This is a genomic window from Sorangium sp. So ce119 (assembly GCF_051524405.1).
Lineage (GTDB): Bacteria > Myxococcota_A > Polyangia > Polyangiales > Polyangiaceae > Sorangium > Sorangium cellulosum_G.
In genome coordinates this window covers 230,686-344,541 of the sequence record NZ_CP150311.1, presented here as the reverse complement: position 1 = coordinate 344,541, position 113,856 = coordinate 230,686, and the positions used below count along the sequence as shown (strand labels likewise).

Below are 113,856 nucleotides of genomic sequence, written 5' to 3'. Positions count from 1 at the left end.
AGCGCCGCGGGGGCCGCGCGCACCGCCTCCGTCGCGATCTCGGCCTCGGCTGTCCCGGCCGCCCCGCCGTCCATCTCCGTGGATACCGCGCAGCCCGACGCCGCGAGAGCGAGGAGAACACCCAGTCCGTCGAATCGTCTCATGAATCAACCTCTTCGGATAAAAGGAAGTCCATGGCACGCGGCGATCTCGACGCAGATCCGACCCCCTGCCCCAGGCGCGCAAAGCCCGACGTGGTTCGCTGGAGGAGCTGCGCCCTCGTCTGCTGCCTCGGACTGGGCGAGGTAGTAGGACGTGAGAAATGCTCTGTCAAGCAAGGCTGAAAAATATCGGCTTCGGTGAAATCAACAGGAGAGGCCTCGACCGGATCAGGGGCGGCCGAGCGATGTTGGCCTCCTCGCAGGCGTGGTGGTGGGCGGGGTCGCCGGTGAGGAGTCCATCAACGAGCCACTGGCCCCCTGGGAGAATCGGAGTTTTTGTCGACGTGCTCCCGTCGCCCGCGAGGACGGCCGACGGCCGCCGGACAGCGAGAGAGGGAATCTCCCGGCTGTCGCGCGAGGTCGCTGCGCAAGGGTGGTGAGCCGGCTGCCGGACTGGCGGCTCAGATCGCCTTGACCATCCTCTCCACGGCCTCGCCGATCTCTCCCTCGTCCAGCGCCGCGAAGCCGAGCCGCAGGAACGGTCGCTTCTTTCCGTCGAACGCGTACCGCCGCCCCGCCGAGAACGCCACCTCGCGCGCGTGCGCGCGCTCCGCCCACGCGTCGGCGTCGATCGCGGCGTCGACCCGGGCCCACAGCGCCATGCCTCCCGCGGGCACGCGGAAGTCGAGCGCGTGTCCCAGCCGCGCGCGCAGCGCCTCGACGAGCAGATCGCGCCGCGCCCTGTAGATGCGCCGCGCGCGCTGCGCGTGGCGCTGCACCTCGCCGTCCTCGAGCAGCTCGGCGACGGCGCGCTCCAGCGCGTGATCGCCCTGCCGGTCGACGAAGGTGCGGTGGAGCGCGAGCCGCTCGATGAGCGGCTCGGGCGCGACAACGAAGCCGAGCCGGAGCCCGGGGGCGAGGATCTTCGAGAGCGTGCCGACGTAGACGACCACGCCGGCCGTGTCCGCGCTGGCGAGCGGGAGCACAGGGCGGCCGTCGTAGTGGAACTCGTGATCGTAGTCGTCCTCGATGACCGCGACGCGGCGGCTCCGGCAGAGCTCGAGGAGCGCGATGCGCCTGCCGGGCGCGAGCACCGCGGTCGTGGGGTACTGGTGGTGCGGGGTGACGTAGACGGCGCGCAGGCGCTCGCGATCGGCGAGCTCCGCGAACGCGTCGACGGAGAGGCCCGCGGCGTCGACCGGCACCGGGACGAGCCGCGCGCCGGCGAGGCGGAGCGCCTCCCACGCGGGGCGGTAGCCGTAGGACTCGACCGCGACGGCGTCGCCGGGCGCGAGCAGCGCGCGCGCGACGAGGTCGATCGCCATCTGGCTGCCGCGCGTGACGAGGACCGACTGCGGCCCGGCGGCGAGGCCGCGCACCGCCGAGAGCATCGCGGCGAGGGCGGCGCGGAGGCGCTCGTGGCCGCGCGGATCGGCGTAGTCGAGCAGCCGCTTCGCCTCGGCGCGGAGCGCGCGGCGGTAGGCGCGCGCGAGCGCCGCGGTCGGGACGAGGCGCATGTCGGGGAGCCCGCCGCTCATGCGCAGCGTGCCCTCGGCGGCGAGCGGCATGGGCCGCAGGGAGGTCGCGCCGAGGTCGAAGCCGAGCCTCGCCGGCGCCTCGGTCCGGGCGGCGGCGCGCCGGGCGAAGCGGCGGGGCGCCGGCGCCGGCAGCTCCGCCGCGACGAAGGTGCCGCGCGCGGCGCTCGCCTCGATCCAGCCCTCGGCGGCGAGCTCGCGGTACGCGGCGAGGACGGTGTTGCGGTGGACCGACAGCGACCGCGCGAGCGCGCGGCTGCCCGGGAGCTCGGCGCCCGCGCGGAGCCGGCCGCGGCGGATGTCGTCGGAGAGGGCGCGCGCGATCTGGAGGAAGATCGGCTGCGGGGAGGCGGGATCGATCGCGAGCGAGAGCTCCCAGGCCATGCGGACTGGTCTAGCAGAAATCGCCGGACCGGATCTTTTGCCTGGACCACCCGCGCGGCAATCTCCGCCCATGCGCAGGGAGATCTTCCGGATGGATCGCGCGGAGGCCGAGGCGCTCCTCGGGCACGCGCCGGTGGTGCACGTGGCCTCGACGACCGCGGAGGGCGAGCCCGTGCTGCGGACGGTGCACGGCGTGATCGTGCGGGGGGCGATCGCGTTCCACGGCGCGCCCGCGGGCGAGAAGACCGAGGCCGTCGGCCGGCCCGCGGTCGTGTCGTGCGAGCAGATCGTCGCGTCGATCCCGAGCTATTTCACCGATCCGGAGCGCGCCTGCCCGGCGACGACGCTGTACCGGAGCGCGCAGGCGCACGGGGTGATCGGGCGCGTGGACGATCCGGATCACAAGGCCGAGGTGCTCGAGGCGCTGATGCGAAAGTACCAGCCCGAGGGCGGGTACGCGCCGCTCGACGCCGCGAGCCCGCTCTACCGCAAGGCGATCGCGGGGATCCTCGTGCTCGCGGTCCCGCTGGAGCGGCTCGACGGCAAGGCGAAGCTCGCGCAGAACCGCACGCCCGAGGAGCGGTCGCGGCTCCTCGCGCGGCTCTGGGAGCGGGGGGCGCCGGGCGATCCGGCGGCGATCGAGCTGCTCCGCGCGGCGTGCCCGGACACGCCGCTGCCGGAGTTCCTGCGGGCGCCGGCGGGCTGCGCGCTCGCGTGCGCGCTCGGGCCGCGCGACGTGGACGCGGCCGTCGAGCTGCTGGAGGGCGCTTACTGGAACCACGGCGTCCCGCGCGAGGCGCTCGCGCGGGCGCAGCTCGGCTCGTCGGCGTGGGTGGGCGCGCGCGACGGCGCGGGCCGGCTCGTGGCGACGGGGCGGGCGATCGGCGACGGGAGCAAGCGCGCGTGGATGTTCGACGTGATGGTCGCCCCGTCGCTGCGCGGCCTCGGCGTGGGCGAGGCGGTGGTGCGGCTGCTGCTCGATCACCCGGCGGTCCGCGGCGCGCGGAGCGTCCACCTGGGTACCCAGGACGCGCACGCGTTCTACGCGCGGTTCGGGTTCCAGCACCGCGCGGACCTGCCGCCGCCGCCGTTCACGTCGACCGAGATGGTGCTCACCAGGAGGGGGTAGAGGCCCTGAGGAATCCCCTCAAATGCTTAGGAAAATTCACAGGGAGGCGGGGAGGAAAATCTTCAAAATACTCCCCCTCTCCCTGTTCAATTTCCCCGCTGAAAAGGGCTGCGAAATGAGGGGATTCCTCGGGTAGACGCCCCAGGGGGGCACCCTCCCGCTGTGTCCGCTGCAGGACCTCCGCGGGCCGTTCCGGGCGCGTCCCCCGCTTGACCTACCCGTCGCGGACGCCAGGTTCGCCAGACGGCTGCCCGGTTGGCCGGGTCGCCCACGTCAAGGTCGCGCGCTGCGGCGGAGGGAGACATGGACGAGCGGAAAATCCAGGAGATCAAGGCCGAGGCCGCGCGTCAGGCGGCCGCGGGCGCCTCGGGTGGGATGGAGCGACCCGACGACGAGAACGAGGACCCGAGCGACATGCCCAAGCCGCCGGTGGCCGTGGAAGCCCGGACGGCGGCGCAGGAGGACGGCGAGCGCCAGCCCTACGCGAACAACGAGGGGTCCGGGACCTCGCCTGCGCCTGCTCCTGGCGCCGGGACGGCGAAAGGCGAGCCGGCGGTGAAGCGGTGAGCTGAGGGGAGCCCGGCTCGCCGCGTAGAGGGGACGCGCACATCCGGCGCGATGGCGTACGCTTTACTGGAGCGCGTGGTCTGCGTGGGTCGGCGGTGCGGTGAGCGGACCTACCGGCTGGAACTGCTCGCCCTGGAACGGGAGGAACCCATCCGGCCAGCGCGCTTCAAGCCGACACAGCACACGATGGTGCAGCGGTGCGGGCGGCAGGTTCACCTTCTCGGCAAACACGTTCATCGACACGTGGTGCTCGAGCAGCTTCGCAATGTCCGTGACGAGGTAGTCTGGAATATACCCTAACAAGCACTTGTCCGCGCTGCGGAGCGCAACGGCGCTGGGATTCGACTCGTTCTGCGCATCGAGCATCCAGAACAGCCGCTCGCCGAACCGAAGGCGAGCGATTCGGTCCTCCGCGCCTGGGATGTACCGGACGCCGCGGAGGAGGAAGCGAGTCGTGTAGCCGCCAGTCTCGTCCTTCACCGGCGCAGGCACCACCTCGATGCGGTCCGTCTCCCGCCTGCCCCCGCTCCGCGCCAAGATATCGACCGAGTCCGCCTCGGTCGGGTCGAGCCCCAATACTTCGAGATACGCCAGGTAATCCGGGCGGGTCGTGGGCATCACCCGGTTTGCGAAGAACGGGAACAGCGACGAACTGCGGTAGACCTTGCACAGGTCAGGGAACGCAATGAACGGCTGGAAGCCCCGCTCCATGGCTTCCAGCGCGCCCTGAATGTACCGGAATTCGAAGAGATCGCCTTCCGCTCCGCCGTGATGGACGAGCCGGCCGACCGGAATGATCGAGCGATGGTTCGAGTCGTACCATGTGACGAAGAGGGTTCGGCCGGCCGTCATGGCTGCGCCTCCAGCAGCGAGAGCAACGCGCGGCGGTTGGTCGCCATCACCGCGACGGCGAACTGGCGAGCCGGATCGCTGATGCGCTGGGCAGGGATGCGGTCCACGATGGAGGACAGGGTAGCATGCTCGGTTGCACCGAGTCGCTCGAGCCAGCGCCTGCCCGCCAGCTGCGCGTGGCGCATCGCCTCCGAGAAGGCATCGAGCGGGCTCATTGGCGCAGGATCCTCGACGTTCCGGTAGAGGGCCGAGCGCGCCTTCTTGCAGTAAGCGTCGACCGTGCGCCGCCGGTCCCGGCCTTCAAGGCGCGCGCGCCGCTCGTGGTCCGCCAGCTCCCGGCCCAAGCTCGACGCGTGATCGTAGCTCGGCGCGAGCGCTGCATAGCGCTCCGCCTGCCCGATGCGCACGAGCACGGCCCAGTTCTCGTGGTGCCGGTCGGTGTTGCCGATCAGCGCGTCGAGCATGAGGTAGCCGAGGAACCAATCCGCCGCCGTCACGAGATCGGCCGAAGCCGTACCTTCGGGTGCACGAATAAAGCTCTGACTGAGCGCGTCGAGCACAAAGGTAACAGTATGCTCGGACGCGCTGTATGCAGCGTGAAGAGGGTACTCTGGACGGCGCTCTTGCAGGAGTTCGTTCCCGTGCGCCAGAGCATGCTCGTCGTCTGTGATGGCCAGCGTCAGCGTTCCGGGTTGCCCTTCGTAGACGGCGAGATCCACCTCCGCATGTGGAACGCCCAAGGCGCCCGCAACCTCAGCGGCGGTCTTCTCTGCCCAGTCTTCCCCGGTACCGGCACGGGCATACTTGAAGAGGTACCGATGGTGGTCATCGGCGTGGCACCAGAACTTGCGCTTGGTACCCATGGGCTCCTCCCCGATCCGCCAGACAGGAGAGACCTCGCGGATGGGGTACGCCTCTGCCACTGCATCACCTCGGAACGCAGCGCGTGCTCACGAGCGCGTCGCGTGCCCTTCGGACCGGTCAGTGCAACGGTCGAGCCGGCTCGATGACGAGCGCCAGTCGTACACACCTCACCGCGGCCGCGAGCCAGGCAAGCGGCTACGGTGTGCGATGTTTGAAGAACAACCTGCGCGCCACAGTGGATTCGAACCACTGGCCTTCGGCTCCGGAGGCCGACGCTCTATCCAGCTGAGCTAGTGGCGCACTCTCGCGGGGTTTCGCGAGGGCCCCGAACCTACCCAAGGCCGGGCTCCAGCGCAACCCCATTCCAGCACCATCGCGCACCGACGCCGCGCTTCGTTGAGGGGGGCGCCCCCGCGATGGCCCCGGGCGCGCCGCGCGTCGCGGCCGCCGCCCGCCCTGAGGCCGCGTCGCAGGCCAAAACTTGGCCACCGGCCTGTCTGTCCGGCATCCCCGGGTCATGGATGCCCGACAGCGAAGCTCTGCGATCGAAGCCCCCGCGCGCGGCCCCCTCCCGCTTGCCCTGGCTGTCGCCGCCCTCGCGTTGCCGGTCCTGCCGGCCTGCAGCAGCGGGGAGAGCGCCACGCCCGAGGGCATCGTCAGCCTCTCCGGGGCCGCGCCCCAGACGGCCGCCGAGAACGACCCCGCCACCCTCCCGCGGCCCGACGGGCCCCGCATCGGCGCCGTGCAGATGGTCGCGCCCATCTACGAGAAGGCGGACCGGCGCTCGGCCAAGCTCGGCTACCTCCGCGCGGGCGGGACGGCGCCCCGCGGCGAGAAGCCGGCCGCGTTCGACGACTGCCAGGGCGGCTACTACCGCGTGCTGCCCGCCGGGTACGTCTGCGCGGACGGCGACGCCACGATCGACATGCAGCACCCGATCCTCCGGGCGCTCACGCGGCGGCCCGACCTGTCGAAGCCGATGCCGTACCCGTACGCGTTCGTCCGGGCGATCGCGCCGAACTACTACCGGATGCCGTCCAAGAAGGAGCAGCTCCAGTACGAGATGAGCCTCGAGCGGCACCTCCGCAGCTACAAGAAGCTCAAGAAGAAGTGGGACGAGGTCAAGGTCGGCGCCAACGACGTGCCGCTCGACGCGCTGGGCAACGCCGTCGGCGACCCGCCCGCGGAGCCGCCCGAGCTCGGCGACAGCGAGCTCTTCGGCGGCAACGGCAGCGACGAGATCCCCTGGTTCTTCAAGGGCGGGCGGCAGCTCCCGAACATCTCGTCCTTCAAGGTCCCCGGCTACGCGATCATCACGAACCGGATCGCGCGCAAGGCGGGGCTCGCGCTCATCGACACCTTCATGGGCGACAACGGGCGGCGCTTCGCGCTGACCACCGACGCGCGGCTCGTGCCCACCTCGAAGCTCAAGCCCGCGCGCGGCTCGACGTTCCACGGCGTCGACATGACGAAGGGCTGGGAGCTGCCGCTCGCGTTCGTGCACCGGCAGGACGCGAAGCGCTACGACATCTCGGGCGGCGAGATGGAGAAGGCGGGCGATCTGCCCTGGCACACCGCCGTGCAGCTCACGGGTCGCTCGAAGAAGGTCGGCGGGGCGCGCCTCGTCGAGGCGAAGGACGGGACGTGGGTGCGCGACTCCGACGTGGCCATCGCGGTGAAGCCCTCGGAGCTTCCGTCGTTCGCGCAGGGGAACGTGAAGTGGATCGACATCTCGATCCTCACCCAGACGCTGGTCCTCTACGAGGGCAACAAGCCCGTCTACGCGACCGCGGCGGCCACGGGGCGCGACGGGCTCGGCGACCCCAAGAAGACGTTCTCGACGGTGCGCGGGACGTTCCGGGTCCGCGACAAGCACGTCACGACGACGATGGACGCGCACGAGGTCGACAACAAGTTCGAGCTCCGCGACGTGCCGTGGGTGCAGTACTTCGAGGCGGGCTACGCGATCCACGCGGCGCCGTGGCACGACGACTACGGCAAGCCGCGCAGCCACGGGTGCATCAACCTGTCGCCGATCGACGCGCGCCGGGTGTTCCTGTGGACCGATCCGCCGGTGCCGGAGGGGTGGCACGGGGTCAGCGCGGGGAAGGCGACGGGCGAGGGGACCATCGTCCACATCCATCCCTAGGCGGGCGCGCCCTCCGCGGGCCCACGGTGGGGCTCGCGAGGGGCGCGAGCTGCGAGGCGCGGCGTCAGTCCTCGTCGGCCTCGGCCTTGAAGCCGCTCTCCTTGATCACCTTGTCCTGCACCACCGGCGGGCAGATCTCGAGGTGCTCGACGCTCATCGTGAACGTGCCTTTGCCCTGGGTCATGCTCTTCAGCTTCGACTCGTACTCGAGCACCTCGGCGAGCGGGACGAACGCGTTCACGACCGTCTGGCTCTCGGCGGAATCGGTGCCGATGATCCTGCCGCGTCGGCTGTTGATGTCGCCGATGATGTCGCCCATCGTGGCGCCCGGCACCGTCACCGAGAGCCGCACGATCGGCTCGAGCAGCACCGGGGCGCACTGCGCCGCGGCGGCCTTGAAGGCCTTGCTGCCGGCCATCTGGAAGGCCGCGTCCGACGAGTCGACGTCGTGGTACTTGCCGTCGGTGAGCCGCACCTTGACGTCGACCATCGGGTAGCCGGCCAGGACGCCCTTCGACATCGCCTTGACGATGCCCTTCTCGACCGAGGGGATGAACTGCCGCGGCACGGCGCCGCCCACGACAGCGTCCTCGAAGACGAAGCCGCCGCCGCGCGAGAGCGGCTCCATGTCGATGTAACAGACGCCGAACTGGCCGTGGCCGCCGGTCTGCTTCTTGTGCTTGCCCTCGACGCCCGCGGCCCTCCGCGTGATCGTCTCCTTGTAGGCGATGTGCGGCGGGCCGAGCCGGCAGTCGACGCCGATCCGCCGGCGGATGCGCTCCACCGTGATCTCCAGGTGCAGGGCGCCCAGGCCCGAGACGACGAGCTCGCGGGTCGACGCGTCCTGGTGCACGCTGAGCCCCGGGTCCTCCTCGGTCAGCCGGTGGAGCGCGTTGCCGACCTTGTCCTCGCCGCCCTTCGCGTCGAACCGCACGCCGCGCGAGAAGAGGGCCGGCGGCAGCTCCGGCGCGCCGAGCTGGAACGGCTGCTTCTCGTCGCAGATCGTGTGCCCGCTCAGCGTCGCCTTCAGCTTGTGCAGCGCGACGATGTCCCCGGCCCGCGCCTCGTCCACCTGCTTGTGGTCCTTGCCGACCACCGTGTGGATCTTGCCGAGGCGCTCCGAGGCGCCCGTGCTCGCGTTGATCAGGGCGGCGTCGGGCCGCACGACGCCGGAGAGCACGCGCGCGAACGACGTGCGGCCGGCGTGCGGATCGATCGACGTCTTGAAGACGAACGCCGCCGCCGGCGCGTCCGCCGACGCCGGCCGCTCCGCCGGCTGCGGCGCGGCCCCGGGCTTGCCGCTCGGGACGACGCCGCTCCACGCCGGGTGCTCGGTCGGCGGCGGCACGAGCTCGACGATGCCGTCGAGCAGCGCGGCGACGCCGCTCGGGCGCACCCCGGAGGCGAAGTAGACCGGGACGAGGACCCCGCCGCGGACCGCGGCGCGGAGCCCCTGATCGAGCTGCTCCTGCGTGAGATCGCCCTCGTTCAGGTAGCTCTCGGTGAGATCGTCGTCGCTGCCGGCGACGTCGTCGACGAGCTTCCCCCGCGCGCGCTCCACGGCGGCCGCGACGTCGGCCGGCACGGCGGAGCCCGCGGCCGCGGCGGGCGCCTCGGGCTTGTCGAGCCAGGCCTTCCGCGTGCGGATCGCGACGACCCCGCGGTGCTGGAGCCCGTCGCCGACGCGCTCCTCCATCACCGCGAGGGGCGCCTTGAGGCGCGCGCGGACGTCGGCGAGCACCTCGTCGGGCCGCGCGTTCTCGGCGTCGACCTTCGTGACCACGATCATGCACGGCAGCTTCGCTTCCCTCACCCAGCCGAAGACGCGCTCGGTGATCGGCTGCACGCCGTCCTTGCCGCTCACCACGAGGATCGCCGCGTCGACCGCCGCGAGGGCGAGCCGCGTCTCGGCGAGGAAGCTCCCCTCTCCCGGCGTGTCGACGAGGTTGATCTTCTTTCCTCCCCAGGAGAGGTGCGCGACGCTCGCCTCGAACGAGCAAGCGTGCTCTTTTTCCTCGGCGGCGTCGTCGAGGACACTCGTCCTGTCGTCCACCTTGCCGAGCTTGGTTGTCGCCTTCGCGACGTACAGCAGCGCCTCGGCAAGCGATGTCTTCCCAGCCCCCTTGTGTCCGATGATTGCAACGTTCCTGATGTCCCCTGCCTCAGTCGTTGTCATCCCTCGTTCGTATCAACCCCCGTCGGCAACGAGAAGGCCGGTACGCGATTTTTGCGGCGCTTTCCTCGACGCGCGCGGACAGCGACGACGTGCGCGTCGCTCACCCGAGCTCTGCCGCGACGCGCTGCGGCGTACTCGAGTGGACAGCGCCTGTCCGGTGTTGCCTGAGCGGGGCTCGGGCGCGGCGCCTCGGTGCGCGACATGAGCGCTCTGCGCCTCGCACTCCAGATGGCGCTCGGCATCGCGCTGCCGCTCGCGCTCCAGCTCTGGGACCGGCGGCGACTCACGACGGAACAGCGCAATGCCTGCTGGAACGGAGCGACGTGGGGCGCCGCTCTCTACGCGTTCGGCCCGCTGTCCATGCTCGGGTGGTGCTGGGTCACGCGCGGCGTTCAGCGCGGGCGGCTGATTGCGCGCCGGACACGGCGCTGGCGCGCGGTGGCGGCGCTCGGACTCGGCGTCGCGTCGACCTCCGCGATCGTCCTGGTCATGAGCGGCATCGATTACCTGGTGGCGCTCGCGCTGGGGCTCCCGCCGTGAGCCGAGCGGCGGGGCAGCGCGGCGGCGCGGCGCGAGGCGGCCCGCCCGCGAGATGGCCCGATGGCCGGATGGCCAGGACGGCGCATGGACTGCACGGCTGGGGGTGGCTGCGCGGCACGAAGCAGCGAACGCTGGCCGGCCAGCCGGCCGGCTGGCCGGCCAGCACGCTGTGCACGGAAAGGGCACTTCCGTGCGGAGGTGTCGCTAGACGACACGTCATGGACGCGATAGCAGCACTCTGAGTCTGCTATTCCTAGGACAGGTTTGACTCCCTCCGCGGAGCTCGCGGACACATCGAGGCAGTGCGTTGACGTCGCTGAAGCCCAGAGCAGAGGATCGCGCGGCCGCACGGGAGCGGACCGATGCGCCGCGGACGCCCGAGGGCGTCCCCGGCAGGCAGGAGGTCGTCGCCGGCAGGTACGCCGTGGAGACCCGGATCGGCGCCGGCGGCCTGGGCGTCGTCCAGCTCGCGACCGACCTCGAGTCGGGCCGGCACGTCGCGCTCAAGCGCGTCGACCCGGCGATCGCCCAGAACCGGCACGCCGTCGAGCGGCTGCTCCGGGGCGCTCGCGCCGCGCGCGCCCTCTCGGGCAGGTACGTCGCGCGGGTGCTCGACGTCGGGGTCGACGGCGGCGCGCCGTTCATCGTCAGCGAGTACCTCGAGGGGTCCGACTTCACGAGCTACCTGCACCGCCGCGGCCCGCTCCGGGTCAGGGAGGCGGTGAAGTACCTCCTGCAGATCTGCGAGGCCGTCGCCGAGGCGCACGCGGCCGGGCTCCTCCACCGCGACATCAAGCCCGAGAACCTGTTCCTCAGCATCGGCGCCGGCGCGCCGAGCGTGAAGGTGCTCGACTTCGGCGTCTCGGCCGTCGCCTGCGGCGTCGAGAGCGAGGGCCCGAACGCCGCCTCGGGCGCGATGCGCGGCTCGCTGCTCTACATGGCGCCGGAGCAGATGCGGTCCGCGGGCGGCATCGACGAGCGCGTCGACATCTGGTCGATCGGCGCGGTCGCGTACGCGCTCCTCTGCGGCGTGAGCCCGTTCGACGCGCCGACCGAGCTCGACATCTGCACCCGGGTCCTGAACGAGCCGCCCTCGCCTTTCCCGCCGCACGTCGAGCCCGCCGAGCTCAGGACGCTCCTGCTGCGCTGCCTCGACAAGGACCCGGAGGCGCGCCCCCCGGACGTCGCGAAGCTCGCCTTCGCCCTCGCGCGCTTCGGAGGGGAGGGCGCGGAGGACGCGGCCGAGCGCGTGTGGGAGGTGCTCCGGGCAGAGGATGAGACGGTCCGCATGGCGACGCCGGCCCCCGCGGCCGTCGACGAGTGGGCGCCCGACACGCTGGCCGACCTGCCCAGGATGTCGCCCGACGACCTCCTGCGCGACCTCGAGACGACGGCCAAGTGGGACGCCGCCGCGGGCACCCGTCACTCCGACGTGACGCTGGTGTCGCACGCGGGCGCGTCGTGGGACGGCAGCGAGCAGCTCCGGGCGAGCCGCACGCCGCCCCCGGTCCTCACGGTGAGCGCGCCGGATCGCCCCTCCGATCCGGCCGCGAACGGGCCGGGGCAGCGCCGCTCGGGCGAGGACACGCCCGTCCCGCTCGCCGGCCGGGGCGCGCAGCGGGTCAGCACCGACGCCGCGCCGCGCGTCACCCCGACGATCGACGCGCGCGCGCCGGCCGAGACCGAGCGGCTCACGGTGGTGCGCCGCCCGCCGTCGCCGTGGCCCCGCCGGCTCGCGGTCGCCGCCGCGGGGCTCGGGCTGCTCGCGGGGCTCCTCGGGGTGTGGCTCGTGCAGGCGCGCACGCTCGACGCCGGCAAGGGCGTCCCGCCCGCGGCGAAGGGCGTCGAGAGGCGCGCGGTCCAGGCGGTGCGTTCCTCGGCCGCGTCGCGGCGGCCGGCCGCGACCGCTCTGCCCACGTCGGAGGCCACGTCGGAGGCCACGCCGGAGCCCACGCCGGAGCCCACGCCGGAGCCGCCGGTGGCCGAGCCGGGCGCCGACGGCGTCGCGGGTCCCGAGGCCGCCCGCCCGGGCGGCGAGGCGCCGCAGGCCGCGCCGGGGGGCCCGTACCGGCCGCCGCGCCCCGACGTGATCTACGACGAGGTCGAGCGCGAGCGGCTGCGGCGCGAGAAGCTCGAGCGCGAGCGGCAGTGGCGCGAGGGGACCGAGCGGGCACGGCAGCAACGCGACGCGATCAGGCGGGAGCCGCCGCCGTCCGAGGGGAGCGCGCGGGAGCCGCAGCCGCCCGAGGGGAGCGCGCGGGAGCCGCAGCCGCCCGCCGCGAGCGACGGCGCGCAGCGCCCGGACGGCGGGTGACGTCCGCGATCCCGCGCGCCGTCTGCCTGGTATAAACGCGCCCGTGTCAGCGATGAGTCGAGAGCTACGCGCGCTCGCCCGGTCGGCGGGCGCCGCGCTCGCCGTGGCGGCGGCGGCCGTCTGCGGCCCGGCGCGCCCCGCGAGCGCCGCGCCGAAGATCGCGCCGGAGCGCCTGCCGCACGGCGCGGCGGGGTGGGCCACGTCGGGCTGGGGCGGCGTGCGCGGCGTGACGATCGGGCCGATCGAGAACCAGCGGCACCCGGGCCGCGGCTACGGCACCGCGGCGAGCGGGCGGGCGATGGACGAGGCGGCGGCCATGGGCGCGACCTGGATCAGCCTGACCCCGTTCGGCCGCGTGTGGGACGGCAAGGGCACCGGCGTCGATCTCGTCTTCGAGGCGCCGTTCGAGGAGAACCGGCGCAACGTGCTCGCGGCCATCGCGCAGGCGCACGCGCGCGGGCTCAAGGTGCTGCTCGTCCCGCACCTCTGGGTCGAGAGCGGCGAGTGGCGCGCGCTGATCGACCCGGGGGACGACGCCGGCTGGGCGCGCTGGGCCGCGTCGTACCGCCGGTTCCTGCTCACGTGGGCCGAGGTCGCGCGCGAGGGCGGCGCCGAGATGCTCAGCGTCGGCGTCGAGCTGCGGAGCTGGGTGACGACGCCGCGCGCGGCGAGCTTCCTGCCCATCATCGAGGCGGTGCGCCGCGTGTACCCGGGGCTGCTCACCTACTCGGCGAACTGGGACGACGTCGAGCACACGCTGATCTTCGACGCCCTGGATCTCATCGGCATCAACGCGTTCTACCCGCTCGCCGAGCGCGAGGGCGCGTCGTTCGAGGAGCTCCTGCGCGGCGGCCGCAAGGTGGCGGCCGGGGTGGACGCGGTGGCGCGCGCGTGGGGCAAGCCGGTCCTGCTCACCGAGATCGGCTACACCACGCGGCGCGACCCCGCGGTGCGCCCGTGGGAGTGGCCCGACCGGATGAAGGGCGTCGTGATCGACCAGCGCTCGCAGGCCGAGGCCTACGCCGCGGTGATCGCGCCGTTCCTCGACGCGCGCACCTGCGCCGGCTTCTTCGTCTGGCGTCTCTACGCCGATCCGGACGACGTCTCGCAGGAGGCCGAGTGGGGCTTCTCGCCGCGGGGCAAGCTCGCCGAGCTCGTGCTGCGCGACGCCTTCACCGCCCGCTGGGCCGCCGACGGCCCCTGGCTTCCCGGCGAGGTGCTCGGCAAGCACCGCGCGCGCACCCCCGGCGTCTTCGGCTGGGAGCTCGATCCGGACGAGCTCTAGCGTTCCTCGGGGCTCCTCACCCCGGCGTCCGTTGCGCGACGCTGGCCGGGAAGGTGGAGCGTGAACGTCGAGCCCTCGCCGGGGGCGCTCGTCACCTCGATGCGGCCGCCGTGCGCCTCGGCGATGCGCCGCGCGGCCCACAGGCCGAGGCCCACGCCCGAGGCCACGCGGCCCGACGACGGCGCGCGGAAGTAGCGCTCGAACAGCCGTCCCTGGTCCTCGCGCGCGATGCCGACGCCCCGGTCCGAGACCGCGATGGTGACCTCGGCGCCCGCGCGCGCCACGGCGACCTGCACGGCGCCGCCGCCCGGCGAGTACTTGATGGCGTTCGCGACCAGGTTGTTGAGCACCTGCTCGATCCGGATCGGATCGCAGCGCAGCGGGACGGGCTCCTCGGGGAGCGACAGGCCGAGCTCGTGCGCGGTCGCCGCCGGGCGGTAGAGCTCCACGACCTCGCGGGCGAGCTCGCACGCGTCGCGGACCTCGGTGCGCAGCTCGAGCTCGCCGCCCTCGATCCGCGCGACATCCATGAGGTCCGTGAGCATGCGGTCGCAGCGCGCCGCCTCCTTCCCGATGCGGGCGAGCATCGGCCTGAGCTGCTCCTCGGGCGGCAGCGGCCGGTCCGGCCGCAGGCGGTCGACGGTGAGCTTCAGCGCGGCGAGCGGGTTGCGCAGATCGTGCGCCACGCTCGCGAGGATCCCGAGCTGCTTCCGGCGCTGCTCGGCCAGCGCGGCGGCCATCTCGTTGAACGCCACGCCGATCTCGCGCAGCTCGTCGAGCCCCCCGTGCGGCGCCCGGGCGTCGTGCGAGCCTGCCCCGTAGCGATCGATCGCGGCGCGGAGCGCGAGGAGCGGGCGATAGAGGCACCTGCTGCTCTGCCAGAGCGTCGCCAGGGTGCCCGCGAGCAGCGCCAGGACGGCCGCGACGCTCATGGCGTTCGACAGCGCGCTCACCCTGTCGACCCGGCCGCGGGCGATCTGCGCCTCCTCGAGCTTGACCGCGAGCAGCCGCTCTATCGCAGCGTAGGCGCGATCGGTCTCCCTGGCGGACGCGGCCAGGGCTGCCGTCGAAGGGGGCGCCCTCTCGTCCACCCGGGCGTGCGTGGCCAGGTAGCGCTCGACCTCGATCTCGGCCTCGTTGAAGGCGTCCGCGTTGTCCGCGGTGACCGGGTTCTCGCGGAGCTCCTCGATCCACCGCCTCATCTCGCGCTCCGCGGCCTCGCGCGCGCGAGCGTGCTCCGGGCGCTGGGTCAGCGCGACGCGGGCGCTCTCGCGCTCGTGGGAGAGCATGTGGACCTCCAGCTCCATGACGGACCGCACCTCCCGGACCAGGTTGAAGAGGCACATGACCTCGCGGCGCATGGACGCCGTGCCGAGCGTCAGGCCGCTCGCCGTCAGCAACGCGAGGGCGGCGAGCGACGCGGTGCTCGCCGCCGCGAGCGTCTTCAGCTTCATCGTTGTTTCCCCCGATTCCGGCCCTCGGCGCGCCGGAAAGCGCGCTGAGCGTAGCGCTCCGGGGCGCCCGCGGACCGTCCGCCGGCGCCCCGGAGATCCCGATGTCCCCCGGCGGAGCCGTCCGAGCCGGGGCCCTTCAGGATCGATGCCGGCGACGCGCAAAGGCGGCGCGCGTGCGCCGCCGTCGCGGCGCGGACAGGCTCAGGCGCGCGCCCGCTCGACGGCCCTCGGGGGCGACAGCGCCGCGCTCGCGATCGCCATCTGCCGCTCCAGATCTGCGGGCGACGCCGGCGCTTCCAGGATGAGCGCCGCGTCGCCCGGGACGTGCGCGGCGACGCGCTGGAACGCGTGGGCGGCGCTCTGGCTCAGGGCGTCGTGGCGGCTCCCCGCGTTCACCTCGCTCACGTGGAGCTGCCTCAGCCTCGCCCGGTGCGCTTTCACCAGGAAATGCGCCTCCGTCATGGTGCGATCGACCTGGTGCGCGTGCCCGACATCGAAGCAGAACGACGCCTCGGGCAGCGCGTCGAAGAACGCCGCGAGCTCCTCCACGGTGCGGCCGGTCCGCTTGCGCTTGTCCATGTTCTCGATGGCGAGCCGGCCGCCGAGCTGCCGCCAGGCCCCGAGATCGTGGAGGGTGTCGGGGTGGAGGACGACGAGCCAGCCCAGCGCGGCCACCTCGGCCATCGCGTCGGCGACGGCGCGCTCCTCCGCCGCGTCGAAGCGGCTCGGGGCGTGGAACGACACGTACCGATACCGCGACAGGTCCAGCGATCCGAGCAGCCGGAGCAGCGGCCTGAGCTCCGAGATGCGCAGCGCGGACAGCTCCACCGCGGTCGCGGAGCTCCCCTCCAGCATCGCGAGCGCGCGTTCGACGTCGCTCAGCGCGAGCGCCCCTGTCGAGTACCCTATCGGTCGCATCAGAACACCCCGTACCGCTGGATGAGTTCGCTGAGCTCGTCGTCCTCCTTGAAGAAGAGCCGGTTGAGCCCGTCCTGGAACGCGCGCCCGATGTCGCGCACCCGCTTGAAGGTCGGATCGTTGCCCAGGTGCTCGTCGAGCGGTAGCTGCTTGAGACGGCCGCGCTCCTCCTCGTTCGAGAGGAGGGCGAGGAACGCGTCGTAGCTGTCGAACAGCATGCGCGCCGTCTCCGCGGAGATCGACGGCCGGAGCAGCACCTCGGCCAGGCTCTCCAGCGGGGTCACGCGGATGCGCTCCCTCAGGAAGCGCACGAGCGACGGCGTCGAGATGCCGCCCTCGTCGGCCCACGTCGCCCGGTCCTTTCCGAACAGCTCGAAGCTGAAGCAGGTGATGAGCCCGCTGAGGAAGATGAGCTTCCGCGACATCCTGAGCTTCGCGTTGCGGAGCGCCCAGCCCGAGCTGCGCTCCCGCTGCTTGTAGACGAAATCCACGGCGACCGTGCGCCAGTAGCGGACGATGTCGTTCAGCAGGAACATCGGGATGATCTCGCGCTTGCTCCCGTAGTGCAGCCCGCGATCGTCCTCCACGTAGCGCGAGAGCACGAGCCTGAGCACCCGCTCGTGGGCGTCCGGCTTGCCGATCGCGAGCGACTCCAGGAGCAGCAGGATGCGCTGGGTCGTGTTCTTGTTCGTGTCCTCCTGCCCGCCGATCTGGTGGAGGATCGGGTGGCTGAACGCCACGTTCCCGAACACGCCCGTCGGGCCCGGCTCGTGGAACTTCGCGTCCCTCAGGATCTTCGTGATGGCCTGGACCTGGCTGAAGTGCCCCTCGTCGGCCTGGCCGTCGATGAGCAGCGTCCAGTCGAGATCGCTGCCGGTCGTGTACTCGCCGCGCGCGAGCGAGCCGAAGACCACCGCGCTCGTGTCGCACGGGATCTGCTCGCGGAGCAGCGCCGCGAGCCGCGCGCGGGTCTCCGCCGAGAGCCGCGCGGCCGCCTCGATGCTCGGCCACGACCGCCCCGCCTTCTCGCCGATCCGCTCGATGGCGCTCCGCGGCGCCCCGCCTTCGTCTCGTGTCATCGATCGCACCCTCGATCGCACCCTCGATCGCACCTGCCGCGCCCGGCGCGCCTCACGCCCCGCCGTCGCCCGGGAGGGAGAGCCCGAACCACCGGTTCACGAGGTCATGGTGCTCCACGAGGCGCTCGCGGTAGCGGGGGGTGCCCTCGAGCGCGGCGCGCTCGAAATCGACCCAGTACAGGGCGCCCGTCTTCTCCCCGATGAGCACGTTGCCGAGCTTGACGTCGAGCGGCGCGACGCCGCGCCCGTTCATCGCCCGGACGATCTCCTCGACGCGGCCGCGGTAGGCGTCGCCTTCTCCCTGCGCGAACGCCTCGATCTCCCGCCGGTCGCGATCGGGATCGAAGAGCTGCCCGAGCGGCGCGAGGTCGATGTCGAGCACCTTCTCCCCGCGCTCGGCGAGCCGCTGCTGGAGCGTCTTGCCGCGCACGTAGTCGATGAAGAGGGTGCGCGTGGCGAGGTGCACATCGCGGACCCTCGGGACGCTCGGGAGGTCGCGCAGGCGGAGGAGCGACGCCGCTTCATTATAGAAGAAGAGGCCGAGCAGGGAGAAGAGGTGCGCGTCGAGGGGCGCGTTCCTCGGCTGGCCGATAAAGCGCTTCCGGACGCAGACGTACCCGCGGCGCAGCACGACGTGGAGCCGGTACCGCAGGCGCGGCATCTTCTCGCTCCGACGGTTGAAGAAGGGGACGTCGGCCGGGTGGATTGCGAAGGCGAACCCGTCTTGATCGAGCTCGGCGAGCACCCTGTCCCCCGGGCCGAGCTCCGCGACGGACGGGATGTCGCTCGGGGTCACGGCGTCGGGGACGGGGAGCGGGTTCTCGTCGAGCCGCCGCGTTAGGAGCGCCCTGACCGTCTCGATCCGCGCGGCGAGCAGCCTCGTCGCGGCGTCCATGCCTGGCACGCGGCGCAGGCCCTGATCGAGGGCGCGCCGAAGTTCAGGGTTCATGCCCGTCTAGTACCTGCTTCCGTTCGCCAAATCAAAAGGTGCGGGGACGGCGACGCGAGGTGGTACCGTGGTCCAGCGACGTTGGGCGCCAGACGCGACGAGCGCTGGCGCGCAGGCGACGCGAGGTGGCAGCTTGGGTGAGGCTGCGCGGCCCTGTCCGCGCTTCGACGGGAGACCCGGTTCGGGTAGCAAGCCACATGGGGACTTCGACGCTGCGGATCGTCCATGCCGTGAGTAGCCTCAACGGCGGAGGCATGGAGCATTTCGTGCTGCGCCTGGCCGAGGCGCAGCGGCGCCACGGCCATGACGCCTCCATCCTCGCGCTGCGCGGCGGGCCGCTCGAGGATCTGGCGCGCCAGCGGGCGCTGCCCCTCACGGTCCTGCGCGGCGGCCTGGCCGCGCGGGTCGCGCACACGGCGCTCGCGTTCGCGCGCAGGCGGCCGCAGATCATCCACGCGCACAACCCCACCTCGCTCCACTACGCCACGGTCGGCAAGCTGCTCACGCGGGCGCGGCTCGTCTTCACCGATCACGCGCAGACGCGCGGGATCATCCGCGTCCCGTCGCGCTTCGAGTGGCGTGAGACGGACGCCGTCGTCGGTTGTTCGCAGGACACCGCCGACAAGAGCGGCGCAGTGGGCGTCGCCAGCAACATCTCTGTGATTCACAACGGCATCGACATCACCCCGGCGCGGCGGGCGCGCGAGGAGGTGCGCGCCGAGCTCGGCTTCGACGCGGGCGCGGCGCCGGCGCCCGCCGCGTCGCCGCAGGCCGCGTCGCCGGAGGCCGCGGCCGCCTCTGGCGGCGCGTTCCTCGGGATCATGCCGGCCGCGTTCCACCCGGTGAAGGGGCACGACGTGCTGCTGCGGGCGCTCGCGCGGCTCCGGGATCGCGGCGTCGCGGTCACGGTGCTCATCGTGGGCGACGGCGACGAGCGCGACCGCATCCACGGGCTCGCGCGCGAGCTCGGGATCCACGGCAAGGAGGCGCGTTTCCTCGGGTTTCGCAAGGACGTCCCCGATCTCCTCGTCGCGGCCGACTTCTTCGTCCTGCCCTCGCGCGACGAGGGGTTGCCGCTCGCGGTGCTCGAGGCGATGGCGCGCAGGCTGCCTGTCGTGGTGACGCCGGTCGGCGGCGTCCCGGAGGTGGTGCGCAACGAGGAGCACGGCCTGCTCGTCCCGGTGGACGCCCCCGACGCGCTGGCGGACGCGATCGAGCGGCTCGCGCGCGATCCGGCGCTCGGGCGGCGGCTCGGCGAGGCGGGGCACGTGCGGGTCCGCGACGACTTCTCGTTCGAGAAGATGACGCGCAAATACGAGCAGCTCTATTTCAGCCTCACGTGACCGGCGGGCGCGCGATGAAGGTCCTCGTCTTCACCCATCATTACCCGTCGACGCGGCTGCCGACGATGGCGCCGTACAGCTATCAAACCTACCGGGCGCTCGCGCGCCGCTGCGAGGTCCGGCTCGTGGCGCCGACGCCCTGGTGGACGCGGGCGCGCGGCGCCTCGCGCGAGCTGCTCGGCGGCACGCGCGAGTCGCACACCGGCATCGACGCGCTGTTCCCCACCTACTGGTCGGTCCCGGGGCTGCCGGTCCTGCACGCGCGCGCGATCCACGCCTCGCTCCGGGGCACGATGGCCGCGCTGCGCCGCGAGTTCCCCTACGACGCGATCCTGGCCGCGTGGGCCTATCCCGACACCGTCGCCGCGGAGGCGTTCGCGCGGGGCGCGGGGGTGCCGGTCGTCACGACGGTGCTCGGCAGCGACATCAACGAGCAGCCGAGGAGCGCCGTGCTGCGGGCGCAGATCGCGCCGGCGCTCCAGCGCTGCGCCCGCGTGGTGGCGGTGAGCGGCGCGCTCGGCGATCGCCTGGTCGAGCTCGGGGTGCCGCGGGAGCGCGTGGTGGTGCAGCTCAACGCGGTCGACGGCGAGCGGTTCACGATCCGGGACCGGGCCGCGCCGCGGGCGCGCCTCGGCGTCCCGGCGGACGCGCGGGTGGTGCTCTACGCCGGCTATCACGTGCCCGAGAAGGGCGTGGACGTCCTCGTCGAGGCGATGGCGCACCTCGACCGGACGGGCCGCCGCGACGTGCACCTGATGATGGTGGGCGGCGGCGAGCTGCTCGATCCGCTGCGCGCGCGGGTCAGCGCGCTCGGCCTCGGCGACCGCGTGCAGCTGTTCGGCTGGGCGCTCCCTGCGGAGATCCCGGACTACATGGCGGCGTGCGACGTGTTCTGTTTGCCGAGCCGCCGCGAGGGTTGTCCGAACGTCGTCCTGGAGGCGCTCGCCTCGGGCCGACCGGTCGTCGCCACCCGGGTGGGGGGCGTGCCGGAGCTCGTGCGCGAGGGGCAGGGGGGCAACGGCCTGCTCGTCCCTGCCGGCGATCCGCAGGCGCTCGGGGACGCGCTGGTCCGCGCGCTGGAGCAGGCGTGGGATCCGGAGGCGCTGCGGGGCAGCGTGGGCGCGCTCTCGTGGGATGTCGTGGGGCAGCGCTATCACGCGCTCCTGGAGGAGGTCCTCCGGGAGCGGGGCGGGGCGGGCTGAGGCATCGCCGAGCTGCCCGGCCCCCCTGGGAGGGTGTTCGTCGCGCGGGGCGGGGCCCCCCCGCGCGTCAGCTCGCGCAGGGCGGCGGCTTCAGGCGGTAGTCCCTGTAGTCCCCGGGATTGCCCGTCTTCCCATCGAGCGCCGCGATCGCGATGTTGTACATCTCCCGCGCGGTCACGTAGTGGAGCACCCACTCCTTGCCATCGTTGTACCGGGTGGTGAGCTCCCGGTGCAGGCCGTGGCTCCCCGCGCCGAGCAGCGACTCCGCCTGATCCTCGGGCGCGCCGTGCGTGTAGACCTTGACGAACACCCACTCGGGCCTCCCCTCGATATGGATGTTCTGGTCAACCCACGTCTTCACCCGCTCCGGCGTCGGCGGGTCGACCGCCTGGAGCGCGCCGTATTCCATGCGCACCCGCGTCTTGTGCCCCCGGCGCGTCAGCGCCAGCGCGAGCGGTCCCTCGATCATCAGGATGCGGTCCTCCAGCACCTCGCCGACCCTGGCCCGCTCCCCCACGGTGTGGGCCTTCCGGCGCGCGAGGTTGCCCGTCGGCCAGTAGATCTGATTCACGATGCTGTGCTGCGACGCATCGGGCGCCGACGGGAACGTGTAGTCGGCATAGCAGCCCGTCTCGAACAGGAGCGGGAGCTCCTCGTCGACTCCGCAGTTGCGCGAGTCCCGCCCGGAGTTCGCCAGACACCAGTTGCCGTGGATGAACCCGTACCGCATGCGGCCGTCCGCGTCGCGCGAGAAGTGCCCGTGCTTCCCCAGGATGTCCAGGTACCTGAGGATGTCCGCGCGCAGGTTCTCCGCCGTGTCGTTGTGATGGTGCAAGTGGAGCTCCACCTCCCCGAAGCCTCGGCGCGTGAGGTCCGCCAGCGCGTCGAGCCACCCAGGCGTGTACTGCTCCCCCGGAAAGAAGAAGCTGTGGCGCGGGTGCCGGCCGTCCGCGTCGCGGTAGGCGCTCGCCATCTCCGGATAACGCTCCGACCACGCCCTCACCCGCGCGTCGCCGACCTCCGGCGTGGCGTTCTCCCACCCAGGCTCCCAGTGATCGCACACCGCGAAGAGGAGGTGACGCGGGCCGATCGGACGCGGAGCGCGGGCGTTCTCGAGCCTCTGACGGGCGTAGCCGCCGAGCCAGTTGTGGAGGTTCTTGTTCTTGAGATACTGGAGCTTCGCCTGGAGTGTTCCGATCATGAGCTTTCTCGACCGCGACGCGTTGGACCGGCGGCCGCCGCGGCGGACCGGATACTAACCTGGCACCGAGGGGCGCTGCTACAGCCGCCTCGTCGACAGCCCCGCGATCGAGACCACCTCTCTCGGGCGCCCGGCGCCCAGACGGCCCCACCGCCGACCGCGAGGCGGGACGCCCCACGGCCCACGGCTCACGGGGGAGCGGCTCCCCTAGACCCGCCCGCCGCGTCGGAAACGTGCGATCGAAGGTGGACCCGATGCGAGCGCGCACGGCACGCTCGCCCGCTCCCCGCCGCGGAAATTCACGCACGGCCGCAGGAGCTCGACCATTCCGCCGGCAGAGGTCGTTTTGCCGCTCGGGGCCAGTGAACGCCAGCTCCAGCCCGGCGGCGCGCATCCTGCTTACAATTTTCGCGTCTGGCTATCCAGCGAACGATCTGTCGGCTCCTGTGGGAGACAAATCGCCCCACCTGTGGCGCTTTGCAGCAGCGGCCCGCACCGGCCCACCGCCAACCGTTGTGTCCGCGGTGAGCGCCCGCACTGGAACCTCGTGGCACGATGCCTGCAGCACGCCGTGGTTGACTGTAGGCATCACCGCAGCGTAAGGAGCCAGGCATGATTTCAACCACGATGACGCCGACCGAAGAAATGGTCTCCCTCCCCCCGCGGAGGACTTCCATCGAGTCATCAGCCTCCATGGCGGAGGCGTGCGAGCTAGCCCGGCGGCTCGCGGACATGATCGAGCGCCTGAGGGTGTGCACCCCCGAGGGCGATCAGGCCCAGACGCTCCGCATCGCAGAGGGGATGGCGCGCAGCGTGGCGGACGCCGTGTCCGACGTCATGCGCAGCCGGCGAATCCACGCTGCCTAGCCTTCGGCACGCGCGTCGCCTAGAACACGAAGGCCGCACGGGGGGGCCCACCCGGCCTGGAGACCAGCATGATATTCAAGCGCAAGGGATTGCGACCCGGAGATCCGTATCCGCTCGGCGCGACATGGGACGGTTCCGGTACGCAGTTCGCGCTCTATTCGGAGAACGCGGAGGGTGTCGAGCTGTGCCTCGTCGATGACGAGGGGAACGAGCAGCGCCTGCCGATGCGTCACCGCACCTCCTTCGTCTGGCACGTGTATGTGCCGGAGATCGGCCCGGGACAGCGGTATGGCTACCGTGTCCACGGGCCGTGGGCCCCGGAGCGCGGATTGCGGTTCAACCCGAACGTGCGCCTGCTCGATCCTTACGCGAAGGCGCTCGCGTCGCGGGTCCAGTGGAACGCGAACTCGTTCGCCCACTGCATCGATGAGTCGGACGGGGATCTCAAGATGTCGGAGAAGGAGGCGCTCGGCGCCCCCCTCGGCGTCGTCATCGACCCCTCGTTCGACTGGACCGGAGACCGGTCTCCGCGCGTCCCGTTCCACCGCAGCGTCATCTACGAGGCGCACGTCCGCGGCCTGACGATGCTGCACCCGGAGATCCCGGAAGAGCTCCGCGGCACGTACCTGGGCATCGCCCACCCGGCCATGATCGGGTACCTGAGATACCTCGGCGTCACGGCGATCGAGCTCCTGCCCGTGCACGCCTTCGTGCACGAGAAGTTCCTGCTCGACAAGGGGCTCCGGAACTACTGGGGCTACCACACGATAGGCTTCTTCGCGCCGGACGTCGGGTACCGCGCGGGCAACGACGTGACCGCCGAGGTCCGGCAGTTCAAGGAGATGGTCAAGGCGCTGCACGCCGCCGGCATCGAGGTCATCCTCGACGTCGTCTACAACCACACGGCCGAGGGCAACCACATGGGCCCGACGCTGAGCCTGCGCGGCATCGACAACCCGACCTACTACCGGCTCGTCCCCGGCAACGAGCGCTTCTATTTCGATTACACCGGGACCGGGAACACCCTCAACGTGCGCCACCCGCAGGCGCTCCAGCTCATCATGGACTCGCTGCGGTACTGGGTCCTGGAGATGCACGTCGACGGGTTCCGGTTCGATCTGGCCGCGGCGCTCGCGCGCGGCCTGCACGACGTCGATCAGCTCTCCAGCTTCTTCACCATCGTCCACCAGGACCCGGTGCTCAGCCAGGTGAAGCTCATCGCCGAGCCCTGGGACGTCGGCCCCGGCGGCTACCAGGTCGGCAACTTCCCCGTGCGCTGGGCCGAGTGGAACGGCCGTTACCGCGACACGCTGCGCGACTTCTGGCGCGGCAGCGGCGGCACGGCCTCGGACCTCGGGTTCCGGATCACGGGGAGCAGCGACCTCTACGAGAACAACGGGCGCAAGCCGTACACGAGCATCAACTTCGTCACGGCCCACGACGGCTTCACCCTCGCGGACCTCGTCTCGTACAACGAGAAGCACAACGAGGCGAACGGGGAGGGCAACTGCGACGGCGCGGACGACAACCGGTCGTGGAACTGCGGCGCCGAGGGGCCCACGGAAGACCCCGAGATCCTCCAGCTCCGCGCCCGGCAGATGCGCAACATCATGGCGTCTCTCCTGTTCTCGCAGGGCACGCCCATGATCCTCCACGGCGACGAGCGGGGGCGCACGCAGGAGGGGAACAACAACGGATATTGCCAGGACAGCCCGCTCACGTGGCAGCCGTGGACCTGGGACGAGCCGTCGCGGGCCCTCATGGAGTTCACGCGCAAGTGCCTCCGCATCCGGCACGAGCACCCCGGGCTCAGGCGATCGACCTTCTTCAAGGGGCGCCCGATCCGCGGCGGCAAGACCTACGATATCCAGTGGTATCGCCCGGACGCTGAGCTGATGACCGACGAGGACTGGTGCAACCACTGCACGCAGTGCCTCGGGGTGTTCCTGTCCGGAGAGGGGCTGGACGACGTGGACGAGTCCGGCGACCGGCTGGTCGACGACGACTTCGTCCTGCTGCTCAACGCGTCTCCGTGCGACCTGAGCTTCGTCCTCCCCTTCGCCGACGATTCCAGGCCGTGGCAGCTCCTCGTGGACACCCACGACGACGCCGCCACCGAGACGCGGAAGGGCGGGGAAGAGACGGCGCTGAAATCGCGCTCGCTCAAGCTCTTCCTCCGCGCCCGGCGCGCCGCCTGACCGGCCGCGCCCGCGGCCGCTCGCTCAGAACCCGTTGAAGCTGCCGAGGAACAGGGGGGGCCCGGCGAAGGCCGCGTCGAGGAGCGCGGCCGCCTTGGCGCTGCCCACCACGAAGCCCTGGCTGAGGAGATCGCGCGCCGAGGTGGCGCCGAAATAGATCTGCGTGAGCCGCTCGATGGAGAGCGAGAGGCGGTCGCCCGCCGCGCTGCCGGGCGCCGTCTGGACGCCGCGCGCCGCGAAGGTCACGTCGAAGGCGCGCGGCGCGTCCGTGAACACGGGATCCTCGACGTCGAGGCCGATGGCGCCGCGCACGCCGTGCTTCCTCGGCGAGGGGTGCAGCGCGAGCGCGGCGGCGACGTCGACGATGCGCCCCATCGCGCCGGCCGCCGTCAGGCCGAGGACGTTGCGGCGGTGCGCCACGTGGACGGGCGGGCACAGGCCGGGGTGCCGGGCCGCCGTCTCGTAGAGGATGGGCTCGTCGCGGACGCCGGGCTCGTCGAGCAGCGGCGCGCCGTAGCCGCGCGGGAGCATGAGCTCCACGACCTCGTACTGGTCGCCGAGCGCGCCGAGGAAGCCGATGAGCCCGCGGTAGGCGCCCGGCGTCGGCGCGCGGAGCTCGCGGACGAGGAGCTGCTGGACGCCGTAGGCGCCGCCCTCCGGCACGTCGAAGAGCAGGTAGCCCGCGATCGCCTTCGAGCCCGGATCGACGTAGACCGCGCCGCTGGGGGAGCGCTTGAACACGCGCACGTCCCACCAGTACTCGCTCCTCTTGAGCTGACCCGTCGTGTCGGTCCGCGCGAGATCGTAGGCCTGCTTGATGAGCGGCTCGTCGCGGGGGCGGGAGAAGGCCCGCACGTGGCGGCGCAGCACCGAGTCCGGGAGCCGGTCGGGCGAGGTGCGCACGACGTCCCGGAGCTCGCAGACGCCGAAGCCGAACCTGCGGTAAAACGAGAGCCGGACCGGGTGGAGCAGCGCGAGCGCCTCGCCGCGGCGGCGCATGCGGCGGAGGCTCTCGCGGACGAGCCGATCGGCGATGCCCCGGCGGCGGAACTCGGGGAGCACGGCCACGGTCGCGAGGCCCTGGAAGGGCACGTCCGCGCCCGCGAAGCTCATCGTGAGGTCGAGCGAGGCGACGTGCCCGACGAGCTGGCCGTCGGTCTCCGCGACGATCACGTTGTCGAGGGAGAGGTGCGCGTGCTCGGTGAAATACCGCAGCCACGCCTCCGGATCGCCCGCCTGGAACGCGCGGTAGGCGACCGTGGCCAGCGTGCCCTCCTCGCCCTTGCGGGCGCTGCGGAACACGAGCTCGTGGTTGGAACGGCTCGGGATGCGGGCGCGCGCCATGACGGCTAGCCCGCCTTGCCGGTGGCGCCCGCCGGCGGCTGCCCGGAGGCGACGGCCCCGCGCAGCGCGTCCGCCATCTCCGCGGCCGTGCCGAAGCGGCCGGACGGATCGCGCGACAGCGCCTTGACGAACCACGCGTCGAGGGCAGGCGTGATGTCGGCGCAACGCTCGCTCGGGAGCGGGAAGTTGCCGATGCGGATGGCGCTGAGCAGCGCCTCGAGCCCCTTCTGCTCGAACGGCGGAGCGCCGGTGAGCGCCTGGTACGCCATGACGGCGACGGACCAGAGATCCGAGCGGCCGTCGACCCGCTTCGGGTTGAAGAACTGCTCCGGGCTCATGTAGACGAGGCTGCCGACGACCGCGCCCGTGGCGGTCAGCGTGGTCCCGTCGGGGTCGATGTCGCCCCGCGCCACGCCGAAGTCGAGCAGCTTGACGCTGGTGCTCCCGCCGACGTCGGCGAGGAAGACGTGCTCGGGCGTGATGTCCCGGTGGATGATGCCGAGCGCGTGCGCCGCGGCGAGGCCGTCGCAGAGCTCCGACACGATGGAGACCGTCTCGTCCAGCGAGAGGCGACCGGCGCGCGCGAGCCGGTCGGACAGCTCCTCGCCGCGGAGCAGCTCCATCACGATGTACGGGAGGCCGTCCTCGGCGACGCCGTGCTCGTGGACCTCGGCCACATGAGGGCTCTTGATCCTGGCCGTGAGCGCGCCCTCCCGGTGAAACCGGGCGACCGCGGTCGGATCGGTCGCGAGCGACGCGGACATGAACTTGACGGCGACGTCCTTGCCGAGCCCGAGGTGGCGCGCCGCCCAGATGCTGCCGATGCCCCCCATCCTGAGCAGGCTCACGAGCGTGAGGTGCGGCGCTACGTGGGAACCGGGCTCGAGCCGCATGGATGGCCAGTATGCATGAAGCGTCCTCCGCTGGCCACAGGGCGGGAATCGGCCCGGCGGGCAGCGCGGAGGGCGGCGCTGGTCGCGTCGTCGCGTCGTCGCGTCGTCGCGTCGTCGCGTCGTCGCGTCGTCGCGTCGTCGACACGTCGACACGTCGTTTACGCATCCTCGCCGCGCTCTCGTCGCTCGCGTACCCGGCGCGTCGTCGTCCCGATCGGATTCCGCTCGCGCGCGTCGCTGTCGCGTCGCGTCGGCGCGTGTGCGTCGCGTCGGCGCCCCTCGAGGGAGGGGCGCGCGCGGCTCAGTACAGCCCCTCCGGGGGCCGGCCATCGGACATGAACTTCCTCGCCACGGCCGCGATCCGCCGCACGTGGAGCTCCCGCCGGACGGGCACGAGGTAGGCGAGCAGCGCCTCCAGGTAGGCGCCGTCCGGCCGCGGATCGGTCGACTCGAGCCGCTGGAGCGCCTCGAGCGTCTTCACGGCGTGCGCGGTGAAGATCGGCCTCACGGCGGCGTCGAGCGCGGCGAAGGGGGCGAGCTCGGCGAAGGCGCGGCGGCGCCCCTCGCCGTCGAGCTGCCGCGCGATCGCGAGCGCCCCGCCGACGTCGCGCGCCGCCGCGGCCGCGAGCAGCGCGCCGCCGGACGCGCGCGGCGTGGGGGCTGGCGCGGCGCGGGACGGCGTCGGGGCGTCCGGCGCGGCGGCGTCCGCGCTGCGGAGCTTGCCGACGAAGCCGGCCGCGAGCACGGCGAGCTGCGCGGCCTCGCGCGGGAGCGCGTCGCGGCCGAGCGCGGCAGCGGCCTCGGCGAAGGTCACGGCGTGGGTGACGTCGAGCACCCCGACCTCGGCGTCGAGGCGCTGCTCCCAGGCCGGATCGAAGCGCGCGAGGCGGACGGCCGCGGCGTGGCCGATCGCGCCGAGCAGCGCGAGCGGGCCGGCGCCGCGCGCGAGCCAGCGCGCCGTCGCCTCGACGGCCTGGCGCTCGCCGGCGAGCACCTCCGCCTCGAAGGCGGCGCGCTCCGCGGGGTCGAGCGGGGCGGCCGGCGCCGCGGCGCCCTCGGGCGCGGGCAGGGGGAGCTCGGCGACGCGCGCGAGCGCGGCGCGCGTGGCCGCGAAGGGCGGCAGGCTCGTGTCGGCGGTGGCCCAGGCGAGCTGCACCGTGGAGGCCGCGAGGACCTCGTCCGCGGCGGAGGAGAACCGCTCGCCGAGCTCGAGCGCCTTGGAGAGGAAGATCGCGCCGTGCCCGTAGTCGTGGAGGTGCTGCGCGACGAAGGGCAGGAGCGCCCGGCGCGCGCCGGCCGTGCCGCGGACCTCGATCAGCTCGCGCATCCGCGCCTCGGCCTCGTCGCGCCGCTCCGCCGCGAGCGCCTCGCTCACCTTCTCCGGCTCGTCGAGCTCGAAGTCGGCGATGCGCGCGAGCGCCGAGCTCCCGCCGGCCTTGCCGGCGCCCTTGCCGCGCGGGCCGAGCCGGGCCGACGCCTCGCCGATCGCGTGGGCGGCGACCACGAACGCCTCCTCGGCGGGGACCCAGCCGCGCTCGACCCAGGTGCAGAGGTCCGCGAGCAGGGCGAGGCCGTGATCGAAGCCGTGCTCGGCGCGCTCCGCCCCGTCCCTGGCGAGCACCTCGAACGCGAGGTGCAGGCTGCCGAGGCCCGTCTCGGCCCGGTGGAGCCGGAGCGCCCCGAGCCGGAGGCCCTCGCGCAGGGCGCGCGCCGGCTCGTCGCGCCGGACCGCCTCGCGCAGGCCGGCGACGAGGCGCCGCACCTCGGCCGCGGTGTCGACGGCGCGGTTCAGGAGCACGCGCCCGCCGTCGACGCGGGTGGCGTAGCGCCGCACCGGCTCGCCGCCGAACGAGCAGGCGCCCGTGGCGATGTCGAACTTCCAGTTGTGCCACGCGCACGTCAGCACGCCGCCGCGCAGCGCGCCCTGCGAGAGCGGGTAACCCTGGTGGGGGCACCGGTCGTCCAGCGCGTGGACCTCGCCGCCCCGGAGCACGCAGGCGAAGCGCCGCCCGGCGTCGTCCTTGCGCAGCACCGGCTCCTCCGCCGGAAATTCGGAGAGGGGGCCGAGATCGATCCAGTCCGACTTCATGACGTCTCCGCGGGGCCGCGCAGGCAGCGGCGAACGCGGCGTCCGACCGCGGCGTGCGTCGCGCCGGCGACGCGATCGTAGCCGACGGCAGGGCGGGGAGGGACCGTGAATCCGGCCTGCCGCGGAAAAGACACCGAGAGACATCGGCGGCGGCGCGCCGGTCGCCTGCCCGCCGGCTCGCCGGTCATCGCGTCTGTTCCTCGCCCCGGACCCGGCTCACCCCTTCACGCACATCACCTGGCGCAGCTCGGCGACGATCTCCACGAGATCGCGCTGGTCCTCCATGACCCGCTCGATCGCCTTGTAGGCGGCGGGGATCTCGTCGAGGACCCCGCCGTCCTTGCGGCACTCGACGCCGGCCGTCTGCGCGGCCAGGTCCTTGACGGTGAAGCGCCGCTTCGCCTCGCCGCGGCTCATCTTGCGCCCCGCGCCGTGCGACGCGCTCTCGAACGCCTCGGGGTTGCCGAGGCCCCGGACGATGTACGAGCGCGTGCCCATCGATCCGGGGATGATGCCGAGCTCACCCTTGCCCGCGCGGATCGCGCCCTTGCGCGTCACCAGCACCTCCTCGCCGAAGTGGTGCTCCTCGGCCACGTAGTTGTGGTGGCAATAGATGGCTTCCTGGATCTCGAGCTGCGGGAAGTGCCGCCGGAGCACGCCCTCGGCGAGGTGGAACATGGCCTCGCGGTTCGCCCGCGCGTACCGCTGCGCCCAGAAGAGGTCGTGACGGTAGGCCTTCATCTCCGGGGTGCCGGCGAGGAACACGGCGAGGTCGCGATCGGGCAGGTCGCGGTTGTGGGCGAGCTTCTTCGCCGTGGCGATGTGGATCTCGGCCAGCTCTTTCCCGATGTTGCGAGAGCCGGAGTGGAGCATCAGCCACACGCCGCCTTCCGTGTCGAGGCAGAGCTCGATGAAGTGGTTGCCGCCGCCCAGCGTGCCGAGCTGACAGCGCGCCTTCGTGAACAGGCCCTTGACCTTCGGGGTCAGGCTCGAGAACTCCTCCCAGAGCGGCAGGTTCGCGAACTCCTTCGGCGGCGCGTCGTGGGCGGCGAACCCGACGGGGATCGCCCGCTCGATGTCGCTGCGGATCCGCTTGAGGTCGTCGGGCAGGTCGGCGGCCCTGAGGTTCGTGCGGAGCGCGCCCATCCCGCAGCCGATGTCCACGCCCACGGCGGCCGGCGCGACGGCGTCGCGCATCGCGATCACCGAGCCGACGGTCGCGCCCTTGCCGAAGTGGACGTCGGGCATCGCGGCGACGTGGTGGAACACCCAGGGCAGGGCGCTGATGTTGCGCAGCTGCTCCAGCGCGACTTGCTCGACCTCCTCCGGCCGGGTCCACATCTTGATGTCGACGTTCCTGCCCTTGATCTGCGCGGGTCCCATGCCGGCAGGATAGCGCGCCGCGCGGCGCCCGCAGCGCTGGCCTTCCGGCCGCGGCGGTGAGGCGGGGCGCTCGCCGAGCTCTGCAGGGCTGTCGCCCCGCTCGTCGACGAGCGCGCCGCGATCGGCCTGGTGCCGGAGGGGGGATGCGCGCTGCGCGCGCTACGGGAGGAGGTTCGAGGCGTCGAGATCGATCTGGTGGATGCCGTACCGCTCCGCGGCGACGAGGACCTCGTCCCGGGCCCGGTCGACAAGCAGCTCGGGGTACCACGCGCCCGTGAAGAACGCCTGCGCCACCGGCCGGCGCGGGTCCTCGTAATCGACCATCAGCGTACCGCTATACACGTTGAAGAACGCGCGGCGCTCGGCGGTGAAGGGCATGAGCGTCATCCAGCGATCGGTCGGCGTCTCCGAGAGCACGTCGAACCCGGTCGACGAGATCGTGTCGCTCGGCCTCAGGATCGCGAGGCTGCCGGACTCGTTGCCGTAGCTCCACCGCCAGTACGACGGCCAGATCCGCTCGCCGTACGTCATGAGGGCCCGCTGGTGCTGGTCGATGAGGATGGTCTCGTCGATCGTCTTGCCGGCGAGCTCCTGGTAGTTGTTCAGGTGCGCGCGCCCGTTGAGCAGCGTCGACCGCGCGATCGCCGGCTCGATGAAGTGGCTCCCCCACACCCGGTCGCGCGTGAACACCTTCGCACCGCGGATCGCGAGGGCCTCGCCGGGGACGTTGATCGCGGGGCCGAGGACGGGCGCGCCGGGGCGGGACAGGTCGACGCGCCGGACGAAGTAGCGCGCGTGGGGGCGCGGGTCGTCGGGCACCACGGCGGGCAGCTTGACGGACACGTAGAGGTCGCCCTCGTGCGCCAGCGTGCTCACCGCGTCCTCGTCGGCCGGGAGCGCGACGGGCGGCGCCAGGGCCGGGTGATCCGGGTCCGAGAGGTCGACCACGTGGACGGTCATCTGCCGGATCTGGCGGCGCGCCTCGCCGTCATAGCACGACGACTCGAGCACCCCGTCGAGCGCGGCCTCGTCGAGGACGGGCGTGCAGACGTCGCGTTCGCCGAGCCGCGTCGTGCACGCGGCGAACCCGCCCGTGCAGTACTCCGGCCCGCCGTCGACGGACTGGCAGGTGCGCTGCCCCGTGGTGTACCTGCAGTTGTCCACGCCGGAGCAGGCGTAGTCGCCGTGGCTGTAGGTGACGTACGACTCGCAGCGCTCTGCCGGGCCGAGCTCGGCCCAGGAGTCGGTCTTGCCCGCGAACGTGAGCGACCTGTTCGTGGGATGGACCCGCGTCGGCGCGTAATAGTAGTAGTCGTAATAACGGCCGTACGTCGGGGGCAGGTCCGTCGTGACGAGCTGCCCCGCCGCGCGCGGCCGCAGCGGGTTCGAGAGATCGACAACGCTGATCGTGGTCTCGTACCTGGGCCAGTCCACGTACCTGGAGGTCACGACGGCGAGCAGGTCGTCGCCGATCTTGTAGTAGCTCGCGTCGGGCGTGACCGGGAAGGTCGCGAGCGGCGTCGCGACGTCGGCCACGTCCGTCGCGTCGATGACCTCCGCCTGGGCCATCTGATCGGGCTCGCGCTCCCAGGAGTCCTGCTCGGGGTTGCGGATGCGCACGCGGTGGTCGCCGTACCCGAGGATCGTCGTGTAGTTGGGCGCGAGGTCGAGGTCGCCGAGCTTCTCCGGGTCGTCCAGATTGCGCTGATCGTAGAGGCTGAGCTGCGTCTCCGACACGTTCGCCGCGGTGTCCGGGCCGGCGCGGAACGAGCGGCGCACCGGGGAGGCGTGCTTCATCACGCCGCGGCGGGTCAGGGTCGTGCTCGAGTACGTGAAGATCTGCACGGCAGAGTTCTGCCTCCACCGGCCTTCCTCCTCGCTCCAGCCGGAGAACGGCAGGAGCACGAGGCCCGTCTCGGTCTCGCCGGTCGGCGCGGCCACGCGCACGGCCCCGTCGAGCACGGTGAACGCGCGGTGGTCCCAGTTGGCCTCCGACCAGTTCCAGCCGTCATCGTCCCCGGCCACCTCGGAGCGCGCGATCATCGGGTTCGGGTTGGTCAGATCGGTGATGTCGTACAGGCTGGCCGCGAGCCTGCGCCCCCCGCCCTCGTCGTTCACGCCGATCCCGATGAGCCGGGTCGCGCCGAGCACCGGACGGAGGAAGTCGTTCCAGCCGGAGACGATGAACTCGCTCTTTTCCTCGATGTTCCCGTGGGGATCGATCGAGAAAGCGTGGAACGGGTCCGTGCGGAAGTAGGTGACCGCGAACGCCCTGTCGTCGAGGAAGACCGCGCCGAAGAGCGACTCTCCCTCGCCGAAGTCCTCGTCGTCGATCGGCGTGAGATGGTCGAGATCGGACGCGTCCCACGTCTGCAGGTGGCTCACCCCTCCGCCCCACTGCGGGCCCGAGAAGACGCGCAGCGTGTCGTCGCGGAAGTCCATGTGGAACTGCGAGCGCACGTAGCCGTCCACGGTGACCGTATCCCGCAGCGCCATGGAGCCGTCGATGCTCGAGATGTCGACGATCGACACCTGGCTGTTCTCGTAATCCCAGCCCTCGGGGCCGCGCGCGACCAGCAGGACGTCCCCCTCGCCGTGGATGTCCGTCACGTACCCCCCGAGGTCGAGCTGGCTGCGCTCGGTGAGCCCGCGCTGGGTCACGTCGAAGCTCTTGACCACGGCCTGGTTGTGATACTCGTAGTCTCCGTTCCCCAGGTCGACCCACCCCCAGTCGGTGCTGGCCACGTAGAGGGCGTCCCGGGTCGCGCCGTTCGCGTACCGGCTCGTCTGGATGTACCCCGGCACGTCGAACTGCGACAGGAGCCTGGGCGCGTTCCGGTTGGAGATGTCGACGAGGAGGACGGCCCCGCCCGCGCGGCGCTCCATGGCGAGGCTGCCCGGCGTGGCGCGGAACCCGACCCAGTTGTTCATCAGCACGATCGCGCGATCGCCGTCGACGTACATCTCGACCGGACTCCCGGCGACCTGCATCTGCCCGACCATCGTCGGGCTCCCCGGATCATGGATGTCGATGACCTGGAGTCCCCGATAGCCATTGAGGTTCAGGAGGTGCCCGTCCCCGAGGACCCGGTAGATGTCGCCCTCCTCCAGCTCGCGCTCTTCTTCCTCTTCCTCCTCCTCTTCTTCCTCTTCTTCCTCCTCCTCTTCTTCCCCGTAGAACACCAGGGGCAGATCGTCCGCCGACACGAATGACGTCGACCCGCCGAGGAACTCGGCGGTCTCTGCCGTGCTCTCGGCGAGGTCGCCTGCCGGCGCGCGATCGGCTCCGGCCGTGCACCCCGGGCCGATCACGAGGAGCGACCCCCCAAGCCAGCATGTTAACGCCGCGTTGCGCTGTGTTAAGAACCTCATCCCGCCACCTGGCCCCTTTCCCACGTATCCGATAAGGGAGCGAAACTACTTTATATCGCCCCCGCGCGGCGCTCGGCGCAAGTGAGAAATCGCCTGAGTTCATCGAGGAACCATGCTGCTGCGCGGCTGTCACAGGCGGCCGCGTACGTACAAGACAAGCCCGGTTGCGCGCACAAACGGCGCCGATGTGAGCATCGCTGTGCCCCCGACAGCCAGGTGCGCGCGCTCGACCGCGGCGAGGCCGCGTGCCCGCCCGGCTTCGGCCTTGCGGAGCCTCGGAGTTGCTGATACGCGTCGAAATCGCTTCTTCCGGGGTACTTGTCCATGCCGTCTGCTCGCGCACTCACCATCGCAACCCTGGCGGCGCTGGCCGCTGTGTCCTCGGCGCTCACGACCGGATGCGACAGCCGCAAGCCCGGCGAGGAGGCCGCGGCTGCGAAGGCCGCCGCCGCCGCTCCGGCCGCGTCGACCAGCGCTCCGGAAGCCCGGAAGGCCGCCTCGCCGCCGGGGGACGACCGCTTTGCGGCCCAGATCGCCGCGAATCTGTCCCGGGTGCCCGATCCGGCGATCCAGCCCGCGGAGGGAGGCGGCGCGGGCGCCGAGCTCGACAATGGCACCTTCCGCGATCGCACCGTGGCCTTCGTCCGCCAGGTGATCGCGGGCGGTGACAAGGTGACATGCGATCTGTCCCTGTCGTCCAAACGCCCCTTCCGCGCCGTCGTGATGGGCTTTCAGGAGGGGAAGCAGATCGCGCGCGGCGACGCGTCGGACGCGGCGCTCTGCGTCGCGCTGAAGGGCGCCGCGCGCCGGGCGGTGGCGGCGGCGGGCGGCACGCGCGAGGCGCTCGCCGGTGCGCGGCTCGTCGTGGAGCTGCCGGATCATCACGAGTCCATGGTCGAGAGCGTCGAGAGCGTCGAGAGCGTCGCGGGGAAGGGGAAGGGGAAGGGGGTAGAGCTCACCCAGGGCCTCGTGCCGGTCCGCTTGCTCGACAAGGCCCTCCTCGCGAAGCGCATCGAGGACGGCAAGGGCTATCTCCTGCGCGTCATCGACCCGCAGCACAAGGGGGTTCACAAGTACTACCATGCCCCTGCCGACCGGTTCGAGAACGAGCTCCACACGATCTACACCGCGTCGACGGCGCTGACGCTGCTGAAGCTGCACGCCTACAAGCCCGACGAGCGCCTGCTCCGCCTCGCGACCGAGGCCGCGGGCTTCATGATGGGCATGCAGAGCCGCGAGACGCGCGATCGCACGGCCGGCGGCTTCTTTTACGCGTTCGACCTGGAGCGCAAGCGGCCCGAGCGTCGGCTCGTCGTCGGCACCGCGTCGAAGTCGATCTTCACGCTGGTCGAGCTCCACGGCCTGACGAAGGAGAAGAAGTACCTCGAATCCGCGGTGATGGCGGCCGACTGGCTGATCGCGATGCAGCGGCCCGACGGCAGCGTGCGCTCGGCCCTGAGCGGTCAGGAGGGGGGCGCGTGGAAGGTCCAGGGCAAGGAGTCGATGCTCTACACCGGACAGGTCCTCTCCGCGCTGTCGCGCACCTACCGGGCCACGAACAACAAGAAGTACCTCGACGCCGCGGCGCAGACAGCGGACTTCTTGCTCGCGAGGATCGCCAAGAAGGGCTGCTTCCTCGGCGACGACTACAGGAAGCCGAACCCGATCTCGAGCTCGTGGGCGGTCCAGTCGCTGCTCGATTTCGCGAAGGCGAGCGGCGATCAGCGCGCCGAGCAGGCCGTGTTCCGCTGCGCCGACGACCTCGTGAAGCGGCAGTGGCGCAGGCCCGAGGACGCCTACCGCTACGGCCGCTGGCAGCGATCGCTGTCGAGCAGCGGGACAGGCTGGCTCGCCGAGGTGATGTCGGAGGTCTATCACCACTGCCGCCAGAAGGGCAGGGACGGCTGCGATCGCTACAAGGACGCGGTGGTCGCCGCGATCCGGTTGCTCCTGCAATACACGTACGGCCCGGAGAACTCGTTCGTGGTGAAGAACCCGCAGGTGTCCGCCGGCGGGGTGTTCTGGAGCGTCAGGGATCGCTACGTGCGCACCGACTCGGTGTGCCACGCGATGAACGCGTACCTCAACATGATGAGCGAGCTCGGCGATGGCCCGCTGCTCACGCTGCCGGAGCGGCCCCTCGCCGATCGGATGGCGCTCGCCGCGGAGTCGGGGGGCGCGGACGCGGCGAACGCCGGCCTCTCCGCGGAAGACTCCGCGGAGGACGGAGAGGAGGGCGAGGAGGCCGCCGCAGGGCAGTCCGGGCCGCGGAGCGACGATCCGGACGATTGAGGGTCGCTCGCACTCCAGCGCTCGAATCCCGCCGACCCGGCGCGGGTTGGTGTATAGAGATCGGGCGTGATCGACCCGATCCTGGGGGCACGGCAGGAGGTCAAGAGCCGATGGACAGCAACGATCGGAGCAGGACTGACGGCGCTTTCCCCGAGGGGAATGGCGGGACGAGGGAGGCTCCGCGGCGGAGCCGTGCGGGCGCTGGAGGGGCGGCGGGGACGATGAAGATGGCGACCGCGTCCTCCACGGCGGGCTCGGCCGATGTCGCGTTCGCGGAGGCCATGTCCGCGCTCCGCGCGAGCCTGGGCAGAGAGCCGGACCACGTCTTCCTGAGCTACACCGAGTCTCATGATCTCGACGAGCTCGCGCGCGCCACGGCGGCGCTCCCGCCCTCGGTCCGGGTCCACGGCTCGAGCTCGTGTCTCTCGGTCATGACCTCTGCCGGCGTCCACGGCACGGGGGGCCCTGGCCTGGCCGTGCTCGGCGTCGCGGACGCGCAGGGCGCCTATGGCGCGGCGGCCGAGCCGGTCGGCGACGCGCCGCGCGCGGCGGCCGCCCGCGCGGCGCGCCGCGCGATGGAGGACGCCGGCCGGGCGGGCAAGCCGCCGGCGCTGTTCTGGCTGACCGCGCCGCCCGGCGTGGAGGAGCAGATCCTCTGCGGGATCGAGGACGCGGTGGGGCCCGACGTGCCGGTGTTCGGCGGCTCCTCCGCGGCGAACTCGCTCGACGGGGCGCTGTCGCAGCTCGCGCGCGGGCAGGCGCACCGCGGCGCGGTGCTCCTGTCGGCCTTGTACCCTTCGGGCGAGATCGCCTGTGCGTTCAGCTCCGGATACACACCGACCGAGCACCGGGGCTGGGTCACCCGCTCCGAGGGGCGGCGGGTGCCCGAGATCGACGGGCTCCCGGCCGCGGAGGTCTACGACCGCTGGACCGGCGGCGCGTTCTCCGCGCAGCTCGGCGGCGGCTCCATCGGGGCGGAGAGCACGCTCTGCCCCCTCGGCCGGCCTGCCGGGTGGGCGGGCAAGGTCCCGCAGTTCCTGCTCATCCACCCGAACACGGTGGACGGGGACAACGCGCTGACCTTCGGCGTGCACATCAACGAGGGGGACGAGCTCGTGCTCATGAAGGCGACGCGGGACGACCTGATCGAGCGCGTCCGGTCCGTGGCGGGCGCCGCGCTCTCGTCCGCGCGGCCCTCGTTCCGGCCGCAGGGCGCGCTCGTGGTCTTCTGCGCCGGGTGCATGCTCGCGGTGCGCGACGACATCGGTCGCGTGGTCCAGGGGGTGACCGCCGCGCTCGGCCCGACGCCGTTCCTCGGCAGCTTCGCGTTCGGCGAGCAGGGGTGCTTCGTCCGGGGCAAGAACCAGCACGCGAACCTGTCCATCGCCGTCGTCCTGCTCGGGCAAGAGGAGCAGTAGCCCGCGGTTCGATTCGCCCCGCGCTCCAGGAGAACCCTCGATGTCTCAAGTGAAGATCTACGGAATCAAGGACAGGCTCAACCCGGTGAAAGAGACCCTGTCGAAGGTGATCCACGCCTGCGTCATGGAGGCGCTGCAGCTCCCGCAGGACAAGCGGGCGCACCGCTTCTTCCCGATGGAGCGCGAGGACATGCTGGCCCCGGGCGGGCGCACCGACGCTTACACGATCATCGAGATATCGATGATGACAGGCCGCAGCGTCGAGACGAAGAAGAAGCTCGTGCGGCTCCTGTTCGACAGGATCCGCGACGAGGTCGGCATCGATCATCAGGACATCGAGATCTGCATCTCGGAGTCGCCGCCCCACGACTGGGGGTTTCGCGGCATGCACGGCGACGAGGTCAAGCTGAACTACAAGGTCAATCTATAGCTCCGTGCTCCCGGGCCCCCGTATGCCGCGGTGCGCCGCAGCGGTTCCGTGAGCGCTCCGGCCGTCATCCGGCTTCCCGACCCCCGCCCACCGGGTGTACACTGCGGGGTCATGGGTCGCCGCTTTCCTGACCTGCTTCCTCCCGCTCTCCGCGCCGCCGCCGGCCGCTCTTCCCGGGATGGGCTGGGCGTCGGTTCATCGCGCTGCGCGCCGCGGGCTCCTCATGCCTGGTCGAGGGAGCCAGGCGTGCTGTCTTCTCGTTGTCGCAACGGAGTTGCGCGGCTTACAACCTGTGTTGGAATGGTTGGTTGTGTGATCAGATCGGCTCTCCGCGGGAATATTGCACCGCTCAGAACTCGCCGACCGCATTCGTTCTGACGGGCTCGAGCGTCGACACTCCTGGAAGAATTTTTTAGCTACAGTCGACAGCGAAGGCCCGCGGCTTCGTCGACCACCACGAACCGGATCTCCGCAGGCGCACGTCTTAAAAGGACTTGGACAATTGCATCAGAGCGGCCGGCCTCAGAGCCGGATGTCGCGGCCAGCGCGCAGCGCAGGCGAGCCGACGACACCGGTCAGCCGCAACAACGAGGAAAACACCGTCATGAGCTACGCACGCATTGCCATCAGGAAGGGTCGGATCGGACCCTCGCTACTCTGCTTGTTGCTTCCCCTGTCGCTCGCCACGTTGACCGCCTGCGGGTCGGATGGCGTGAATGGCGCGCCGGGGGAGCCGGGGGAGCCGGGGGAGCCGGGGGAGCAGGGGCCGCCGGGCCCGAAGGGCGAGCCGGGGGAGCCGGGGGCGCCGGGAGCGGACGGCGAGCCGGGCGAGCCGGCCGCGGAGGCCACAGGCCCCCAGCCCAAGTACGTTTCGACCGAGGGTGGAGCGGGGCGTTTTCCCCTGTCCGTGGGCGGCAAGGCGGCTCCGCTGGTCGTCAGCTCCGACGACTACGACGGCGTGATCCGCGTCGCGGGCGATCTCGCGGCGGACATCGAGCGGGTGACCGAGGTCAAGCCGGAGATCTTCCAGGACGAGGTCCCGGAGGCGGCGACCGAGGTGGTCCTGATCGGAACGCTGGGCAAGAGCCCGCTCATCGATCAGCTCGAGGCGGACGGGAAGCTCGACGTCTCCGGGGTCACCGGCAAGTGGGAGACCTTCGTCACGCAGATCGTCGAGGCCCCGATGGAGGGCGTGGAGCGCGCGCTCGTGATCGCGGGCAGCGACCAGCGCGGCGCCATCTTCGGCGCGTACGACCTCTCCTCGCAGATCGGCGTGTCGCCCGTCTACTGGTGGGACGACGTCCCGCCCCAGAAGAAGCAGGCGCTGTACGTGCTGCCCGGGCTCCATACCCAGGGTGAGCCCGCGGTGAGGTTCCGCGGCTTCTTCGTCAACGACGAGAACCCCGCGACGGGCAACTGGGCGGCCAAGATGTTCGGGCCGGGCAAGGCGCCGGGCTTCCCGGGGGGGCTCAACCACCTCTACTGGGAGAAGATCTTCGAGGCCGCGCTCCGCATGAAGGCGAACTACATCTGGCCGGCCGTGTGGGGCCGGGCGTTCGGCGAGGACGACCCCGAGAACCACAAGACCGCCACGCGCTACGGCATCGTGATGGGCACCTCCCACGAGGCCCCGATGCTGCAGGGCATCGAGGAGTGGAATCGCCACGTGGTCCCGGAGGTCAAGGACGCCGCCGGCAACGTCGTCACGCCGAAGACCGATCCGTACGGCGGCACCGGCGACTGGCGCTTCTCGGTGAACGCCGAGGCGCTGAAGAAGCACTGGACCAAGGGCATTCAGCGGATGGTCGACCAGAACATCGAGGGCGTCGTGACCCTCGGCATGCGCGGCCCCGGCGACGTCAGCCTGGCGCCGGAGGACGGCATCCCGCTGATGGAGAACATCATCGCCTCGCAGCGCGCGATCCTCGCCGACGTGACGGGCCAGGACGTGACGACCATCCCCCAGGTCTGGACGCTCTACAAGGAGATCCAGGGGTACTGGGACGCCGGCATCCGCGTGCCGGACGACGTCACCGTCGTCTGGGCCGACGACAACTGGGGCAACATGAAGCGCCTGCCGAAGCCCGGTGAGCAGCGGGCGGGCGGCTACGGCCTCTACTACCACTTCGACTACGTCGGCGGCGGCCGCAACTACAAGTGGGTCGACACCAACCTCCTGCCCAACATCTGGGAGCAGCTCCACCTCGCCTACAGCTACGGCGTGGATCGGCTCTGGGTGGTCAACGTCGGCGACTTCAAGAACGAGGAGCTCCCGCTCCAGTTCTTCCTCGACTACGCCTGGAACCCGGATCGCTGGCCGGTCGAGAAGCTCGGCGAGTGGGAGCGGCAGTGGACCGAGCAGCAGTTCGGCTCGGAGCACTCGGACATCATCGCCGACATCCTGCACAGCTATTCGCTGCTGCAGTCGGATCGCAAGCCGGAGCTGACGAACCGGAAGATCACCGTCGATTACGATGTCCTGTTCAGCCAGCCGTCGGCCACCGTCCCGGATCCCGACACCGCGGCCGTCACGTACGACGACAGCGCGAGCCCGTTCAGCCTGACGAGCTACCGCGAGCTCGAGAGCGTCGTGGAGGAGTGGGAGGCGCTGGCCACGCAGGCGGAGTTCGTCGCCAACCTCCTGCCGCACGAGGCGCATGACGCCTATTTCCAGCTGGTGCTCTACCAGGTGAAGGCGACCGCCAACCTGTACGCGCTGCGCCTGGCCGGGTTCAAGAACCGGCTCTATGCGCAGCAGGGGCGCGCCGCCACCAACGACATGGCGGTCCTCGCGGAGGAGCGGCTCCAGGACGATCTGGCCCTCTCCTACTACTACAATCACGAGCTCGCCGACGGCAAGTGGGAGGGCTTCCAGACGCAGCCGCACATCGGCTACGGCGCGCCGGGCAACCCGTCATGGCAGCAGCCCGAGCACCAGTACAACAACATCCAGGAGTTCATCTGGCCCGAGCTCGTGTCGATCGACGTCCCCGCGGGGGCCGAGCTCGGCGTGGCGATCGACGGATCGAGCAACTACTGGACGGCGGCCGGGGCGGGCGACGAGAGCAGCGAGCTGCCCGTGCTGCCGGCGTTCAGCCCGTACCAGACCCAGCCCGAGCAGTACATCGAGGTGTTCAACCGCGGCAGCGAGCCGCTCGAGTACACGATCGAGGCCGAGCTCCCGGTCGCGTGCCCGCAGGGCTGGGCCGCGAACACCGTGTGCCCGCCGTGGCTGACCGTCTATCCGAGCCACGGCACCGTCGACAAGGAGGTGCGCGCGACGGTGAGGGTGGACTGGACGCTCGCTCCGACGACGTACCCCGACCCGGCGAACCCGTCGCAGTGGCTGCCGCTCGAGTTCCCGCTCGAGATCCCGATCACGGTCGAGGGCTCGGATGGGAGCTCGGTGGTGGTCACGGCGCGCGTCGAGGACCCGCGGAAGATCGGCTGGAAGGCCAACCGCTACATCGAGGCCAACGGCTATGTGTCGATGGAGGCGGAGCACTACAGCCGCGCCGTCGACACGGACGACGTCTCGTGGAAGCGGCTCCCGGACATCGGCCGCACCGGCGCGGGCATGACGCCGTTCCCGGTGACGGCGGAGACCCAGGAGCCCGGCGGCGCCTCGCCCCGCCTCGAGTACGACATGCACCTGTTCAGCAGCGGTGAGGTGACGGTCTGGGTGTACGTGTCGCCCAGGAACAACTTCCAGAAGTGGCCCGAGGGGCTGCAGTACGGCGTGTCGATCGACGATGGAGAGATCCAGACGGTCAACACGACCTACGCCATCGACCTCGACGGCAACGGCAACAAGATATGGGAGCGGCACACCTCGGACAACGCCAACATCATGCGCACGAAGCACACGATCAGCGCGCCGGGCGAGCACGTCCTGAAGCTCTGGATGGTCCATCCGGGCGTCATCGTGCAGAAGATCGTGGTGGACGCCGGCGGCGTGAAGGAGAGCTACCTCGGTCCGCCGGAGAGCTACTGGATGGGCAAGGGACTGGAATAGTCGAGAACCCTCCGTAGACGACCAGGGAGCCCGCCGCGCACCTCGTGTGCGGCGGGCTCTCGTCGTTTGTGCGCCCGGCGGGCGCTGTCTCGAGGGGGCGAGTCCCGTCTCCCGGGGCGGGAGAGAGGCTGAGGCCGGCGGCTGTTTCAGCGAGGAACGGTTGATGCGGCGAGGGGCCGGAGCTACCATCGGGAACACGTCGCCTGAGGAGATCCCGACGATGAAGATGACCTTTCGCTGGTACGGCGAGAATGACCCCGTGCGGCTCGAGTACATCCGCCAGATTCCGGGCATCTACGGCATCGTCTCGGCGATCTACGATGTCCCGGTGGGCGAGGTGTGGCCGGTCGAGAAGCTGCAGGCGCTCAGGGCGCGCATCGAGGGCGCCGGCCTCAAGTTCGAGGTCGTGGAGAGCGTGCCGGTGCACGAGGACATCAAGCTCGGCAAGCCGACCCGCGACAGGCTGATCGACAATTTCTGCCAGAACATCCGCAACTGCGCCGCCGTCGGCGTCAAGGTGATCTGTTACAACTTCATGCCGGTCTTCGACTGGACCCGCACGGAGATGGCGAAGGAGCTCGCCGACGGCTCGCTGACCCTGGCCTTCGACGCCCAGGCGGTCGCGGAGATCGACCCGGAACAAGGCATCGCGCTGCCCGGCTGGGACACGAGCTACAGGCCGGAGCAGCTCCGCGCCATCCTCGAGGAGTACAAGAGCATCAGCGAAGAGGCGCTGTGGGAGCACCTGGAGCACTTCCTCGAGCGCATCATCCCGGTGGCCGAGGAGGTCGGCGTCCGCATGGCCATGCACCCGGACGATCCACCCCGGCCGATCTTCGGCCTGCCGCGCATCGTCAAGAACCGCGACGACCTGATGCGCCTGGTGAAGACCGTCGACTCCCCGGCCAACGGCATCACGCTGTGCTCCGGCTCGCTGGGCGCCGACCTCTGCAACAGCATCGTGTCGCTCGTGCGCGAGTTCGGCGGCATGGGCCGCATTCCGTTTGGCCACCTGCGCAACGTGGCGGTCCAGGAGGACGGCACCTTCTTCGAGTCGGCCCACCTGTCCTGTGAGGGCTCGCTCGACATGGCCGCCATCGTGAAGGCGTACCATGACGTCGGGTTCGACGGCTACGTGCGCCCGGACCACGGCCGCATGATCTGGGGCGAGACCGGCAAGCCGGGGTACGGGCTGTACGACCGCGCGCTGGGCCTCGTCTACCTCAACGGCCTCTGGGAAGCCACGTGCAAGCTCTCCTCGAAGGCGGGTGTCTCGTGACGTCGACCGGAGGGGCAGGGACGCTGCGATAGCGGACCGAGTACCACGAGCGCATCTTCGAGCCCGACGGCGACGTCATCCTTCGTTGCACCTCTGCGTTTCTGCGCACTTGCATTGAAATTTTTTTTCTCCGGAATCCCCTCGCGGACGCCCCTGCCGCTTCGGGGTATCGGTGGAATTCTTCACATGTTCATCTCGATCAGCGGACGAACGCTCGCCGGGGCGGACGCTCTGTGTGCGAGGATGACAGTGGCACCCACGGGGTCGTCGCCCATTGCGCCGGCCCATTGCGCCGGCCCATTGCGCCGGCCCATTGCGCCGGTTAGAGCGCGCGAACGCGTGAGGTGGTCGTTTGCGGACACGGTCGCGAGGAAATCGTGCTAAGTGAGAGTCTCGGGGGCTCGAATCTTTGGAGCGCCTGATCTCGCAGATCCTTGCCATGATTCACTTGTCCATCTTCAGTGAATCCTGCGGCTCGGTCGGTCCAGTCACGGAGGAACTTCATGCGTATTGCTAGCTTGCTTGGCTACTTCTCCGCTTCGGTCGCTTGCTGCTTGCTTGCCTGTGCCGTTGAGCCTGTCGACGACGAGTACAGCGATACCGATATTCTGGACTCTGCCTTGAACAGCGCAGACGGTTCGATGTCGGCGGACATCAAGCTTCAGACGCAGTGGGGGAGCGGGTACTGCGCCGACGTGACGATCACGAACAGGACCGTGTCCCCGAGGACCACGTCCTGGGGGGTGGTCGTCGCGCTCAACGGCTCCACGATCAGCAGCTCGTGGAACGCGACCGTCTCGGCGCCTTCGGGCGGGAACGTCACCGCCACCCCTGTGGGCTGGAACGCGGCGGTGGACGCAGGCAAGTCGGTGGCGTTCGGGTTCTGCGCGAACGGCGCCGGGCGGCCTTCGCTCGTGTCGGTCAACGGCGGTGGAGGCTCGGGCAGCAGCTCGAGCTCTTCGTCGAGCAGCAGCTCGAGCTCCAGCAGCAGCTCGAGCTCGTCTTCGAGCAGCGGCGCCGGCGGTGCGGGTGGCTCCGGCGGCGCGGGCGGTGCAGGTGGCTCCGGCGGCGCGGGCGGCTCCGGCGGTGGGGGCGGCGGCGGCTCCGGCGCGAAGTTCGTCGGCAACATCACGACGAACGGCGCCGTGCGCGACGGCTTCGCGCGGTACTGGAACCAGATCACGCCGGAGAACGAGGGCAAGTGGGGCTCCGTCGAGTCGTCCCGCGGCAACAAGAACTGGGCCGCGCTCGACCGGATCTACAACTACGCGAAGTCGAACAACATCATCTTCAAGCAGCACGTGTTCGTGTGGGGCGCCCAGCAGCCGAGCTGGCTCGCGGGCCTCTCCGGGTCGGAGCAGCAGGCGGCCGTGAAGGACTGGATGCGGTCGTTCTGCGCGCGCTACCCGGACACGAAGTACATCGACGTGGTCAACGAGCCGCCGCCCCACACGACGCCCAGCTACAAGAACGGCATCGGCGGCGACGGCGCCAGCGGCTACGACTGGATCGTCAACTCGTTCAAGTGGGCTCGCGAGTACTGCCCGAACGCGGTGCTGATCCTCAACGACTACAACAACATCGAGTACGAGGGCGATCACCAGAATTTCATGAAGATCGCGCGGGCGGTGATCAACGCGGGCGCCCCGGTCGACGCCCTCGGCGCGCAGGCGCACGACGCGTACAAGATCAACACCACCACGGTGAAGGGGTACATCGACAAGCTCGCCTCGCTGGGTAAGCCCGTCCACATCACCGAGTACGACATCGGCATCGCGGACGACAACCAGCAAAAGCGGGTGATGGAGGAGCAGTTCACGATGTTCTGGAACCACCCCTCCGTCAAAGGCATCACCCTCTGGGGTTACATCGTCGGCGCAACCTGGAGGGACAACACCGGCCTCCAGCAGCCGAGCGGCACCATGCGGCCGGCCATGAGCTGGCTCATGAACTTCCTCGGCCGCTGACGGGTCGCTGCCCAGGACCGCGAAGCCCCTCGCGCTGCCCAGGGACCGAGAGGCGCCTCGCGCTGCCCGGGACCGGGCAGCCGGAGCGCTGCGCTGCCCTGCGCAGCACGCCGGCCCCACCGCGAGGCGGCGACCCTGTTGCCCTCACGCCCCCGCCGCCTCGTAGGTCGAGCGCCAGAAATCCACGAATGCCGGCGGCGCGGTGGGCGAGTCCATCAGGCGCTGGGTCATCAGCACGCCGATCACGCCCGTCTCCGGATCCCAGTAGCAGGACGTGCCGTAGCCGCCATCCCAGCCGAGGCCGCGCGGCTCACCCGGCCTCGCCCTGGTGACGATGGATAACGCATAACCCCAGCCGCGGCTCTCCCAGAAGCCGGGGCCGAACGGCGAGATCGCCTTCTGCGCCGGGGTGATGTGGTCGGTGGTCATGAGCTCGACCGAGCGCGCGGAGAGGAGCCGCTTGCCCCCGTGCTCGCCCCTGTTGAGCATCATCCTGGCGAACGCGAGGACGTCGTCCGCGGTCGAGACGAGGCCGCCGGCGGCGGACGGAAAGCCGGGGGCGCGGCTGAACCGGCTCTCGCGGCCCGCGGGATCGAAGACCTCGAGCTGCCCTGTTCGAGGGTTGCGCACGTAGCAGACCGGCAGGCGATGGAGCTTGTCCGCGGGCACGCTGAAGCCGGTGTCCTTCATCCCGAGCGGCTCGAAGACGCGCTCGCGCAGGAAGGCCTCCAGCGGCAGGCCAGAGGCCCTGGCGATCAGCGCGCCCAGCACGGTGAGGGACGTGTCGTACATCCATGCCTCGCCCGGGTGATGCATCAGCGGCAGCGAGCCGAGGTCCTGCAGCCAGGCGTCGGGGCTCGGCGCGTCCGGGAGCTGCGGCCCGACCGCGACGCCCCTGTCCATCATGGCCTGGACGATGGGATGGTCGCCCGGCGCCATGATCGCGCCGACGCCCATGCGCAGGGTGAGGAGGTCGCTGACCAGGATCGGGCGCCGCGCTGGCTCGGTGTCGTCCACGGGGCCATCCAGCGCCCGCAGGACCCTTCGATTCGCGAGCTCCGGCAACAGGGAGTCCACCGGCTCATCGAGCCGGAGCGTCCCGTCCTCGACCAGCATCATCGCCGCTGCGCCCGCGATGGGCTTCGTGACCGAGGCGATCCGGAAGAGGGTGTCGCGCTGCACCGGCCCGGCGTCGCCGAAGGCCGTCTTGCCGATCGCGTCCGCGTGCGTCTCGCCACCGCGGCTGACCAGCGTCACGACGCCAGGCAGATCGCCCCGCTCCACGTGCGCCGCCATCGCCGCGCGCATCCGCTCCAGCCCCGCCCCGGAAAACCCGCCCTCGCCCATCGCTCGCTCCTCCTCTTCGGGGCGACAGGCGCCCCCCATCCCTGCGGCCACCAGCGCAGCGATCCCAGCCAGCACGCGGCGTCGATCGGCGCATCCCGACGTCGCGCGCGTGCCCTGAGCCCGCATCACCCGCTACTGATACGAATCTGGCACCGGTTGCATTTTACAACTAGTTGCAGGATAGGATCTCCGGTGCGAAAGTGCAACCAGTTTCCGAGGAGCCACGGATGAGCGCCACGTACAGGTCGGGCTGCCCGATCAACCTCTCGCTCGAGGTGTTCGGGGACCGCTGGAGCCTGATCCTCCTGCGCGACATGATGTTCGGCGGCCGCCGCCACTTCCGTGAGCTGCTCACCCGGTCGGAGGAGGGGATCTCCTCCAACATCCTCGCCGATCGCCTGAGGTCGCTCCAGGAGGCGGGGATGATCACGAAGGCCGACGATCCCACGCACAAGCAGAAGGCGGTCTACAGCCTGACGGAGAAGGCGATCGCCCTGGTGCCCATCTTCGCGCACCTGGGCGCCTGGGGTCGCCGGTACATGCCGGTGAGCGAGGAGCTCAGCATTCGCGCGCAGCTCCTGGAGGAGGGCGGTCCGGCCATGTGGGATCAGTTCATGGCCGAGCTGCGCGAGACCCACCTCGGCGTGCCGGCGAGGCGCGAGGGGCCCACCGTCGGCGAGCGGCTGCAGGCGGCCTACGAGGCGGTCTGCGCGCGCCGCGCGGCGCGGAGCTGACCCCGCCGGACGCTCGTCGCGGCGAGGCCGCCGCGCGGCGAGAGAGGCTCAGAGCCCGAGCGCCAGCCTGGCGGCCTGGTACGACCCGGCGTGGGGGATCTCCATCGCGTCGAGCACCGGCACCATGTCGGCGCCGCCCGCGGCCTCCGTGAAGTAGACGAGGATGCTGTTGCCCGTCTGCTCCACGTTCTGCGTGCAGCTATTGAAGTCATACGGGTGCTGCGGGTGGAAGATCCCGTGCATGAAGCTCTCGGTGAGCAGCCCGGCGTTCTTCACGTGCCAGAAATAGCAGTTGCCGATGTCGTGCGTCCTCGTGAGCTCGGTGCACCCCGTGTCAAAGTCGATCCCGGTCAGGCCGAGGGGGCCGAAGTCCTCGACCGGCAAGTACCCGGTCAGGAACGCCAGCGCGTCGGCGATGCCCTCGTTGAGGCACGAATCGTCGCCGGAGATCGAGGCGCTGATCTCGTCGTACAGCTCGTGCGCGTTCTCGTGGGCGAACCGCGGCATCGCCGCGTTCGGGATGCCCCCCTTGTGCGCGATGAACGGCGGATTGCCGTAGTTGATCGTGATCGTCCCGTCTCCGTACGACCAGTTGCCCTCTCCCATGACCCCGCCCAGCTCGGAAGGCATGAAGAACGCGTCGAGCTTCTCGGAGGTGAGGCCGGTCATCGAGCGCTCGATCGAGACGGCGTCGAGCCCCTGCGCGTGCAGATCCGCCGCGGCGGTCCCCGTGTCGTACGAGGGGTGGCGATAGAACACGCTGTCCATGATCGCGGAGCTCTGCCGCGAGCTCTCGAACGTGAGCGGGGTCGTCCCGTTCCAGACCGGCGCCACGTCGTAGTAGCTGAGCAGCACGTCGAGATCCGAGTGCAGAACGATGCCCGGTGCATACGAGGTCGTCACCGTGTTGAAGCTCACGGTCGCGGCGCCGGACACGAGGCGCAGCGACGCCCCTTCCGGCAGCGTCATCGGCAGGAACACGCCGCTGATCGGCCTGCCGTCCACGTTCGGAACGACGGTGGTCTTCCGGACCGGCGTGCAGAGCGGGTTGCTCTCGGGGCAAAGATAGACGACCGGCGGCGCGACCGTCGCGCAAGGGCCGGTGTCGCAGTACTCCAGCCACGGCGGCAACGGCGCGGCGGCGACCGGCGGGCCGGCGTCGACGACGTCGAGCCGATCGAGGAGGTGCGGCCCGCTGCCGGACGGCACGTTGAGGGTGATGGAGAACGACCAGAGGGGGGCGGGCGTGCTGCTGGTGGACAGCGCCTGCTGGACCGCCGGCGGGACCGCGAACGTGAGCCGATGGAAGGTGCCCTGCGCGAGGCCCGTCAGCGATCTCGTCCCCAGGGTCTGCGATACGCCCTTCGAGGGGACCTGTATCGCCAGGGAGAGCTCGCCGGCCCACCAGGGGTTCGGCTGCTGCTCGGGGACGCGGACGTCGATCGAGACCGCGCTCTTGATCGGGTCGCCGATCGCGAGCGGCGCGCGCTGGATCACCGTGTAACCGACGTTCGCGACCGAGAGCGCGCGCTCGCCCTCGCTCCGCGTGGCGCTCAGCGACAGCGAGCCCGCGCTGGCCGTCCAGCCGCTCAGCGCCTCGAACCCGAGCGCCGCGGCCGCCTCGGCGCCGAGCGCCGCGGCGGCCTCACCGCAGTCGTCGCAAGAGGCGGCTTCCTCCGCGGAGCAAGCGGACATGAGGACGCTCAACCAGACCGCCGCCGGTGCAACCAGAGTTCGCATTCGATTCCTCCTCGAACGAAGTGGCCGGGGCGCGAGTCCGCTCCTCCGGCGCAGTCTCGATAGGAATAACCCGGTGTGCTGTCAAGCTCACACGGTCGCGGTGATCAGGCCATCCACGCGTGAGTGGTGAATGTTAATTGGTCTTAAGTAGTGTTGAGTTGTCGCTCCGAGATCAGGAGCGAGACGGCGTCGAGGATGCGCTCCAGGCCGAAGCGGAGAGCGTGCTCGGGGCTCGACGCGCCCTGGTATGCGTGGCCGGCCGATTGCCCGACGCGCGTCGCGACGGGGAACCGCTTCGCGTCGATGACCTTGTCGAGCAGCGGGGCGGTCGCGACCCACCACTCCACGTCCGTCATGCCGCTCTCCTGGAGGGTGCGCTTCGCGTTCGCCTGCGCCCTCGCCGTCCCTTCGACGTGCGTGAGGAGGAGGGTGAGCACCGAATCCATCTCCACGTCGGTGAGGCCGAGGCCGTCGAGAGGCCGCAGCTCTGCCTCGTACTTGAGCGAGACGTTGGGGCCGAGCACAGGGCGCGCCGTGACGATCTCGAGCAGCCACGGGTGCGCCTGGTACAGGTCCCAGTTGCGCTGGGCGATGTGCCGGAGCGACTCGCGCCACCCCCCCGGCTGCCGCGACGGCGCGTCCACGTCGTCGTAGAGGTGGCCATAGACCGTGTCGACCATGAGATCGGTCAGCTCGGCCTTGCCGGGGACGTGCGTGTAGAGCGACATGGTGCCGACGTTCAGCTGGTCCGCGAGCTGACGCATGGAGACGGCATCCAGCCCTCCCGCGTCGGCGAGCTCGATGGCGGCTGACACGATCGCGCGCACCGTCAGCCCCGATCGCCCGGGCTTGCCGTGAGAGCCCCAGAGCAGGGCGAGGGTCCGCGCCGGGTCGGGCGCCCGCGCCTCCACCTCGCGCTGCGCGCGCTTCCTCGCCGGCTTCGCGGGGCTCTTCTTCATCGAGCCGCCCCCGGTGCCGCGAGCTTGACAGCAACCCTCGACATCGTACACCGTACTGCACGCATTACGGAACACCGCATGGTGGAAGTATGTGCGGGATCGGAGCAGCACGTCAATGCAAGACCTCCCCGCGCGACGCTCACCCGGGCAGGGCGATGCGCTCTGGGCGCGCGAGGCGGCTGCCTGCTGCTCCAGCAGCACCTCCGCAGCACGGCGCCTGCTGCTGGAGCAGCAGGGGGGCCTCCGGTATAGCGGATCGGCGTCTTGCACAGCGGACATAAGGCTGGTACGCGCCGTGCAAAGCGTCGATGGAGCAACGTTCGTCGATTTGCTCTGCTGACAGGGTGCGCGGCGCCTGCCGCCGCGAGGGCCTGGTCCGCTCAGTGCAACGCGTCAGGGCGACAGCTCACCTGAAGGCCGCCATGAAAACTCCAGTGGTCGCGCTCGCCGCGATTTCACTCGTCCTTACCAGCACGACCATGACGAACGCCCACGCGGGCGATCCTGCCGTCATGCCGCTCGGCGCCGCCGCGGGCGACGCGCCGGCGCGCCTCACGCCCCGCCAGCGCGGCGCGGGCGTCGAGCGTTGGACCGCCACGCGCTGTCCGAGCGCCGCGCTCGCGGCGCTCTAGCTCGAAGGCCTCTCACGATTTCAGGACAGCAGCGGGCGCGCCCTCCCGCATGGAGCGGCGCGCGCCGCCCGAGCCGCCTCGATCGCGGGCGCGCAGCGCCGCTGCGGCTGCGCGAGCGCGCGACCGAACCATGGAGACATCGTCAATGAGCATCTCATCCTCTCACCTCTCGCTGAAAGACGGCAAGAAGACCTCTCGCTCGCGGGCGGTGCGCGACAAGCTGGATTACCCGGTCATCGACACCGATCTGCACACGATCGAGTTCGCCCCGATCCTCGAGGATTACATCGCGAAGTACGGCGGCGCGAAGTACGTCGACGAGTTCCGCCAGGCGATCAACCGGGGGTTCGGTTACCTGAGCAACGAGTGGTACGAGCTCACGCCCGAGCAGCGCGCCGCGCAGCGCTCGGTGCGGCCGCCGTGGTGGGCCCTGCCGACCAAGAACACCCTCGATCTCGCCACGGTGTCGCTGCCCAGGCTGCTGCACGAGCGGCTCGGCGAGTCGGGGACCGATTACGCGGTGCTGTTCCCGAACGTCTCCACGTTCGCCACCCACGTCGGCAAGGAGGATCTGCGCAGGGTGCTCATCCGCGCGGTCAACGCCTACCACGCCGACGCGTACCGGCCGTACGCCGACCGCCTCACGCCCGTCGCCGCCATTCCGCTGCACACGCCGGAGGAGGGGGTCGAGGAGCTCGAGTTCGCCGTGCGCGAGCTCGGCCTGAAGGTCGCGCTCATCCCGGGCAACCTCCGGCGGCCCGTCCGGTCGGTGGCCGAGAAGTACCCGTCCCGCCACCATCCGGACGTCGCGCGGCACGCGAACTGGCTCGACACGTTCGGCGTGGACAGCGAATACAACTACGACCCGTTCTGGGCCAAGGCGGTCGAGCTGAAGACGGTGCTGACCACCCACTCTGCCGGGATGGGGTGGACGAGCCGCAGCTCGGTGTCGAGCTACATGTACAACCACATCGGCCACTTCGCCTCCGCCTCCGAGGCGCTCGCGAAGTCGCTCTTCTTCAGCGGCGTGACCCGGCGGTTCCCCGACCTCCGCGTCGGCTTCCTCGAGGGGGGCGCGGCGTGGGGCGCGACGCTCTTCGCCGATCTCGTCGGCCACTGGGAGAAGCGCAACGGCAAGGCCGTCCAGAACTACAACCCTGACCTCATCGACGCGAAGCTGCTCTACGCGCTCTACCAGCAGTACGGCGGTCAGGAGGTCGAGGCGCGGCTCGGCGACATCAACGCCGTCCTCGGCGGGGCGCTCGGCGTGTCGAACAACTCGCGGCGTCAGCCGCAGGACCCGGGCGCGCTCGATGACTTCGCGGCGGCGGGCATCGAGCGGATCGAGGACATCCGCGACCGGTACGTGCCGAACTTCTACTTCGGCTCGGAGGCGGACGACCCGACCATCGCCTACGCGTTCAACACGAAGGTCAACCCGCTCGGCGTGCAGCTCAACGCCTTCTGGGCGTCGGACAGCGGCCACTGGGACGTGCCGGATCTGACCGAGGTCCTCGCGGACACGTGGAGCCTCGTTGAGCGGGGGGCGCTCACGGAGGCGAACTTCCGCGACCTCGTGTTCACCCATCCTTACAACTTCTTCGCCGGCAAGAACCCCGGCTTCTTCGCGGGAACCGCGGTCGAGCAGAAGCTGCCGAAGAGCAAGGCTGCCTGACGGACGTGCGCCGCGCGGGGCTGACGAGAGCAGCCCCGCGCGGCGTGATTTCGAGAAAACGAACCTCCCTGGATCCATTCATGCGTTTGCTTGACCGTTCAAGAACAGCCATCTCCACGATCCTCGCGACGACCGTCGTCCTCTGCGTGAGCCACGCGAGCGCGCAGAACCAGCCCGGAAGAGCCCAGGGGGAGCGCCCCGCGCCTGCTGGCGCGGCGCCGGCCCCCGCGGGTGCAGCGCCGGCCCGTGCGCCCGCCGGCGCGGCTCCTGCCGGCGCGGCTCCTGCCGGCGCGGCGCCGGCCCCTGCTGCGCCCGCCGGCGCGGCGCCGGCCGGCGCCGCCCCTGCGCCCGCCGGTGCGGCCCCGGGCCCTGCTGGAGCGGCTCCGGCCGCTGCCGGCGCGGCCCCGGCCACCACGCCAGGTACCGCGGCTGCCGGGCCGACGGCCCCGGGCGCCGTCCCGGGCGTGCCGTCGCCCGTCACCTCGCCCGCGGGGGACCCGACCGCCGAGGCCTTCGTCGAGCCCGACCCCAACGCCGTGACCCGCGACGATCTGCAAGGGCTCGTCACCGATCTCGAGAACTTCAAGTTCCAGTGGCAGCGAGAGCGCGATCTCCACACCGCCATCTCGACCCGCTCGCTCCTCATCGGCGGCGTCATCCAGACGCGCATCGGATGGACGGAGCAGCCGGTGAACACGGCGACGTCGAACGACCGCAAGGTGACGTTCGACACGGGCGCCGCGCTCCTCTCGTTCAACGGCATCCTCTACAAGGACTACGAGGAAGGGCGCAACCTCACCTACTCGCTGCGCTTCGGCGCCTCGCCCCAGCAGGCGAGCAACAACAGCTTCCTCAACCTGCTGGACGCCCAGCTCTCGTACTCCGTGCTCCCCACCCTCGCCCCCGAGGACTGGGTCCTGCAAATCACCCTGGGCCAGCAGCTCTTGCCGTTCGGGCTCGAGGTCCCGGCGAGCGAGGAGCTCAAGCCGGTGATCACCAACGCGCAGTTCACGACGAAGCTCGGGCTGAACCGGCGCGAGCTCGGGCTCATCATCCGGGGCGACGTGCTGCCGCAGGTGGACTACGGCTACAACTACCGCGCGCCCGTCCTCGCGTACGCCGTCGGCCTCGTCAACGGGAGCGGGCCGAACACGCCCGACGACAACAGCGAGAAGGACATCATCGGTCGCCTGGCGTTCACCGTTCCCTCCGACTACAACTCCCTCCTTCGGCAGATCACGCTGGGCGGGAGCGTGTACATCGGCTGGCAGAACACGTTCCTCAAGGACGAGAAGAAGACGCTGTCCGGGAAGGGCGCCAAGCGCCGCTACGGCGGCGATATCTACTACAACCACTACCCGATCGGCCTCACCTACGAGTTCATCTACGGTCAGGACGACGTGACGCTCGGGACCACGCCGGAAGATCCGCAGAAGTCGAGGCTCTCGAGCCTGTCGCACGTGGCCACCGTCTTCTACAACTGGGGCGAGCAGTTCCTGAGGGGCTATCGTAACCAGGGCCGATACGACGACTGGTGGCCGAAGACCTACCAGCCGTTCATCCGGGTCGACCTCTTCGATCCGAGCACCGAGGTGCTGGAGAACCGGGTCGACGTCTACACGCTCGGCTTCAACCTCTTCTTCGCGGAGACGACGAAGTTCCAGCTCAACTTCAACCGTCGTGACGACCGCACGAACACGCAAGGCGCCCAGCACGAGCTGCTCGCCCAGCTCCAGGGCGGCTTCTGAGCGATGCTCACCCGCTTCGGATACGGGCCCACCTCGACGTTTTCGGTGCTCGGCGTACGGGAGTACGCCTGCGCGCCGAAAACGCCGATCTGGGCCCGTCTCCTGTGCGGGAGAGCATCGCTCGGGCGGCGGTCAGCCGGCAGGTTGCAGAGAATTCAGAGAGGAGAATCATGAGACGAGCTCTTATCATCGTACAGATCCTTATCGCGGCGATCTTGACCTTCACGTCGCACGTGGCGCGGGCGGACGCGCCGACCGTCATCCGCGTGGCGTTCGCCGGGGTGGGGATCGGCAACCGGCCCTTCGTGGGCGGCAGCAGCCTCAGCGTGGTGCACGCGCGCGGGCTCCTCGAGGAGGAGTTCAAGAAGGACAACATCAAGATCCAGTGGTCCTTCTTCAAGGGCGCTGGCCCCGCCGTCAACGAGGCCTACGCGAACGGCCTCCTCGATTTCGCGCTCCAGGGAGACCTGCCGTCGAGCATCGGCAGGGCAGGGGGGCTCAAGACGAAGCTCCTCGCCGGGGTGTCGACGCGCCAGCACACCTACCTGGCCGTCCCTTCGGACTCGTCGATCTCGTCGCTCGCGGACCTCAAGGGGAAGAAGGTCGCCCTCTTCAAGGGCACGAACCTCCAGCTCGCCGTGAACAAGATCCTCGCGGGGAGCGGGCTGTCGGAGCGCGACCTCCGGATCCTCAACATGGATAGCGCGACCGCCAAGGCGGCGCTCGCCACCCGGGACATCGACGCGGCGTTCGGCGGGTCCGACCTCTACACGCTCCAGGACCAGGGGATCGCGAAGATCGTCTACTCGACGAAGAACGACTCGCCGACGTACCTGCGCCACGCCCACCTGATCGTCACCGAGGATTTCGCGAACAAGTACCCGGACATCACCAGGCGCGTCGTCAAGGTCGTCGTGCAAGCCGCCCACTGGATCGCGCAGAACGAGGCCAACCCGGCGCCCATCTACCAGCTCTGGTCCAAGTCGGGCGTGCCGTACTCGAACTACAAGGCCGACCAGGCGGGCGACTCGCTCAAGGTGCGCGCGAGCCCCCTGTTCGATGAGTACCTGATCTCCCGCTACAAGGCGGCGGCGGCCGACGCGAAGCGCTTCGGCCTCATCAGGAACACGTTCGACGTCGACTCGTGGATCGACCTCAGGTTCCTGAACGCGGCGCTCAAGGAGCTGAACCTCGAGGGCTACTGGCCCGAGTTCGACGCGAACGGGAAGGTCAAGCACCCCGGCAGGCAATGAGGGCGGAGGGCGGAGCGCGGCGGCGTCCGCGGCGCGCGCGGGCAGGGCGGCCTACCACGATAGAAAGGCAATGAAGATGACGCAGCAGGGAATCCAAGAAAGCCAGACCCAGGCCGCCTACGAGCTCGCGGCGCCTCAGGTGGCGCTGCCCGCGGGCGGCGCCGCGCCGCTCCTGTCGCGGCGGGTGGGCAACGTCGCCGTGGGGCTCATCTTCCCGGCGGCGCTCCTCCTCGCGTGGGGCTACGCCTCGCAGCGCGAGCTGATCCCGCCGCAGATCCTGCCGGCGCCGGGGCTGGTGGTGCAGACGCTGACCGAGCTCGCCAGCTCGGGAGACCTGCACTCGAACATCGCCATCAGCCTCGGGCGCGTCTTCGGCGGCTTCGCCCTCGGCGGCGCGGCCGGCCTGCTGCTCGGCGTCGCCATGGGCCTCTCGCGGCGCATCGAGGAGTACGTTCACCCGCTCTTCCGGGCGCTCGCGCAGGTGCCCGTCCTCGCGTGGCTGCCGCTGTTCATGATGGTGGTGGGCATCGGCGAGTCGCTCAAGCTGATCCTCATCGCGCAGGCGAGCCTCATCCCGGTGGCGCTGAACACGCTCCAGGGCATCAAGAACGTCCCCCGGTCGTACATCGAGGTCGCCCGGGTCTTCCGGTTCAGCAACGTCCAGCTCCTCCGGAAGGTCGTGCTCCCCTCGGCCGTCCCCTCGATCGCCGTGGGGATCCGCTATGGGCTCACGCAAGCGTGGCTGTCGCTCGTCACGGTCGAGCTCCTGGCGTCCTCCGAGGGCGTCGGGTTCCTGATCGTCTGGGGCCGCCAGCTCTTCCAGCTCGACGTGGTGCTCGCGGCGATCCTCGTCGTGGGGATCCTCGGGCTCGCGCTCGACAAGGGGCTCGAGACGATCGAGGCCCGCCTCCTCCGCTGGCGGCGCGCCGCGCTCTGACATCGCGCACCTCCCGCACCTCGACAGGAACAACAACGATGAGCGCCATCACCCATGCTCTGACAGCGCCGCGGCTCCGGCGCGGCCTTGTCCTGCCCATCTTTCTCGTCGTCGCGTGGATCGTGGTCTGCCGCTACGAGCTCACCAACACCCGCATCCTCGTCCCGCCGCTCGCCGTCTGGGAGGCCGCGCGAGGGCTGCACGAGAGCGGGGAGCTCTGGGGCCACCTCCGGGCCAGCCTGCTCCGGGATCTGCTCGGGCTCTCGCTCGGCGTCGCGGCGGGCACCGCCGTCGGCGGCCTCCTCGCCCTCTCGCGCGTCGCCGACCGGCTGCTGTCGCCGAGCTTCCACGCCGCGAAGCAGGTCGCGCTGTTCGCGTGGATCCCGCTCATGTCGGTGTGGCTCGGCGTCGGCGAGGAGGCGAAGGTCGCGTTCATCGCGCTCTCCGCCTTCTACCCGGTCGTCGTGAACACCTATGAAGGCGTGCGGAGCGTCGCTGTCGAGCACATCGAGGTGGCGCGCGTCCTCCGCTTCTCGCGGTGGCAGGTGCTGCGCAAGGTCGTCCTGCCGTCGGCCGCGCCGTCGCTCTTCGCCGGCGTCCATCAGGGGCTCATCTACGCGTGGCTCGGCACGATCGGGGCCGAGTACCTGCTCGAGCCCGCCCCCGGCGTCGGCAGCCTGATGGTCGACGGGCGCGAGCGCTTCGCGATGGATGTCGTGCTGGTCGGGCTCTTCGTGTCCGGCCTCGTGGGCTTCGGCCTGAACGCGCTGGCTACGGCCGCGGAGGAGCGCCTGCTGCGATGGCGCGTCCGCGGCGTGTGAAACGTTGGAAGGAGAGAACATGAGCTCGCCCGGAGTCATCAACATTCGCGATGTCAGCAAGAAGTACGTGGTCAAGGACGAGTCCCTGCAGGTACTCCAGGGGATCGGCCTGACAATTCACCCCGGCGAGTTCATCAGCGTCGTGGGCACGAGCGGTTGCGGCAAGTCGACGCTCCTCCGGCTCCTCGTCGGGCTGGACAGCGACTACCAGGGCGACATCCTGGTCGGCGGCGCGCGTGTCGAGGGGACGAGCCTCGACCGGGGGATCGTCTTCCAGGAGCACCGGCTCTTCCCCTGGCTCACCATCGAGCAGAACGTCGCCCTCGGCCTCGAGAACTCGACATGGACGGCGGCCGAGAAGACCCGCGCCGTCGACGATCACCTCGAGCTCGTCGGTCTGTCGGCGTTCAAGCGGGCCTACCCGCACCAGCTCTCCGGCGGGATGGCGCAGCGGGCGGCGATCGCGCGCGGGCTGGTCAACCGGCCTGGCATCCTGCTCCTCGACGAGCCGTTCGGCGCGCTCGACGCGCTGACCCGCACGAAGCTGCAGCAGGAGCTCCAGCGCATCTGGCAGACGGAGCAGATCACGATGATCCTCGTCACGCACGACGTCGAGGAGGCCGTGTTCCTGGGCGACAGGGTCGTCGTGCTCGAGCCGCGGCCCGGGCGGATCAAGCGCGTCGTCCCCGTCGACGTGCCGCGCCCCCGGTCCCGCACCGATCACGACATCAAGGTCCTCACCGACGAGGTCCGCGGCTACCTCCTCGAGGCGTAGCGCGCCGCGCGGCTCGGGGGGGACGGGGCCGCCCTAAGGCGTCGCCCGCAGAAGATCCTGGCGCACGTCCGCGGTGTCCGTTATAATGGACGAACCATCCGCTATCATGGTGAGTGACGCCCGATGACGATGCCCTTGCTCACGCTTCCCAACCCTGGCGCGCTGGCTCTCTCTCTGCGGGCCAAGGCGCTTGTCTTCGAGGATCCCCGGTCGCAGGCGATCCTCGATCGGATCCGGCAGCTCTCGCCGAGCGACGCGACGCTGCTCGTGACGGGGGAGACCGGCACGGGCAAGGAGCTTGTCGCGCGCCACATCCATGCGTTGAGCCATCGTCGGGGGCGGCCGTTCGTGGCGGTCAACTGCGGAGCCTGGTCGGAGTCGCTGGTCGAGAGCGAGCTGTTCGGCCACGAGAAGGGCGCCTTCACCGGGGCGACGACCGCGAAGGCCGGATGGTTCGAGGCCGCGGACGGCGGCACGCTGTTCCTCGACGAGATCGGGGATCTCTCGTTGCCGCTCCAGGTGAAGCTGCTCCGCGTGCTGCAGGAGCGCGAGGTGGTGCGGCTCGGATCGCGCCAGCCGATCCCGATCGACGTGCGGCTCATCGCGGCGACCAACGTGGACCTGGAGGAGGCGGTGACCGCGCGGAAGTTCCGCGAGGACCTGTTCTACCGGCTCAACGTGGCGACGCTGGCGCTCCCGCCGCTGCGCGAGCGGCCGGGCGACATCCTCCCGCTGGCGCGCTACTTCCTCGATCTCTACGCGCACCGGCTCGGCTCGGGGCCGGCCGCGCTCACGGCGGAGGCGGCGGCGAGGCTCCTGGAGCACCCGTGGCCCGGGAACATCCGGGAGCTCGAGAACGCGATGCACCACGCGCTCCTCGTCTGCAAAGGCCATCAGATCGCCGTGGCGGATCTGCGGCTCACGGCGCTCCTGCCGAAGGCGGCGACGAGCCCGCCTCCTTCGGAGCGGGGGGTCGACCGGGGGGCGGCGGACGTCGCGTCCCAGGTCGGGCCGACGCCGCAGGCGACGTCGCTGGAGGGCGCGTTGCTCGCGCTGTTCGAGCAGAACCTGCCGAACCTGCACGAGCAGATCGAGGAGACGATCATCCGGACGGCGTACCGGTATTGCGATCGCAATCAGCTCCAGACGGCGCGGCTGCTCGGCATCAGCAGGAACATCGTGCGCGCCCGGCTCGCGCAGTTCGGCGAGCTGGCGCGCTACCGCGCGGCGCGCGGCGGGGCGGCCGCCGCGGTGTTCGGGCGGGGCGAGCCGGTCGAGTCGTCGCGCGTCCCGGGGACGAGCTGAGAGGGCGCGCTGGCGGGGCTGCGCTGGGCTGGGCGCCGCTGCGGTGAGGCCGGCGCGGCTCAGGAGCGCGACGCGGGCGTCGGCCGGGAGCGACCCGGCGCGCGGGGGCGAGCCCTCGCGGCCGGGGGTCTCGTCCCCCCGAGGGCCTCGCGCAGCGTCGTGGCCGTGGCGGCGCGCGCGATCCAGCGGTCGAGCTTCGCTGCGTCGGCGCAGGCGCGGATGCGCGCCTCGTCGTCCTGTGAGGGCGAGAGGCCGCGCGCCCGCAGCAGCGTGATCGCGCGTCTTGCCGTCCCTCTGCCCGTCCCCTGGCCTCGCCCTCTGCCCGTCCCTTCTTCCGCCCCTGTGCTTCGAGGAAGAGGCGCAGCTTCCTGGCGGCGGGTGTCTCCGGGATCTTGTCGGGGTTCATCGAGGCCTCTCTGAGGAGCTCCAGCATTCGCTCGCTGAGCACGGAAAGGATCGCACGCTGCTGGGCCCGTCGCAACGCGCGCGGTAGCCGCTCGGTCAGCTCGAACGCCCGCATGTGTCCAATGGCCATGCGGAATTCGAAATGGGCGAATTGGCCTGCTCGTAATCGGTCATGGGTTCACCATGGCGCCGTGCCCGCCGGGCGGTGCACTTGAATGCACGGACGCCAGTCCCGGTGAGAACGCCAGCGTTGTTGACCCGATGTTGCGTGCAGGTGTGGCGTGTCGCCCCGTCTCACGGCGCCCGTCGCGGCCCGCGGCGCGGCTCAGGCGTGGCTTGCGCGCGTCTGGGGCTGTCCGGAATGGCTCACGATCCAGCGCTCCAGATCGGCGCGCAATGCCACGCCGCTGCGGCGGTCGAGCTCTCGTCCGCCGTGGAAGAGCACGAACGTCGGCACCCCCTGGATGCGCCGGCCGGCGTCCGTCTTGGCAACGGGGGCTTTACACTCAGCGATCGGGCTCCAGGGTCAAACCATGGAACCCACGAAACAGCACGCAGGACCGAGCGAGCAGGCTGATCGGCAGATCGGCGGCGAGCAGCAGGAGCCGGGGGCGCCGACGCGGCAGTTGAACGACGAGACAACGCAGGGCTCGAGCGATGTCGAGCAGATCGCCCGACAGCAGGGCGCGTCGCAGCGGGGATACACGGCAGACGGACCGCAGAACGACCGACCGGCGCAGTTCGATCCGGAGCACCCAGGCGGGCGCCCCGAGGGCGATCCGCGCCGCTGAAGGCGGGCTGAAGGGCGGGCGCCGGGGGCCGCCGCGGCAGGTGGAGGCGCGCGGCGCGCGCGCCGCGGTGCCAGGTGAGCCTGTTACCGCGGCGGCGCCTCGCACGCCCGCCGCGTCACCTCGTGGCGGTAGTCGAACATCCTCTCCAGCTTGCGCCGGACGAAGCGGGCGCCGCCGAGCTGCCCGAGCGCGCCGAGCGGGAGCTCGTACTCCACGTGATCGGTGAGGTAGCAGCCGCCCGCGCCGTCGGGGTCCGTGCGGTGCGTGTGGACCCATCGCTTGAACGGCCCGCTGCGCTGCGTGTCCTGGAACATCCGGCCCTGCTCGTACTGCGTGTGCTCGGCGACCCAGCGCAGCGGGACAGGGCCGACGCGCGTCTCCATGACCACGCGCGCGCCGACGAGGATCCCGCCGGTCTTCTCCAGGACGCGCGCGTGCTCCCAGGGGGGCGTGAGGCGCTCGAGGGCGTCGGGCTCCTCGTGGAAGGCGAAGACCCGCTCGGGGGGCGCGGCGATGCGCGTGCGCTTCTCGAAGATGGGCATGGCGCGAGCATGGATCGCGGGGAGGCGAGGCGCCTGCGGTCAGCCCAGATGCCGGTGCCCCGGCCGGCTTGAACGTTTGGTGAAACTAACGAGGGGGACCGATGATGGTAGGGGTACGGGATCGTGTCGGCCGCTGCGGCTGGCGAATGGTGGAGCAGCCAGCCGTACTCGATGTGCACGAGCGCGCAACGTTCCCACATTGTCACACACGTAGCTCCGCGAGTGCCGCCTCGGCTGCCTCGAGGAGGGGATTGAGGGCCAAGGCGCGCTCGTACGCTTCGATGGCACCGCGGAGCTCGTTCGTTCGCTCACGAGCCATGCCAAGGTTGAAGAAGACCTCGGCACGTGGAATCGCCGGGATCGTCGCGTCATCGCCGAGGGCGCTGAGACGCTGGATGCCCTCGGAGATGCTGTCCCGAACGCCGGAGTCGAGGCGAATCTCGGACTCCGCGCGTGAGACGAGCCATGCGGGGAGGATCTTGTGCTGCTGGACAAACGCCTGAAGAAAATGATCCGCCTCCTCGATTCGGCGCCGGCTGCTCAACGCCCAGAGCATGAAGAGCGAGAAAGAGGCTCTCCTCCTGACGATAGGGCTAAGCATTCCCAGTGCGGCGTCGTTCGAGCCGTAGACGGCACAGAGGGCGCACCAGATCTCGCGCAGAAGAGCGCTCTCCGAAGCGAAGCAGAACTGCGCGGCGACCAGCTCGTCTCCCAGGGTCGCCATGTAAAGCGCTGCGCTTGCTACCAGCGCGCCGTCGCCATGCTCTATAGCGTCGCGCAACAGCATCTCCGCCTGTGCGTCTTGACCGAGGAGGTAGCAGGCGGTGGCCCACCCTATCTTCTGCCGCGGAGAAGCGACGCTGGGGACGTTGTCAAACATCGTGTCCATGATGTGTCGAGGTGCGGCGTGACCTTCCAATATCTCTTGGATCGCGTGTGCCCAGCTCGTCCTGGGCTGGGCATCGTTGCTGGCTCTCTTCGGCGAGATCGCAGGAAACCACCGGGCTGCTCTGCGATATCGGCGCGCGGGCGCACGGCGATGGAGATCTCTTCGCATGAACGTCTCTCCGGAGTAGTCCGCGACGGAAGCGAAGGGTTGGAGGGTACGGCTTCGGCCATGAACGCACACCAGGAGGCCGGCCGCGCGCAGCATCGCTATCATATGAACCGTGCCGATTCGATAACGAACTCGTTCCAGGAAGTAATCCGGCTCCTGAAGGAATACAGCGTTGATCGCGCCGCTGCTATACAGGCGCAGCAGCGTCCAAGCGATGCTCAGTGGGCCCGCAGCTTCAGGAATTCTGAGGTCCGGACCTTCTGGTGGCGAGACGATCGACTGCGGACCGAAGTAGACGGCTGCGACACGGATACCGGGCGTGTTGAGGAATGCATCCACGACGAGCGCGTCCTTGTCGCGATGCGATAGTAGCACCGTTCCCGGCGGACATTTAACGTACTCCCGGGTAGCGGCAAGCGGGAAGAACAGAGGCGGCGCCGACTCCACCGACGACGAGATCTGCGCCAGCCCACCTCCTCCCAGCAGCACGTCCGGCCACACGCAGGGCTTCCCTTCCTGCAGTCCATAGTCGTGAGGCCCAGGCAGCGCAGGCTTGTACCGGCTCTTCGGGCACTTCAGCTTACGCAGGAGCGCTCCTGTGTCCGAATCCGCCGCGAGCTCCAGCTCGAAGACGATGTCCGTCACGAAGGGGAGCCACGGATCTGCCCCGGTCGTCGTCGCCTCCTCGACGACGATCGTCGAGACGCCCTCCCGCTCCAGCGCTTGCATCAGAGCGACCAGATCGCTGCGCAGCGCGCGCTCTTCGTCCTCGCCCCCGGTCTCCGGCAGCCCGAACGCATCGATCACGACGGCCCGCACAGGCAACCCCGCCGGAAGCTCCGCCGAGAGCACGCCCGTCGGGTACGACAGCACCTCTGCCACCGCCTGCAGCGCCGCCCGCTTGCGTTGGGCGCTGGTCTCCACCTTCGCGCCCGCCTCCGTGCGCAGCAGGTGCTCGGCTAGGATCGCTCCCGGCTTGGGCTCTCCCGCAGGGGAGCGGAAGGCCATGATGATGCCATCGGGCAGCTCGAGGACCTTGGCCTTGTACACGAGCTCGGTCGGCACGAACTCCGTCGTGAGGAAGAGGACCACGCCCGCTTGCTCGCGAGCTATCGCATGCGCAATGGCGACGGCCAGGGTGGTTTTTCCGGTCCCCGCCCCGCCGCGGACCAGCACCGTCGTGGTTTCTGGCTTGCTCGCGGATTTCGCCACAAGCAGCATCCCTGCTGGCAGGAAGATGTGCTCCAGCCACGAGATGGGGAACGCCTGGATCAGCTTGTCTCGCATCGCTCTTATGCAGCCAACCCCTCGAACGCTTCATCGATGTGTCGCCGCTGTGGGCCGCGGAGGCGGTTCGCTATGCTGTCGCGACACGCCTGCACCGGCAGGCTCGACAGTTCCTTCTCCGCCGCTTCCAGCCCTGCGTACCTCGCCTCGTCGGGCGCGTCGCGGATCCCCTGGCGGAGCACGATCCCCCAGTGCGGGTACCCCGCCCGGCGCAGCCCTGTGACCGCGAGGTAGATGTCCTCATCGGCCAGTGCCGTCCGCGACAGCCAGAAGCTCGCATCGCGTAGCTCGTGCGGATCTTCGCGACGGGCCGCGGCATGGAGGTCCTGCCGCGCGATCGGCTGGATTCGCCTCCATAACGCGAGGGATTCCTCCTCCGAGCAGTACCACGTGACAAGGCCCTCGACGCGCTCGCACGCGAGCTCGTCCGAGCGAGACGCCCCCTGGCCGAGCCACCGGAGCAGCGCCGCGATGCGGCTCGGCTCGCTTCTCGGGGAGCCCCTCGCAATGCGGTCGAGGCGAGCAAGCTCGCGCTCGCCGAGGATCACCACGGTGTCATGTAGCCGCGCAGGCCACGGGCCGAACCGTGTACCGATGCCAGGAAGCGCCCCCTCCTCCGTCAGCTTTCCGATCACGGCGGCGGCGACCTCGTGGATGTCCTCGCTCGTGCCCTTGCTCTTTCGTGGCGGTCGAACCTCGACGAGCTCGACCAGTCGTCCCTTGGCGTCGGCGAGGACAACCTCGCGTCGCGCCGGCGTCTGGTCCTGCGCCACCCTGCCGTGATGGCCGACCGCTCGGAGCCCGGGAAGTTCCCGGTGCGCTCCGACGCGTAGCGTCTTCGTGCGTTCTGTCATCGCAGAAGTCTCCTCAGCACCTCGCCGGAATGCTCGTAGAGCGAACGATACGACCCGGGCTCGCCGCGCGGAAGGGTCTCGACCGCGGGCGTCGTCCCGCCGCGGAAGCGGAGCCGATCGGCCGCATCGAGCGCCCGCTGCAGAGCGTCAAACGGGACGTGCAACAGCGCGATTTTCTCGAACGAGAGCTCGGCCGCGATGCGCACCTCCCACGTCCAGGTCCGCCGGTCGCCGCATTCGCCCGGCCCGTAGCGAGCTCGCCCTCGGGTGCCGTTGTGCTTCAGCAGGGCGGCCGGCTTCAGCCGATCGGGCTGTCCGGCGGCATACCGGTCGGGCTGCGTGTCGAGATAACGATCCGGATCGTCGTAGGCGTGCGCGAGCCACCGCTCGAACCGAGCTCGCCAAGTATCGAGAGGAACCTCATGTTGCTCGAAGAAGCGCCAGCACACGCCGGCGTCTGCTCCTTGGCTACGAAACGGCTGGAGCTTCGGGGGGCTGTCCTCGAGCGAGCCGGAGTCGAACGGCGTCGCGCTGCCGTCTTTTCCTGCCTCGGCGCCAGGATCGAAGTAAATCACCGCGTCTCCCACGCACCCGTTGCGGTAGTAACAACATGGGCCGCCATAGACGAACACGTGCTTGCCTCGGAGCTCACCGAACTTACCCGGATCGTGTGCCATGCCGAGCGCAACACGGCTCTTCAGGCCGTCCCAGCCAGTCCACGTATCGAATCCGACGCTTGCAGGGTAGTGCACCAGCGGCATCCGCCAGGCAAGCTCCGTCGCGCGGTTCTTCGCCTTCTTTGATGGAACGTGCTTTTTTCGGGGCCGCGGCTGCTGGGCCGCGGGCGGACGGTTCGCGGGCTGCTGCGGAGCGCGATTCTTCGCCACGTGGACCAGGCTAGTTCGGATCGGCCCAGTCGACGAGTCCTATTTATCAGGGCTCAAAACGACCACGTCCAAGTAAACGCCGCCGGATCCGCCCCCGGCTCCTGCGGCAGCGCGCCCGCCGCAAGCCGCGTCCTGGTCGGCGCGATCGGGTGGATGGCCGCGAGCGCGAAGCCCGTCACGTGGCCCAGGATCATGCCGGCGCCGACGTCCTGCCACGAGTGCGCGCCCGCGCCGATCCGCAGCGCCATCGTCACCACCGTGGCCGCCTCGGCGAGGGCGAGCGCGCCCAGGCGCGGCGCGGCGGCGCCGGTCGTGCGCAGCGCGAGGTTGAGGCGCACGCCCGCGATCGCCGCGACCGGGGTCGTGTGGCCCGACGGGAAGGCGTCGAAGTCGAGATCGGTCTCGCCACACCGATCCGTCCGCCACGAGCGCGGCCGGCACCGGCCCGACAGGCGCTTGATCATGCTCGAGAGGCCTGTCGACAGCGCCGCCGCCTCGAGCTCGATCAGCGACGTCCTGAGCGCCCGGGAGAAGGGGTGGGGGACGCCGGTGCCCGCGAGGTAGCTGCCCTCGAGGGCGTACCCGCTGCCGAGCTGGAGCAGCGTGCCCACGGTGGCGCCGGTGATGTCGCTGGCGAGGCCGAGGGTCTCGTTGCGCTCCTCGCTGGAGGCTGCGCCCCACGCCGAGCGGCGCTGAGGCAGCAGGTACGTCGCCAGCGAGGCGGTGCAGACCGCGACGACGGCCACCTCGCCCGCCGGCGCCCCGAACGCCCAGTCCGGGGCCGCCGGTCCCGCCTGCGCGGCGGCGGGCGTGCTCCACGCCAGCGCGCACACGCAGGCGAGCGGCGCGGCGTATCTCACGGCTTCTTCGCGGCGGGCGGCGTCGCCTGGGGCGCCGCGGGCTTGGCGCTCTGCGCGGGCGCCGCCGGCTTGGCGGTCTGCGCGGGTGCCGCCGGCTTGGCAGCCTGCGCGGGCACCGCGGGGGCCGCCGGCTTGGCCGCCTGCGCGGGCGCCGCCGGCTTGGCCGCCTGCGCCGCCCCGGGCTTGCCGGCAGCCGGCTGTCCAGCCGTCACGCCGGGCGCCTTCTGGACGGTCACCGGACCGAGCTGCAGCGCCGAGAGCTGCTCTCCGACGGCGCTGGCGTCGCCCACCAGCACGACCCGGAGCTTCTCGGGCACGAGGTACTTCTGCGCGACCCGCTGCACGTCCGCAGGCGTGATCCGCTGGATCCGCGCCGGCCGCGTCCCGAACTCGTCGAGCGGCAGATCGTAGACCGCGAGGCTCGCGACCGTCGACGCTGTCGCGCCGGCCGTCTCGAAGCGGGCCGGGAGCTGGCGGATGAGGTTCGCCTTGGCGTCCGCGAGCTCCTCGAGGGTGACGGGCTCCTTCCGCATCCGGTCGATCTCCGCGAAGATCTCCCGCACCGCCGGCCCGGTGTTCTCCCGCACCACCGCGCCGCCCGCGGAGAACGGGCCGGGCCCGTGGCGCATCTCGAAGCCGGAGCGCGCGCCGTAGGTGTAGGCGTGCTTCTCGCGCAGGTTCAGGTTGAGCCGGCTCGAGAACTGCCCGCCGAGGAGGGTGTTCATCACGAGCAGCGCGTCGTAGTCCTTCGTCGCGCGCGGCACGCCGGGCAGCGTCACCGTCACGGTCGACTGCGTGAGCCCGGGCCTGTCGACGATCACGACGCGCGGCGCGCCCGCGTCGAGCGCCGGCGGATCCGCGGGGAGCTCCGCCTTCGCCGGCACGGGCGGCGCGCCGACCGGGCCCTTCCAGGCGCCGAAGACCCGCTCCACCTCCTTCACCGCGTCGGCCTTGGTGATGTTCCCGGCGATGGAGACCGTCGTCAGCTCCGGCCGGAACTGCGCGACGTGGAACTTCGCGAGGGCGCCCGCCGTGATCTTCTTGAGCGCCGCCTCGGTGCCGAGCAGCGGCGCGCTGTACGCGTGGCCGTCGGGGTAGAGGGTCATGCCCTGGGCGATGGAGAGGAGCGACGCGGGCCGGTCGTTCATCTCGGCGAGCTGGGTGATGCGGCGCGACCGCTCGCGCTCGATCTCGGCCGGCGCGAACGCCGGGTTCATGTACGCATCGCCGAGCAGCGTGAGCATCTCGCCGAACCGCGGCGCCAGGCTCTGGCCCTGCACGCCGCCGCCGTCGAAGTTGACCCCGGACGCGAAGTTCGCGCCGAGCTTGCCGAGCGCGTCGCTGAACTGGAGCGCGCTGCGGGTCTTCGTGCCCTGCGTGAGCATCGCGCCCGCGAACGCGCCGACGCCCGGCGCGGCCTGATCGGCGCCCCGGACGGTGGTCACCTCCACCGCGACGATCGGCAGCTCGTGCCGCTCCACGACGAGGACGCGGATCCCGTTCGCGAGCTTCGCCTCCTCGATCCGCGGCGGCACGAAGACCACCTCCGGCCCTGGAGGCGGCGACGACTTGCGGAACGCGTCCGCCGCCTCCGGGGGCGGCGCGGCGGCGGGCGGCGGCGCGGCGGCGGGCGGCGGCGCGGCGGCGGGCGGCGCCTTCGTGTTCGAGGCGCAGGCGGCGAGCGCCGCTGCGGCGAGCGAGACGGAGAAGATTCGTTTCATGTGCATGGCTCAACCCCCCTTCGGCGCGGGCGTGCCGGCCGCGGGCTTCTCGACCGCGGGCGTGCCGGCCGCGGGCTTCTTGACTGCCGGTGCTGTCGCAGGCTTGCCGGTCGCCGGCGCCGCCGCCGCGGGCTTCGCCGCCGCCGCCGCGGGCTTCGTCGCCGCCGCGGCCGCGACCTTCGCCGCCCCCGGCGCCGCCGTCTCGGTCTGCTTGACGAGGCGCCCTGCCTTCGGGGCGCCCGGCTTCGGTGTGACGAGGGCGATCACGCGCCTGCCCTGGGGCAGGAAGTCCGCTGTCGCCTTCTGCAGGTCGGCGGCCGTGGCCGTCTCGTACCTGGCCACGTCCTTCGGGAAGTACCCCGGATCGCCGGCGAGCTGGTTGTAGTTGTTGATCGCGTTCGCGCGGGCGGTCACCTGCTCCATGCTGAAGACCAGGTCCGACAGCAGCTTCGCCCGGGCCCGCTCGTGCTCGTCCTGCGTCGGCGGCGCCTTGCGCAGCTTCTCGAGCTCGGCGTCGATCAGCTTCAGGGCCTGCTCGGGCGACTTGCCCTTCTTCAGGGTGGCGGTGATCTGGAACGTGCTGGCGAGCTGGCTCGACGACTGCCCCGCGAAGACGTCCTGCGCGATCTGGAGATCGTAGACCAGCCGCTTGTACAGCCGGCTCGTCTTGCCCGACGAGAGGACGTTGGCGACGAGGTCGAGCTCGGCGTCGCCGGGCGCGAAGTGCGGCGGCGTCACCCAGCTGATCGTCACGCGGGGCAGCTCCACGTCCGCCTCGATCTCGAGGCGCTTCTCGGTCGCGAGGTCGCCGGGGTCGGGCTTCGTCGTCACGGGCGGCGGGGCGCCCTTCGGGATCGGGCTGAAGTACCTGTGAACGAGCTCCTTCGCCCTGTCCCTGTCGATGTCGCCGGCGATGACGAGGGTCGCGTTGTTCGGCGCGTAGAACGTCTTGAAGAAGGCCCGCACGTCGTCCATCCGGGCGGCGTCGAGGTCCTCGGGCGTGCCGATGGTCAGCAGGTGGTAGGGGTGGTTCTCCGGGAACATGGCCGCGCGGAGGAACTGCGGCACGAGGCCGTAGGGCGCGTTCTCGTAGTTCTGGCGGCGCTCGTTCTTCACCACGTTGCGCTGGCTCGCGAACGTCTCCTCGTTCGCGTGGTCGAGCAGCCACCCCATCCGGTCGCTCTCCAGCCAGAGCACGAGCGCGAGCTCGTTGGCCGGGACGGTCTCGAAGTAGTTGGTCCTGTCGGCGTTGGTCGTCCCGTTGCGCTCGCTCGCGCCGGCCCGCTCCAGGTACTTGAAGAACATGTCCTCGCCGACGTTCTTCGAGCCCTGGAACATGAGGTGCTCGAAGAGGTGCGCGAACCCGTTCTTCCCCTTCGGCTCGTCCTTGGAGCCCACGTGGTACCAGACGTTGACGGCCACGACGGGCGTGCGGTGATCCTCGTGCAGGACCACCTCGAGCCCGTTCTGCAGCGTGTACTTCTCGACCGGCACCATGACGCTCACGCTGGCCGAGGCCGGCGCCGCGGCCCCCGGCTTCGCGCCAGGCTGCGCCGCGGTCGCGGGCTGCGCCGCGGTCGCGGGCTGCGCCGCGGTCGCGGGCTGCGCCGCGGTCGCGGGCTGCGCCGCCGTCGCGGGCTGCGCCGCCGTCGCGGGCTGCGCCGCCGCCGGCTTGGCGGCGGGTTGCGCCGCTGCTGCGGGCTGCGCCGCTGCAGCGGCCGGTGGCGCGGCGTAGGTGGGCGACGTCAGGCCGAGCGCGACGACGAGCGCGCTGGACAGGCACGAGGGCGCCCGGAGGCGCCTCCGCTGGGACGGATGGTTGGCTCGCATGGGCGCGGTTCTACCGCAGATCGCCCGAGGCGCAGCGCAAACTTCGCCCCTGGAGAGGCGGGATCTCCGCCGCGCGCATCACGTCCGGCGGCGGTCTCCGGTCCTCAGAACGGCGTGACAAAAATCTCGTACGGCCCGAAATCCACCGGCGTACGACCACTCACGGTGATCGCCCCGAGGCCCCCTCCCGGCCGCGTCGCCACGATCACCGCATTGGCCCCCTCCGGATCGCCCGCGCACGCGTCCCTCGGCCTGGAGCACTGGACGGCGGTCGGATTGCACGCGTCGTCCGCCGTCCTGAGCGTCATCGGGAAATCCGCCAGGCCGCACGAGGACACCATGAAGGCTCTCCCCGGGCAGACGGGGACGTAGAACGTCTGCTCAGGGCTGCTCGCGCCGCACGCGGACCTCGGGGGGATCGGCCTCCCGGTGGTGTCGCCGCGGATCAGCCCGCTGCTCGTCACGACCTCGGCCCCCTCGCCGAGGCACGACGCGCGCTCGAACGTGAGGCGTACCCTGCCGGAGGCGCCGGGGCTCACGGCCTTGACCACCACCGTGTACGTCCCCGCCGGGAGCCTGGCCGCGAAGTTCGCGCCCGGCGCGAGCTCGCCGCAGCTCCGCGCCGCGCAGCCGACCGGGGCGCCGTCGCAGCCGTCGCCCTCCAGCACCGCGATCGCCGTGTCGATCTCCGAATCCAGGGTGCCGAGGTACACGACCTCCTCGGACGGGAGCGTGAAGCGGAAGAACACCTCGCCCCCCTCGCCGCCGCACGGCAGGGCCACGTCGGAGGTGTTCCCCGCCGTGATCTCCGCGGCGTAATCCATCGACTCCGTGAGCTCCGCCGCCGTCGCGCACGCATCGGCGCCCGGGATCGGCGCGCACCCGTCGTCCGGGACCCCGTTGCAGTTCTCGTCGAGGTCGTTCCCGCAGAGCTCGGTCGACGGGCGGATGCACCCGGCGCCCGCGCAGCCGTTGTCGGGGATCTCGTCGCAGTCCTGGTCGACGAGGTCCCCGCAGATCTCCGGCTCGGGCACGCAGGGCGCGTACGCCGGGACGTGGATCGGCACCTCGACCACGTTGTCCTCGATCGACCGCTCCGCGATCGCGCCGCGCGGGTTCACCGCGACGCGGAGCAGGTAATCGCCCTCGGGCACGCCCGTCACGTCGACCCACTGGCACGCCGTGCCCACGCCGTACACGTCGGCCCACCCCGCGCTCAGGAAGTTGCACCCCGCGCCGCCCGCGCTCGGGAAGCCGCGCGGCGCCGGGTCCTCTGGATCGAGCGGCTCCATGTCGACCAGGCAGAACGCCTGCTTGTGGCCCTGCGCGACGATCGCGCCGTCCGCGTCGAGCAGCCGGTAATCGGCGAAGTCGAGGAAGTGGAAGTGCTGGTGGCACTGCGCATACTCGAAGAGCGGGCTGTCGAACTCGGGGCCAGGGTCGAGGTGGCCTGGCCCTGTGTTCTCGATGCGCCCCTCGAACTGGAGGAGGTGCCGCCGGCCCGGGCCTCCGATGCACCCCTCCAGGATCTCGCACGCGTCCGCGGGGAACGTCTGGTACGAGAACTGGAGCGTGTCGACGATGCGCGCCTCGTCCGGGCGCAGGTCGGGCACCATGCAGACGTCGGCCCTGCACGCGTGGCCGGTCGGGCAGCACGCGCCGCCGCAGATCGTGCCGTCGCAGGCCGGGTAGTCGACCGGCAGGACGATCGTGTTGTTGTCGAAGCGCGCCTCGGCGACGGTCTTCCCCGGGTTGACGGTGATCTCGAGCTCGTAGAGCCCGGCGCCCACCCCGGTCACGTCGAGCGCGTTGCACGCGACGGTGCCGGGCTGCTCGACGTGCTCTCCGGGCCCGAGGCCCTGCGCGTCGCAGTCGTACCGGCCGCCGGGCATCGCGACGCAGCGCGCGTCGAGCTCGGCCTCGGCGACGGTCGCGGCGCCCCGCCGGAGGATCGCGCGGAAGAGGCGCGGGACGACGTAGCTGTCCTCGCAGAAGTTCGGCTCGAACACGTCGCTCTCGGACGGCGCGCCGAGATCGAGCGGCACGTCGCCGGCGTTCCTGAGCGACACGTGGAAGCGCAGCAGCGCCCGTCGGCCGCTCCCGCCGACGCAGCCCCGGCGCACCTCGCACGCATCCTCGCCGAAGCTGACCCAGTCGAACGCGACCGCCTCGGCGCGCTCCGCCGGCTCCAGCACGAGGTCGGCCGCCCTGCAGCCGCGGTTCACGCACGCGGCGCCGGGGCTGCAGCACGCCGCGTCGCCGCAGGCGCGCCCCTCGTCGCACGCCGCCGTGCAGCCCGACGGCTCGCCCTCGACGTCGATCTGGCACCGCGCGCCCTCGGGGCACACGAGGTCCGATCCCGCGCACCGCAGGCCTCCTGCGCCGCCGCTGTCCCCGGCTCCCTGCCCACCTCCACGCCCGCCCGCGCCCGAGCTGCCGTCCCCTCCTGCGCCCGAGGGCGGCCCGGCCGGCCCGCCGCCGCAGGCAGCGCCCGCGAGGAGCAGTGAGCCCATCCACAGCGTTCCGGCGAGCTTCTTCATGTGCACCTGGTGAAGCGGGCTGCGCGTCGCCGCGCGGGCCGGGCGTCGTCGCCCCTGCGCGCAGCGAAGCGCGCGCTGCATGCTAGGCGAAGCGCGCGATCGGAAGCAGTCGGGACGCACCGGCGCGCAGGAATCCCACCCTCGCCGAGCAACGCCCGCGCGGCGCTGGCGGCCTCTGGCGCTCTCTCTGGCGCTCTCTCTGGCGCGCTCCGGTCGCCGGGCGCGCCGGGGCTGCCGCTGGCCGGCGGTGGTGCGAGCGGCGTATTTCTCTCGGCTCCACCGAGGAGCGTATACTCTCACCCACATGGCCCTCGTCGTCGTCGTCACCGGTGCATCCAGCGGGATTGGTCGAGCGCTCGCGCTCTCCTGGGCGAAGCGCGGCGCGAGCGTGGTGCTGAGCGCGCGCGGGCAGGAGGCGCTCGAGCGCGTCGCCGCGGAGGTGCGCGCGGCGGGCGGCGACGCGCTCGCCGTGGCCGGGGACGTGACCGTGGAGGAGGACCGCAAGGCGCTCTGCGACCGGGCGCTCGGCGCGTACGGCCGGCTCGACGTCCTCGTGAACAACGCGGGGCGCGGCTACTACGCGCCCACGCTGGAGATCGACCCTGCCGAGCTCGAGACGATCTACCGGCTCAACGTCGTCGCCCCGGTGCGCCTCGCGCAGCTCGCGATCGAGCCGCTCTCGGCCGCGAAGGGCACCGTCGTGATGGTCTCGTCGGTCGCGGGGGTCGTCTCCACGCCGCGGATGGGCCCGTACGCCTCGTCGAAGTTCGCGCTGGAGGCGCTCGCGATGTCGCTCCGCGCGGAGGTCGCGTCGCGCGGCGTGCGCGTGCTCGTCGTGCGGCCGGGCCCTGTCGCGACGCCCTTCCGCGCGAACGCCGTGGTGACCGACGACAACGTCGGCTACCGCCCGCCGGGCCACAAGCCGCAGAGCCCCGAGGCGGTCGCCGAGGGCATCGTGCGCGCCGTCGAGGCGGGCCGCGAGGTCCTGGAGACGAGCGTGTTCGTGAAGGCGGCGAGCCTCGCGGCCCGCGTGGCGCCGGGCCCGACGCGGTGGCTCTCGAAGCGCATGGCGCGCCGCTCGGGGCTCTGAGCGGCGCGCGCCCCGTCCGCGCTCCACCCCGGCGGGCTCGCGTCCACCGTCGATCTGCTCGAACTGGGATGCGAGCGAGTTGAGTGATGTCGCTGCGCCGGGGCCGGACGGGATCAGGCAAATGCTGTCAGACGACGGGTTGGTCGACCAGCTCCCTGGCTCGGGGGATGAGCGATTCGAGCAGATCTCCCGGCGCTGGCACGAATGGAACCGCGTGTTCAACGAGAACAAGAGGCACGTGCGCCTCCACCGCGCCGTGTGGACGCCGCGCTTCAACTGAGAATGACGAGGGTTCATGGCAGCAGAGGACAGGAACGCGGGGACCGGTCGGCCGATCATCCGCCCGCGCGCCCTCAAGCAGGGCGACGCGATCGGCATTTTCACGCCCTCGTACCCCGCCCATGTCGTTTTTCGCGATAAGTACCTCCACGGCAGAGAGACGCTGCGCAAGCTCGGGTTCCGCGTCATCGAGGGTGAGCTGACGGCGAAGGCCGTCGCAGAAGGCTACCGCTCGGGCCCTCCCGAGGCGCGCGCGAGGGAGTTCATGGACCTCGTGACGAACCCGGAGGTGCGCGCGTTGATCGCCACGATAGGCGGCGCGAACTCGTCGAGCCTGCTCGCGCACATCGATTTCGAGAGGGTGAGAGAGAACCCGAAGATCATCTGCGGGTACAGCGACGTTACCGCGCTGCATATGGGCCTGCTCACGCAGTCCGGGCTATCGACGTTCTACGGGCCTGCGGTGGTCCCCTCCTTCGGCGACTGGCCCGGGGTCGATGAGTTCACGCTCGACTCGTTCCTCGACGCCACCGGTCGCCACACGGACGGCGCGAGGGCTCTCCTGTGCCCGCCGCAGTGGAGCAACCACTTCCGGGACGCGAAGACGTCCGAGTGGTGCACCGCTCCACGTCGGTACGAGCCGAACGCCGGCTGGCGCGCTCTCGTGTCGGGGGAAGCCGAAGGGCCCGCCATCATCGCGAACCTGAACACGTTGCTTTCGCTCGCGGGGACGAGGTACTTCCCGCCGCTCAGAGGAGCGATCCTGATCCTGGAGCAGATGGACTGCTGCTTTTCACGGGAGGAGCGGCAGCTACGCCAGCTCGAGGCGATCGGCGCGCTCGACGAGATCGCAGCGCTGGTGATCGGCAAGGCGGAGATGACCGACACCGAGGGCGCCCCGTTCAGCCATGACGAGCTCCTGCTCGAGGTGCTCGGGCTTCGCCGAGGTTATCCGGTCGTGACGAGCTTCGACTGTTCCCACACCGTTCCGATGCTCACCTTGGCCCAGATGTGCAGGGTCCGTGTGCGGGCCCACGTGAGGCACGGCGTCGAGATGGCCGTGTGCGAGCCGATGGTGGAGGTGCGCTGAGTCGGGAGAACGCGGCCGGCCTCGCCCCCGCCGCTCGGTGAGGGGCGTCCATCCGCCGAGACCCTGATTCCCCGCGCTACCGCAAGATCTCCTCGAGCAGCGCGTTCGGCTCGCCGCGGCGATCTTCGCCGAACGACGAGATGCCCAGGCCGTAGTACTGGTTCATGATGGTGAACCACAGATCGCGGAGCTGGCGATCGCTGCCGAGGGCGCCGTAGGCGACGTGCGCGTCGTTCAGGAAGACGCCGTCGCCGCCGAGGAGCACGATGGGCAGGTCGTACCCGTCGTGGTCGTGCGAGCGCATCTCGCTCATGTGCACCATGACGCAGTGATCGAGCACCGTGCCGTCGCCCTCGGGGATCGCGTCGAGCCGCTGCGCGAGCTGCGCGCTCTTCTGGTTGAGCCAGCAGTTGATCGCCGCGTAGTCGAGGTTGCTCTGCTGGATGATCTTGTACTGGCCGTCCTGGGTCGCGCGGTCCAGGTTGCCGGCGGCGTGCTGGGAGGAGTGGAAGTGCAGGCTGCTCTCTCTCCTGTACGCGAGCCCCACCTTGGCGCGGACGTCCTCCGGGATGCACCGATACTCGAACTCGGAGCGCATGTCGTCGTGCATGTGGGTGATCACGCGCGTCACGTCGCATTGAATGGCCATGACGATGAGGTCGATCATGACCTTCGCGTGATCTTCGTGCTTGTACGGGCCGGCTCCCGTGTTGTCGTTCTCGTTGAGCCCCTCCGCCTGGCCCGGCGGCTCGGGGACCACGCCGGGCTGGCTGATCGGGCTGCAGCCCAGGCCCGCCGGGGGGGTCATCGTCGACTGTACGTGGGTCGCGTTCTTCTCGATCTCGCGCAGCGAGTCGAGGTACTGCTGGACGATCTTGCGATCCCCGGAGCCGACCCGGTTCATGAGCGAGTTCGCGTCCGCGAGCACGCCGTCGATGACGCTCTTCTCGGTCGCCGCGCGGCGCTCCGCCTCGATCCTGGCCTCCTCGTCGCTCTGCCCTGGCACGGCGGACCCCGCGCCCGCGCCGACGAGCGCGTCGAACACCGCCTTCGGGTTGACCGAGCGCTTCAGCGGCTCGCGCGGGCTCTTCCAGGAGAGGACCTGGTTGTAGGCGTAGCTGCGCTGGTCGAAGAAGCCGGGCTTGACCCCGAGCCCCGTCTGCAGCGACGGGATGCGGGTCGCCTGCTCCGGGCCTGCCTTCTGGACGATGAGCTGGTCGACCGAGACGCCGTTGCCCACCCACTCGCCGAGGTCCTGGCGCGCCTCCCTCCCGAGCTGATCGGCGTCCACGCAGGTCGAGAGCGCCGCGCCGAGGCGCGAGTGGGAAGGCTCGATGTACGGGTGCTGCTCCGTGCTCCACGTGTAGTTGCCGAGGCGGCTTATCATGAGCATCTTCGACTTCACCGGCGCGAAGTGCTCGAGCACCCTCGGCAGCTTGAAGTCGGCGCCCTTCAGCGTCTTTCCGAACGCGGGGGCCGTCTCCCACCAGTGATGGGGCGCCCCGTTCGGGAAGGTACAGAGCACGAAGCGCTTCGGGGTGCCGGGCTCCCCCGCGCGCGCCCCGCGCGGCGCGAGGCTCTCGAGCCACGGCAGCGCCAGACAGACGCCCGCGCCGCGCAACAGGTTTCTGCGTGTCATCAAGCGTTTCATGTGCGCATCGCTCCTTCGTGCCTCGTCCTGTGCAGAAACAACCCGCGCCGCCTCACGGCGACTTGTCCTTCGCTCGAAGCCGGAACGCCTCGCTGGTCACCACGCGCTTCACCAGATCCGCGATCGTCCCGCCGTCCCAGCGCGCGGCGATCTCTTTGATCCTGGTCCGGTCCCCGCCGCTCGGGCGCCGGCGCACGGCGTAGCTGAAGAGCTGCTCGGTGGGGCACGTCCCCGGCCGGGCGGCCTCCACGAGCGCCGGCACCAGGCCGGAGATGTCCTCGAACGCCACGCCCTCGTACACCCCCGTCGCGTCGATCGGGTCGCCGTTCGGGTACGCGGTCCGGTAGGCGCCGATCGGGTCGAAGATCTCCAGGCTCAGCCCGATCGGGTCGAGCACGTCGTGGCAGCTCGCGCAGTCGGGCGACGCGCGGTGCTTCTCGAGCTCCTGGCGCACGTTCTCGACGGGGCCCTCGTCCCCGCCCGCGGCGCCGAGCTCCGGGATGTCCACATTGGCGGGCGGCACCAGGGGCACGCAGAAGAGCTGCTCCAGGATCGTCTTCGCGCGGGACGTGGGAGAGGTCCTGTCCGCGCGGGACGACAGCGTCAGGAACGCTGGGAGCGTGAGGAACCCCTCGCGCGCGCCCTCGGGGTCGTTCGCGTAGAGCGGCTCGAGCAGCCGGCTCTCCGGGTGGGGCGCCGTGAGGAACTCGGACCAGGGCCGCCCGCCCGTCGTGAAGCTCGCGAAGTAGGCGTTGACCTGGTCGAGCATCGCGCCCTTCACCTCGTCGTTCCAGCTCGGGAACCGGGTCGCGTCGGCGTTGTGGCTGGGGAGCGTGCGCGTGCCGAGCCACTGCCCGAAGAAGTTCTGGAAGAAGGCGGCGCTCTTCGGGTCATCCAGCATGCGGTCGACCTGCTGCCGGAGCTCGTCCTCGGTGGCGAGCTCATCGCCCTCCGCCGCGTCGAAGAGCGCCTCGTCCGGGAGCGAGCTCCAGAGCAGGTACGAGAGGCGCGACGCGATCTCGTGGCCGTTGAGGGCGCCCGGCGATCTCTTGGAGTCGGGTCCCACCTCGATCCTCAGGAGAAAATTCGGGGACGTCAGCAGGGTCCGGACGACGTGCTGCACCGCCTCGACGGGAGACATCTCGAGGGTGGTCTGCGCGTCGGCGTACTGCGCCGCATACCGGTCGAGCTCCGCCGCCTCGAGCGGGCGGCGGAAGGCGCGCAGCCCGAAGCGCTCGATGATCTCGCGCGCGCACCCGTCGTCCGCGCCCTCCGCCGGGTCGCACACGAGGATCGCGGCGCGCTGCGCCTCGTTCGAGAAGGCGTCCGCGGCGAGCGTCTTGGCGGCGTCGTAATACCCCTGGACCAGGACCTGCGAGAGGTTCGAGAGCGCGCTGACGTTCGCGTCGAAGCCCTTCGCGCCGAAGGCGGGGAAGCCATCCGCGGGCCTCTGGCGCGTCCCCAGGAGGTGGGCGACGGTGTTGTTGTACTCCGACGCTGTCATGTGGTGCAGGGGCATCCCGTCTGTCGCGACGGAGGCGCCTTGCTCCGGATCGTCCTGGCCTCCATCGTCCTGGCTTCCGAGGATGCCAGTGCACGAGATGCCCAGGAGACATCCCCCGGCGGCGAGCCACGGGCTCGCGAACACTCGGTCACGTCTGAACGTCATCGTCGTCTCCCGCGTGTGAATTCGGCAGTCGTCCCCTCGTGACCGGAGCGCGTCGATTTCGTGATCAAATCGACCACGCGGCCACGCTAAAATCAGGACGTGCCCTGTGCGCAGAAAACTGCGGTGATGGTGTTGCTCCTCGGGCTGTCCGGGTGCGGGGCAGACGTGGAGATCGCGGTGGGCCGCATGAATCCAGCGTCAGCGGTGAGCGGCAGCGGCGGTGAGGCGGGCAGCGGCGGTGAGGCGGGCAGCGGCGGTGGAGGGGGTGATGGTACGACCTCCTGTGATGTGTTGCCGTCGCCGACGCATCGGTACACGTTCGACGGTGTGGGAGATGTCGTCGCCGATCTCCTCGGAGGTGCGGACGGCGTGATCCTCGGCGGCGCGAGCCTCGACGGCGGAGGGGGGCTCACCCTGGACGGCGAGGACGATTACGTCGATTTGCCGGCGGGGCTCCTGGCGGGATTGCGCGATGTCACCGTCATGGTCTGGGTCGTCCGCGACAGCGGAGGCTCCTACCCGCGCATCGTCGATTTCGGCCTCGCCAGCGGAGGCGAAGATCCCGTCGAAGGCGAGGGGGGGGTGGGGACGTCCTACCTGGTGATCACCCCCTCGACGGTCTTCGACGTGCGGGGGGTCTCCGCGCTCGCGAGCGACAGCGGCGTGACGGGCGAGGTGGCGATCCACGCCGAGCCGACGCTCGAGGACGGCGAGGTCCATCAGGTCGCCGTCGTCTTCGACGGCGCGGCGGCGACCCTGGCCCTCTACCTGGATGGCGCGCTCCTCGGCAGCGACGCTGTCGGCTTTCCGCTCTCGGGGATCCAGGACGTGAACAACTGGCTCGGGCGGTCCCAGTTCGATGCGGACCCGTACTTCGGTGGGCGCTACGACGAGCTGCGGATCTACGGCGAGGCGCTGGCCGGCTGCGCGGTCGAGGCCGCGTGGAACGCCGGCCCGGATCGGCCCTGAGGCTCAGAAGGCCAGCGCGACGCCGAGGCGGGCGCTGAGACCTGCGGCCGGGGGGCGATAGACGGTCCCCTCGAGGTTCTCGACGACGAAGCGCGGCCGCCGCAGCGGGGCGACGGCGTGCAGCGCTCCCTCGATCTTCAGCGGATCGGCGACGCGCCACTCGACCAGCGTCCCGAGCCCGGCCGCGAAGATCGGCGCCGTGCGGGTGAAGGCCTCGTCGACCTCGCGTCCCCGGGCGCGGAGCCAGTGCTGGCGGCCGAGCGCGCAGACGTACACGCCGAGGGGGCGCTCGAGGGCGCGCGCGCACGCGTCGACCTCGAGGAACCAGAGCCGGAACTCGGCGCCGGCAGCCGTCCCCGCGATTCGGCTCGAGCTCGACGGCACCACGCCGGCCGCCCCGTCGGCGCGGAACCAGCCGCTGCGGATCCCGCCGCCTGCGGCGAGCCCGACGCCGATCGCCGGCACGAGCGCCTGCTCGACCTGCGCGCTCAGCCAGAGCACCCCCTCCGGATCGCGCTCGGCCGGCGGGGGCGGCTGGGCTGACGCGGGAGGCGGCCGGCGCGGCGCGCGGTCCGGCGCGGGGGGCGGCGCGCTGGGCACGGGGGCGGCAGCCGCCTCAGGCTGCGCGGGCTGCGCGGGCTGCGCGGCGGCGTTCCGCGCGACAGCGTCGGGATCGATCGACATCGCGACGATCAGCGCCGCTGCCCGCGACATGGACGCGCAGTCGTGGCCGTGGATGACCCGCTCACCGGGCGCGGGCGCGCGGATGCGCAGGTCGAGCCGGAGGCGCGCGCCGCGTTTGCGGGCGACGGCGATCTCGACCTCGATCGGCTGCCGCTGCTCCGACGCCCCCAGCAGCCGGGCGATCTCGCTCCGGACCTCGTCGACCGGCGGGCACCCGTCGGGCGCGTCCCAGCGGAGGTCGATGGTGCGCGGCTCGGCGGGCGCCGCGAGGGCGCTCGCGGGCAGGAGCCCCGCCGCGACGATCAGCGCCTGCAGGGCCGACGCGGCCCGGGCCCACCTGGAGACGTGCACATGGGCACTCTACTCCTCCTGCCCGCACGCGGCGCGCACGCGCGTCGCGAGCGGCGAGCCCGGGCTCCGCGCGAGCAGCTTCGCCGCGATCGCCCTGCCGGACGCCGCGCGGCCGGAGCGGCAGAGCGCGATCGCGCGCGACGCCTCGCGCTCGGTCGAGAGCACGCCCCGCGGGTACCGGCTCGCGTGCTCGTCGAGCTTCGAGAGCGCCTGCGCGAACTGGCCCGCCTGCAGCGCCTGCTGCGCGTCGCGCAGCAGCGCGATCTCCGCGTCGAGCCCCTTGGAGCCCGGCCTCGCGGCGGCGGCCGGCGCGGGCGTGCGCGAGGCCGGCGCGCGCGCCGCGGCCGCCGTCGCGGGCGCGGCGCTCGTCCTGGCGGGGGCGCCTGCGCTGGCGGGGTCGTTGGCCTCGGCGGCGGCGCCGGCCTCGGAGGGGGCGGCGGCGCCGGCCCCGGCGGGGGCGCTCGCCTCGGCCGCAGGAGGCGCGTCGTCGCGGGCGCGCGAGGCGCCGGGCGGGGCGGCGGCGTGCGGCGTTCGGGGCATCGGGTCCGCGATCCTCGCGGCTTCCTGCGCGGGCGGCGCGTCGGGCGCCCCCCCGGACGTCGGGAAGTAGAGCGCCGCGCCCGTCGCGAGGCCCACGACCAGCGTCGCGAGCCCGATCTTCAGCGGGGCGCCGAGCAGCGTGAAGGCCGCGCCTTTCGCGACCGCCGCGGTCGCGGTCGCGGCCGCGCTCGCGGCGGCGGGAGCGACGGCGTGCGCCGCCGCCGCCGCGCTCGCGGAGCCAGCGGCGCCGGCGCCCGCAGCGCCGGCGGCCCCGGCTCCCGAGGCGTTCGCGGCGCTCACGGACACGGCCGTCGCCGCCGTCCCGGCGAGGCCGAGCCTCGCCCACACGGCCGCGCGCATCCGCCGCCGGTCGTCGTCGGTCGGCTCGTCCGTGTCGCGAAGGGCGTCCAGGAGCGCCCGCTCGCCAGCCTCCAGCTCATCCATTGCGGCCTCCTCGGATCCTGGCGTGGTGGCGTTGCACCGCGTCGGAAAACGCCTGTCGAGCGGCCCTCAGCCGCGCATACACGGTGTTGATGTTCACCCCGATACCCTGCGCGATCTCCGTCACCGGCATCTCTTCCAGCTCGGCGAGGAGGAGCACCACGCGCTTCTCCTCGTCGAGCGACGCGAGGAGGTCGTGCGCCACGCGCGCGGCCTCCGCCCTTGTCATGGCCTCGTAGGGGCTGAGGCTGCTCGGCCCTGCGAGCAGCTCCGGATCCACGGTCTCTCCCGTCCCGCGGTGGGCCGGGCTCTTGCGGCGCAGCGACCGCCGGTGCGCCTGCACGACGTTGACCACGATCCCGAAGACCCACGTCTTCAGCGACGAGCGGCCCTGGAACTCCGGGAGCCGCCGGTGCACGACGACGAACACCTCCTGGCACACGTCCTCGTGCGCGGAGGCGTCCACGCCGAGGCGGCGCACGGTCCGCCAGACGAAGGGAAAGACCTCCTCGTACACCTCGGCGAAGTCGAGCGGCGCGGCCTGGACGCCGGCCGTGGGGACGGCGGGCGCCGCGCCGCCCGCGGGAGGCATCGACGGTTCGACCGCCGCGCGGGCGGTCACGGGCCGCACCTCTCCGGGTGGGGGAGCGAGACGTGGAGCGCCCCGAGCGCGGTGAGCTCACCGCTCGCGCCGAGCAGGTCCACGTTCGGGATCGCCTCGGTCCGCCCGGAGAACCACGCGTACCGGAAGACGTCGGGGTCCGATTCGAGGAGGGGCACCGCTTCTCGCATGGTGGCGGCCTGCGCTTCGGGCGACCGATCCGCGCCGTCTCCGCGCGAAAACTCGGTCAGCGAGATGGGGCGCCGGTAGCGTTCGAGCTCGCCGAGATTCCGCTCGAGCGCCGGTCTGTCGCAAGCGTACCAGTGCGCCGCGATGAAATCGACGCGGCAGCCCTCGCAGGCGGCGCCCCCGTCTCCAACCGCGTCTCCGTGGAAACTTTCCCCCACGCAGGCGGCGGACAGGGGGATCCCCAGCAGGGGACTGATGCCGCAGAGAGGGGCTTGGGGGTCTCGACGCATGGCTCGAGGGGTCTGGTGCCCGGAGCCGTCGCGTTCCGTGACGGAAAGTGAGGGAGGGGGATACGGGGCGCATCGCCCGGTCGCCGGTGGGCTGGCGTTCCTCGGTTCGCGGGCGGATCATCTGCGGCGGATCCTCTGCTATCGTCGCACCGTGGCTGACAGCTCGCACCTCCGCGCGCTTGACGGCCGCGACGAGCGCGCCGAGGAAAACCGGATGACCATCGTTCGTTGGCTTGCCGCGCTGGCGGCGATCACCGTTCCCCTTGCGATCCCGGCGACGGGCCTTGCGCAGGACGACGCGCCCCTTCCGCCTCCGCCCTCCGGGCCGATCCCGTCGGCCTCGGCGCAGCCGCCTGTGCCGCCTGCGCCGCCGCCCTCGCCCGCGCCGTTGCCGCCGCCCGTGCCGCCCGCGCCGGCGCCCTCGCCCGCGCCGTTGCCGCCGCCCGTGCCGCCCGCGCCGCCGCCCTCGCCCGCGCCGTTGCCGCCGCCCGTGCCGCCCGCGCCGCCGCCCACGCCGGTGCCGCCCGCGCCGGCGCCGGCGCCCGTGCCTCCGGCGCCCGCGCCGCCGCCGCTACCGCCCGCTGCGCCCGCGCCGCCGCTGTCGCCTGCGCCGCCCCATGCGCCGGCGCAGCCGTACCGGCCCGCGCCGCCGTACGCGCCGGCGCCGCCGCCGGTGTCGCCTGCGCCGCCCTACGCGCCCGCGCCGCCGGTGTCGCCCGGGCGGCCTTCGCCGGGCGCGCCGTCCTCGCCGCCTCCTTCCCGGAGCCAGCCCGCCCCGCGGAGCGATGCGCCGCCGCCGATCGGAGGCCCGGTGGAGACGACGGTCGACCCGGAGGCGTCGTCTGCGCCGGTCGAGCCTGCGCAGGAGCGGGAGAAGCCCGAGGACGAGGACGAGGAGCGGGACGGCGTCCGGCTCCGGTATGGCAGCACGCTGGGCGGCGGGATCATCAAGTCGCCGACGGGGACCGGCGGTGTCTTCGCGTGGACCGGCCGGGTCGGCCTCCAGATCAACCACACGCTCGGGCTCTACTACCAGAACACCCCGATGCTGACGCTCACGCCCGAGAGCACGTCCAACAGCGCGGGCTTCGACGCGGGCTTCATAGATTACAACTCGCTCCTCGCGAGCCTCACCGTGTTCCACGTCCTCGATTTCGGGGCAGGGCCCTCGATGGACTACGTGGCCGTCGCGAGCTGTTCCGCGGAGTACGCGGGCATCGAGTCGGACGCGGGCTGCGCCAGCACCTCGGGCTGGTATTTCGGGGCGCACGCGCGCGGCGCCCTCATCCTCGGCGGCCTGTCCGGCGACGGCCCGCGGCGCAGCGGCTTCGCCCTCGCCGCGGAGCTCCACCCGGTGTTCATGCCCGAGGCCACGACGTTCACCTTCACGATAGGGCTCGGCGGAGAGTGGTACTGAGGCGCGCGGGCCTCGTGCGCCAGGCTCCCGTCTCGCGCGCCCCGCTCCGAGGGTGACGTCGCGGTCCCGCAGCGCGTGGCTGTCACGGAAGGACGAGAGCAGGATGGCTCATCCTGGGCCGAAGTCAGGACAGCCCTGCGCTGGACCGGCCAGACCCGCCTGCTCTCGTCGAGCTCGGTTCACGTGTGTCACGATGAGCCACGATGAGCCGATCTGCGTGGCAGGAGGCACAGGGGACTCCCCCTGCTCCGTCGACCGCCGCTGTCGCTGCGCATCGTTGGATGGGCGGTCGCGGCGGATCTCGCGCACGCACCGAGTCACCGCGACGCGCTGATCGCGGAGCGTGCGTCTGGCGCGCTGCTTGCTCTTATTGTGCCCATGTCCACGCACGGAGTTCTTTCGATCCTTCGAAGGGTCACGGTCATGAGAGCAGAACAACGCGTCCGAGGCGCGGTACTTCTTGTCGTTGCGCAGGTCTCGCTCGTCACCGCGTGTTCGGCAACGGTCGAGGATGCAGGTAGCAACACGGACACAGGCACAGAGGCCGAGGAGTCCACCTCCTCCGGCACACCAGGCGGAGGCGCGCCCGCGCCCGGGACCGCGGTGGACCTGTTCGCTTGCGACCTCGAGCCGAGCTGCGACCTGATGGTGCGGCATCTCGGCGTGGAACCGCTGGCTGCGACCGAGTGTGCGGCCAGGCTCGTGCTCGGCGGCGGCACGGGCGTCATCACGTCGCTCGACGCCCCCGGCCCGTTCATCGATGAGACAGAGACGCTCGTCATTGTCCTCGGCGACGGCACCGGGCTGGTGCAGACCCGCGAGAGGCACTGCCTTCGCGACGACGGGCTGTGTGACGCCGATCCGCCCTGGGAGGCGCCGTCCCGGCATCAGCTCTGCGATCTGGAGGTCTCTTCGTCCGTGGAGGAAGCATGCGCAGAGAACCTTGCCAATGAATGCTTCTGGACGCCCTGGGATGTCACCAATTGCCGGGACGTGGAGGATTCCACCTGCGACGAGGTCGCCGGCAGGCTGTGAGTCGCGCACCGGCGCGGGCTCAGCGCAGGGCTGCTCGCAGCGCGCGGACCGCCTGGCTCTGCGTCGGCTGATCGAGGAAGCTGGCGAGCCAGGCGGGGTCGAGATCGGGGAAGAAGGCGCTGCGCGCCCGGGGCTCGTAGCGCTCGTCCGAGAGCGCGAAGACGCGGAGACCCTCCTCGCGATCCCACATCCAGACCTCGGCGACGCCGAGGCCGCGGTAGATCTCGAGCTTGTCGAGCCCGCCCTGTGTCCAGACGACCTCGATGGCGAGATCCGGAACTTCCTTGTTGGTGTCGCCGACGATGTAGCACTCGTCGGGTTCGGCCCCGCGCGCTTTCGGCGCATTGCGGAGTGTCCACGCGCCGTAGCCGCTGAGCTCGATGCCCCGCTCATCGCCATAGGCCTCGAGGAGGCGTGCGATGGTCTTCTTGATCCCTTCGTGATCGCGAGATGGGCTCATCAGCTCGATCGCTCCGTTCAGGTAGTACATGCGCACACCAGCCCGGTCCCCCCGCACGGCGAGGAGGATCTCGTAATCCTTCCAGGTCATCCCGTGGAGGATGACGTGCTGGTCGCTCTCCTCGTGGCTGGGCCGAGGTCGCTCGGCCTCGGGTGCGGCGTTCGTCGGGACAGACTGCATGTGCCGGAAGATACCCGATGCCGCAGCCAGCCACCCGTCGGTACACGATGCCCCAGGTCGTGAGCTGAACATCGATGTAAAATTTCGTCGCTCCTGGATCGCGGCCTCCCCTCGGCCCCCTCACGAGCGCCGTCCCCCCGCGCCCGCCCCTCCGGTGGTATCCACGACCGCCCGGCTCGGGTCCCGACGGCCGCCCGCCGGTCTTCGGCGAAACCTTCGCGGGCCGCCCGTGTCCAAGGAAACCTGATGCGCTCGATCCCCCGCTCCGTCTTCACCGCCCTCGCCGCCGCGATGGGGCTCTCCCTCGCGGCCTGCGCCGCAGCTCCTCCGCCCGCGGCGCAAGCGCCCGTCCCGCAGAACGACGGCCGCGCGGCGACCCCGCCGCCGCCTCCGCTCCCCGAGAACGAGGCGTTCGCCGTCCACGGGACGCTCAAGGACGAGTGGCTGCCGCTCCTCAAGCAGGCGCCCTTCGACCCCAAGTCCGCGCTGGTCCCCCCGACGCCGGCCGGGGTGCCCGCCCCGCCGGCCGCCTGCGAGGCGTTCGCGCGGCGCGCCCCCGCCGCGCCCGCGCGGGCCTGCGGTGACGCGCAGGGCGCCCTCGACGCGCTCGACGCCGCGCTCGCCGAGGACGACCCCGCGAAGCGCGACGCGCGGCTCGCGGGCGTCGAGACGTGCGCCGGCCTCGAGGCGGGCCTCGCGCGCGCCCTCCGGGCCGAGCTCGCGCCCGTCGCCTGCGGCGACGCGATCGCCGCGCCGTTCCTCGAGGCGCCGCCGGCGACGCTCAAGGGCGACCTCTACCAGGTGCTGCTCGGCCTCACGCTCTCCGCCCGGCTCGCGCGCACCGCGACCGAGCCGCCCGCGCTCCGGCCGCCGTACGACGCCCAGCGCGTCGTCGCGTTCACCAAGGGGCCGCTGTTCACGTGGGTGACGGATCAGGCCCGCGCGATCGAGGACCTCGGGCGGCTCGGGGTCGCGCTGCCGTTCTACGCGAAGGGCATCGTCGCCGTGGAGTCCGGGCGCGCCGACATGCGGCTCGTCGAGGCGGTCCGGTCGGCGCCGCTGCCCGACGCCATGCGGAAGGACGCGGAGCTCAGCAACGTCTACTACGGCGAGCTCGACCAGCTCCTGGAGCCCTGGAAGACGCGCGGCCGCGACGCCGCGCTCGTCGGCCTGCGCGAGCTCTCGTCGGTCGGTGCGCTCCGCGACGCCCGCGTCGACGGCGCGCGCGCGATGCTCTCCCGCCTCTACGGCGGCCGGCGCGTCGACGCCCTGGACGCGCTGGAGCTGCCGCCGCCCCCGGCGGCGACGCCGTCGACGGCCGTCGAGCGGCTCGCGGCCCGGCTGCCGACGTACTACGCCGGCCGCCTGCTCCCGGCCGACGCGGCGGCGCGGCCGGAGATCTTGCGCGCGCTGCTCGGCCGGGGCGTCCCGCTGCAGCACCGCGCGGCCCTGCGTACGGCCCAGCTCTCGCCCGAGGCGCGGCTGCTCTACGCGCGGGCGCGGACCGAGCTCGGCCGGCTGTACTGGCGGGCCGTGGACTTCGATCAGGCGACCGCGCTGCTCACGGCGTGGCCCGAGGGGACGCCGCGCCCGCCCGAGGCGACGATGCTGCTCGCGCTCGCGCTCGGCCTGCGCAACGGCCCCGAGGACGCGGCGCTGATGATGCGGCGGGCGCCGCTCGCGGGGCTCGGCCTGGGCGACCTCGCGGCGCTCGACTGGGTGGCCCGCGCGAAGCCGGCGTCGCCCCACGCGGGCATCGCGGCGTACGACGCGGCGCTGATCAAGCAGATCGCGGCGCCGCAGGGCGCGGACGCGAGCTACTGGTCCGACGTGGCCGCGCGGTTCCGCGAGGCGCAGGCGCTCGTGACGGGGCCGCTGGCGCAGGCGGCGGAGGAGCGGGCGCGCGCGGCCGACGAGGTCGCGCGGTCGGCGCGCTGAGGCGCAAGGGCTGAGCGGCAAGGGACGGGCGCCCGGCGGGCGGCCCTCAGCGGGCGCCCTCGCCGGGCGGCTTGTACTCCGTGAGCTGACCCGTCGCGACGAAGCCCATCTGCGCATGGAGCGCCTGCCGCTCCTCGGAGCATGCAGCGCGGACGGGCTGGTCCTTGTGTTGGCGGTGCCCACCACCCAGCCGGCCCGGCGGGTGCTGCGCGGAGGGGCCATGACACGTACGAACGACGTCGTGCGTCTTGAACATGCGACGCGCAAGCGCGTCGGCGACCCTGCCGTCTCGGAGGTCTCCGGCGTGGTGCTCGTCGACAACATCGCCCCCGAGAAGAAGGTGCTCGTCCATCACCGCGACGCCGCCGGCACATGGCGAGTCGTCCCGGCGCGGTATGACTCCGCGCCGCCCTGGGGCTCCCCCGAGCGGTGGGTGTTCTCCGGGGTCATCTATCCTGCCGACCATTCGGAGCCGGCGCGGTTCGCGATCCAGTACATCGTCGCCGGGCGCGAGTACTGGGACAACAACGAGCAGCACGACTACCTCCTGGATCCGGGGGGGATCGTGTTCGGAGACGCGCCGCTCTTCGGCTTCGATCGCCTCCAGCGCATCGTGGAGTTCGTGGGCTGGCGATACCGCATGGATGTGGTGAAGATCGAGGAAGCCATGCCGCTCCCCGGGCGCGGCTACACCGCGCGATACAAGGTCACGATCGGGCGAAGCCTGGGGCCAGGCCGTTACGCCCACGTGCGCTGCGTGGCCCTCGCCGTGCGCGGCGCCGACGTCAGCGTCCTGAGCCAGACCGTGTGCGAGTCCCTCCCTGCGCTCGATCTCGTCACCCCTTGATCCGGGCGTCCGAGGGGCGGCAGGCCCGCGATGCTCGCCGGCAGCCGCGGCGCGCCGAGCGGCGGGCGCGGCCTCACGGTCCGCCCGAGCCGCCGGCGCCGCCCGTTCCGGGGATCCACCAGCCTCCGCCGCTGGCTCCAGCGCCGCCGGTGCCCTGGTTGCCGATGCCCGGGCCGCCGCCCGCGCCAGGGCCGCCGCCGGCGCCGCCCGCGCCAGCGTCACCGCCCGCGCCAGCGTCGCCGCCCGCGCCAGCGTCGCCAGCGTCGCCGCCCTCGCCAGCGCCGCCGCCCGCGCCCGGGGGGGCCAGGATGGGGCCCGGGCTGACCACGCCCCCTCCCATCGAGGCGAAGTCATAGGCGCGGTACGTCGCAAAATAGACGCCGATTGGCTTGAGCACGAAGCCGGAGCCCACGACGACGCCCCCCGCCGGGCCGACTCCCCAGCTCCAGCCACCGGGGATGATGATATCCCAGGTGACCTTCTGGAACACGGGATACGCCGAGACCCGCGCGTAGGCAGCCGTGGGCACGAAGTAGGTCGAGCTCGCCTCGAGCGTGATGGTCTCGCTCACGCTGAACCCGACCGCCTCGGAGATATCCGAGAGCGATATCGGGCAGTTGCCCGGCCCCACGAGCGGGGCGCTGCCCGACGGCGCCCCGTTCGAGGGCGCGCCGCCGCCCGGCGCGTTCCACGAGGGCTGTCCGTTCCAGGGCGCGCCGTTGCCCGGTGCGCCCCACGAGGGCTGTCCGTTCGAGGGCGCGCAGTCGTCGGACATGCTCCACGGAGGCTGGCAGTCCGTCGGCGCGCGGGACCCCGGCGTGCCCCCCACGCCCGGCATGAACGGCGCGCCAGACGTCCCCGGCAGCCCGCCGCCGAGGCCCGTGCCCGGCGCGCCACCGAAAGGCGGTAGCCCCGATATCCCGAAGAAAGGTGGTAAGCCCGGTAGGCCCGGTGTCCCCGTCGCGGGCTGCGCTTCCGCTGGCGTGACGGTGCCCGTGGCGGTCCCGGTGAGGCTCACGGTGGGCTGGACGCTCGCCGCCACGGCGACGTCCAGCGTCCGCGGGCCGAACCCCTCCGCCACGCTGAGCACGTGGGCGGGATCCTCCCAGTGGTACGTCTCCGGGAGGACGATCACGTTCGCGATCATCTGACCGAGACACAGGGCGCCGCGCGCCTCGCCTGTCTCGGTATGCACACCGCTGCTGGCCGCGAGCCCCGGCGCCTCGCGCGGGCCCACGCAGCTGAGCGATGAAACGAGCACCATCGCCATGCAAGGCGTGATCTTTATGTCGGGTGCAAACATCGTTGAACCTCGGGTTGCCGTCCGTGCCGCGCTGATCTGAGCTGCCAGGCGTCGAGGGCTCGATCTCTGGAGAGCGATCCGCTCGGTGAGCACAGGAGGCCTGTTCGATGGACCGGCATGCAAGAAGCGGGGAATGCCAGGCTTAGCTCGCATGTGGGCGCCGCGCCGAGATCCGGCGCAAACGATGACTCGATGGACTGGCGCTTGCCGCTCCCGCCGCGCGCGTGACCGGCGCGCTCACGGCCGCGGCCCGGCGCCGCCGGAGAGAACGTCATGACCGCGCGCGAGCGAGGCCAGCATGAGACAGCCTGCCACCGTCATGAGGGCCGCGAGCGCGGCCTGCGCGATCCTCACCGCCGCCGCCTGTGCGCAGGGCGTCGACCCGCAGCGCGACGCGCCGCCCATGGAGCCTCCGGGCTCGTCGATCGGCGCCGCGGGGCAGCGGCTCGGCGAGCAAGGATGGGTGATCACCCAGGCGCTCGACTTCAACGCCGACGGCATGGCCGATGTGCTCTGGAACGACGCCGAGCGCGGCCTCGTCGCCGTGTGGTTGATGGAGGGAACCCGCCTGCTCGCGCCCGGGCCGTTCATCCCGGGGCCGCCCGGCGGTCGCTGGTTCGCCAAGACGAGCGATTTCAACTTCGACGGCATGGCGGATGTGCTCTGGCGTCACGAAGAGCAGGGCGCGATGGCGGTGTGGTTGATGGAGGGAACCCACCTGCTGGCGCCCGGGCCGATCCTCCCCGCGCCGGGCGGCGGCGGCTGGTTCGCCCGGGCGATCGACTACAACGCCGACAACATGGCCGACGTGCTCTGGAGCCACGGCGAACAGGGGGTGATGGCGGTGTGGTTGATGGAGGGGACCCGCCTGCTGGCGCCGGGGCCGTTCATCCCGGGGCCGCTCGGCGACGGCTGGGACGTCGCCGCCGTGGGGGACTTCAACGCCGACGGCATGTCGGACGCGGTCTGGCGCCATGCGGAGCAGAACCTGATGACGGTATGGCTGATGGAGGGAACCCGCCTGCTGGCGCCGGGGCCTGCCATCCCGGGGCCGCTCGGCGACGGCTGGTCGATCGCCTGGGGCGCCGACTTCAACGGCGATGGCATGGCCGACGTGCTCTGGAACAACGCGGAGCAGAACCTGATGGCGGTGTGGCTGATGGAGGGAACGCGGCTGCTCGCGCCGGGGCCGTTCATCCCAGGTCCGCTCGGCGAGGGCTGGGTGGCGCGCACCGCCGGCGACGTGAACCTCGACGGCATGGCGGATGTGGTCTGGCAGCAGGGCGAGGCGAGCCAGATGGCGGTGTGGCTGATGGAGGGGAGCGAGCTGCTCGCGCCCGGGCCGGTGATCCCGGGGCCCGACGGCGGCGGGTGACATGACGCCGTCGTTGAGCGCTGCGACAACAGGTCGCATGTCCAGGGGATGGAGACCTCACTCGAGTGCTCGAGCTTTCTCGGTGGAGGTCTTGAGATGAAGAGAGCATTGCAGAGCTGCCTGATCGTTGCAGGCTCGCTGTTCACGGCGATGGTCGCGCACGCGCACGTCTCGGTGTCGGGTCCCGCGTTCGCCGGCGCCACCCACGAGGCCAGCTTCGGCGTCGGCCACGGCTGCGACGGCGCAGACACCTACCGCGTGAAGGTCCAGATCCCGGCCGGGGTGACGTCGGTGCGGCCGATGGACAGCACGTTCGGCAAGGCCGCCCTGGAGAAGGACGCGGAGGGCAACGTCACGGCGGTCGTCTGGACGAAGCCGCTGGCAGACGTGCTCCCGGCGGACACCAGCTATTCCGGAGGGGCGCGGGTCAACTCGATGGTCGACTCCGGCAGCAGCATGCCGGTCTCGGGATCGATCTCCGTGACCAGGTTGACGATCTACGCGGTGTCGCTCCCCGGCGGCGAGCAGGGGAAGAGTTCGACCCTCGTTGAAGGGTGAAGCAGCATGGCATGACATGGTAAGCTGTGAGCGTTCACATTATCAATGTCACTGGACAGTCCGGCCATGATTGCAGTCCGACGCCCTCTCCTCTTGACACGCCGCGCCGGTGCGGCGCTGTCCGCATTTTCTCCTCCAGGGCTCGAGAGTATCCGCGGTCCCGCCGACGAGCGTTGACATCGCCAATGTGAGCGTTCACAATACGCGACCTCACACTGAGGATGCGCCTCGTGGAACGCTGCCGGTGAGGGCGGAGCCGCGCCTTCTCAGGACCCGTGATCGCCCGGGCCCCGGCGATCGACAGTTAGCGAGTTAGCGAGGTGGTGTCGCGATGAGTCAATCCGCATTGAGCCTGAGCGTTCTTTTCACCATGGGCATGGCGATGGGGCTGTCCGCTTGCTCGTCGGACCCGGATCCCGTCGACCCCGGCGGTAGTGTGTCTTCTGGCGCCACCACGAGCGCGAGCGGCGGCTCCAGCGTGAGCTCGACGTCGAGCGGAGGTACCGGCGGGAGCGGGAGCGTGAGCACGTCCGAGAGCGCGAGCAGCTCCGGCAGCACGGGCGGCACCGGCGGCGCGGGCGGCGCGGGCGGCGACTCGGCCGGCGGCGGCGGCTCGGCGGGCGCTGACGACAGCGGCTCGATGGGCTGCGGCAAGCCCGCGACGCGCCCCGACCCCCGCACCCAGCAGACGGTGACGGTCGGCGGGGTGACGCGCTATTACCTGATGTACGTGCCGGAGAACTACGACCCGAACAAGCCGCTGTCGCTGGTCTTCGGTATCCACGGCCTGAACATGAACAACGTGTGGGCCGCGCACGACAACAGCGGGTTCCAGCTCATCCAGGAGACCGACGACCAGGCGCTGCTCATTTACCCGCAGGGGCTGCCGGCGAGCGGGCGATCCACGCCTCCGAGCACCGAGTCGCAGTGGGGCACCGCGGACTCCAACTGGGGCGGTCCGCCTCCGAGCGCCAACCGGGCGCGCCTGGACGCCGACCTGGCGTTCTTCGATGCCATGCTCGAGCACGCCAAGTCGAACTACTGCGTGGATACGAAGCGCGTCTTCGCGGTCGGGTTCAGCCAGGGTGGCTTCATGACGAACACGCTCGGCTGCGAGCGCTCTTCCGCGTTCCGCGGTCTCGCGCCGGTCGCCGGGTGGGGCCCCAATGGATCCCAGCCCATGTGCGGCGACGCGAGCGCCGCGCACGCGGTGATTCAAACGCAGGGCGACACCGACGGGACCGTGACCCCCGCGCTGGGACAGTCCACCCGCGACTTCTGGCGCGGCCGGAACGGCTGCGAGGCGACCACGACGCCGTCGGCGGCCTTCGGCAACGGGTGCGTCGAGTATCAAGGCTGCAACGAGGGCACGCCGCTCGTGTACTGCACGCACCCCGGCGGTCACTCCGTGCCGTCCGGCGCGGGCGGGCGAGCCTGGCGGTTCTTCCAGTCGCTCGAGTGAGCCCCGCGGGCCACGTCGCGGGCGGTTGATCCCGGCGCGAGCCCGGGGTGCAATCGCGCGCCCCGCGATGCGCCAGATCCTCCACATCGACATGGACGCGTTCTTCGCGTCCGTCGAGCAGCTCGACGACCCGTCGCTGCGGGGCCGCCCCGTCCTCGTCGGCGGGGCCTCGCGGCGCGGCGTCGTCGCGGCCGCCTCGTACGAGGCGCGCCCCTCCGGCGCCCGCTCGGCCATGCCGATGGCCGAGGCGATCCGCCGCTGCCCGCAGGCGGTCGTCGTGCCGGTGCGGCACGCCCGCTACGCCGAGGTGAGCGCGCAGGTCTTCGCGATCTTCCGCCGCTTCACGCCGCTCGTCGAGGGGCTGTCGCTCGACGAGGCCTTCCTCGACGTGACCGCGAGCCGCTCGCTCTTCGGCGACGGCGAGGCGATCGCGGCGCAGATCAAGCGCGCCATCCACGGCGAGATCGGCCTCACCGCCTCGGCCGGGGTCGCGCCGTGCAAGTTCGCCGCGAAGATCGCGAGCGATCTGCGGAAGCCCGACGGGCTCGTCGTCGTCCCCGACGACGTCGCCGCGTTCCTCGCGCCGCTGCCGCTCGAGCGCATGTGGGGCGTGGGCCCGCGCGCGGCCGAGCGCCTCCGCGGCGCGGGGCTCGCGACGATCGGCGACCTCGCGCGCTGCCCGGCGCCGCGCCTGCACGAGCTCCTCGGCCCCGCGTGGGGCGAGCACGTGCGGCTCCTCGCCGCCGGGATCGACGAGCGCGAGGTCGTCCCGGGCCGCGCGGCGGAGTCGATCGGCGCGGAGGAGACGGTCGAGGAGGACCTGCTCGGCAGGGCGGCGATCGAGCGCTGGCTGCTCGAGCTCTCGGCCCGCGTGGCGCGGCGCCTGCTCAAGGCGGGCCTCTCCTGCCGCGCGGTGGCGGTGAAGCTCAAGTACTCGGATTTCACGCTGCGGACCCGCCAGACGAAGCTGGGCGAGCCGGTCGCGGACACCGACTCGATCTACGCCTGCGCGAAGGGGCTCCTCTCGCGCTTCGACCTGTCGCGGCCGGTGCGGCTCGTCGGCATCGCGGCGGGCGACCTGACCCGCCAGACCGAGAGCCCGACCCTGAGCCTGTTCCCTGTCGCCTCCGAGCGCCGCCGGCGCCTGGAGGGCGTCGTGGCGGACGTGGCCGAGCGCTTCGGGGGAAAAGGGATCACGCGCGCGGCCCTGCTGGAGCAGCCGCGCTCGCAGGAACCTCCGCGCGAGCGCGGCGCCGTCCCCGGGGCGCGCGGGAGCACGCGAGAGAGGAAGTAGACGGCGGAGCTCGTGTAGAGTGGAACGATGGGAAGGATCGTCGACACCCGATGCCCCCGCTGCGGCGCCCCGCTGCCGATCCAGCCGGGGATGGACGCGGTCGCCTGCCAGTACTGCGGCGCGCGCTCGCTGATCGACCGCGGCAGGAAGCCGACCACCGCGCCGATCCCGCAGGGAATGCACGTCGTCCGGGTCACCCCGCCGTCCGGCAACGCCGCCGCGGTCACCGTGACGGCGGCCGTCGCCGGCATGGTCGTGGCCGGCGCGGTCGCCGGCGTCGTCGCGTTCGGCGCGTCGGGGGGATCCAGCGCAGGGGCTCGGCCGCTCCTCGGCGCGGGGCCCAGGCTGTACTTCAGCGACCGGCCGATGGTCGCTGACGTGAACGGCGACGGCGCGCCGGACGTGATCGGCAAGAGCAGCGTCCCCGCCGGCGAGGCGTGGATCGCGGCCTATGACGGGCGCGACGGGAAGCCGATCTGGAGGACGGCGGCCCTCGCCAAGGACGCGACAACGCACGAGGCGCGGCGCGCGGTGGTCCTCGGTCGGGTGATCTCGGTCGACGCGCTGGGCAAGGCGCAGGCCTACGATCTGCGCACCGGGACGCCGTCGTGGTCGGTGCCGCTCGGGGAGAAGGCGAGGCGGGTGTGCCAGGGGAGCGGCGTGATCGTCGTCGAGACGGTCGACGACGCGAAGCACGGGCTGGATCCGGCGAGCGGGACGAAGCGCGCGCTCGCGAAGGACGCGGCTTGCACGCCGGTCCCGAGCTCGAACAAGGACGAGGCGCCCGGCTATCAGCTCGTCGGCCGGGCCGATTTCGACGAGCTCGGGCTGCCCAGGTCGCACGAGATCGAGGTCATGTCGGTGGACAGCGCGCTCATCACGAGCGGGCCCGGGCCGCGGTTCCTGCTCGGCAGCCGCAGCAAGGGCAGCCGGGTCGGCATGGTGGCCGCGGTGGACAAGAAGAAGGTCCTCTGGGCGACGGTGGTGCCCGGCGTCGACCCGCTCACCACGAGCACCTCGGGGGTCGACGAGGCGGCCTACCAGGGGGGGCTCCTGGTCGTCCCGTACGACATGAAGGATCACGGCGAAGGGACGCGCCTCGCCTGCTTCGACGGGGGCACCGGCGCGCGGCTCTGGGACGTGCAGATCCACAAGAAGTCGCAGGTCCTGCTCGGGATCTCGACGTCGGCGAACGACGTCTTCTACGCCACGTGGACGGCGCTCTACGTGTTCTCGCTGAAGACGGGGAAGCTCAGGTACATGGTCGGGACCGAGTTCTGAGCGCCGCGTGGCGCCTCACGGATCGGCGACCTTCAGGAGCTGCTTGCCCATGTTGGCGCTGGTGAACAGGCGGTTGAGCGTCGCCGGCGCCTTCTCGATGCCCTCCTGGACGTCAACGCGGTTCTTGATCTTGCCCGAGCTCACCCAGGCGCCGAGCTCGGAGACCGCCTCGCCCAGGCGGTTGAAGTAATCGCTGACGATGAACCCCTCCATCCGGCCGCGCCGGACGAGCAGGTTCAGGTAGTTCCTTGGGCCGGCCGGCAGCTCGGACGCGTTGTAGTCGCCGATCGCGCCGCAGAGGACGACCCGCCCGCGCATCGCGAGCTCGGCGAGCGCGGCGTCCAGGATCGCGCCGCCCACGTTGTCGAAGTAGACGTCGATGGCGGAAGGGCAGAGCTCGTGGAGCCGGGCCGCGACGTCGTCGGACCGGTAGTCGATCGCGGCGTCGAAGCCGAGCTCACGTGTCAGCCACGCGCACTTCTCCGGGCCGCCCGCGATGCCGATCGCGCGGCAGCCCTTGAGCTTCGCGATCTGACCCACCATCATCCCGGTCGCGCCCGCCGCGCCCGAGACGACCACCGTCTCCCCCTGCTGGACGCGGCCGATGTCGAGCAGACCGAAGTAGGCAGTCAGGCCGGTCACGCCGAAGACGCTGAGCGCGAGCTCGGGCGAGATGCCGGGCGGCAGCTTCGTCGCCGGGATCACGGCGGCATTGCCGGACGCCAGCACCGCGTAGTCCTGCCAGCCGAGCATGCCCTGTACGAGGTCGCCCGGGGCAAACCCAGGGCTGTTCGAGCGCACGACCTTGCCGACACCGAAGGCGCGGACGACATCGCCGATCGGGACCGCCGGCATGTACGAGTCGCGGTCGAGCCAGATCCGCTGTGTGGGATCGACCGACAGGTACAGCGTGCGGACGAGGATCTCGCCATCCGCCTTCGGCTCGGGGACGGGCTCCTCGCCGAACGTGAAATCGCTGTCCTTGAGCATGCCGACGGGGCGAGAGGCCAGGCGCCAGCACCGATTCACGTCGCTCTTCATGATGTCTTCTCCTCGGAGGGCGACGACGCTACCAGCGCGTCATGAGCAGGGCAACCGACCGAGCCGGTAGGCGAGCGCGCCGACCCATGCTACGGTCGCCCGCGACGCCTCACCCGCGTCGCTCATGACCACCCCTCGCTGAATCCGTCGCTCCGTCACTCGGCCGTTCGAGGTGAGCCGTCCACCGCGTGCACCGCGCCTGTCGCTGCGTGCGCCGCGCGCGATCGTGGGCGATCGGCTCCCGGCGCGCAGGCCGTGACGAGCAGCGAGGGCGGCGACGGCAGCGATCGCGACGACCGCGGCGCGCTGAAGGGGCGTCTCCCGAGGCCGCCGGAGCGCCGGGCCGGAGGGCTCGCGGCGCGGTCGGTCCGGCTCGCCGTCGCCATGTGATCCGGGCGCGAACAGGGCAGGTTTCGAAGGAGGATTCGTATGAGAAAGATCGTCTATGACGTCGCGGTTTCGCTCGACCATTTCATCTCGCACGAGGACGGCTCGGTCGACGGTTTCCTGATGGAAGGTGAGCACGCCGCGGAGTACGTCGAGCGCCTCAAGGGCTACGACACCGTGCTGATGGGGAGAAAGACATACGAGTGGGGCTATGATCATGGCCTCGCCCCGGGGAAGCGAGCCTACGCGCACATGGACCACTACATCTTCTCGAAGACCCTGCGCTTCGACGAGGGCGCGGAGGTCCACGTCGTCGATCGCGACGAGCTCGCGGCGCTGGAGCGGCTCAGGGAGCGCGACGGTACGGACATCTATCTCTGCGGGGGCGGCGCCTTCGCCGGCTTCCTCCTGGACCACGGGCTCGTCGACCGGCTCGTCGTCAAGCTGAATCCCATCCTCCTCGGCCATGGAGTCCGGCTCTTCGGCGGCAGCACCAGGAAGGTCGCCCTGGCCCTCCTGGAATCGAAGGCGTACACGAACGGCGTGGTCCTCCTGACGTATGACGTGAGACATGGGGGCGCGGCGTGACGGACTGCCCCCGGCGATCCGCGGGCCGAGCTCGACCCGTCATGATGCGACTCGACCCCACCGCGGCGTCCTCGTCGGGCGGGGTCTGAGTCCGGCGCTCCGGCAGGGCCCCGTGATGACGCCGCCGTGGTCGCGGCGTCATCACGCCATGATCGAGCGGCCCTGTCCGCTCGGATGCTGGCGCCGGCAGGCGCGCCGCTCCGGGCTTATCTCCACAGGTGGTCTGATGTGGCTGCCGCACGTGTAGCGGCGCCAGCGTCGTTGTTCGCCGGGCGCGCTGAGCTCCTGACGAAAGATTCACGTGTCCAGACTGTTGAGAAGCTCCTCTGTCCAGGATAACGTCGTGCGTGTGGGGCTGGCGCCGAGGAGCTCGGGCACGGTGCGCGCCGCCACGGTGAACGGCGGCTGCGGTGCGCGGCCCCGCGAGGCTTATCGAAGGAGGGGCTGGAATGAGAACAGTTCATTCACTGGCGGTGTACGGGCTCTTTGCCGGCGCATTCGCCATGACGGGTTGTGGTGGCGATGACACCTCCGGCAGCGGCGGCGCCGGCGGGAGCTCCTCCAGCTCCAGCACGTCGTCGGGCGTGACGAGCGGGACCGGGAGCTCGACCAGCACGGGGTCTGGCAGCGGCTCGGGCGGAGGCACCGTCGACCCGGGCGAGCAGTGCCCTGGTTGCGCGCGGCTCTCCATACCGTTCACGAGCGCGGGCCAGTTGACGCAGTACTTCATCGAGTTCGCCGAGCCGGTCGACCTGACGGGCGCCACCGTCACCTTCCGCGTGAGGAACCACGCCGGCACCAACGGCAACGTCGAGCCGTTCGTGCAAAACGGGGGCGAGCTGATGTGGGCGAACATCGGATTTACACGGAATCCGGTCGCCGACCTCGACGAGTGGACGGACCTCACGATCGATGTCGATGCCTTGGCCGCGACGTCTGCCAACTTCAACCGCACCGTGGTGAAGTTCGTCGGCGTTCAGGTCACGGCGGGCGACGTGGGGCCCTGGACCAACCCGACCGTGGTCTACGTCGACTCCATCACCGTCACGAGGCCCGCCGGCGCGAGCGGTGCTCGCAATGCCGGAGGCACGAACGGCAATTTCGGCGCCGGCGGCGCCGGCGGTGCCGGGGGCACGAGCGGTGAAGGCGGCGCGAGCGGCACCGGCGGCGCGGGCGGTGAAGGCGCGGCGAGCGGCACCGGCGGCGCAGGCGGTGAAGGCGCGGCGAGCGGCACCGGCGGCGCAGGCGGCGAAGCCGGCGCGAGCGGCACCGGCGGCGCGGGCGGCGAAGGCGCGGCGAGCGGCACCGGCGGCGCGGGCGGCGAAGGCGCGGCGAGCGGCACCGGCGGCGCGGGCGGCGAGGGCGGCGCGAGCGGCACCGGCGGCGCGGGCGGCGAAGGCGCGGCGAGCGGCACCGGCGGCGCGGGCGGCGAGGGCGGCGGCCCCGGCCAAGACGTGACTCACGTGGTCGGGCCGTTCGAGTTCACGAACAGCGTGGAGCCGATGGTGATCAACATCTTCTACATGCCCGTGGCAGGCTCGACGTTGCTCCATATCGCCGAGTGAACCCGGGCGCGCGAGGATGCTGCGCCCGGGCTCGCGTGGACCCGGGATCGCGTAGACTCGCGCGCCCTCGTCATGTCCTCGGCCAAGCAGAACCCCTGGCTCATCTGCGCCTACTACGGCGTGCATTCGGCGATGTTCCCGACGGCGATCTTCCCGCTGTTCTGGACCAGGGACATCGGGATGAGCGTGGCGACGATGATGAGCGTTCAGGCGTTCTTCAGCCTGAGCATCGCGCTCTTCGAGTTCCCCTCCGGCTACATCGCCGATCGCCTCGGCCATCGCCGCGCGCTCGTGCTCGGCAGCGGCGCCATCGTGATCGGGTGGCTGCTCTACGCGCTCGCGCGCGGGCTGTGGTCGGTGCTGGCGGCGGAGCTCGTGCTCGGCGTGGGGTTCTCCCTCATCTCGGGGGCGGACGCCGCCCTGCTCTACGACTCGCTGCGCGAGGAGGGCAGGGAGCACGAGTTCGCCCGCTGGTACGGCCGCATGCGCTCCGCGGCGCAGATCTCCTCGGGGGCCGCCGCGCTGCTCGCGGGCTTCCTCTACGCGCGCTGGTCCCGCCTGCCGTTCGTGATGGAGCTCGTGTGCTGGGCGGTCGCGCTCGGCATCGCCCTGCGGTTCGGCGAGACCCGGCGCGCGCAGCCGCGGGTCGAGGACCACCTCGGCCGCATGCGCGCGATCGTGCGCGATTCGCTCGTCAGGCGCGCCGACCTGCGCGCGGTGATGCTGCTCGGCGTGGCGTTCGCGCTCGCGGCGTACCTGCCGACGTGGCTCATGGCGCTGTACGCGACCGAGGCCGGCGCCGAGGTCGCGTGGATCGGCCCCATGTGGGCCGTCGCGAGCTTCACCACCGCGCTGGGCGCCATGGTGAGCGAGCGCGCGGGCCGCCGCCTCGGCATGACGGGGACGCTGCTCGCGTGCCTCGCCCTGGTGGCGGCCGGGTACCTCGGCCTCGCGCTCTCCCATCACGCGCTCGGGTTCGCGTTCTATTTCCTGCTCACGTTCGTGCGCGGGCTGCACATGCCGCTGCTCCACCACGAGGAGCAGCGGCTCGCGCCCGACGACGATCGCGCGAGCTGCGTCTCGCTGCGCAGCTTCCTGTTCCGCATCGCCTTCGTGCTGCTCGGCCCCGTCGTGGGCATGGGCGTCGACCGTTACGGGCACCGCCCCGTGCTGTGGGTCGCGGGCGCGCTCATGGTGGCGCTCACGCTCGTCGCGCTCGCCCTGTTCCGCGCCCGCGCGGCGCCGCCGTCATGCCCGGTGAACAGCGCATGACCGGCGCCGCTCCACGCCAGGAGACCGGCCGCGCCTCAGGCTGATCTCGACATCTGCCGGTCCATCAGGCGCCTCATCTCCTGGGCCGCTTGGACAACCTCCCTGGCTCATCGCGCTGCGCCGCGCCGGGGACCACGTGCGTCGGCCGCCGGCGCGACCGCATCGCCCGCCGCGGGGCGGAGTGCTACGGCGTCCGCGATGAAGAAGGTTGCGCGAGAGAAGGTTGCGCGAGAGGAAGAGGCGGACCGGATCCTCGAGCTCGTCGGCCAGTCCTGGGACGCCATGCACGGCATCCTGGAGCGGCAGTTCGCCGTCCTCCATAACCGTGCCCAGGTGCTGATCGGCCTTTGCGGCATCGTCATCACCACGACCGGCTTCTCGGGCCGCCTCATCGCCGGCACCAGCCGCGCCGCGCAGGGGCTGATCATCGCCGGGGTCGCGATCGTGCTGCTCGCCGCCACGCTGATCGTCTGGGGCGTGCAGCATATCCGCTGGCTCACCCAGCAGCCGGGCGGCGACACGCGCGAATGGCTCCTCGTCTCGCTCGCGTACCGGGACCGCAAGACCACGATCTACCGCGTCGCCATCGCGTTCCTGCTGGTGGGCCTGTCGTTCTACGTCATCGCGATCGCCATGATGCTGCTCGACCCCACCGCGGCCCCGTCGTCCGGCGGCCGCTGAGCTCGGGAGCGCGACCGAGGCCCGGGGGGCGCTGCGCCGCGCGCCGGTCGGCGCGTTCTCCGCGGCGCTCGCGGCGCAGGGGGCGCGCCGCGAGGGACCGCGCCGGAGCAGCCTGTCGAGCGATCGCTCGCCTGAGGCGAAATGCGCCACGCGTGCGCGCCGCGGCGGCGCAATGGGCGCAGGAAGCGCGGCGCGGCGCGCGATTCCCGGTGAGGTGGAGCCGGCACGCTGCGTGCTTTGACTCGATAGGACCCAGACCACGGACACGACGGAACAGCCGCGAGCCGCCCCTGCGAGGCGGGAGGCTTCGGGCTCTGCGAGGGTGATTGCCATGCACGACACCGCGTTTGAACCTTTCGAGAACGACCATCAGGCGCGCCGCTGGCGCGATGAGCCGCTGCCCGCGGGCGTCCCCCCGCACGCCTCCGGCCTGGCCAAGGCCGCCGCGGGGGCCCTCGCGGGGGCCGCGGCGGGCGCGGCGGTGGGCGCGATCGCCGGCCCGCCCGGGGTCGTCGCCGGCTCGGTGATCGGCACGCTCGTCGGGACGGTCGCCGAGGTCGTCGTCTCGCGCGATCGGCAGCGGGAGGCGCAGCGGGACGCGGCGCTCGACGAGGAGATCGGCGTGGTCGGCGGGGACATCGGCGCGGCGCCGCCCGGCCAGCCCGCCGCGGAGCGCGGCGCCTTCTCCGCGCCGGTCGCGGGCGCCGCGGGGGCGGTCGACGCCGGGTTCGGCCCGGCCGGCGGTCCGCTGCAGAACGTCGAGCAGGCCTGAGCGCCGCTCGTCCGCGCGGCGCCGGTCGATCTGCGAGCCGCGCCGCGCCGCGCCGCCCTCGAGGCCGGACTCCTGACCTGTCGTTCTGCGCCGGTGTTCCGGCGCACCTTCCGCGCTCGCGAAGAGGCCGACGATCGATGATCGCCCGGCGCGCGGAGCGCCCCTTCCCGGTTCGGAAACATCCACCTGCGCCGTTGAGAAAATTCCGGCTTCGGGATAACGTCGCGCACGCGCGGCGGGTTCAGAGCGAGCTCGGGTACGGCGAGAGCAGACACAGCGAACGGCGATCTCAGCCGCGCGGCCCGCGTGAGACAGATTAGAGAGAGGGTGCGATGAGATCAGGTCTTTCTTTGGCGATGTGTGGATTGCTGTTCGGCGCGTTCGCCATGGCGGGTTGCGGCGATGACGACGGCGGCGGGGCCGGCGGCGCCGGCGGGGCCGGCGGGAGCACCTCCTCCAGCTCCAGCACGTCGGCGAGCTCGACGAGCTCCAGCAGCTCGGCCAGCTCGGGGTCCGGCGGCGAGGGCGGCGAAGGCGGTGAGGGGGGTGTGGCCGAAGGCGGCGGTGGCGCGGGCGGCGCGGCCGAGGGCGGCGGTGGCGCGGGCGGCGCGCCGGACATCGGTCCCGGCCCCGAGGAGAGCTGCTCGGGTTGCGCCCGACTGGCCGTGCCCCTCACCGCGGCCAGCACCGGGACGCTGTTCCAGTTCGACTATCCGGACCTCATCGACCTGACCGGCGCGATCGTCACGTTCCGCATCAAGGCTCACGCCGCCACCGGCGGTGGCGTGCAGACGTACGTGCAGAACGGCGGTGCGCAGAACTGGGCGGGCGTCCCCTGGGCGTGGACGAACTTCAGCGACCTCGGCGAGTGGACGGAGCTCACCATCGACGTCGATGAAGCCGCTGCGGCGAACGCGACGTTCGACAAGGCCGCGGTGAGGCGCATCGGCCTCAAGGTCGATGCAGGCACCGAGGGGCCCTGGGCCAACCCGACCGTGGTCTACATCGACTCGATCACCGTCACGCGCTCCGGCGGCACGAGCGGTGAGGGCGGCGCCGGCGGCACGACCGGCGAGGGCGGCGCCGGCGGCACGACCGGCGAGGGCGGCGCAAGCAGCACGACCGGTGAGGGCGGCGCAAGCAGCACGGCGGGCGCCGGCGGCGCCGGCGGCACGAGCGGCGAGGGCGGCGCAAGCAGCACGGCGGGCGCTGGCGGCGCCGGCGGCACGGCCGGCGAAGGCGGCGCCGGTGGCACGACCGGCGAGGGCGGCGCCAGCAGCACGACGGGCGTCGGCGGCGCCGGTGGCGCCGGCGGCACGAGCGGCGAGGGCGGCGCCGGTGGCGCGAGCGGCGAGGTGGTTCATGTGGTCGGTCCGTTCGAGTTCACGAGCGACCTGCAGGGATTGCTGCTCGGTGACTACATGACCGTGCCGGGATCCAGGGTGGATTACCTCGGCGAGTGAACCAGGACGGCCCGCGGCGCTCGCCCTCGCGCTGCTGCGCGGGGCGAGCGCCCGGCCCGCCTTCACGATCCTCTCGGGCGCGTTCCAGCGCGATCCACTTCCCCAGTTTCACCTGATGTGACTGCGCGCCTGCTCTCGGTGCTGGCCGCGGCGTCGCCTTGCGATCCGCCGGACCGGCGCGCGTCGGCGCCTACCGGATCGGGGGCGGCGCGAACAGGAGCCCTCCGAACAGGAGACAGGCGACGATCAGCGTCCCGACCAGACGGCCCCCCTGCGCGGCGGCGATGGCGAGCGCCGGGGGGGCCGCCATCCATGATGACGAGGCCTGTCTTGATGTAGAACTCGGTCGGAACCGCCTCGCGCAGCCAGTCAAGGTCCGCATGATCCGAACTGTCCACACGACCCGCTACGTCACGCCGCTCCGTGAGGGCGGCTCACTCCCGGCGATCGTCGAGGCGGACGACGAAGGGCTCTATGTCGTGAAGTTCCGCGGCGCCGGCCAGGGGCCGAAGGCGCTCATCGCGGAGCTCGTCGCCGGGGAGATCGGGCGCGCGCTCGGCCTGCCCGTGCCGGAGATCGTCTTCATGGAGCTCGACCCGGAGTTCGGGCGCGCCGAGCCGGACCCGGAGCTCTCTCACCTGCTCTCGGCGAGCGCCGGCCTGAACCTCGCGCTCGACTACCTGCCCGGGTCGTCCGCGTTCCAGCCGCTCGCCGGCGCCGAGCTCGACCCGGCGCTCGCGTCGGCCGTCGTCTGGTTCGACGCCCTCGTGAGCAACGTCGACAGGACGCCCAAGAACCCGAACCTGCTCCTGTGGCACCGCCGCCTCTGGCTCATCGACCACGGCGCGGCGCTCTATGTCCACCACGCCTGGACCGACGCGACCGACCCGCTCGCCGACGCGCCCGATCGGTTCCCCCTCATCAAGAGCCACGTGCTGCTCCCGTTCGCCCGCGACATCGCCGCGGTCGACGCCGCCCTCGGCGCCCGGCTCACGCCCGAGCGGATCGCGGCGATCGTCGCCGCGATCCCGGACGCGTGGCTGGTCGAGCCGGAGCCGCCGACCCGGCCGATCAGCGAGCGGGCTTCGGCGTTTCACGGCCTCGATGAGGGCGAGGCGCCGCCGCCCTCCGCCGCGCCGAGCGCCGAGGCGCGGCGCGCGAAGTACGCCGCGTACCTCACCCACCGCCTCGCGTCGCCGCGGGGCTTCGTCGAGGAGGCGCTCGATGCCCGCACCCGGCGCTAGCCCTCCGCGCGCGCGCGGCGCCGCCGACGCCTTCGACTACGCCGTGCTGCGCGTCGTCCCGCGCGTGGAGCGCGGCGAGCGCGTCAACGTCGGGGTGGTCCTCTTCTGCCGCGCGCGGGGGTTCCTCGAGGCGCGGACCGAGCTCGACGAGCGGCGCCTGCTCGCCCTGTGGCCCGCCCTCGACCTCGAGGCGGTCCGCGGCCACCTCGACTTCGTCCGCCGCGTCTGCGCGGGCGACGCGGCGTGCGGCTACGTCGCCGGCCTCCCCCAGGCCGAGCGCTTCGGCTGGGTGGTCTCCCCGGCCAGCACCATCGTCCAGCCCTCGCGCGTCCACGCCGGCCTCTGCGCCGACCCGGCCGCGGCGCTCGACAGGCTGCTCGCGGCGCTGGTGCTGCCGGACTGAGCGGCCCGGCTGAGCGGCGGCCGCGCTCAGTGGTCGTCCTTGTCGCGGCCCAGCGCCTTCTTCACCGCGGTCACGACCCCCAGCAGCACCGCGCCGGCCACGACGCCGACCACGGCGTCGGCCAGCGACGGCACCATCGCGCCGAGCACGGGGCCGGCGCCCTCGGTCATGCCCTCGATGTGGTGGTGCAGCACCGGCACGCCGTGCGTGAGGATGCCGCCGCCGACGAGGAACATCGCCGCCGTGCCGGCGACCGACAGGGCCTTCATCAGCCAGGGCGCCGTCTTCAGGATGCCGCGGCCGAGCGACTGCTGCCCCGGGTTGCTCTGGCGGCTCAGGTAGAGGCCGGCGTCGTCGAGCTTGACGATGCCGGCGACCAGCCCGTAGACGCCGAAGGTCATGATCAGGGCGATGCCGGTCAGCACGGCGACCTGCGTGCCGAACGGCGAGGCCGCCACGGTGCCCAGCGTGATCGCGATGATCTCGGCCGACAGGATGAAGTCGGTGCGCACCGCGCCCTTGATCTTGTCCCTCTCGAACTCCACGAGATCGATCTTCGGATCGGTGATCGCCTGCACCAGCTCGGCGCGGCGGGCCTCGTCCTCGTGCTCGGTGTGCAGCAGCTTGTGGGCGATCTTCTCGAACCCCTCGTAACAGAGGAAGGCGCCGCCGAGCATCAGCAGGGGGGTGATGGCCACAGGCACGACGGCGCTGATCGCCAGCGCCGCCGGGACCAGGATGGCCTTGTTGATCAGCGAGCCCTTGGCCACGGCCAGCACGACCGGCAGCTCGCGGTCGGCGGTGACGCCGGTCACCTGCTGGGCGTTCAGCGCCAGGTCGTCGCCCAGAACGCCGGCGGTCTTCTTGGCGGCCACCTTGGTCAGCACGGCCACGTCGTCCAGCACGGTGGCGATATCGTCGATCAGGGCGAGCAGGCTGCTTCCGGCCATGGAGTGAGGTCCTCGTCGAAGGGATGGGGTGGATGGCGTCGCGGCGTCGCCCCTGGCGGCCGCCGCGGCCCGCATGGTAGCGGGCGCCGGCCGTCGCCGGGTCGAAGATCCTGGACGTTCACGTCGACCGTCGAGGCTAGCACGCACGGCTCGGCGGGGGCGTCGCCGCGTTGGCGCGCGATCGCATGGCGCGCGGCGCGCGATCACATGGCGCGCGGCGCGCGATCACATGGCGCGCGCCGCGCGGCGCTCTCTCTCGCTCCGGATCGGGGATGCCCGCGGCCGGCCGGCTGCGGGCGACGGCCCGACGACCGCGGCCTGCGGCGTCGTCGGCGTGGGCCGGGCGACGCGGCCCGCCCGCGCGCGCCCTGACGGCCGATTGGACACTGTCCAATGGGTTGGCGCGTGATCCGACAGAATGGACACCCCGGCTTACCTTGATCGCATCAGGAGGTCGAAGGAGGCCACATGAGGATAGGCATATTGCTCGGCAGCACGAGGAGCGGAAGGCAGTCGCACAAGGTCGCGCGTCACCTGGAGAGGGAGCTGCAAAAGAGGAGCGTCGCCACGGACCTGATCGATCTGGCCGAGAGCCCGCTGCCGATCCTGGACGAGCGCGCCGGCCGTCACCCGCAGCTCCAGGCGAGGGTCCAGGGCCTGAGCGCGCGGCTCCACGAGGCAGATGGGCTGGTGTTCGTGACGCCGGAGTACCACGGGAGCTTCTCCGGCGTGCTGAAGAACGCCCTGGACTACTTCTGGGAGGAGTTCGACAAGAAGCCGATCGGCGTGGCCGCGGTCTCGGCCGGGAAGCTGGGGGGCATCAACGCGTCGACCCAGCTCCAGCACGTGATCCTGAGCCTGGGGGCCTTCCCGCTGCCCATCAAGCTGCTCGTCCCGGAGGTGCATGACGCGTTCGACGAGTCGCTCCAGGTGAAGGGCGAGCAGATCGAGAAGTCGACCACGAGGTTCCTGGACGATTACCTGTGGTTCGCCCGCGCGATCGTCGACGCGAAGCGCGCCGCGTCCGAGCGGGCGGCGTAGCGACGGAGGCGCCGCCGCCGGGAGACCGGCTGGACCGACCGCGCCCGCGCGGCGCCGCTCAGGCGCTCTCCTCGATGCCCGACGGCTCTTCCAGCCCCGGCGGCTCTTCCAGGCTGATGCGCCCGAGCCGGCCGGCGCGGAAGTCGTGGACCAGGATGTCCGACGCCTTGTGCAGATCCACCGAGCCGCCGCTGCGCAGGCAGCCGCGGCGGCGGCCGATCTCCTCGATCAGCGCGGCGGCCGTGGTCGGGAGATCCGTCAGCTTGTAGCGGGCGGCGAGGAGCTCCGGATAGCGCCGCAGGAAGTACCCCGCCGCGAAGTGGGCGACGCTCTGGTAATCGATCGCCGTATCGGGGATCGCCCCGCCCACGGCCAGGCGGAACGAGGCCGCCTCGTCGTCGATCTTGGGCCAGAGGATCCCCGGGTTGTCGGAGATGGCCATGCCGCTCTTCAGGGTGACGAGCTGCTGGCTCTTCGTGACCGCGGGCTCGTCGCCGACCTTGGCCACCTTGCGCTCCATGAGCGTGTTGATCAGCGTCGATTTACCGACGTTCGGGATCCCCACGATCATGGCCCGCACCACCTTGCCAGGGCCGTTCTTGGGGGGCGCGAGGCGCTTGCAGAGCTCCGGGATCCGGCGCCGGGCCTCGGACGACTGGTTGGCGGAGATCGCGATCGCGAGCACCTGGCCGCCGGCGGGCGCGCCCCCGGACGGCGCCGGGTGCTCCGCCTCGAGGTGACGGAGCCACGCCTTCGTGACGGCCGGGTCCGCGAGATCGCTCTTGTTCAGCACCTTGATGCACGGCTTCTGGCCGCGCAGCTCGGCCACGACGGGGTTCTCGCTGGCCCGCGGCATGCGGGCGTCGAGCACCTCGATGATGACGTCCTGCGACGGCATCGACTCGGCGATCGCGCGCCGAGCCTTGGTCATGTGGCCTGGATACCATTGAATCGACATCGATCGCCTGTCGCAGCTCTACCACGCGCCGAGGCTCAGGCGCACCCGTCCGGTCCGCAGGCCGCGCCCTCGGCGAGCGCCTGCTCGGGCCCGGCGGCCGCCTCGTCCCACGCCCGCTGGAGCACGCCGAGGAGGGCCTCCGCCGGCTGCGCGCCGGAGACGCCGTACCGCCCGCCGACCGCGAAGAAGGGGACGCCCGTGACGCCGATCGCGCGCGCCTCGGCCTCGTCGGCCCGCACCTCGCGCGCGAAGGCGTCGCTCGCGAGCGACGCGCGGACCTCGGCCGGGTCGAGCCCCGCCTCGCCGGCGAGGCGCGCGAGCACCTCCGGGTCGCCGATGGCCTCGCCCTCGGTCATGTACGCCCGGAGCAGCCGCTCCTTCACGGCGTCCTGCACGCCGCGCTCGGCCGCGAGGTGCAGCACGCGGTGCGCGTCGAAGGTGTTGCCGGGCCGGACCTTCTCGAAATGAAACTCGAGCCCGTCCGCCGCGGCCACCTCGGTCATCTGCCGGATCATGCCCTCGGCCCTGGCGACCGAGGTGCCGTACTTCCTGGCGAGCCGCTCGGCATAGGAGACCTCGGCGTCGAGGACGCGCTTCGCCGCGGGCTCCAGCTCGAACGCGCGCCAGACGACCTCGACCGCATCCCGGTGCGCGAACCTGGCGAGCGCGGCCTCGAGCCGGCGCTTGCCCACGTAGCACCACGGGCACGCGATGTCGGACCAGACCTCGATACGGAGCTCCTGCATGGCGGCCATGGTAGGTCGCCGCGGCGCCCCCGGCCAGGCGCGTTCGGCGCCTGCTGACCCGATGAGCGCACCCGGCGAGAGCGCGAATTCAGCTGTTCCACGGGTCAGGTCTCCGCCCGTCGTTCGCCTGCGATGCCGGCCGCGCCCTGCCGCGCCTCATCGCGGCGCGAGCGTCGCTGCCACCCTGTCCTCGATACCGGCCCAGGACGCCGGCCGATCCGCCGCCACGTAGGCCTTGAGGAGCACGTCCCGGTCCTCGAGCGCGACGACGTAGGTCACCAGCTCTACCCCGTTCTCGTGCTTGTGCCGGACGCTCAGCGCCGGCCTTCCGCCCAGCGTGAGGCGTGTCGCCCGGCCCTTCGTGACGGCGGCCTCCGTCGGCTCCTCGTCGAGCGCCTTGCGCCCCTGCTCGAGGTGCGCGTCGATCTGATCGGGCGTCATCCCGTCCGGGCGCGGGAGCACGGCGAGCTGGAACATCATCGGCGTCTCGGGCAACCGCCCGTAGCTGTGGAGGCGGAGGCCGTCCACCTCGTCCACGGACGTGGTCCTCGCGAGCGTCTCCGGCAGGTCCAGCGCGACGCCGATGTCCGCGATCGCGGTGCGCTCCAGCGCCGGCGGCGCGCCGAGCTCCCAGGGGCGGCCGGCGGCGAGCGCCGCCACCACGGACAGCGCCATCGCCGCGCCCATGAGGGCGGCCGCGGCCGTGAGGAGGGGTCGCGGCCTCGGCTCGGCGTCGGTGGGACGTTCGCGGGGCGCGCGCTGCTCGACCGGCGTGAGGCCCCGGGGCAGGACCGTGACGACGAGCGCGAAGCCGACGACGCCGCCGCCGAGGTGCGCGAGCAGGTCGATGCCGGGCTGGAGGCTGTACACGAGGTTGAGCCCGAGCGGCCACCAGGCGCGGCTGCGCATCTGCGCGATCATCGCGGGGGGCAGGAGCCCGTGGGGCCGGAGCGCGATGCCGATGCCGGCCGTCATGAGGCCCCAGATCGCGCCCGAGGCGCCCACGCCCCACCGGCCCTCCGCGAACGCGCTGGCGCTCGCGCTCGCGATCGACCCGCCGAGCGCCGAGGCCCCGTAGAGCAGGAGGAAGCGCCGCGGGCCGAGGAGCGCCTCGAGCATCGGGCCGAGCGACCAGAGCGCCACCATGTTGACGAGGAGGTGCACCACGTCCGCGTGCAGGAAGGCCGAGGCGAGGAGCCGGTAGACCTCCCCGCGGCGCACCGCCTCACCGCTGTTCGCGCCCATGCGCCACAGCGCCAGCTCGTGCGTGCCGGGGCCGAAGGCGTAGCTCACGGCGAGGAGCGCGGCGCACGCGATCATGATGGCCACGGTGACGCGGCGGGTGCCGGTCAGGCGGTCGACGATCGCGCGCTCCTGCTGCGCGAGCGCCCGCCCTTCGGCGAGCGCCCGGTCGAGCGCCTCGGGGCCGAGCGGGCCCACCTCGGCGAGGCGCGCGCAGGCCTCCTCGAGGGCCGGCAGGGCCTGCCCCTTGACGCGCGCGAGCGCGCCCGCGGCGTCGACGTGGTGGAAGCCCATCCGCACGGGCTGGATGAGCGGCGCCGCCCTGGCGAGCGCGGCCCGGCCCGCGGCGGCGTCGCCGCCCACCACGACGAAGTGCGTCGGCGGCCCCCCGGGGCGCGTCGCCTTCACCAGGGGCTCGATCCGGGCGCGGATCTGATCGGCCGAGGCGCCGTCCGCCGCCGTGACGAGCACGATCCGGAGGGGCGCCGCGCGCCCGACGAGCTCCGAGACGCCCGCGTCGCAGCCGAGGAGCACGAGGTCGCCCCGCCCGACCAGCGCGGCGAGCAGGCGGCCGTGCCGATCCGGCGTCTCGTCCCCGGGCCCACGTTCCATGTGCGGAAGCTCCACCAAGCTGTCGTCTCCTCCTGCAGCGGGCGGCCGCGCCGCGCGCGCGGCCCTGCGGCGGTCGCGCCGCGAGCCTAGCCGAAAGGCCGCGCGGGCAGGATCGCGAAGCGCGCCCGGCGCGGCGCGCCGGACGCCTCGGGGCCCTCGATCTCAGCGCGAGGACGCGGAGACCGCCTGCGTCGCGTCCGGCGCCGTCGCGCGGCGGAGCGCCTCCGTGACGCCTGGCAGCTCCCGGAGCCAGTCGCGCTTCGGGCTGTTGCGCATCATCCAGGCGACGGCATCGTTCACGGTGCTGAAGACCTCGTAGCGCAGCCGCGAGCGGCTCAGCAGGATGAACTCGATGGCCACGTTGCGCACGAGCGACGCCTTGAAGCCGTGGCCCTCGAACACCAGCGCCGCGTACATCCCGTGGGCCGCGAGCTCCCTGGAGAGCTCGGCCAGCGAGAGCCGGGCCTCCTTTCCGACCGGGATCATGTTCTCCTCGAGGATGACCAGCGTCGCCTGCAGCCCGCCCCCGTGCTCGCGCAGGACGCTGCGGACGCCGCGCACCGCCGCCGGCGTCGTGTGCCGGTGCCAGATCTGGAAGAGGACGCCCTTCCACGTGGCCACGCAGTGATCGTCATCCACCGCGTGGAGGATCGGCTCCGTCGCCCCGCTGTTGCCCTGGCCGCGGTACAGCGCCGCGCTCGCGGGGGGCGCTGGGTAGGCGGACTCCGGCCGCGCGCGCTCCGGATCCCCGGGCCGCCTGTCTACAGCGCGGGTGTCGTCCTGCGCCGCCGGTCGGCCCGCGCCGTCGAGGGGGTGAGCGCCCGCCGCCGCGCCGGCGAGGGGGGCAGCGTCCGCCGCCGCGCGATCGTCGTCGCCCTGAAAGCACGAGACCGTGACGGTCTTGCTGTGGGCGTGGCTCGGCGGCGGCGTCTGCTCCGCGCCCGTGCCGCCGAAGGAGGCTCCCGGTTGCGGGGGCCCGCTGCGGCGGCGCGCCTCCGCGGCGCCGGGCGCGGGCGGCCCGGCCGGGGGCGCGAGCGCGGCGGTGTCGAGGAGGCGCTCGAGGGCGGGCCACATCGTGGACGCGCTGGTGAACCGGGCGAACGGGTCGCGCGCGACGCAGCGGGCGAACCACGCGTCGAACCCCGCGAGGAGCGGCGGGAGCCCGAGGTCAGCTGCGCGCCGGCTCGCGGCGGGGATGGGGTCGAGCACGATCTCCCGGAGCAGCGCCGGTAGCCCGCGGCCTTCCCAGAAGACCTCGCCCGTGAGGACGAAGAACGCGAGGAGCCCATAGGCCCAGACGTCGCTCTGGGGGAGCGCCGCGGGGCTCATGCCCGCCTGCTCGGGGGCCATCCAGAGGGGCGTGCCGACGGCGCCCGTCATGGAGTCGCGCGCCTGGTCGATGATCTTGGCGATGCCGAAATCGAGGAGCTTGACCCGCGGCGGGGCGCCGTCGCCGGCGTCTTCGAGGAAGACGTTCTCGGGCTTGAGATCGCGGTGGACGATGCCCGCGTTGTGCGCGGCCTCCAGGGCGCGCCCGAGCTGATCGAGGACGCGGCGCGCCTCGGCGATCGGGAGCGGGCCTCTCCGCGCGACGCAGGCCGAGAGGGTCTCGCCGTGGAGGAGCTCCATCGCGAGGTAGGGCAGGCTCGACGCCGGGTCGACCCCGGCGATGAGCACGTCGACGATGTGCGGCGACCCGATGAGCCCTGGGGCCAGCGCCTCTTGCTCGAAGCGGCGGCGCTGCTCGGGGTCGCCGGCGCGCATCGGGTGCATGACCTTCACGGCGCGCTGGCGCGCGGTGCTGCGCTGGCGGCAGAGATAGACGCTGCCCATCCCGCCCGAGCCGAGCGGACGCACGACCTCGAAATCGCCGCCGATGATGCTGCCAGCGTGCAGGCCGTAAGGTGAGTCCATGGCGCAGGCCGAAGAGATCGCGTAGCGGAGCTCTCCGCGCGCGTCACGCGGCGATGTGGGCGATGCAGCGCCATCGGTCGCCGCTTGAGAGGAACATCACGCCGAGTGAGGTGTATTGTTACAGTGGGGTCGCCATGATTCGACCTCGCCGCAACGATGCATGGCTATTGCTCGAAGCGTGCTTCGCTGTTGCTCCGGGGGACGTCCGAGGGGGGCAGAGGGGCGTGGGCGGCGCGCGGCGCGACCCGCGGGCGCGCCGGCGCGTCGCGTGGGCTCAGGCGAGATCGGCGACGACGGCGTGGTGATCGGACGCGGCGCCCACGTCGATGACGTCGGCCATCGAGAGCCGCCCGGACAGCCGCGGTGAGAGCAGCACATAGTCGGTCCGCGTCTCCACCTGCGCGCCGGCGCGCCCGCGCAGCGCGGTGGCCCAGCGCGGGGAGCTCGGCCGGAGGAGCAGGGCGTCGGTCCAGCCGAACGCCTCGAGGGTGTCCATCGTGTCGAATCGCGGCGGGCTGCCGTATTTCTCGATGCCGGCGGTCGCGAGGCGCGCGTCGAGGTCGGCGGGGTAGGGGTCGCGCCGCGACAGCGCGTTGAGGTCGCCGACGAGCGCCCAGAGGCCCGCGGCGAACCGGGCGGGCGGCACGAGGGAGAGCAGCCAGCGGGCCTCGCTGATCCTGCGGTCCTCGCTGCCGGCGTTGAGGTGGGTGCCGAGCACCACGAGCGGCTCGCCGGCGAGCGAGAGCTCGACCTCGACGAGGCAGTGGGCGAGCGTCTCGGGCGCGTGCACGCGCGCCTGCGCGAGCGGCGCCCGGCTGACAACGACGACGTGGTTGCGCCGGCCGTTCGGCCGCGGGTTGGCGCGGCCGAGCACCGCGTGCCGCTCGCCCGCCGGCGCGCCGATCGCCTCCGCGACGGCCCGGAGCCGGGCGCCGTCCTCCCAGCCCACGCACTCCTGGAGGACGAGCAGGTCCGGGCGCGCGGCGGCGACGATCGCGAGGATCGCGTCGAACCGGTCCTCGCCGCCGAAGAGGATGTTGAAGGTCATGATCTTCATGTCGGGATCAGGCTAGCTCGTGGTGGTAGAGCGGCTCCAGGGCCTGCTGAATCCGGTGGACGCGGCGCTCGTGACAGCGCACAGCGCACGAAGCGCCCGCGGCCCGAGCGCGGGGCCGCCTCTGGGCTGTAGGACGTACGTCGGACGTACGTGATGTAAAGGGAGCCGAAGAGATGAGCACCGACATCCTCCCGATCCGCAGCGACTCTCCGCTGTACGCCGGCGCGCTGCGCCTGCGCCGCGAGGTCTTCGTCGTCGAGCAGGCCGTGCCCGCGGACATCGAGGTCGACGAGCTCGACGAGGGCGCGCAGCACTACGTGGTCCTGGAGGGCGAGGAGGTCGTCGCGACGATGCGGATCGTGCCGTACGGGGACGCGCTCAAGGTGGGCCGCGTCGCCGTCCGGAAGGACCTCCGCGGCGCCGGCCTCGGGCGGCGCCTGCTCGAGGAGGCGATCCGCATCGGGGCCGCGCAGGGCGCGCGCGCGCTGGTCCTGGACGCCCAGGTCGCCGCCGCGCCGTTTTACCGCAAGCTCGGATTCATCGAGGAAGGGCCGATCTTCGACGAGGCGGGCATACCGCACGTGCGGATGGTCCGGGT

Annotated in this window: 93 protein-coding genes, 1 tRNA gene and 1 pseudogene (2 of these 95 cut by a window edge); 51 read left to right on the top strand and 44 right to left on the bottom strand. The window is 71.7% G+C overall.

The features are described 5' to 3' along the window. A protein-coding gene (locus WME76_RS45635; RefSeq protein ID WP_437962487.1) for a Kazal-type serine protease inhibitor family protein crosses the window boundary here: on the bottom strand, window positions 1–143 show its 5' end (the start). It extends 355 nt beyond the left edge of the window; 143 of the gene's 498 nt are visible here — the first part of the coding sequence; the start codon lies at window positions 141–143; its stop codon lies beyond the left edge, outside the window. A 458-nt stretch (window positions 144–601) separates the two neighbouring features. Further along, window positions 602–2,059, bottom strand: a complete 1,458-nt coding sequence (locus WME76_RS45630) for a PLP-dependent aminotransferase family protein (protein WP_437962486.1) — start codon at window positions 2,057–2,059, stop codon at window positions 602–604. 70 nt (window positions 2,060–2,129) lie between these two features. Here WME76_RS45630 and WME76_RS45625 point away from each other — a divergent pair, with 70 nt between their 5' ends. Together WME76_RS45625 and WME76_RS45620 are read left to right on the top strand one after the other, a co-directional pair. Beyond that, a complete protein-coding gene (locus WME76_RS45625; RefSeq protein ID WP_437962485.1) occupies window positions 2,130–3,188 on the top strand; it encodes a GNAT family N-acetyltransferase in 1,059 nt (352 codons plus the stop codon). 303 nt (window positions 3,189–3,491) lie between these two features. Next, window positions 3,492–3,755, top strand: a complete 264-nt coding sequence (locus tag WME76_RS45620; RefSeq protein ID WP_437962484.1) for a hypothetical protein — start codon at window positions 3,492–3,494, stop codon at window positions 3,753–3,755. Window positions 3,756–3,818: 63 nt separating this feature from the next. On the opposite strand, the gene WME76_RS45615 is transcribed toward WME76_RS45620, so the two are convergent. The 3 genes from WME76_RS45615 to WME76_RS45605 all read right to left on the bottom strand — a co-directional run bounded on the left by WME76_RS45615 (window position 3,819) and on the right by WME76_RS45605 (window position 5,771). Then, on the bottom strand, window positions 3,819–4,607 hold the full coding sequence (locus WME76_RS45615; RefSeq protein ID WP_437962483.1) for an HIRAN domain-containing protein: 789 nt from the start codon (window positions 4,605–4,607) through the stop codon (window positions 3,819–3,821). Then, entirely contained in the window at window positions 4,604–5,470 is an 867-nt protein-coding gene (locus WME76_RS45610) for a HipA domain-containing protein (protein ID WP_437962482.1), read from the bottom strand. Before WME76_RS45610 ends, WME76_RS45615 begins: the two co-directional genes overlap by 4 nt. 227 nt (window positions 5,471–5,697) lie before the next feature. Beyond that, a tRNA-Arg gene (locus WME76_RS45605) sits at window positions 5,698–5,771 on the bottom strand. A 301-nt stretch (window positions 5,772–6,072) separates the two neighbouring features. Here WME76_RS45605 and WME76_RS45600 point away from each other — a divergent pair. Next, the gene (locus tag WME76_RS45600) at window positions 6,073–7,620 is read left to right on the top strand and encodes a L,D-transpeptidase (protein WP_437962481.1); all 1,548 of its coding nucleotides are present in this window, start codon (window positions 6,073–6,075) and stop codon (window positions 7,618–7,620) included. A 64-nt stretch (window positions 7,621–7,684) separates the two neighbouring features. Here the strand turns inward: WME76_RS45600 and fusA are convergent, their stop codons facing one another. Next, on the bottom strand, window positions 7,685–9,796 hold the full coding sequence (gene fusA, locus WME76_RS45595) for an elongation factor G (protein WP_437962480.1): 2,112 nt from the start codon (window positions 9,794–9,796) through the stop codon (window positions 7,685–7,687). A gap of 201 nt (window positions 9,797–9,997) precedes the next feature. On the opposite strand from fusA, the gene WME76_RS45590 reads away from it, so the two are divergent. From WME76_RS45590 to WME76_RS45580, 3 genes are all read left to right on the top strand, one after another. Further along, window positions 9,998–10,336, top strand: coding sequence for a transcriptional regulator (locus tag WME76_RS45590; RefSeq protein WP_437963027.1), 339 nt, complete (start codon window positions 9,998–10,000; stop codon window positions 10,334–10,336). Window positions 10,337–10,643: 307 nt separating this feature from the next. Beyond that, window positions 10,644–12,650, top strand: a complete 2,007-nt coding sequence (locus tag WME76_RS45585) for a protein kinase domain-containing protein (RefSeq protein WP_437962479.1) — start codon at window positions 10,644–10,646, stop codon at window positions 12,648–12,650. 52 nt (window positions 12,651–12,702) lie between these two features. Then, complete coding sequence (locus WME76_RS45580) at window positions 12,703–13,935, top strand: glycoside hydrolase family 113 (RefSeq protein ID WP_437962478.1); 1,233 nt, start codon at window positions 12,703–12,705, stop codon at window positions 13,933–13,935. Here the strand turns inward: WME76_RS45580 and WME76_RS45575 are convergent. The 4 genes from WME76_RS45575 to WME76_RS45560 all read right to left on the bottom strand — a co-directional run bounded on the left by WME76_RS45575 (window position 13,932) and on the right by WME76_RS45560 (window position 18,182). Further along, complete coding sequence (locus WME76_RS45575; protein ID WP_437962477.1) at window positions 13,932–15,389, bottom strand: ATP-binding protein; 1,458 nt, start codon at window positions 15,387–15,389, stop codon at window positions 13,932–13,934. The two genes, WME76_RS45580 and WME76_RS45575, sit on opposite strands and share 4 nt — an antisense overlap. A 201-nt stretch (window positions 15,390–15,590) precedes the next feature. Further along, the gene (locus tag WME76_RS45570; protein WP_437962476.1) at window positions 15,591–16,307 is read right to left on the bottom strand and encodes a hypothetical protein; all 717 of its coding nucleotides are present in this window, start codon (window positions 16,305–16,307) and stop codon (window positions 15,591–15,593) included. Beyond that, complete coding sequence (locus WME76_RS45565; protein WP_437962475.1) at window positions 16,307–17,386, bottom strand: nucleotidyltransferase domain-containing protein; 1,080 nt, start codon at window positions 17,384–17,386, stop codon at window positions 16,307–16,309. Before WME76_RS45565 ends, WME76_RS45570 begins: the two co-directional genes overlap by 1 nt. A 52-nt stretch (window positions 17,387–17,438) precedes the next feature. Beyond that, entirely contained in the window at window positions 17,439–18,182 is a 744-nt protein-coding gene (locus WME76_RS45560; RefSeq protein WP_437962474.1) for a hypothetical protein, read from the bottom strand. Window positions 18,183–18,565: 383 nt separating this feature from the next. Between WME76_RS45560 and WME76_RS45555 the strand changes: the two genes are divergently transcribed. Together WME76_RS45555 and WME76_RS45550 are read left to right on the top strand one after the other, a co-directional pair. Beyond that, entirely contained in the window at window positions 18,566–19,678 is a 1,113-nt protein-coding gene (locus WME76_RS45555) for a glycosyltransferase family 4 protein (RefSeq protein ID WP_437962473.1), read from the top strand. Next, window positions 19,675–20,880: a glycosyltransferase family 4 protein gene (locus tag WME76_RS45550; RefSeq protein WP_437962472.1), complete on the top strand. Its 1,206-nt coding sequence runs from the start codon at window positions 19,675–19,677 to the stop codon at window positions 20,878–20,880. Before WME76_RS45555 ends, WME76_RS45550 begins: the two co-directional genes overlap by 4 nt. Window positions 20,881–20,947: 67 nt before the next feature. Here the strand turns inward: WME76_RS45550 and WME76_RS45545 are convergent, their stop codons facing one another. Further along, window positions 20,948–22,081 (bottom strand): hypothetical protein, encoded by a 1,134-nt coding sequence (locus tag WME76_RS45545; protein ID WP_437962471.1) that lies wholly within the window; start codon window positions 22,079–22,081, stop codon window positions 20,948–20,950. A gap of 612 nt (window positions 22,082–22,693) precedes the next feature. Between WME76_RS45545 and WME76_RS45540 the strand changes: the two genes are divergently transcribed. Together WME76_RS45540 and glgX are read left to right on the top strand one after the other, a co-directional pair. Further along, on the top strand, window positions 22,694–22,948 hold the full coding sequence (locus tag WME76_RS45540; protein WP_437962470.1) for a hypothetical protein: 255 nt from the start codon (window positions 22,694–22,696) through the stop codon (window positions 22,946–22,948). Between the two features lie 68 nt (window positions 22,949–23,016). Further along, window positions 23,017–25,146 carry a glycogen debranching protein GlgX gene (gene glgX / locus WME76_RS45535; protein WP_437962469.1) on the top strand — a complete coding sequence of 710 codons (2,130 nt, stop codon included), beginning with the start codon at window positions 23,017–23,019 and terminating at the stop codon, window positions 25,144–25,146. Between the two features lie 24 nt (window positions 25,147–25,170). Here the strand turns inward: glgX and WME76_RS45530 are convergent, their stop codons facing one another. From WME76_RS45530 to WME76_RS45510, 5 genes are all read right to left on the bottom strand, one after another. After that, window positions 25,171–26,490: a GNAT family N-acetyltransferase gene (locus WME76_RS45530; protein WP_437962468.1), complete on the bottom strand. Its 1,320-nt coding sequence runs from the start codon at window positions 26,488–26,490 to the stop codon at window positions 25,171–25,173. 5 nt (window positions 26,491–26,495) lie between these two features. Next, window positions 26,496–27,383: a serine/threonine-protein kinase gene (locus WME76_RS45525; protein ID WP_437962467.1), complete on the bottom strand. Its 888-nt coding sequence runs from the start codon at window positions 27,381–27,383 to the stop codon at window positions 26,496–26,498. Window positions 27,384–27,684: 301 nt separating this feature from the next. After that, on the bottom strand, window positions 27,685–29,472 hold the full coding sequence (locus tag WME76_RS45520; RefSeq protein WP_437962466.1) for a Rieske 2Fe-2S domain-containing protein: 1,788 nt from the start codon (window positions 29,470–29,472) through the stop codon (window positions 27,685–27,687). Between the two features lie 216 nt (window positions 29,473–29,688). Further along, the gene (locus WME76_RS45515) at window positions 29,689–30,855 is read right to left on the bottom strand and encodes an RtcB family protein (protein ID WP_437962465.1); all 1,167 of its coding nucleotides are present in this window, start codon (window positions 30,853–30,855) and stop codon (window positions 29,689–29,691) included. Window positions 30,856–31,014: 159 nt separating this feature from the next. Next, window positions 31,015–34,167 carry a beta-propeller domain-containing protein gene (locus tag WME76_RS45510; protein ID WP_437962464.1) on the bottom strand — a complete coding sequence of 1,051 codons (3,153 nt, stop codon included), beginning with the start codon at window positions 34,165–34,167 and terminating at the stop codon, window positions 31,015–31,017. 384 nt (window positions 34,168–34,551) lie between these two features. On the opposite strand from WME76_RS45510, the gene WME76_RS45505 reads away from it, so the two are divergent. From WME76_RS45505 to WME76_RS45475, 7 genes and pseudogenes are all read left to right on the top strand, one after another. Next, on the top strand, window positions 34,552–36,519 hold the full coding sequence (locus WME76_RS45505; protein ID WP_437962463.1) for a D-glucuronyl C5-epimerase family protein: 1,968 nt from the start codon (window positions 34,552–34,554) through the stop codon (window positions 36,517–36,519). Window positions 36,520–36,740: 221 nt separating this feature from the next. Beyond that, the gene (locus WME76_RS45500) at window positions 36,741–37,937 is read left to right on the top strand and encodes an FIST signal transduction protein (RefSeq protein WP_437962462.1); all 1,197 of its coding nucleotides are present in this window, start codon (window positions 36,741–36,743) and stop codon (window positions 37,935–37,937) included. A gap of 40 nt (window positions 37,938–37,977) precedes the next feature. Then, window positions 37,978–38,367 carry a tautomerase family protein gene (locus WME76_RS45495; protein ID WP_061619319.1) on the top strand — a complete coding sequence of 130 codons (390 nt, stop codon included), beginning with the start codon at window positions 37,978–37,980 and terminating at the stop codon, window positions 38,365–38,367. A gap of 712 nt (window positions 38,368–39,079) precedes the next feature. Beyond that, window positions 39,080–42,382 (top strand): glycosyl hydrolase 115 family protein, encoded by a 3,303-nt coding sequence (locus tag WME76_RS45490; protein WP_437962461.1) that lies wholly within the window; start codon window positions 39,080–39,082, stop codon window positions 42,380–42,382. A gap of 220 nt (window positions 42,383–42,602) precedes the next feature. Next, window positions 42,603–43,661, top strand: coding sequence for a mannonate dehydratase (uxuA, locus tag WME76_RS45485; RefSeq protein WP_437962460.1), 1,059 nt, complete (start codon window positions 42,603–42,605; stop codon window positions 43,659–43,661). A gap of 503 nt (window positions 43,662–44,164) precedes the next feature. After that, window positions 44,165–44,530 (top strand): annotated as a pseudogene (locus WME76_RS45480) (cellulose binding domain-containing protein); the annotation flags it as partial. 276 nt (window positions 44,531–44,806) lie between these two features. After that, window positions 44,807–45,628, top strand: a complete 822-nt coding sequence (locus tag WME76_RS45475; RefSeq protein WP_437963026.1) for an endo-1,4-beta-xylanase — start codon at window positions 44,807–44,809, stop codon at window positions 45,626–45,628. A 144-nt stretch (window positions 45,629–45,772) separates the two neighbouring features. On the opposite strand, the gene WME76_RS45470 is transcribed toward WME76_RS45475, so the two are convergent. Next, a complete protein-coding gene (locus WME76_RS45470) occupies window positions 45,773–46,975 on the bottom strand; it encodes a serine hydrolase domain-containing protein (RefSeq protein WP_437962459.1) in 1,203 nt (400 codons plus the stop codon). A gap of 227 nt (window positions 46,976–47,202) precedes the next feature. Here WME76_RS45470 and WME76_RS45465 point away from each other — a divergent pair, with 227 nt between their 5' ends. Beyond that, the gene (locus WME76_RS45465; RefSeq protein ID WP_437962458.1) at window positions 47,203–47,709 is read left to right on the top strand and encodes a winged helix-turn-helix transcriptional regulator; all 507 of its coding nucleotides are present in this window, start codon (window positions 47,203–47,205) and stop codon (window positions 47,707–47,709) included. Window positions 47,710–47,757: 48 nt separating this feature from the next. Here the strand turns inward: WME76_RS45465 and WME76_RS45460 are convergent, their stop codons facing one another. Together WME76_RS45460 and WME76_RS45455 are read right to left on the bottom strand one after the other, a co-directional pair. Continuing rightward, complete coding sequence (locus WME76_RS45460) at window positions 47,758–49,449, bottom strand: hypothetical protein (RefSeq protein ID WP_437962457.1); 1,692 nt, start codon at window positions 49,447–49,449, stop codon at window positions 47,758–47,760. Between the two features lie 143 nt (window positions 49,450–49,592). Continuing rightward, window positions 49,593–50,408 carry a TetR/AcrR family transcriptional regulator gene (locus WME76_RS45455; protein ID WP_437962456.1) on the bottom strand — a complete coding sequence of 272 codons (816 nt, stop codon included), beginning with the start codon at window positions 50,406–50,408 and terminating at the stop codon, window positions 49,593–49,595. 479 nt (window positions 50,409–50,887) lie between these two features. Here WME76_RS45455 and WME76_RS45450 point away from each other — a divergent pair, with 479 nt between their 5' ends. From WME76_RS45450 to WME76_RS45410, 9 genes are all read left to right on the top strand, one after another. Next, on the top strand, window positions 50,888–51,040 hold the full coding sequence (locus WME76_RS45450; RefSeq protein WP_437962455.1) for a hypothetical protein: 153 nt from the start codon (window positions 50,888–50,890) through the stop codon (window positions 51,038–51,040). 145 nt (window positions 51,041–51,185) lie between these two features. Next, entirely contained in the window at window positions 51,186–52,715 is a 1,530-nt protein-coding gene (locus WME76_RS45445) for an amidohydrolase family protein (protein ID WP_437962454.1), read from the top strand. Window positions 52,716–52,795: 80 nt separating this feature from the next. Then, complete coding sequence (locus tag WME76_RS45440; protein ID WP_437962453.1) at window positions 52,796–54,463, top strand: hypothetical protein; 1,668 nt, start codon at window positions 52,796–52,798, stop codon at window positions 54,461–54,463. Between the two features lie 170 nt (window positions 54,464–54,633). Then, window positions 54,634–55,716, top strand: a complete 1,083-nt coding sequence (locus WME76_RS45435; protein WP_437962452.1) for an ABC transporter substrate-binding protein — start codon at window positions 54,634–54,636, stop codon at window positions 55,714–55,716. 76 nt (window positions 55,717–55,792) lie between these two features. Beyond that, window positions 55,793–56,653 (top strand): ABC transporter permease, encoded by an 861-nt coding sequence (locus tag WME76_RS45430; protein ID WP_437289438.1) that lies wholly within the window; start codon window positions 55,793–55,795, stop codon window positions 56,651–56,653. Window positions 56,654–56,691: 38 nt separating this feature from the next. Continuing rightward, complete coding sequence (locus tag WME76_RS45425) at window positions 56,692–57,474, top strand: ABC transporter permease (RefSeq protein ID WP_437289439.1); 783 nt, start codon at window positions 56,692–56,694, stop codon at window positions 57,472–57,474. A 19-nt stretch (window positions 57,475–57,493) separates the two neighbouring features. Further along, window positions 57,494–58,249, top strand: coding sequence for an ABC transporter ATP-binding protein (locus WME76_RS45420; RefSeq protein WP_433934400.1), 756 nt, complete (start codon window positions 57,494–57,496; stop codon window positions 58,247–58,249). 129 nt (window positions 58,250–58,378) lie between these two features. Then, the gene (locus WME76_RS45415) at window positions 58,379–59,554 is read left to right on the top strand and encodes a sigma-54 interaction domain-containing protein (RefSeq protein ID WP_437963025.1); all 1,176 of its coding nucleotides are present in this window, start codon (window positions 58,379–58,381) and stop codon (window positions 59,552–59,554) included. Window positions 59,555–60,492: 938 nt separating this feature from the next. Beyond that, window positions 60,493–60,750, top strand: a complete 258-nt coding sequence (locus WME76_RS45410; RefSeq protein WP_437962451.1) for a hypothetical protein — start codon at window positions 60,493–60,495, stop codon at window positions 60,748–60,750. 83 nt (window positions 60,751–60,833) lie between these two features. Here the strand turns inward: WME76_RS45410 and WME76_RS45405 are convergent, their stop codons facing one another. The 8 genes from WME76_RS45405 to WME76_RS45370 form a co-directional block, all read right to left on the bottom strand. Next, a complete protein-coding gene (locus tag WME76_RS45405; RefSeq protein WP_061618386.1) occupies window positions 60,834–61,292 on the bottom strand; it encodes an SRPBCC family protein in 459 nt (152 codons plus the stop codon). Window positions 61,293–61,494: 202 nt separating this feature from the next. Then, window positions 61,495–63,636: a tetratricopeptide repeat protein gene (locus tag WME76_RS45400; protein WP_437962450.1), complete on the bottom strand. Its 2,142-nt coding sequence runs from the start codon at window positions 63,634–63,636 to the stop codon at window positions 61,495–61,497. Between the two features lie 5 nt (window positions 63,637–63,641). Further along, a complete protein-coding gene (locus tag WME76_RS45395; RefSeq protein WP_437962449.1) occupies window positions 63,642–64,490 on the bottom strand; it encodes a hypothetical protein in 849 nt (282 codons plus the stop codon). Next, window positions 64,487–65,377 (bottom strand): hypothetical protein, encoded by an 891-nt coding sequence (locus WME76_RS45390; RefSeq protein ID WP_437962448.1) that lies wholly within the window; start codon window positions 65,375–65,377, stop codon window positions 64,487–64,489. The genes WME76_RS45395 and WME76_RS45390 overlap by 4 nt, the downstream gene beginning before the upstream one ends. A 53-nt stretch (window positions 65,378–65,430) precedes the next feature. Continuing rightward, window positions 65,431–66,237: a phosphatase PAP2 family protein gene (locus WME76_RS45385; protein WP_437962447.1), complete on the bottom strand. Its 807-nt coding sequence runs from the start codon at window positions 66,235–66,237 to the stop codon at window positions 65,431–65,433. After that, the gene (locus WME76_RS45380; RefSeq protein ID WP_437962446.1) at window positions 66,234–67,964 is read right to left on the bottom strand and encodes a M16 family metallopeptidase; all 1,731 of its coding nucleotides are present in this window, start codon (window positions 67,962–67,964) and stop codon (window positions 66,234–66,236) included. The genes WME76_RS45385 and WME76_RS45380 overlap by 4 nt, the downstream gene beginning before the upstream one ends. Window positions 67,965–67,967: 3 nt before the next feature. Next, a complete protein-coding gene (locus tag WME76_RS45375) occupies window positions 67,968–69,788 on the bottom strand; it encodes a M16 family metallopeptidase (RefSeq protein ID WP_437962445.1) in 1,821 nt (606 codons plus the stop codon). Between the two features lie 104 nt (window positions 69,789–69,892). Further along, a complete protein-coding gene (locus tag WME76_RS45370; protein ID WP_437962444.1) occupies window positions 69,893–72,328 on the bottom strand; it encodes a lysyl oxidase family protein in 2,436 nt (811 codons plus the stop codon). 304 nt (window positions 72,329–72,632) lie between these two features. Between WME76_RS45370 and WME76_RS45365 the strand changes: the two genes are divergently transcribed. The 3 genes from WME76_RS45365 to WME76_RS45355 all read left to right on the top strand — a co-directional run bounded on the left by WME76_RS45365 (window position 72,633) and on the right by WME76_RS45355 (window position 74,787). Next, window positions 72,633–73,418 carry an SDR family NAD(P)-dependent oxidoreductase gene (locus WME76_RS45365; protein WP_437962443.1) on the top strand — a complete coding sequence of 262 codons (786 nt, stop codon included), beginning with the start codon at window positions 72,633–72,635 and terminating at the stop codon, window positions 73,416–73,418. A 121-nt stretch (window positions 73,419–73,539) separates the two neighbouring features. Beyond that, window positions 73,540–73,698 carry a hypothetical protein gene (locus WME76_RS45360; RefSeq protein WP_437962442.1) on the top strand — a complete coding sequence of 53 codons (159 nt, stop codon included), beginning with the start codon at window positions 73,540–73,542 and terminating at the stop codon, window positions 73,696–73,698. A gap of 15 nt (window positions 73,699–73,713) precedes the next feature. Next, a complete protein-coding gene (locus tag WME76_RS45355; RefSeq protein WP_437962441.1) occupies window positions 73,714–74,787 on the top strand; it encodes a S66 family peptidase in 1,074 nt (357 codons plus the stop codon). A 76-nt stretch (window positions 74,788–74,863) separates the two neighbouring features. Here WME76_RS45355 and WME76_RS45350 read toward each other — a convergent pair whose 3' ends face one another. Both WME76_RS45350 and WME76_RS45345 read right to left on the bottom strand, forming a co-directional pair. Beyond that, complete coding sequence (locus WME76_RS45350) at window positions 74,864–76,426, bottom strand: DUF1552 domain-containing protein (RefSeq protein WP_437962440.1); 1,563 nt, start codon at window positions 76,424–76,426, stop codon at window positions 74,864–74,866. Between the two features lie 64 nt (window positions 76,427–76,490). Next, window positions 76,491–78,107 carry a DUF1592 domain-containing protein gene (locus WME76_RS45345; protein ID WP_437962439.1) on the bottom strand — a complete coding sequence of 539 codons (1,617 nt, stop codon included), beginning with the start codon at window positions 78,105–78,107 and terminating at the stop codon, window positions 76,491–76,493. Between the two features lie 126 nt (window positions 78,108–78,233). Here WME76_RS45345 and WME76_RS45340 point away from each other — a divergent pair, with 126 nt between their 5' ends. Beyond that, window positions 78,234–79,076 carry a LamG domain-containing protein gene (locus tag WME76_RS45340; protein ID WP_437963024.1) on the top strand — a complete coding sequence of 281 codons (843 nt, stop codon included), beginning with the start codon at window positions 78,234–78,236 and terminating at the stop codon, window positions 79,074–79,076. 3 nt (window positions 79,077–79,079) lie between these two features. Here WME76_RS45340 and WME76_RS45335 read toward each other — a convergent pair whose 3' ends face one another. Genes WME76_RS45335 through WME76_RS45320 form a run of 4 tightly spaced genes read right to left on the bottom strand, consistent with a single transcriptional unit; the run spans window position 79,080 to window position 82,172 of the window. Further along, window positions 79,080–80,111 carry a hypothetical protein gene (locus WME76_RS45335; protein WP_437962438.1) on the bottom strand — a complete coding sequence of 344 codons (1,032 nt, stop codon included), beginning with the start codon at window positions 80,109–80,111 and terminating at the stop codon, window positions 79,080–79,082. 9 nt (window positions 80,112–80,120) lie between these two features. Further along, window positions 80,121–81,095, bottom strand: coding sequence for a hypothetical protein (locus WME76_RS45330; RefSeq protein ID WP_437962437.1), 975 nt, complete (start codon window positions 81,093–81,095; stop codon window positions 80,121–80,123). Then, a complete protein-coding gene (locus tag WME76_RS45325; protein ID WP_437962436.1) occupies window positions 81,088–81,714 on the bottom strand; it encodes an RNA polymerase sigma factor in 627 nt (208 codons plus the stop codon). Before WME76_RS45325 ends, WME76_RS45330 begins: the two co-directional genes overlap by 8 nt. Next, the gene (locus WME76_RS45320) at window positions 81,711–82,172 is read right to left on the bottom strand and encodes a glycosyl hydrolase (protein WP_437962435.1); all 462 of its coding nucleotides are present in this window, start codon (window positions 82,170–82,172) and stop codon (window positions 81,711–81,713) included. The genes WME76_RS45325 and WME76_RS45320 overlap by 4 nt, the downstream gene beginning before the upstream one ends. Before the next feature lie 214 nt (window positions 82,173–82,386). Between WME76_RS45320 and WME76_RS45315 the strand changes: the two genes are divergently transcribed. Both WME76_RS45315 and WME76_RS45310 read left to right on the top strand, forming a co-directional pair. Next, on the top strand, window positions 82,387–83,589 hold the full coding sequence (locus tag WME76_RS45315) for a hypothetical protein (protein WP_437962434.1): 1,203 nt from the start codon (window positions 82,387–82,389) through the stop codon (window positions 83,587–83,589). Window positions 83,590–84,012: 423 nt separating this feature from the next. Continuing rightward, the gene (locus tag WME76_RS45310; protein WP_437962433.1) at window positions 84,013–84,624 is read left to right on the top strand and encodes a hypothetical protein; all 612 of its coding nucleotides are present in this window, start codon (window positions 84,013–84,015) and stop codon (window positions 84,622–84,624) included. A gap of 19 nt (window positions 84,625–84,643) precedes the next feature. Here WME76_RS45310 and WME76_RS45305 read toward each other — a convergent pair whose 3' ends face one another. Then, entirely contained in the window at window positions 84,644–85,264 is a 621-nt protein-coding gene (locus WME76_RS45305; RefSeq protein ID WP_437962432.1) for a Uma2 family endonuclease, read from the bottom strand. A gap of 246 nt (window positions 85,265–85,510) precedes the next feature. On the opposite strand from WME76_RS45305, the gene WME76_RS45300 reads away from it, so the two are divergent. Continuing rightward, on the top strand, window positions 85,511–87,202 hold the full coding sequence (locus WME76_RS45300; RefSeq protein ID WP_437962431.1) for a hypothetical protein: 1,692 nt from the start codon (window positions 85,511–85,513) through the stop codon (window positions 87,200–87,202). A gap of 46 nt (window positions 87,203–87,248) precedes the next feature. Here WME76_RS45300 and WME76_RS45295 read toward each other — a convergent pair whose 3' ends face one another. Then, entirely contained in the window at window positions 87,249–87,458 is a 210-nt protein-coding gene (locus WME76_RS45295; protein WP_437962430.1) for a hypothetical protein, read from the bottom strand. Here WME76_RS45295 and WME76_RS45290 point away from each other — a divergent pair. Further along, on the top strand, window positions 87,444–88,049 hold the full coding sequence (locus WME76_RS45290; RefSeq protein ID WP_437962429.1) for a hypothetical protein: 606 nt from the start codon (window positions 87,444–87,446) through the stop codon (window positions 88,047–88,049). The two genes, WME76_RS45295 and WME76_RS45290, sit on opposite strands and share 15 nt — an antisense overlap. 73 nt (window positions 88,050–88,122) lie before the next feature. Here the strand turns inward: WME76_RS45290 and WME76_RS45285 are convergent, their stop codons facing one another. After that, window positions 88,123–89,319 carry a hypothetical protein gene (locus tag WME76_RS45285; RefSeq protein WP_437962428.1) on the bottom strand — a complete coding sequence of 399 codons (1,197 nt, stop codon included), beginning with the start codon at window positions 89,317–89,319 and terminating at the stop codon, window positions 88,123–88,125. Between the two features lie 331 nt (window positions 89,320–89,650). On the opposite strand from WME76_RS45285, the gene WME76_RS45280 reads away from it, so the two are divergent. The 5 genes from WME76_RS45280 to WME76_RS45260 all read left to right on the top strand — a co-directional run bounded on the left by WME76_RS45280 (window position 89,651) and on the right by WME76_RS45260 (window position 95,322). Then, window positions 89,651–90,727: an FG-GAP repeat domain-containing protein gene (locus tag WME76_RS45280; protein WP_437962427.1), complete on the top strand. Its 1,077-nt coding sequence runs from the start codon at window positions 89,651–89,653 to the stop codon at window positions 90,725–90,727. Between the two features lie 96 nt (window positions 90,728–90,823). Next, the gene (locus tag WME76_RS45275; RefSeq protein ID WP_437962426.1) at window positions 90,824–91,285 is read left to right on the top strand and encodes a DUF1775 domain-containing protein; all 462 of its coding nucleotides are present in this window, start codon (window positions 90,824–90,826) and stop codon (window positions 91,283–91,285) included. A gap of 520 nt (window positions 91,286–91,805) precedes the next feature. Continuing rightward, on the top strand, window positions 91,806–92,747 hold the full coding sequence (locus tag WME76_RS45270) for an alpha/beta hydrolase family esterase (protein WP_437962425.1): 942 nt from the start codon (window positions 91,806–91,808) through the stop codon (window positions 92,745–92,747). Window positions 92,748–92,814: 67 nt separating this feature from the next. Continuing rightward, entirely contained in the window at window positions 92,815–94,041 is a 1,227-nt protein-coding gene (dinB, locus tag WME76_RS45265) for a DNA polymerase IV (protein WP_437962424.1), read from the top strand. 27 nt (window positions 94,042–94,068) lie between these two features. Continuing rightward, a complete protein-coding gene (locus WME76_RS45260; RefSeq protein WP_437962423.1) occupies window positions 94,069–95,322 on the top strand; it encodes an outer membrane protein assembly factor BamB family protein in 1,254 nt (417 codons plus the stop codon). Between the two features lie 15 nt (window positions 95,323–95,337). Here the strand turns inward: WME76_RS45260 and WME76_RS45255 are convergent, their stop codons facing one another. Further along, the gene (locus WME76_RS45255; RefSeq protein WP_437962422.1) at window positions 95,338–96,363 is read right to left on the bottom strand and encodes an NADP-dependent oxidoreductase; all 1,026 of its coding nucleotides are present in this window, start codon (window positions 96,361–96,363) and stop codon (window positions 95,338–95,340) included. A 255-nt stretch (window positions 96,364–96,618) separates the two neighbouring features. Between WME76_RS45255 and WME76_RS45250 the strand changes: the two genes are divergently transcribed. Together WME76_RS45250 and WME76_RS45245 are read left to right on the top strand one after the other, a co-directional pair. Beyond that, complete coding sequence (locus WME76_RS45250; RefSeq protein ID WP_437962421.1) at window positions 96,619–96,753, top strand: hypothetical protein; 135 nt, start codon at window positions 96,619–96,621, stop codon at window positions 96,751–96,753. Window positions 96,754–96,792: 39 nt separating this feature from the next. After that, window positions 96,793–97,338: a dihydrofolate reductase family protein gene (locus tag WME76_RS45245; RefSeq protein ID WP_437962420.1), complete on the top strand. Its 546-nt coding sequence runs from the start codon at window positions 96,793–96,795 to the stop codon at window positions 97,336–97,338. Between the two features lie 460 nt (window positions 97,339–97,798). On the opposite strand, the gene WME76_RS45240 is transcribed toward WME76_RS45245, so the two are convergent. After that, window positions 97,799–98,068: a hypothetical protein gene (locus tag WME76_RS45240; protein ID WP_437962419.1), complete on the bottom strand. Its 270-nt coding sequence runs from the start codon at window positions 98,066–98,068 to the stop codon at window positions 97,799–97,801. Between WME76_RS45240 and WME76_RS45235 the strand changes: the two genes are divergently transcribed. The 7 genes from WME76_RS45235 (at window position 98,052) to WME76_RS45205 (ending at window position 104,738) form a co-directional block, all read left to right on the top strand. Continuing rightward, window positions 98,052–98,903 carry a hypothetical protein gene (locus WME76_RS45235; RefSeq protein ID WP_437962418.1) on the top strand — a complete coding sequence of 284 codons (852 nt, stop codon included), beginning with the start codon at window positions 98,052–98,054 and terminating at the stop codon, window positions 98,901–98,903. The genes WME76_RS45240 and WME76_RS45235 overlap by 17 nt on opposite strands. Before the next feature lie 72 nt (window positions 98,904–98,975). Then, a complete protein-coding gene (locus tag WME76_RS45230) occupies window positions 98,976–100,175 on the top strand; it encodes an MFS transporter (protein WP_437962417.1) in 1,200 nt (399 codons plus the stop codon). Between the two features lie 198 nt (window positions 100,176–100,373). Further along, window positions 100,374–100,856 carry a hypothetical protein gene (locus WME76_RS45225; RefSeq protein ID WP_437962416.1) on the top strand — a complete coding sequence of 161 codons (483 nt, stop codon included), beginning with the start codon at window positions 100,374–100,376 and terminating at the stop codon, window positions 100,854–100,856. Window positions 100,857–101,187: 331 nt separating this feature from the next. After that, window positions 101,188–101,628: a hypothetical protein gene (locus tag WME76_RS45220; protein ID WP_437962415.1), complete on the top strand. Its 441-nt coding sequence runs from the start codon at window positions 101,188–101,190 to the stop codon at window positions 101,626–101,628. Window positions 101,629–101,984: 356 nt separating this feature from the next. Beyond that, the gene (locus WME76_RS45215; RefSeq protein ID WP_437962414.1) at window positions 101,985–103,091 is read left to right on the top strand and encodes a hypothetical protein; all 1,107 of its coding nucleotides are present in this window, start codon (window positions 101,985–101,987) and stop codon (window positions 103,089–103,091) included. A 380-nt stretch (window positions 103,092–103,471) separates the two neighbouring features. Next, entirely contained in the window at window positions 103,472–104,335 is an 864-nt protein-coding gene (locus tag WME76_RS45210) for a HipA family kinase (protein WP_437962413.1), read from the top strand. Then, entirely contained in the window at window positions 104,316–104,738 is a 423-nt protein-coding gene (locus WME76_RS45205) for a DUF3037 domain-containing protein (RefSeq protein ID WP_437962412.1), read from the top strand. Before WME76_RS45210 ends, WME76_RS45205 begins: the two co-directional genes overlap by 20 nt. Window positions 104,739–104,764: 26 nt before the next feature. On the opposite strand, the gene WME76_RS45200 is transcribed toward WME76_RS45205, so the two are convergent. Then, complete coding sequence (locus tag WME76_RS45200) at window positions 104,765–105,688, bottom strand: DUF808 domain-containing protein (protein WP_437963023.1); 924 nt, start codon at window positions 105,686–105,688, stop codon at window positions 104,765–104,767. 468 nt (window positions 105,689–106,156) lie between these two features. On the opposite strand from WME76_RS45200, the gene WME76_RS45195 reads away from it, so the two are divergent. Further along, a complete protein-coding gene (locus WME76_RS45195) occupies window positions 106,157–106,729 on the top strand; it encodes an NADPH-dependent FMN reductase (RefSeq protein WP_437962411.1) in 573 nt (190 codons plus the stop codon). Window positions 106,730–106,787: 58 nt separating this feature from the next. Here the strand turns inward: WME76_RS45195 and ylqF are convergent, their stop codons facing one another. The 5 genes from ylqF to WME76_RS45170 form a co-directional block, all read right to left on the bottom strand. After that, entirely contained in the window at window positions 106,788–107,687 is a 900-nt protein-coding gene (gene ylqF / locus WME76_RS45190) for a ribosome biogenesis GTPase YlqF (protein WP_437962410.1), read from the bottom strand. Window positions 107,688–107,722: 35 nt separating this feature from the next. Continuing rightward, entirely contained in the window at window positions 107,723–108,433 is a 711-nt protein-coding gene (locus WME76_RS45185) for a DsbA family oxidoreductase (RefSeq protein WP_437962409.1), read from the bottom strand. Window positions 108,434–108,589: 156 nt separating this feature from the next. After that, window positions 108,590–110,287 carry a rhomboid family intramembrane serine protease gene (locus WME76_RS45180; RefSeq protein ID WP_437962408.1) on the bottom strand — a complete coding sequence of 566 codons (1,698 nt, stop codon included), beginning with the start codon at window positions 110,285–110,287 and terminating at the stop codon, window positions 108,590–108,592. Between the two features lie 162 nt (window positions 110,288–110,449). Beyond that, entirely contained in the window at window positions 110,450–112,201 is a 1,752-nt protein-coding gene (locus WME76_RS45175) for a serine/threonine-protein kinase (RefSeq protein WP_437962407.1), read from the bottom strand. Between the two features lie 274 nt (window positions 112,202–112,475). After that, on the bottom strand, window positions 112,476–113,258 hold the full coding sequence (locus tag WME76_RS45170) for an endonuclease/exonuclease/phosphatase family protein (RefSeq protein WP_437962406.1): 783 nt from the start codon (window positions 113,256–113,258) through the stop codon (window positions 112,476–112,478). Window positions 113,259–113,431: 173 nt separating this feature from the next. Here WME76_RS45170 and WME76_RS45165 point away from each other — a divergent pair, with 173 nt between their 5' ends. Beyond that, window positions 113,432–113,856, top strand: the 5' portion of a protein-coding gene (locus tag WME76_RS45165; protein ID WP_437962405.1) for a GNAT family N-acetyltransferase. It continues 10 nt past the right edge of the window; only the first 425 of its 435 coding nucleotides appear in the window; it begins with the start codon at window positions 113,432–113,434; its stop codon lies beyond the right edge, outside the window.

Excerpts from the sequence above, each read along its gene's own strand:
- WME76_RS45575 (WP_437962477.1), bottom strand. The coding sequence starts at position 15,389 with ATGAAGCTGAAGACGCTCGCGGCGGCGAGCACCGCGTCGCTCGCCGCC.
- WME76_RS45580 (WP_437962478.1), top strand. The coding sequence starts at position 12,703 with ATGAGTCGAGAGCTACGCGCGCTCGCCCGGTCGGCGGGCGCCGCGCTC.
- WME76_RS45630 (WP_437962486.1), bottom strand. The coding sequence starts at position 2,059 with ATGGCCTGGGAGCTCTCGCTCGCGATCGATCCCGCCTCCCCGCAGCCG.
- WME76_RS45175 (WP_437962407.1), bottom strand. The coding sequence starts at position 112,201 with ATGGACTCACCTTACGGCCTGCACGCTGGCAGCATCATCGGCGGCGAT.
- WME76_RS45610 (WP_437962482.1), bottom strand. The coding sequence starts at position 5,470 with ATGGGTACCAAGCGCAAGTTCTGGTGCCACGCCGATGACCACCATCGG.
- WME76_RS45260 (WP_437962423.1), top strand. The coding sequence starts at position 94,069 with ATGGGAAGGATCGTCGACACCCGATGCCCCCGCTGCGGCGCCCCGCTG.
- WME76_RS45280 (WP_437962427.1), top strand. The coding sequence starts at position 89,651 with ATGAGACAGCCTGCCACCGTCATGAGGGCCGCGAGCGCGGCCTGCGCG.
- WME76_RS45430 (WP_437289438.1), top strand. The coding sequence starts at position 55,793 with ATGACGCAGCAGGGAATCCAAGAAAGCCAGACCCAGGCCGCCTACGAG.
- uxuA (WP_437962460.1), top strand. The coding sequence starts at position 42,603 with ATGAAGATGACCTTTCGCTGGTACGGCGAGAATGACCCCGTGCGGCTC.
- WME76_RS45300 (WP_437962431.1), top strand. The coding sequence starts at position 85,511 with ATGCGCTCGATCCCCCGCTCCGTCTTCACCGCCCTCGCCGCCGCGATG.
- dinB (WP_437962424.1), top strand. The coding sequence starts at position 92,815 with ATGCGCCAGATCCTCCACATCGACATGGACGCGTTCTTCGCGTCCGTC.
- WME76_RS45205 (WP_437962412.1), top strand. The coding sequence starts at position 104,316 with ATGCCCGCACCCGGCGCTAGCCCTCCGCGCGCGCGCGGCGCCGCCGAC.
- WME76_RS45340 (WP_437963024.1), top strand. The coding sequence starts at position 78,234 with ATGGTGTTGCTCCTCGGGCTGTCCGGGTGCGGGGCAGACGTGGAGATC.
- WME76_RS45355 (WP_437962441.1), top strand. The coding sequence starts at position 73,714 with ATGGCAGCAGAGGACAGGAACGCGGGGACCGGTCGGCCGATCATCCGC.
- WME76_RS45625 (WP_437962485.1), top strand. The coding sequence starts at position 2,130 with ATGCGCAGGGAGATCTTCCGGATGGATCGCGCGGAGGCCGAGGCGCTC.
- WME76_RS45285 (WP_437962428.1), bottom strand. The coding sequence starts at position 89,319 with ATGGCGATGGTGCTCGTTTCATCGCTCAGCTGCGTGGGCCCGCGCGAG.
- WME76_RS45255 (WP_437962422.1), bottom strand. The coding sequence starts at position 96,363 with ATGAAGAGCGACGTGAATCGGTGCTGGCGCCTGGCCTCTCGCCCCGTC.
- WME76_RS45415 (WP_437963025.1), top strand. The coding sequence starts at position 58,379 with ATGCCCTTGCTCACGCTTCCCAACCCTGGCGCGCTGGCTCTCTCTCTG.
- WME76_RS45565 (WP_437962475.1), bottom strand. The coding sequence starts at position 17,386 with ATGACACGAGACGAAGGCGGGGCGCCGCGGAGCGCCATCGAGCGGATC.
- WME76_RS45525 (WP_437962467.1), bottom strand. The coding sequence starts at position 27,383 with ATGCGGCTCGAGCCCGGTTCCCACGTAGCGCCGCACCTCACGCTCGTG.
- WME76_RS45620 (WP_437962484.1), top strand. The coding sequence starts at position 3,492 with ATGGACGAGCGGAAAATCCAGGAGATCAAGGCCGAGGCCGCGCGTCAG.
- WME76_RS45615 (WP_437962483.1), bottom strand. The coding sequence starts at position 4,607 with ATGACGGCCGGCCGAACCCTCTTCGTCACATGGTACGACTCGAACCAT.
- WME76_RS45590 (WP_437963027.1), top strand. The coding sequence starts at position 9,998 with ATGAGCGCTCTGCGCCTCGCACTCCAGATGGCGCTCGGCATCGCGCTG.
- WME76_RS45185 (WP_437962409.1), bottom strand. The coding sequence starts at position 108,433 with ATGCAGGAGCTCCGTATCGAGGTCTGGTCCGACATCGCGTGCCCGTGG.
- WME76_RS45540 (WP_437962470.1), top strand. The coding sequence starts at position 22,694 with ATGATTTCAACCACGATGACGCCGACCGAAGAAATGGTCTCCCTCCCC.
- WME76_RS45170 (WP_437962406.1), bottom strand. The coding sequence starts at position 113,258 with ATGAAGATCATGACCTTCAACATCCTCTTCGGCGGCGAGGACCGGTTC.
- WME76_RS45530 (WP_437962468.1), bottom strand. The coding sequence starts at position 26,490 with ATGGCGCGCGCCCGCATCCCGAGCCGTTCCAACCACGAGCTCGTGTTC.
- WME76_RS45470 (WP_437962459.1), bottom strand. The coding sequence starts at position 46,975 with ATGGGCGAGGGCGGGTTTTCCGGGGCGGGGCTGGAGCGGATGCGCGCG.
- WME76_RS45200 (WP_437963023.1), bottom strand. The coding sequence starts at position 105,688 with ATGGCCGGAAGCAGCCTGCTCGCCCTGATCGACGATATCGCCACCGTG.
- WME76_RS45275 (WP_437962426.1), top strand. The coding sequence starts at position 90,824 with ATGAAGAGAGCATTGCAGAGCTGCCTGATCGTTGCAGGCTCGCTGTTC.
- WME76_RS45330 (WP_437962437.1), bottom strand. The coding sequence starts at position 81,095 with ATGGATGAGCTGGAGGCTGGCGAGCGGGCGCTCCTGGACGCCCTTCGC.
- WME76_RS45345 (WP_437962439.1), bottom strand. The coding sequence starts at position 78,107 with ATGACGTTCAGACGTGACCGAGTGTTCGCGAGCCCGTGGCTCGCCGCC.
- glgX (WP_437962469.1), top strand. The coding sequence starts at position 23,017 with ATGATATTCAAGCGCAAGGGATTGCGACCCGGAGATCCGTATCCGCTC.
- WME76_RS45375 (WP_437962445.1), bottom strand. The coding sequence starts at position 69,788 with ATGCGAGCCAACCATCCGTCCCAGCGGAGGCGCCTCCGGGCGCCCTCG.
- WME76_RS45465 (WP_437962458.1), top strand. The coding sequence starts at position 47,203 with ATGAGCGCCACGTACAGGTCGGGCTGCCCGATCAACCTCTCGCTCGAG.
- WME76_RS45225 (WP_437962416.1), top strand. The coding sequence starts at position 100,374 with ATGAAGAAGGTTGCGCGAGAGAAGGTTGCGCGAGAGGAAGAGGCGGAC.
- WME76_RS45570 (WP_437962476.1), bottom strand. The coding sequence starts at position 16,307 with ATGCGACCGATAGGGTACTCGACAGGGGCGCTCGCGCTGAGCGACGTC.
- WME76_RS45450 (WP_437962455.1), top strand. The coding sequence starts at position 50,888 with ATGACGAACGCCCACGCGGGCGATCCTGCCGTCATGCCGCTCGGCGCC.
- WME76_RS45180 (WP_437962408.1), bottom strand. The coding sequence starts at position 110,287 with ATGGAACGTGGGCCCGGGGACGAGACGCCGGATCGGCACGGCCGCCTG.
- WME76_RS45445 (WP_437962454.1), top strand. The coding sequence starts at position 51,186 with ATGAGCATCTCATCCTCTCACCTCTCGCTGAAAGACGGCAAGAAGACC.
- WME76_RS45245 (WP_437962420.1), top strand. The coding sequence starts at position 96,793 with ATGAGAAAGATCGTCTATGACGTCGCGGTTTCGCTCGACCATTTCATC.
- ylqF (WP_437962410.1), bottom strand. The coding sequence starts at position 107,687 with ATGTCGATTCAATGGTATCCAGGCCACATGACCAAGGCTCGGCGCGCG.
- WME76_RS45315 (WP_437962434.1), top strand. The coding sequence starts at position 82,387 with ATGACCATCGTTCGTTGGCTTGCCGCGCTGGCGGCGATCACCGTTCCC.
- WME76_RS45505 (WP_437962463.1), top strand. The coding sequence starts at position 34,552 with ATGCCGTCTGCTCGCGCACTCACCATCGCAACCCTGGCGGCGCTGGCC.
- WME76_RS45210 (WP_437962413.1), top strand. The coding sequence starts at position 103,472 with ATGATCCGAACTGTCCACACGACCCGCTACGTCACGCCGCTCCGTGAG.
- WME76_RS45380 (WP_437962446.1), bottom strand. The coding sequence starts at position 67,964 with ATGCACATGAAACGAATCTTCTCCGTCTCGCTCGCCGCAGCGGCGCTC.
- WME76_RS45360 (WP_437962442.1), top strand. The coding sequence starts at position 73,540 with ATGCTGTCAGACGACGGGTTGGTCGACCAGCTCCCTGGCTCGGGGGAT.
- WME76_RS45395 (WP_437962449.1), bottom strand. The coding sequence starts at position 64,490 with ATGACAGAACGCACGAAGACGCTACGCGTCGGAGCGCACCGGGAACTT.
- WME76_RS45425 (WP_437289439.1), top strand. The coding sequence starts at position 56,692 with ATGAGCGCCATCACCCATGCTCTGACAGCGCCGCGGCTCCGGCGCGGC.
- WME76_RS45295 (WP_437962430.1), bottom strand. The coding sequence starts at position 87,458 with ATGTTCAAGACGCACGACGTCGTTCGTACGTGTCATGGCCCCTCCGCG.
- WME76_RS45520 (WP_437962466.1), bottom strand. The coding sequence starts at position 29,472 with ATGAAGTCGGACTGGATCGATCTCGGCCCCCTCTCCGAATTTCCGGCG.
- WME76_RS45220 (WP_437962415.1), top strand. The coding sequence starts at position 101,188 with ATGCACGACACCGCGTTTGAACCTTTCGAGAACGACCATCAGGCGCGC.
- WME76_RS45310 (WP_437962433.1), top strand. The coding sequence starts at position 84,013 with ATGAGAGCAGAACAACGCGTCCGAGGCGCGGTACTTCTTGTCGTTGCG.
- WME76_RS45460 (WP_437962457.1), bottom strand. The coding sequence starts at position 49,449 with ATGCGAACTCTGGTTGCACCGGCGGCGGTCTGGTTGAGCGTCCTCATG.
- WME76_RS45240 (WP_437962419.1), bottom strand. The coding sequence starts at position 98,068 with ATGAAGTACTGCGTCAACTGGCCCGCGCTCGTGAACGGTATGGAGAGC.
- WME76_RS45365 (WP_437962443.1), top strand. The coding sequence starts at position 72,633 with ATGGCCCTCGTCGTCGTCGTCACCGGTGCATCCAGCGGGATTGGTCGA.
- fusA (WP_437962480.1), bottom strand. The coding sequence starts at position 9,796 with ATGACAACGACTGAGGCAGGGGACATCAGGAACGTTGCAATCATCGGA.
- WME76_RS45230 (WP_437962417.1), top strand. The coding sequence starts at position 98,976 with ATGTCCTCGGCCAAGCAGAACCCCTGGCTCATCTGCGCCTACTACGGC.
- WME76_RS45495 (WP_061619319.1), top strand. The coding sequence starts at position 37,978 with ATGTCTCAAGTGAAGATCTACGGAATCAAGGACAGGCTCAACCCGGTG.
- WME76_RS45440 (WP_437962453.1), top strand. The coding sequence starts at position 52,796 with ATGCGTTTGCTTGACCGTTCAAGAACAGCCATCTCCACGATCCTCGCG.
- WME76_RS45545 (WP_437962471.1), bottom strand. The coding sequence starts at position 22,081 with ATGATCGGAACACTCCAGGCGAAGCTCCAGTATCTCAAGAACAAGAAC.
- WME76_RS45305 (WP_437962432.1), bottom strand. The coding sequence starts at position 85,264 with ATGCAGTCTGTCCCGACGAACGCCGCACCCGAGGCCGAGCGACCTCGG.
- WME76_RS45350 (WP_437962440.1), bottom strand. The coding sequence starts at position 76,426 with ATGACACGCAGAAACCTGTTGCGCGGCGCGGGCGTCTGTCTGGCGCTG.
- WME76_RS45215 (WP_437962414.1), top strand. The coding sequence starts at position 101,985 with ATGTGTGGATTGCTGTTCGGCGCGTTCGCCATGGCGGGTTGCGGCGAT.
- WME76_RS45370 (WP_437962444.1), bottom strand. The coding sequence starts at position 72,328 with ATGAAGAAGCTCGCCGGAACGCTGTGGATGGGCTCACTGCTCCTCGCG.
- WME76_RS45405 (WP_061618386.1), bottom strand. The coding sequence starts at position 61,292 with ATGCCCATCTTCGAGAAGCGCACGCGCATCGCCGCGCCCCCCGAGCGG.
- WME76_RS45410 (WP_437962451.1), top strand. The coding sequence starts at position 60,493 with ATGGAACCCACGAAACAGCACGCAGGACCGAGCGAGCAGGCTGATCGG.
- WME76_RS45195 (WP_437962411.1), top strand. The coding sequence starts at position 106,157 with ATGAGGATAGGCATATTGCTCGGCAGCACGAGGAGCGGAAGGCAGTCG.
- WME76_RS45320 (WP_437962435.1), bottom strand. The coding sequence starts at position 82,172 with ATGCGTCGAGACCCCCAAGCCCCTCTCTGCGGCATCAGTCCCCTGCTG.
- WME76_RS45420 (WP_433934400.1), top strand. The coding sequence starts at position 57,494 with ATGAGCTCGCCCGGAGTCATCAACATTCGCGATGTCAGCAAGAAGTAC.
- WME76_RS45435 (WP_437962452.1), top strand. The coding sequence starts at position 54,634 with ATGAGACGAGCTCTTATCATCGTACAGATCCTTATCGCGGCGATCTTG.
- WME76_RS45400 (WP_437962450.1), bottom strand. The coding sequence starts at position 63,636 with ATGCGAGACAAGCTGATCCAGGCGTTCCCCATCTCGTGGCTGGAGCAC.
- WME76_RS45455 (WP_437962456.1), bottom strand. The coding sequence starts at position 50,408 with ATGAAGAAGAGCCCCGCGAAGCCGGCGAGGAAGCGCGCGCAGCGCGAG.
- WME76_RS45515 (WP_437962465.1), bottom strand. The coding sequence starts at position 30,855 with ATGGGACCCGCGCAGATCAAGGGCAGGAACGTCGACATCAAGATGTGG.
- WME76_RS45500 (WP_437962462.1), top strand. The coding sequence starts at position 36,741 with ATGAAGATGGCGACCGCGTCCTCCACGGCGGGCTCGGCCGATGTCGCG.